The sequence below is a fragment of the Paraburkholderia sediminicola genome, assembly GCF_046026895.1.
Taxonomy (GTDB): Bacteria; Pseudomonadota; Gammaproteobacteria; order Burkholderiales; family Burkholderiaceae; genus Paraburkholderia; species Paraburkholderia sediminicola_C.
Window position 1 is genome coordinate 1 of sequence record NZ_JAQQEU010000034.1, and the last position, 87,351, is coordinate 87,351.

At 59.1% G+C, this 87,351-nt stretch carries 79 protein-coding genes and 7 pseudogenes; 48 read left to right on the top strand and 38 right to left on the bottom strand.

Features of this window, described 5'->3' with window-relative positions:
- Positions 1 to 17 precede the first annotated feature (17 nt).
- The 5 genes from PQR02_RS22675 (at position 18) to PQR02_RS22695 (ending at position 4,199) form a co-directional block, all read left to right on the top strand.
- Positions 18 to 980, top strand: coding sequence for an IS4 family transposase (locus PQR02_RS22675; RefSeq protein ID WP_408236324.1), 963 nt, complete (start codon positions 18 to 20; stop codon positions 978 to 980).
- A 209-nt stretch (positions 981 to 1,189) separates the two neighbouring features.
- Positions 1,190 to 1,327 carry a hypothetical protein gene (locus PQR02_RS22680; protein ID WP_408236330.1) on the top strand — a complete coding sequence of 46 codons (138 nt, stop codon included), beginning with the start codon at positions 1,190 to 1,192 and terminating at the stop codon, positions 1,325 to 1,327.
- A complete protein-coding gene (locus PQR02_RS22685) occupies positions 1,281 to 1,841 on the top strand; it encodes a class I SAM-dependent methyltransferase (protein ID WP_408236327.1) in 561 nt (186 codons plus the stop codon). Before PQR02_RS22680 ends, PQR02_RS22685 begins: the two co-directional genes overlap by 47 nt.
- 50 nt (positions 1,842 to 1,891) lie before the next feature.
- Positions 1,892 to 3,337, top strand: a complete 1,446-nt coding sequence (locus PQR02_RS22690; protein ID WP_408236122.1) for an IS1182 family transposase — start codon at positions 1,892 to 1,894, stop codon at positions 3,335 to 3,337.
- 448 nt (positions 3,338 to 3,785) lie between these two features.
- Positions 3,786 to 4,199 carry a hypothetical protein gene (locus PQR02_RS22695; protein ID WP_408236125.1) on the top strand — a complete coding sequence of 138 codons (414 nt, stop codon included), beginning with the start codon at positions 3,786 to 3,788 and terminating at the stop codon, positions 4,197 to 4,199.
- Positions 4,200 to 4,416: 217 nt separating this feature from the next.
- Here the strand turns inward: PQR02_RS22695 and PQR02_RS22700 are convergent, their stop codons facing one another.
- Both PQR02_RS22700 and PQR02_RS22705 read right to left on the bottom strand, forming a co-directional pair.
- Complete coding sequence (locus PQR02_RS22700) at positions 4,417 to 5,448, bottom strand: eIF2A-related protein (protein WP_408236128.1); 1,032 nt, start codon at positions 5,446 to 5,448, stop codon at positions 4,417 to 4,419.
- Complete coding sequence (locus PQR02_RS22705) at positions 5,445 to 6,794, bottom strand: CobW family GTP-binding protein (RefSeq protein WP_408236131.1); 1,350 nt, start codon at positions 6,792 to 6,794, stop codon at positions 5,445 to 5,447. Before PQR02_RS22705 ends, PQR02_RS22700 begins: the two co-directional genes overlap by 4 nt.
- 533 nt (positions 6,795 to 7,327) lie before the next feature.
- Here PQR02_RS22705 and PQR02_RS22710 point away from each other — a divergent pair.
- From PQR02_RS22710 to PQR02_RS22735, 6 genes are all read left to right on the top strand, one after another.
- A complete protein-coding gene (locus PQR02_RS22710; RefSeq protein WP_408236134.1) occupies positions 7,328 to 7,777 on the top strand; it encodes a Fur family transcriptional regulator in 450 nt (149 codons plus the stop codon).
- Positions 7,778 to 8,034: 257 nt separating this feature from the next.
- Positions 8,035 to 10,383 carry a TonB-dependent receptor gene (locus PQR02_RS22715; protein ID WP_408236137.1) on the top strand — a complete coding sequence of 783 codons (2,349 nt, stop codon included), beginning with the start codon at positions 8,035 to 8,037 and terminating at the stop codon, positions 10,381 to 10,383.
- A 46-nt stretch (positions 10,384 to 10,429) separates the two neighbouring features.
- Positions 10,430 to 11,155 carry a MotA/TolQ/ExbB proton channel family protein gene (locus PQR02_RS22720; protein ID WP_408236140.1) on the top strand — a complete coding sequence of 242 codons (726 nt, stop codon included), beginning with the start codon at positions 10,430 to 10,432 and terminating at the stop codon, positions 11,153 to 11,155.
- Positions 11,152 to 11,550 (top strand): ExbD/TolR family protein, encoded by a 399-nt coding sequence (locus tag PQR02_RS22725; RefSeq protein WP_408236143.1) that lies wholly within the window; start codon positions 11,152 to 11,154, stop codon positions 11,548 to 11,550. The genes PQR02_RS22720 and PQR02_RS22725 overlap by 4 nt, the downstream gene beginning before the upstream one ends.
- The gene (locus PQR02_RS22730) at positions 11,543 to 12,280 is read left to right on the top strand and encodes an energy transducer TonB (protein ID WP_408236146.1); all 738 of its coding nucleotides are present in this window, start codon (positions 11,543 to 11,545) and stop codon (positions 12,278 to 12,280) included. The genes PQR02_RS22725 and PQR02_RS22730 overlap by 8 nt, the downstream gene beginning before the upstream one ends.
- A gap of 875 nt (positions 12,281 to 13,155) precedes the next feature.
- Entirely contained in the window at positions 13,156 to 13,449 is a 294-nt protein-coding gene (locus PQR02_RS22735; RefSeq protein WP_408236149.1) for a hypothetical protein, read from the top strand.
- Positions 13,450 to 13,933: 484 nt separating this feature from the next.
- Here the strand turns inward: PQR02_RS22735 and PQR02_RS22740 are convergent, their stop codons facing one another.
- The 7 genes from PQR02_RS22740 to PQR02_RS22770 form a co-directional block, all read right to left on the bottom strand.
- Positions 13,934 to 14,083 (bottom strand): hypothetical protein, encoded by a 150-nt coding sequence (locus tag PQR02_RS22740; protein WP_408236151.1) that lies wholly within the window; start codon positions 14,081 to 14,083, stop codon positions 13,934 to 13,936.
- A gap of 387 nt (positions 14,084 to 14,470) precedes the next feature.
- Positions 14,471 to 14,638, bottom strand: coding sequence for a hypothetical protein (locus tag PQR02_RS22745; RefSeq protein WP_408236154.1), 168 nt, complete (start codon positions 14,636 to 14,638; stop codon positions 14,471 to 14,473).
- 743 nt (positions 14,639 to 15,381) lie between these two features.
- On the bottom strand, positions 15,382 to 15,603 hold the full coding sequence (locus tag PQR02_RS22750; RefSeq protein WP_408236157.1) for a hypothetical protein: 222 nt from the start codon (positions 15,601 to 15,603) through the stop codon (positions 15,382 to 15,384).
- A gap of 103 nt (positions 15,604 to 15,706) precedes the next feature.
- Complete coding sequence (locus tag PQR02_RS22755) at positions 15,707 to 16,792, bottom strand: primase-helicase zinc-binding domain-containing protein (protein WP_408236160.1); 1,086 nt, start codon at positions 16,790 to 16,792, stop codon at positions 15,707 to 15,709.
- Between the two features lie 270 nt (positions 16,793 to 17,062).
- Complete coding sequence (locus tag PQR02_RS22760; protein ID WP_408236163.1) at positions 17,063 to 17,842, bottom strand: hypothetical protein; 780 nt, start codon at positions 17,840 to 17,842, stop codon at positions 17,063 to 17,065.
- An 11-nt stretch (positions 17,843 to 17,853) separates the two neighbouring features.
- Positions 17,854 to 18,288 (bottom strand): hypothetical protein, encoded by a 435-nt coding sequence (locus tag PQR02_RS22765; RefSeq protein ID WP_408236166.1) that lies wholly within the window; start codon positions 18,286 to 18,288, stop codon positions 17,854 to 17,856.
- Positions 18,289 to 18,396: 108 nt separating this feature from the next.
- Positions 18,397 to 18,708, bottom strand: a complete 312-nt coding sequence (locus PQR02_RS22770) for a hypothetical protein (RefSeq protein WP_408236169.1) — start codon at positions 18,706 to 18,708, stop codon at positions 18,397 to 18,399.
- Positions 18,709 to 19,098: 390 nt separating this feature from the next.
- On the opposite strand from PQR02_RS22770, the gene PQR02_RS22775 reads away from it, so the two are divergent.
- The 7 genes from PQR02_RS22775 to PQR02_RS22805 all read left to right on the top strand — a co-directional run bounded on the left by PQR02_RS22775 (position 19,099) and on the right by PQR02_RS22805 (position 24,531).
- Positions 19,099 to 19,545 (top strand): nuclease-related domain-containing protein, encoded by a 447-nt coding sequence (locus PQR02_RS22775; RefSeq protein ID WP_408236172.1) that lies wholly within the window; start codon positions 19,099 to 19,101, stop codon positions 19,543 to 19,545.
- Positions 19,546 to 20,196: 651 nt separating this feature from the next.
- A complete protein-coding gene (locus PQR02_RS22780) occupies positions 20,197 to 21,516 on the top strand; it encodes a hypothetical protein (RefSeq protein WP_408236175.1) in 1,320 nt (439 codons plus the stop codon).
- Between the two features lie 58 nt (positions 21,517 to 21,574).
- Complete coding sequence (locus PQR02_RS22785) at positions 21,575 to 22,411, top strand: hypothetical protein (RefSeq protein WP_408236178.1); 837 nt, start codon at positions 21,575 to 21,577, stop codon at positions 22,409 to 22,411.
- A 133-nt stretch (positions 22,412 to 22,544) separates the two neighbouring features.
- Positions 22,545 to 22,754 (top strand): hypothetical protein, encoded by a 210-nt coding sequence (locus tag PQR02_RS22790; protein ID WP_408236181.1) that lies wholly within the window; start codon positions 22,545 to 22,547, stop codon positions 22,752 to 22,754.
- Positions 22,755 to 22,767: 13 nt separating this feature from the next.
- Complete coding sequence (locus tag PQR02_RS22795; protein WP_167455805.1) at positions 22,768 to 22,938, top strand: hypothetical protein; 171 nt, start codon at positions 22,768 to 22,770, stop codon at positions 22,936 to 22,938.
- Between the two features lies 1 nt (position 22,939).
- Complete coding sequence (locus PQR02_RS22800) at positions 22,940 to 23,308, top strand: hypothetical protein (RefSeq protein ID WP_408236184.1); 369 nt, start codon at positions 22,940 to 22,942, stop codon at positions 23,306 to 23,308.
- A gap of 431 nt (positions 23,309 to 23,739) precedes the next feature.
- Positions 23,740 to 24,531, top strand: coding sequence for a CAP domain-containing protein (locus PQR02_RS22805; RefSeq protein ID WP_408236187.1), 792 nt, complete (start codon positions 23,740 to 23,742; stop codon positions 24,529 to 24,531).
- Between the two features lie 1,749 nt (positions 24,532 to 26,280).
- Here the strand turns inward: PQR02_RS22805 and PQR02_RS22810 are convergent.
- From PQR02_RS22810 to PQR02_RS22875, 14 genes and pseudogenes are all read right to left on the bottom strand, one after another.
- Positions 26,281 to 27,498 (bottom strand): hypothetical protein, encoded by a 1,218-nt coding sequence (locus PQR02_RS22810; protein ID WP_408236190.1) that lies wholly within the window; start codon positions 27,496 to 27,498, stop codon positions 26,281 to 26,283.
- A 15-nt stretch (positions 27,499 to 27,513) separates the two neighbouring features.
- Positions 27,514 to 28,107 (bottom strand): hypothetical protein, encoded by a 594-nt coding sequence (locus tag PQR02_RS22815; RefSeq protein ID WP_408236193.1) that lies wholly within the window; start codon positions 28,105 to 28,107, stop codon positions 27,514 to 27,516.
- Between the two features lie 61 nt (positions 28,108 to 28,168).
- Positions 28,169 to 29,245, bottom strand: a complete 1,077-nt coding sequence (locus PQR02_RS22820; RefSeq protein WP_408236196.1) for a type II secretion system F family protein — start codon at positions 29,243 to 29,245, stop codon at positions 28,169 to 28,171.
- 56 nt (positions 29,246 to 29,301) lie between these two features.
- A complete protein-coding gene (locus PQR02_RS22825; RefSeq protein ID WP_408236198.1) occupies positions 29,302 to 31,698 on the bottom strand; it encodes an ATPase, T2SS/T4P/T4SS family in 2,397 nt (798 codons plus the stop codon).
- Between the two features lie 2 nt (positions 31,699 to 31,700).
- Positions 31,701 to 32,282 carry a hypothetical protein gene (locus PQR02_RS22830; protein WP_408236201.1) on the bottom strand — a complete coding sequence of 194 codons (582 nt, stop codon included), beginning with the start codon at positions 32,280 to 32,282 and terminating at the stop codon, positions 31,701 to 31,703.
- Positions 32,269 to 33,549: a hypothetical protein gene (locus PQR02_RS22835; protein ID WP_408236204.1), complete on the bottom strand. Its 1,281-nt coding sequence runs from the start codon at positions 33,547 to 33,549 to the stop codon at positions 32,269 to 32,271. The genes PQR02_RS22830 and PQR02_RS22835 overlap by 14 nt, the downstream gene beginning before the upstream one ends.
- A gap of 7 nt (positions 33,550 to 33,556) precedes the next feature.
- Positions 33,557 to 35,173 carry a type II secretory pathway protein gene (locus PQR02_RS22840; protein WP_408236207.1) on the bottom strand — a complete coding sequence of 539 codons (1,617 nt, stop codon included), beginning with the start codon at positions 35,171 to 35,173 and terminating at the stop codon, positions 33,557 to 33,559.
- Between the two features lie 3 nt (positions 35,174 to 35,176).
- Complete coding sequence (locus tag PQR02_RS22845; protein WP_408236210.1) at positions 35,177 to 35,779, bottom strand: toxin co-regulated pilus biosynthesis Q family protein; 603 nt, start codon at positions 35,777 to 35,779, stop codon at positions 35,177 to 35,179.
- A gap of 14 nt (positions 35,780 to 35,793) precedes the next feature.
- The gene (locus PQR02_RS22850; protein ID WP_408236213.1) at positions 35,794 to 36,219 is read right to left on the bottom strand and encodes a lytic transglycosylase domain-containing protein; all 426 of its coding nucleotides are present in this window, start codon (positions 36,217 to 36,219) and stop codon (positions 35,794 to 35,796) included.
- Positions 36,216 to 37,463 (bottom strand): TrbG/VirB9 family P-type conjugative transfer protein, encoded by a 1,248-nt coding sequence (locus tag PQR02_RS22855; protein ID WP_408236216.1) that lies wholly within the window; start codon positions 37,461 to 37,463, stop codon positions 36,216 to 36,218. The genes PQR02_RS22850 and PQR02_RS22855 overlap by 4 nt, the downstream gene beginning before the upstream one ends.
- Positions 37,460 to 38,266, bottom strand: coding sequence for a transglycosylase SLT domain-containing protein (locus tag PQR02_RS22860; protein ID WP_088176740.1), 807 nt, complete (start codon positions 38,264 to 38,266; stop codon positions 37,460 to 37,462). Before PQR02_RS22860 ends, PQR02_RS22855 begins: the two co-directional genes overlap by 4 nt.
- Positions 38,259 to 39,518: a TraB/TrbI/VirB10 family type IV secretion system protein gene (locus PQR02_RS22865; RefSeq protein ID WP_408236220.1), complete on the bottom strand. Its 1,260-nt coding sequence runs from the start codon at positions 39,516 to 39,518 to the stop codon at positions 38,259 to 38,261. Before PQR02_RS22865 ends, PQR02_RS22860 begins: the two co-directional genes overlap by 8 nt.
- Positions 39,519 to 39,520: 2 nt before the next feature.
- The gene (locus PQR02_RS22870; RefSeq protein ID WP_408236223.1) at positions 39,521 to 40,402 is read right to left on the bottom strand and encodes a TrbG/VirB9 family P-type conjugative transfer protein; all 882 of its coding nucleotides are present in this window, start codon (positions 40,400 to 40,402) and stop codon (positions 39,521 to 39,523) included.
- 5 nt (positions 40,403 to 40,407) lie between these two features.
- Positions 40,408 to 41,074 (bottom strand): annotated as a pseudogene (locus PQR02_RS22875) (VirB8 family type IV secretion system protein).
- Between PQR02_RS22875 and PQR02_RS22880 the strand changes: the two are divergent.
- Together PQR02_RS22880 and PQR02_RS22885 are read left to right on the top strand one after the other, a co-directional pair.
- Entirely contained in the window at positions 41,073 to 41,315 is a 243-nt protein-coding gene (locus tag PQR02_RS22880; protein WP_408236226.1) for a hypothetical protein, read from the top strand. The pseudogene PQR02_RS22875 and the gene PQR02_RS22880 sit on opposite strands and share 2 nt — an antisense overlap.
- Positions 41,316 to 41,582: 267 nt before the next feature.
- Complete coding sequence (locus PQR02_RS22885) at positions 41,583 to 42,419, top strand: hypothetical protein (protein WP_408236229.1); 837 nt, start codon at positions 41,583 to 41,585, stop codon at positions 42,417 to 42,419.
- 853 nt (positions 42,420 to 43,272) lie between these two features.
- Here the strand turns inward: PQR02_RS22885 and PQR02_RS22890 are convergent.
- A pseudogene (locus tag PQR02_RS22890) lies at positions 43,273 to 43,491 on the bottom strand (transposase domain-containing protein); the annotation flags it as partial.
- Positions 43,492 to 43,513: 22 nt separating this feature from the next.
- On the opposite strand from PQR02_RS22890, the pseudogene PQR02_RS22895 reads away from it, so the two are divergent.
- The 3 genes and pseudogenes from PQR02_RS22895 to PQR02_RS22905 form a co-directional block, all read left to right on the top strand.
- Positions 43,514 to 43,711: pseudogene (locus PQR02_RS22895) on the top strand (transposase domain-containing protein); the annotation flags it as partial.
- Positions 43,712 to 43,758: 47 nt separating this feature from the next.
- Entirely contained in the window at positions 43,759 to 44,001 is a 243-nt protein-coding gene (locus PQR02_RS22900; RefSeq protein WP_408178987.1) for a hypothetical protein, read from the top strand.
- Between the two features lie 196 nt (positions 44,002 to 44,197).
- Positions 44,198 to 44,569, top strand: a complete 372-nt coding sequence (locus tag PQR02_RS22905; RefSeq protein ID WP_408236232.1) for a hypothetical protein — start codon at positions 44,198 to 44,200, stop codon at positions 44,567 to 44,569.
- Positions 44,570 to 44,983: 414 nt separating this feature from the next.
- Here the strand turns inward: PQR02_RS22905 and PQR02_RS22910 are convergent, their stop codons facing one another.
- From PQR02_RS22910 to PQR02_RS22930, 5 genes and pseudogenes are all read right to left on the bottom strand, one after another.
- Positions 44,984 to 46,066, bottom strand: a complete 1,083-nt coding sequence (locus tag PQR02_RS22910) for a Replication protein O (protein ID WP_408236235.1) — start codon at positions 46,064 to 46,066, stop codon at positions 44,984 to 44,986.
- A 308-nt stretch (positions 46,067 to 46,374) separates the two neighbouring features.
- On the bottom strand, positions 46,375 to 47,358 hold the full coding sequence (locus PQR02_RS22915; RefSeq protein WP_408178990.1) for a ParB/RepB/Spo0J family partition protein: 984 nt from the start codon (positions 47,356 to 47,358) through the stop codon (positions 46,375 to 46,377).
- A 2-nt stretch (positions 47,359 to 47,360) separates the two neighbouring features.
- Positions 47,361 to 48,548 carry a ParA family protein gene (locus tag PQR02_RS22920; RefSeq protein ID WP_408178991.1) on the bottom strand — a complete coding sequence of 396 codons (1,188 nt, stop codon included), beginning with the start codon at positions 48,546 to 48,548 and terminating at the stop codon, positions 47,361 to 47,363.
- A 769-nt stretch (positions 48,549 to 49,317) separates the two neighbouring features.
- Complete coding sequence (locus tag PQR02_RS22925; RefSeq protein WP_408236239.1) at positions 49,318 to 50,016, bottom strand: hypothetical protein; 699 nt, start codon at positions 50,014 to 50,016, stop codon at positions 49,318 to 49,320.
- Positions 49,985 to 50,542 (bottom strand): annotated as a pseudogene (locus PQR02_RS22930) (ATP-binding protein); the annotation flags it as partial. The pseudogene PQR02_RS22930 and the gene PQR02_RS22925, both read right to left, overlap by 32 nt.
- A 477-nt stretch (positions 50,543 to 51,019) precedes the next feature.
- On the opposite strand from PQR02_RS22930, the gene PQR02_RS22935 reads away from it, so the two are divergent.
- From PQR02_RS22935 to PQR02_RS22955, 6 genes and pseudogenes are all read left to right on the top strand, one after another.
- A complete protein-coding gene (locus PQR02_RS22935) occupies positions 51,020 to 51,655 on the top strand; it encodes a hypothetical protein (protein ID WP_317015838.1) in 636 nt (211 codons plus the stop codon).
- Positions 51,652 to 52,494, top strand: coding sequence for a helix-turn-helix domain-containing protein (locus PQR02_RS41095; protein ID WP_494478096.1), 843 nt, complete (start codon positions 51,652 to 51,654; stop codon positions 52,492 to 52,494). The genes PQR02_RS22935 and PQR02_RS41095 overlap by 4 nt, the downstream gene beginning before the upstream one ends.
- Complete coding sequence (locus tag PQR02_RS41100) at positions 52,494 to 53,654, top strand: integrase core domain-containing protein (protein ID WP_494478097.1); 1,161 nt, start codon at positions 52,494 to 52,496, stop codon at positions 53,652 to 53,654. The genes PQR02_RS41095 and PQR02_RS41100 overlap by 1 nt, the downstream gene beginning before the upstream one ends.
- Positions 53,655 to 53,682: 28 nt before the next feature.
- Positions 53,683 to 54,663, top strand: a pseudogene (locus PQR02_RS22945) (AAA family ATPase).
- Complete coding sequence (locus tag PQR02_RS22950) at positions 54,614 to 55,279, top strand: TniQ family protein (RefSeq protein ID WP_408236243.1); 666 nt, start codon at positions 54,614 to 54,616, stop codon at positions 55,277 to 55,279. Before PQR02_RS22945 ends, PQR02_RS22950 begins: the two are co-directional and overlap by 50 nt.
- 435 nt (positions 55,280 to 55,714) lie before the next feature.
- Positions 55,715 to 56,152, top strand: coding sequence for a hypothetical protein (locus tag PQR02_RS22955; protein WP_408236246.1), 438 nt, complete (start codon positions 55,715 to 55,717; stop codon positions 56,150 to 56,152).
- A gap of 6 nt (positions 56,153 to 56,158) precedes the next feature.
- Here PQR02_RS22955 and PQR02_RS41045 read toward each other — a convergent pair.
- A pseudogene (locus PQR02_RS41045) lies at positions 56,159 to 56,478 on the bottom strand (IS6 family transposase); the annotation flags it as partial.
- Positions 56,479 to 57,182: 704 nt separating this feature from the next.
- Here PQR02_RS41045 and PQR02_RS22960 point away from each other — a divergent pair.
- The 8 genes and pseudogenes from PQR02_RS22960 (at position 57,183) to PQR02_RS22995 (ending at position 66,845) form a co-directional block, all read left to right on the top strand.
- The gene (locus PQR02_RS22960; RefSeq protein ID WP_408236249.1) at positions 57,183 to 58,475 is read left to right on the top strand and encodes an MFS transporter; all 1,293 of its coding nucleotides are present in this window, start codon (positions 57,183 to 57,185) and stop codon (positions 58,473 to 58,475) included.
- Positions 58,476 to 58,614: 139 nt separating this feature from the next.
- Positions 58,615 to 59,637 (top strand): zinc-dependent alcohol dehydrogenase family protein, encoded by a 1,023-nt coding sequence (locus PQR02_RS22965; protein WP_408236252.1) that lies wholly within the window; start codon positions 58,615 to 58,617, stop codon positions 59,635 to 59,637.
- 152 nt (positions 59,638 to 59,789) lie between these two features.
- Positions 59,790 to 61,154 (top strand): annotated as a pseudogene (locus tag PQR02_RS22970) (NAD-dependent succinate-semialdehyde dehydrogenase).
- 362 nt (positions 61,155 to 61,516) lie between these two features.
- Positions 61,517 to 62,899 carry an MmgE/PrpD family protein gene (locus PQR02_RS22975; RefSeq protein ID WP_408236255.1) on the top strand — a complete coding sequence of 461 codons (1,383 nt, stop codon included), beginning with the start codon at positions 61,517 to 61,519 and terminating at the stop codon, positions 62,897 to 62,899.
- A 278-nt stretch (positions 62,900 to 63,177) separates the two neighbouring features.
- Positions 63,178 to 64,020, top strand: coding sequence for a hypothetical protein (locus PQR02_RS22980; protein ID WP_408236258.1), 843 nt, complete (start codon positions 63,178 to 63,180; stop codon positions 64,018 to 64,020).
- 90 nt (positions 64,021 to 64,110) lie between these two features.
- Entirely contained in the window at positions 64,111 to 64,770 is a 660-nt protein-coding gene (locus PQR02_RS22985) for an aspartate/glutamate racemase family protein (RefSeq protein ID WP_408178998.1), read from the top strand.
- A 216-nt stretch (positions 64,771 to 64,986) separates the two neighbouring features.
- Positions 64,987 to 65,784, top strand: coding sequence for an HpcH/HpaI aldolase family protein (locus PQR02_RS22990; RefSeq protein WP_408236261.1), 798 nt, complete (start codon positions 64,987 to 64,989; stop codon positions 65,782 to 65,784).
- Positions 65,785 to 65,879: 95 nt separating this feature from the next.
- Positions 65,880 to 66,845 (top strand): 2-hydroxyacid dehydrogenase, encoded by a 966-nt coding sequence (locus PQR02_RS22995; RefSeq protein WP_408236264.1) that lies wholly within the window; start codon positions 65,880 to 65,882, stop codon positions 66,843 to 66,845.
- A 115-nt stretch (positions 66,846 to 66,960) separates the two neighbouring features.
- Here PQR02_RS22995 and PQR02_RS23000 read toward each other — a convergent pair whose 3' ends face one another.
- Positions 66,961 to 67,899, bottom strand: coding sequence for a LysR substrate-binding domain-containing protein (locus PQR02_RS23000; protein WP_408236267.1), 939 nt, complete (start codon positions 67,897 to 67,899; stop codon positions 66,961 to 66,963).
- 341 nt (positions 67,900 to 68,240) lie between these two features.
- Between PQR02_RS23000 and PQR02_RS23005 the strand changes: the two genes are divergently transcribed.
- Both PQR02_RS23005 and PQR02_RS23010 read left to right on the top strand, forming a co-directional pair.
- Complete coding sequence (locus PQR02_RS23005) at positions 68,241 to 68,474, top strand: hypothetical protein (protein WP_408236270.1); 234 nt, start codon at positions 68,241 to 68,243, stop codon at positions 68,472 to 68,474.
- A 236-nt stretch (positions 68,475 to 68,710) separates the two neighbouring features.
- Positions 68,711 to 70,144: an aldehyde dehydrogenase family protein gene (locus tag PQR02_RS23010; RefSeq protein ID WP_408236273.1), complete on the top strand. Its 1,434-nt coding sequence runs from the start codon at positions 68,711 to 68,713 to the stop codon at positions 70,142 to 70,144.
- 380 nt (positions 70,145 to 70,524) lie between these two features.
- Here the strand turns inward: PQR02_RS23010 and otnK are convergent, their stop codons facing one another.
- The 3 genes from otnK to PQR02_RS23025 all read right to left on the bottom strand — a co-directional run bounded on the left by otnK (position 70,525) and on the right by PQR02_RS23025 (position 74,039).
- Positions 70,525 to 71,802 carry a 3-oxo-tetronate kinase gene (gene otnK / locus PQR02_RS23015; protein WP_408236276.1) on the bottom strand — a complete coding sequence of 426 codons (1,278 nt, stop codon included), beginning with the start codon at positions 71,800 to 71,802 and terminating at the stop codon, positions 70,525 to 70,527.
- Positions 71,803 to 72,243: 441 nt separating this feature from the next.
- Entirely contained in the window at positions 72,244 to 73,125 is an 882-nt protein-coding gene (locus PQR02_RS23020; RefSeq protein ID WP_408236279.1) for an NAD(P)-dependent oxidoreductase, read from the bottom strand.
- Positions 73,122 to 74,039 carry an NAD(P)-dependent oxidoreductase gene (locus tag PQR02_RS23025; RefSeq protein WP_408236282.1) on the bottom strand — a complete coding sequence of 306 codons (918 nt, stop codon included), beginning with the start codon at positions 74,037 to 74,039 and terminating at the stop codon, positions 73,122 to 73,124. The genes PQR02_RS23020 and PQR02_RS23025 overlap by 4 nt, the downstream gene beginning before the upstream one ends.
- Here PQR02_RS23025 and PQR02_RS23030 point away from each other — a divergent pair.
- On the top strand, positions 74,038 to 74,328 hold the full coding sequence (locus tag PQR02_RS23030; RefSeq protein ID WP_408236285.1) for a hypothetical protein: 291 nt from the start codon (positions 74,038 to 74,040) through the stop codon (positions 74,326 to 74,328). The two genes, PQR02_RS23025 and PQR02_RS23030, sit on opposite strands and share 2 nt — an antisense overlap.
- Here PQR02_RS23030 and PQR02_RS23035 read toward each other — a convergent pair.
- Both PQR02_RS23035 and PQR02_RS23040 read right to left on the bottom strand, forming a co-directional pair.
- Entirely contained in the window at positions 74,302 to 75,783 is a 1,482-nt protein-coding gene (locus PQR02_RS23035) for an aldehyde dehydrogenase (protein ID WP_408236288.1), read from the bottom strand. The two genes, PQR02_RS23030 and PQR02_RS23035, sit on opposite strands and share 27 nt — an antisense overlap.
- A gap of 346 nt (positions 75,784 to 76,129) precedes the next feature.
- On the bottom strand, positions 76,130 to 77,314 hold the full coding sequence (locus PQR02_RS23040; RefSeq protein ID WP_408236291.1) for an MFS transporter: 1,185 nt from the start codon (positions 77,312 to 77,314) through the stop codon (positions 76,130 to 76,132).
- A gap of 813 nt (positions 77,315 to 78,127) precedes the next feature.
- Between PQR02_RS23040 and PQR02_RS23045 the strand changes: the two genes are divergently transcribed.
- The 4 genes from PQR02_RS23045 (at position 78,128) to PQR02_RS23060 (ending at position 82,655) form a co-directional block, all read left to right on the top strand.
- The gene (locus tag PQR02_RS23045; RefSeq protein ID WP_408236294.1) at positions 78,128 to 78,814 is read left to right on the top strand and encodes a (2Fe-2S)-binding protein; all 687 of its coding nucleotides are present in this window, start codon (positions 78,128 to 78,130) and stop codon (positions 78,812 to 78,814) included.
- Positions 78,814 to 79,794 (top strand): FAD binding domain-containing protein, encoded by a 981-nt coding sequence (locus tag PQR02_RS23050; protein ID WP_408236297.1) that lies wholly within the window; start codon positions 78,814 to 78,816, stop codon positions 79,792 to 79,794. The genes PQR02_RS23045 and PQR02_RS23050 overlap by 1 nt, the downstream gene beginning before the upstream one ends.
- Positions 79,795 to 79,816: 22 nt before the next feature.
- On the top strand, positions 79,817 to 82,042 hold the full coding sequence (locus PQR02_RS23055; protein ID WP_408236300.1) for a xanthine dehydrogenase family protein molybdopterin-binding subunit: 2,226 nt from the start codon (positions 79,817 to 79,819) through the stop codon (positions 82,040 to 82,042).
- Positions 82,043 to 82,139: 97 nt separating this feature from the next.
- The gene (locus PQR02_RS23060) at positions 82,140 to 82,655 is read left to right on the top strand and encodes a cyclophilin-like fold protein (RefSeq protein ID WP_408236303.1); all 516 of its coding nucleotides are present in this window, start codon (positions 82,140 to 82,142) and stop codon (positions 82,653 to 82,655) included.
- Between the two features lie 70 nt (positions 82,656 to 82,725).
- Here the strand turns inward: PQR02_RS23060 and PQR02_RS23065 are convergent, their stop codons facing one another.
- On the bottom strand, positions 82,726 to 83,619 hold the full coding sequence (locus tag PQR02_RS23065) for a LysR family transcriptional regulator (RefSeq protein WP_408236306.1): 894 nt from the start codon (positions 83,617 to 83,619) through the stop codon (positions 82,726 to 82,728).
- A gap of 315 nt (positions 83,620 to 83,934) precedes the next feature.
- Between PQR02_RS23065 and PQR02_RS23070 the strand changes: the two genes are divergently transcribed.
- On the top strand, positions 83,935 to 84,213 hold the full coding sequence (locus PQR02_RS23070; protein WP_408236309.1) for a DUF4148 domain-containing protein: 279 nt from the start codon (positions 83,935 to 83,937) through the stop codon (positions 84,211 to 84,213).
- A 249-nt stretch (positions 84,214 to 84,462) separates the two neighbouring features.
- Here PQR02_RS23070 and PQR02_RS23075 read toward each other — a convergent pair whose 3' ends face one another.
- The gene (locus PQR02_RS23075; RefSeq protein WP_494478098.1) at positions 84,463 to 85,170 is read right to left on the bottom strand and encodes an MBL fold metallo-hydrolase; all 708 of its coding nucleotides are present in this window, start codon (positions 85,168 to 85,170) and stop codon (positions 84,463 to 84,465) included.
- 45 nt (positions 85,171 to 85,215) lie between these two features.
- Here PQR02_RS23075 and tnpA point away from each other — a divergent pair, with 45 nt between their 5' ends.
- The 3 genes from tnpA to tnpC all read left to right on the top strand — a co-directional run.
- Entirely contained in the window at positions 85,216 to 85,635 is a 420-nt protein-coding gene (gene tnpA / locus PQR02_RS23080) for an IS66-like element accessory protein TnpA (RefSeq protein ID WP_408236315.1), read from the top strand.
- Complete coding sequence (tnpB, locus tag PQR02_RS23085; protein ID WP_408236318.1) at positions 85,623 to 85,976, top strand: IS66 family insertion sequence element accessory protein TnpB; 354 nt, start codon at positions 85,623 to 85,625, stop codon at positions 85,974 to 85,976. Before tnpA ends, tnpB begins: the two co-directional genes overlap by 13 nt.
- A 30-nt stretch (positions 85,977 to 86,006) precedes the next feature.
- Positions 86,007 to 87,351, top strand: a 1,345-nt coding sequence (tnpC, locus tag PQR02_RS23090) for an IS66 family transposase (RefSeq protein ID WP_408236321.1), incomplete at its 3' end; no start/stop codon positions are given.

An 87,351-nucleotide genomic window follows, 5' to 3' on the forward strand; every position in this document is an offset into this window, starting at 1 on the left:
GCCTCACGCTATTCGCTATGGACGGTACCACTTTGCGGACAGCCGACAGTCACTGCAACCGTGCACATTTCGGGTCACAGCTAAGTGGAAGCGGTAGAGTGGGAAGTTACCCGCAAGCTCGCGCCGTAACTCTTTCGTCGATCGACACACATATCGTCCGCGATGCTGAAATAGGCCCGTATGGAAAGAATGAGATGCTAACGGCCCGCCAACTCATTCCTCGCATTCCCGACCATTCCGTCACTGTGTTCGATAAGGGCTTTATGTCGGCGCAAATCCTGTGGAGTCTCAGGGCCTCAGGTGCGAGTCGACATTTCATCATTCCGGCAAAGTCCAATACCCGGTGGCAGCACATAGAGGGAACGAAAGAGGACCAGCTCGTATTGCTCAAGGTCTCGCAACCTGCACGACGCGCGAATCCAGGCATGCCTGAACACTGGCATGCTCGCGCGATCCGAACTACCGACGCGAAGGGGCGTGAACGGATACTCTTGACATCTTTAACAGACAGGCGGCGATTCAAACCGGAGGACATCGCATCCACCTACCGACGTCGTTGGCAGGTGGAGACGAGCTACCTCGAACTAAAGGATACGATGTTAGGCGCTGGGCTGACATTGAGGAGTCAAACTGTTGATTGCGTCTATCAAGAGTTTTGGGGGGCCCTCATCGCCTACAACTTGGTTCGCATCGCCATGTCCAGGATTGCCAGCAGCGCTGACGTATCACCGCACAGACTCAGCTTCGTTCGGTCGTACCACGCCATGCAGCTTGAATTTTTGAGAGTGGCGAGCGATGGGAGGCAGGATTACCTTCCCGCGTTGCTAGTTCGACTGGCGAGACGTATCGTTTGCCTGCCCCACCAAGTGCGTCCCGGTCGCACGCGTCCCCGGATTGTAAAATCAAAGCCATTTCGGTATCGATTCAAGAAGCTATGGATCGAGCGGCCGGCTAGGCCACCGCCCACGTTGGCGACATAATGTCGGTGACTCGGTCCGAGCTAGCCATGTCGAGGACAAACATGCCGGGCCGGAGTCGACCGCGTCGTTCGGGGTGCGAGCAGTTTGGCCTGGAACAGGACTCTCGTTGTTGGGCCCGGACGGCTTCTACGACGAGAGCCACATGCGCCTCCAACTACATTGAAGTGTCGACGCAGCACTTTCAGGCACCGATCACTAGGAGTGAGGGGATGTCGCTCAATGTAAGTGGAACAGAAGGCTACGCGGAGATGGCAGAATCGCTAATTGAGCATTGGCAAGAAATCTCGTTCAAGGAGCAACATGCACCGGTCATGTCTCATTTCAAGGCAGCCCGCCTGTATCCTTGACGTCGGAGCCGGTATTGGAATCGACGCCGCTGCTCTTGCGGAGTTGGGACACACAGTTGTAGCGGTCGAACCGGTGGACACGTTCCGCTCTGCCGGAATCAAGTTGCATCCGTCTCCCCCGATTGAGTGGTTGGACGATAGCCTGCCGGATCTTGCGACACTGCATGCAAGACGTGGAGGATTCGACATAGTGATGCTCTCGGCTGTTTGGATGCATCTTGACGCAGACGAGCGTCGTCGAGCGATGCCCAACATCAGCAATCTAATGTCCAGCGACGGTACGCTGGTCATGTCCTTGCGTCACGGCCCGGTTCCGAGAGGACGAAGGATATTCCACGTCTCGGCCGAAGAAACCGTTCAACTCGCAAATGCATACGGTTTGCAAGCTGTGTTGAAACTCCAGACCGAATCCGCCCAGCGCGGAAATCGGCGCATGGGTGTGACATGGACCCGACTGGCCTTCATAAAAGACGAGGCGCGAGTGATTCGGCTGATAGCGCCCGAGGGTGTGTGAAAACGCATTGATCGCCTAAACTGAATCAACGCGCTGAGACCGGGTGACTCATGAAGCGATTCGTTGAAGGCGATGACCGCAAGCAGGTCGCACTGCTTCCCGAATGCGTCGATGACTACATCGGACAGGACAATCCAGTCAGGGTCATGGATGCTTTTGTCGACGAACTGGACCTTGCGGAACTTGGCTTCAACGGTAGCACGCCCGCAGTCACGGGCCGCCCGTCCTACCACCCAGGCGTGATGCTCAAGATCTATATCTACGGGTATCTGAACCGCATACCCTCCAGCCGACGTCTTGAGCGCGAATGCCAACGCAATGTCGAGCTGATGTGGCTGACAGGACGTCTGGCGCCAGACTTCAAGACGATCGCCGACTTTCGCCGCGACAACGGCCCCGCCATCCGCAACGTATGTCGTCGTTTCGTCGAACTGTGTCGTGGACTGAAGCTGCTATCCAGCGACATGGTGGCCATCGACGGCAGCAAATTCAAGGCTGTGAACAGCCGCGACAGGAACTACACGGCAGGCAAGATCGACAAGCGTCAGCAGCAGATTGAGGAAAGCGTTCAGCGATATCTCGACATGATTGAAACGGCAGACCGGACCAGTCCGACAGGTTTCGATGTGAAAACCGTGCGCCTGTACGAGAAGATTGCGCTGTTACGCCAGCGGATGCGCGAGCTCGAACAGATCAAGGAGCGGTTGAAGAAAGAACCGGACAGACAGCTATCGCTGACTGACCCGGATTCCCGCTCCATGACCAGCGGTGGCAAGAGAACCGGCACCGTCGGCTACAACGTGCAGACCGCCGTGGATACGAAGCACCATCTGATCGTGGAACACGAGGTGACGAATATCGGGGGCGATCACGGGCAACTCAGCAGGCTTGCGAGTTCTGCGAAGAGCGCGATGGGCAAGCTAAAGCTGAAGGTGCTGGCTGACCGCGGCTACTTCAGTGGTCCGGACATCCGTGCCTGTGAACTGGCCGGAATCACTACGTATGTCCCGAAACCACTCACCTCGGCGTCAAGGAAGAAAGGGCTCTTTACCAAACGCGACTTCATCTACGTTGCCAGGAACGATGAGTATCGATGCCCCGCCGGCGAGCGCGCAATTCTTCGATTCAAGACCGTTGAGAATGGCATGAATCTGAACGTGTACTGGCCCAGCGCATGCCCGCGCTGCCATCTCAAGGAGCGATGCTCACCCAGCGACTATCGCCGCATCCAACGATGGGAGCACGAACATGTACTGGAAGCCATGCAGCGTCGGCTCGACCGGAAGCCCGATGCGATGACCATTCGAAGAAGCACCGTTGAACACGTCTTCGGCACGCTCAAGCATTGGATGGGTGCCACACACTTCCAGACCCGGACGCTCGGGAGAGTGAGCACCGAAATGAGCCTTCAGGTACTGGCATACAACCTCAAGCGAGTCATGAATATACTTGGTGTTACGAGGACAATGAAGGCAATGAGGATGGCTGGAAGCTGAGGCCCTGAAGGGCTTCTTGCTCGCATTGCTCGAATAGCGCAAGCTCGACGCATCCAACTTGATTGACCCGACCGCCAACCTCGCCCTCAGCCGCGAAAATCGAGTTCCCACACGCCCTCGGCCAGTTAGAGTCGCTCACAGACAACTTGCGACTGGCCGTTTCCAAGCTGACTGGAGCCGCTCGCCTGCCGAACTTGCGACGCATGCATGGGTCTTGACGCCCGTGCGCCTCGATTCAGGAGGGCGCGTGCTCGCGCCCGAGTTCAAGATGAGCTTTCACGGTAGACGCATTTTCGGGCTCGATACCCGCAAGCACTTTTTCTTCGGGCACGCGTACCGCATCCGATCCGTCGCGGAGAGAATCGACGGGTGAAGTCCGCCGACGAATATCACCTTTCGGGTATTTCAGCCCATTGCCATCGCCCGCTCACGCGAGCTCGACCGGGCCGTGATCGTCGCAGTGATCGCCGTGCGGATGGTGCAGGTGGCCGTCGACGAGATAGTCGACGTGATCCCCTTGCGGCACCGCTTCGTGGCCGCACCCAGGTCCGTGAACGTGGGCCGGGTCGTGGCCCCCGCAGTCAGGCGTGCATTGGTCCGGATTTTTGGCGCTCACTTCGAGCCGGTGCTCGTCGACATGATCGCCGTGCGGGTGATGCAGATGACCGTCATGCAGATAATCAATGTGATCGTCGTGCCTGATTGCAGTATGTCCACAGTTCGGGCCATGCTCATGGTCGTGGCGAGCGTGATGTGGTTCGTTGCAGGTGCTCATGTGAAGGCTCCGTGGTTCAAGCGCAGCCGTCAGTCTGAATGGCCAAACGCACAACGAGTCGACAGGAGCGACTCGGCGGCACCGTAGTCCGGGGACATTGCGGCCCCCTATTTTTCAACTGCTCGCTTCCTTACCATGGTAGGTCATGCAATGGCGTGTTGCGCGGGAAAGTGGGCAAAAGAACTGGCTCGGCCGACTGATTCGCGTCATGAGCGTACTGCCCGACGCGCTGACGACACTACCCCTGGACGCGATCGCGACGGTCCCGGGTGAGGGCATGAGGGACGCCCTCACCCGGAAGACTTCAGGTACCCTGCGCCTCCGGACTGGCGAATAGACTCAGCCGTCCGCTTGCGCAACCCACCAGGATGACACGATCGTCCGGGCTCCATGCCAGAACACTGACTGCTACGTCCTCGCGCTGACTCGCGACGCGCCTGTGCGAACCTGTATCGTAGACCGCCAGAATGCCGTCGTCGCCTCCACTCGCTATACGCGCGTCTGCATGGCTAAATGCGATGGTGTTAATGCGCGCCGTGTGCGCCGCCACCGTTAATGGCTCCGTGCCCTGCGGTCCGGCACCGGCGAAGTCCCAAATGACAAGCGATGCACCGGCCCCGGTGGCGAAGTAGCGGCTGTCGTGCCGCCATCCCATTGCCGTGACTTTGGTTGGATAGCCGCTCATCCGGAAATCGTCAGCGCTTTCAGCGTTCCACAGGTGAATGGCATTCTCCTGCGTGGACGCCGCGAGCGTGCGGCGATTCGGGCTAACGGTCAGTTGCAGCAGCGAGCCCTTCCACGCATAGATGCGCACTGGTTTAGCCGCGTCGGTACGCCATTGCTCAATGCCTCCGTAGCAGGATGTCATGAGCCTGTCTTCGCGCTGCCAGCACAAACCGGTCAGCGTACTGGAAGCCGGTTCGAAGGCGTGCAGTTCGTCGCCCTGCGCATCCCACAGGCGTAATTCACGTCCGGCGGTGGTCGCCAGGATTCCTCGTTCCGACCACGCCAGGTTCTGGACCCAGCCGCGACCCGCCTTCAGTCGTCGTAGTTCCGTCCCCTCAGCAGGCGCCCACAGCGCCGCACTGTTGTCCAGTCCGCCGCTTGCCAGAATCCGCGCGTCTGGCGACCATGCGAGACTTCCCACCCCCATGGCGTGAGCGTCATGGCACCAGATCTGGCGGCCATCAAGCGCGTCGTAAATTGCCAGGGTGCCATCCGCATGTCCCACCGCAACCCGTGTTGCGTCTGGCGACCATGCCAACGTGCTCACATAATCGCTCCCCTGTACCTCCCACATGACCCGCAGCGGCTGAGATTCCTCAATGCGGCTCATATGAGGCACGCTCTCAGGCCTTCTGTTAGCGCCTGACGGTCGAGATCGCGTCCGATGAACACGATCTCGCTGCGGCGCGGCTCAGTTACTTTCCAGAGGCGATCCGCGCTGCTGTCCATGAGCATATGCACACCCTGCAGGACGACGCGGCGGTCCTCGCCAGCGATGTTGAAGATACCTTTCATGCGATAGATGTCCGCGCCCTTTTCCGCCAGCAGTGGACCGAGCCAATTGTTGAGCTTGTGCTCCGACAACGCTCCTTCCAGGCTAATGCCAACCGAGTTGACGGCCTCGTCGTGAGTGTGGCCCGCGTTGAATTCGCGGCTAATCAACGGAGTGATGCGCTGCCCATCCCGCTCGAGCCGCAGATCGAACTCGTCTGGACCGTGCTCAGTGACCAACGCATACGGACCCGGCTGCGAAATGAGCAGTTGCACGCTCCGCTCCGCACCCGCTTCGGGAACGCGCAGGCTTACTGGGGTGCTACCGGCCATCAGCTTTGCACTGGCTGGCTGTAACTTGCGTTGCCTGGTAAAGGCGATGTTCGCGCTGGTCGTCACCTGGTCCAGGTCTTCAGGTGTGGCACCCTTGGCTGGCATTAACAGTGTGCCAATCGTGCGATCAGGACCGCTACCGTGGCGTAGTTCCGTGATACCGGCCGGCAATTCCCAGATGCCGGCCCACTCGAACGGATATTCCGGTTCGAGGAATGCCGGTCGATCTTCGAGCACCCGGCTCAGGTCAAAGCCACCCACATCCATCACTGTCTTTACTGGTATGTCGGCGTTGACCGTGCGGTGGATGCGCGCCAACCCGTTCATGCCGTGCAGACGCTGCTCCAGCATGTCCAATTCCGGGGCTGACACGAGGTCGGCCTTGTTAAGCAGGATCACGTCGGCAAAGGCAATCTGCTCGCGCACCTCGTCCGTGTCGTCGATATGCAACTGCACGTGCTTTGCATCGACGACCGTGACGATCCCGTCCAGCCGGAGTGCTGAGCGGATTTCATCGTCGACGAAAAACGTTTGGCATACCGGACCAGGGTCGGCCATGCCAGTCGTCTCAACCAGGATGTGATCGAAGCGATCGCGACGACGCATCAGGTTGCCCAGGATACGAATCAGATCGCCGCGCACGGTGCAGCAGATGCAGCCATTGTTCATCTCGAACACTTCTTCGTCCGCGTTGATCACCAGCGCATCGTCAATGCCAATCTCGCCAAACTCGTTTTCGATCACGGCAATACGCAGACCGTGCTTCTCGCTCAGGATGCGATTGAGCAGCGTCGTCTTGCCCGCGCCCAAAAAGCCAGTCAGCACTGTGACTGGAACACGTGTGTCGTTCATGGTAGCTCGCTGTAGTCAATAGGGAAGCGTCCAGGCATTTGCCAACCCTGGCCGCGGTGAACCGCACATCGCATCGGGAACAGGAAATGACTTCAATCGTGGCGTGCGCGGCCTCGTAGGACGCGTTCGCCGAACGATGCTGTCTGCTCATGTTGACCGAGCCGAACGCAGAATGACGAAATGTTATAACATTCCATCCTCTTTGAGGAGATGGGTTCGGGTTGGGCAAAGGCGCGGGTAGGGCGCTCCATAGCCCGCCAATTCGCTGTAGTGCCAGCCGTATAGCGCTGGTGTCCTTGTTCAAATGAGCAAGACGCTACTGGGGCCGGTGGTGCCGGCTAGTGAGGCTCACAAAAAATCATGGGGCGTCGCCCGTAACGGCTGCGATGGCTTGGCGAGGAGATGCGATTCACGAAAGGTAGCAGGCGGCTTTTGACATGTAGCGATAGTGGAGCTGGCGGCTGCAAATGACGTTGTGACATGACATGCAAATAGAACCCAATGATTTTCCCTGTTAGCCAGGCAAGCACTCGGTGACCGGAATACGCGCGACGAACTCATTCTTACGGCGGGCCGATGCCCGCTGCGCATTGCACGGGCATCGGCTGACGCCCCAGCGCCGGCAGGTCCTCGTATTATTGCTCAGCCGGGGCGGCCGCGACACGGCGTATCAGTTGCTGGAAGACATGCGGGCGGTCCGCACCAATGCCGCCCCATCCAATATTTACCGGGCCTTGCATTTCCTGATGGAGCAAGGGCTGGTGAGGCGCGTTGCCACGACCAGTACCTTTATGGCGTGCGGCGATGTCGTTGGACAGCACGAGGTTTTCATGGTCTGCAAGCGCTGCGGGTCGGTTTCGGTGGTCCACGACGAGGCGCTGCGAAGGACGCTCGAGGGCGCGGCGCGCACCGCTCACTTCGTCGTGGACGGGCAGGAAACGGAAATCAGGGGGTTGTGCGAATCCTGCTCGGGCGCCGGGTGACCTTTCGTACCCGCCTCGCCATGCAGTCAGGCGCAAAAAAAACGCCATGCGTGCATTATTTTGAAACGCAATGTTATAACATTGCGTTCCGTATTGCATTTAACAGTTTGCGCGCAAAAGGTTACTGATCCCGATAGCGGTGGCGTTAGAAGCACCGCCGCAGTGCGGTATCGCCTGGGACAAGGACAACTGGGCGCGATGACGCAGGGAATACCGCGTAGTGGGATGCAACCTATTCAATAACGACAGTCAAATCGATGAAACATCGCACACTTTTCTCTCACGCTGCGCTGCTGCTATTCGCGCAAGCGCTAGCGGGCCATGTTTATGCCGCGTCGGGCGACGGCTCGGTAGGCGGCCTCGTCACGGATAGTCTCGGCAAGCCCGTAGCGGGCGCCAATGTGGTCCTTCAAACCGCAACCGGGGCGTCCGCAGCAACCACAAAAACCGATGCAGGCGGGCATTTCTCAGTGCAGGACGTCACGCCCGCGACGTATGCAATCGTTGTCACCGCAACGGGATTTACTAGCGGGAGCAGCATCGCCACCACGAGCCCTGGAACGGCAAGCTCCGTTACCGTCGCGCTCACAAAAAGCGACGCGATTGACGTGCAGGTCAGTGCCCAGCGCCTCGACCAGGCGCGCAACGGACTGTCGCCGGAAACCGGCAGCAGCGTGTACCGCATTACCGACGCGGACATCCACAACATGCCGCAGGGCGATGCGACGCCGCTCAACCAGGTCCTGCTGCAAGCGCCCGGCGTCGCGCAGGATTCATATGGCATGGTCCACGTGCGGGGCGAACACGCGAACCTGCAATACCGGATCAACGGCATCATGATTCCGGAACCGATCTCCGGCTTTGGCCAGTCCTTCGATACGCGCATCATCCAACAGGTGGACCTGCTCACCGGCGCGCTTCCCGCGCAATACGGGTTGCGAACCGCTGGCATCGTCGATCTCACGACCAAGTCGGGCGAAGCGGGCAACGGCGGCTCGCTAGGCGTGTACGGCGGCAGCCACGGCACCGCGCAGACGAGCGGCGACGTGTACGGCACCCAGGGCGCGCTGACTTACTACTTCAGCGGTTCGGCCGGCGTGAACGATCTCGGCATCGAAGCGCCGACCTCGGACGGCTCGCCGCTGCACGACCACACCCGGCAAGGCAATGCATTCGGCTACATGTCGTACCTGATCAACCCGCTTACCCGGGTCAGCGTCACCTTTGGCACCGCGAGCAACCAGTTCGAAATCCCGAATACACCAGGGCAACCGACCCAATTCGTGCTCAACGGCCGGACCAGTTTCGATTCCGCCGCGCTCAACGAAACCCAGAGTGAACTCAACAACTTCGCGACCGTCGCGTTGCAGGGGACGAACGGCGACAAGCTCGACTATCAGGTCGCGTACTTCACGCGCTATACGCGCACGCAGTTCAACCCCGATCCGATCGGAGATCTGCTCTTTAACGGCGTCGCTTCGCAAGACTTCCGTAGCAATTGGGCCAATGGACTGCAGGGCGATACCACCTACCGGCTGAACAGTTCGCACACGCTGCGCGCCGGCGTGTACTTCGAACAGGACCGCGCGGTCGCCAACGACAGTGTCTCGGTGTTCCCCACTGTCGATGGCGCCCAGTCCTCCGACCAGCCCTTGACGATCAACAGCGCGAGCACGACGATCGGCCGGCTCTTTGGCGTCTATGTGCAAGACGAGTGGAAGGTGAACGACAAGCTCATCATCAATTACGGGCTGCGCTACGACAAAATGAACGAAGTCGTCGATGCCAGCCAGTTGAGCCCGCGCGTCGGCGTGGTGTACAAGGCAACGCCGAGCACCACGCTGCATGCAGGTTACGCGCGGTACTTCACACCCCCCCCTCTCGAACTGATCGCGCCGACCACGGTGGCGCAGTTCAACAACACGACCAACCAGGCTGCGAGTCCGCAAAATTCGCCAGTGCAACCCGAGCGAAGCCATTACTTCGATGTCGGCGTAACCCAGCGCGTCACCTCCGCCGTCACGGTGGGCGTGGATGCTTACTACAAGAAGGCGACCGATCTGCTCGACGAAGGGCAGTTCGGCACCGCCCTGATCAACACGCCGTTCAACTACCAGACCGGCCACGATTACGGCGTCGAATTCACTGCCAACTATAAGGACGAGCATTTTTCCGCGTATGCGAACCTGGCGCTCAGCCGCGCAACTGGCGAAAACATCGTCTCGGGCCAGTTCAATTTCTCACCCGATGAACTTGCGTACATCGCCAGCCATCCGGTCAACCTCGACCACGACCAGTTGATCACCGGTTCGGCGGGGATCGCCTACACGTTTGCCCGCACGACCTACAGCGCGGATACCACCTTCGGCAGCGGTCTGCGCAGCGGCTTTGCGAACACGGATCATGTGCCGTTCTACGTGAATATCAACCTCGCGGTCATCCACCACTTCCGGGCGCCCCTTGTCGGCAACTTCGATGGACGCCTGGTCGTGGTCAATCTGCTCAATCGTGCCTACGAATTGCGCGACGGTTCTGGAATTGGCGTTGGCGCCCCGCAGTTCGCACCGACGCGCGCTTTCTACGCAGGCATCACGAAATACTTTTAAGCCACCCGCGCGGCCTCCCGCCGCGTGAGCAGGAAGCCAAGACACCATGAATGATTTTTCCGAACTGTTTCTCGCTGTGCGCCTGGGCGGATGGGTCATCTATCCGTTGACCGTCCTCGCGGTGGCCGGCCTTGCGATCATCCTCGACAAGGCTTATTCGCTGCACCGGTTCGCGCGAATTCCAGCCCGCATTGACCAACTGATCGAGGCCCCCGTCGTCGATTTCTCGCAGACACGCGCACAGATTGCGGCGCTGCCCGAGCGCCATGCGCTACGCAGCTTCGCCGCGCCGATTCTCGACGGCGGCCATGCGCCGATCTGGTGGATCGAGTCACGTGCCGAGACCGCCGCGCAGCATATCGAGCGCGCGCTGAACCGGGGGCTGTGGCTGCTCGAAACCATCGTGACGGCCGCCCCTCTGCTGGGACTGCTCGGTACGATCATCGGCATGATGCACTCGTTCAAGCTGATCGGCGGACAGGGCGTGGCGAACCCGACCGGTGTGACGGGCGGTGTCGCGCAGGCACTGATCGCGACCGCGATCGGCCTGCTGATCGCTCTGGTCGCGCTCTTCGCGTTCAACTATTTGTCCCGGCGGGTCGGCGAGCTGCTCGATCACTTCGAGCGGGTCGGCACACGGCTGATCGGGCAGATCCGACTCGACCAGGAAGATCCGGAAGAAGCGGTGCAACGCCGGCTCGACCGGGAGCGCGCGGAAGGGCCGGCGCAGTTGCGGCTCGCCCGTGAGCATGCGCAAGGACCGCGCACGTGAAACTGAAACGCTCAAGACAGGCTCGGCGCGGGAAGATTGAAATTATCCCGATGATCGACGTGATGTTCTTTTTGCTGGCCACGTTCATGCTCGCATCGCTTTCGATGCAGCGACTTGATTCGATCAAGATCGACCTGCCGGGCGGCCAGGCGCAACGGCTCAATCTGGACACGCCGCTAACCCTCACCGTGACGCGCGCCAATGCTATCTTCGTCAACCGGCAGCCAGTGCCGCTCGCGGCGCTAGCGGGAGCACTGCGGCCGTTGCTGAAACCCGACGGCAACCTGGTGGTTGCCGCCGACGACACCGCGTCGCACGGCGTGGTCGTCAAGGCGATGCTCGAAGCACGGAAAGCCGGCGTGCAGCACTTCCTGATCGCCGTTCACCATGAGTAACGTGTGCCGCCTCAGCAACACGTCCTTGCTGGACGAGCCGAAACCACGCATCGTCGTTGCGGTGGCCATCGCATTCGGGTTGTGGTGCGCAGCGCTCGTGCTCGTCGGCGGACTGCTCGTGACGCCTGAGATCACGCCGCCTTCGCCTCCGAATCTCGACGCGCAACTCGTTGAAATTGAGCCCCCGCCGCCGGCCACAAGCACGCCGGCGCAGGCCGCGCCGGTTCATCCGGCACGGCCGGCGAACATCAAGCATGCAACGCCGGCGCCGGTGCCTCATGCGACTCCCGTACACAAGGAACCGTCCCAGCAAGCTGCCGCGCATGTGGCGCCGCCAGCGCCACCCTCGGCCCCGGCGGCGCCTTCCCCCGCGCCTCCGGCGCCGCCAGCATCGGCCATCCCATCGGAGAGTGTGGCCAATCGTTCACCGGCCGCGACCGACGTCGCCGCCAGCGGCAGCGGCCATACTGGCGCGCGCATAATCACGCAGCCACTGCCGGAAATCCCGGACGACTTGCGCGAAGCCGCGTATCACGCCATTGCGCTTGCGCGTTTCACGATTCACCCGGACGGCTCCGTCGAGGTCGAACTCCTGCAGCCGACGCAACAGCCGCGTCTGAACCAGCTGCTGCTCGCCTCGCTGCACAACTGGCGCTTCTTCCCCGCCACCGAGAATGGCAGGCCGGTCGAGAGCCATCAAGACGTTCGCGTCCACCTCGTGGTCCAGTAGCGCACGCCTGGCGTATGCCATGGCGGTGACCAGATGTTGGAACGACCAGTGCCGCGAGGATCGGTAACTGGCTTGGCGCATGGTCTCCTGTGGGTCTGGAAACGGACGCTGGCAGATCTTGCCTGAGTGGCTCCAATGGGTCGATCTCGGCCGGCCACTGGGCGCCACGGAGGCACGAGTTGATGCAAAACGCATGAGACAGTAGTCGGCCACGAGCGGCCCGTCGCGATCATTTAGCGAACGGCCGCGCCTGTCCAACAAGCCGCCCTTCAGCCGTCGTGCCCATCGGCGGCTAGCAAATTTAATGCGTGCTTTCGAAGGCATACTGGCATCGCGCGAACGTGAACGGCCCCTCGGCAGATGGGAATGCCCGCCCCCGGCAGGGTTCTTCTGCGTTCATTGGACGAACAGTCAGGTCCGCTACTCCGCACTGACGCGGGACTGGTAGGGTTAAAGGACACCGTCATCCAGTTCACAGTATGACCGGTCCAATCACTACATCTGCAGATGGCTCGGGGCCGCACCGGAATAGTCCGCGACCTTCGTTAATGCTGGGCGGTTTCACTTGGGAAACACAATACCGGGTTTAACGGGCGCGACCGCGTCAAGCACTGTGCGTTGGCTTGTTGGAATTCAAGGTTTCGAAGCCTATCGGGAGCCATTTTCATTTGATTGCGCCTGCTCTTTTCGTTTTCCCGTAATCCGCCATCAAAGATCACGCTGCACGCATCGTCTTCGGGAATGCGATTGGCATATACACGCTGGCCTCAATTTTGGTGCGGCTATTAAGCAGACGATAAGGTTCGACTCCTTATGCTCTTAATGCGCGCACAGACAAATCCGTTAATTCCCCGCAATTTAAATGGAGATCGAGCATGCTGCGTCACATCACTATCACAACCCGTGCGGCTCTGGCTGTCACCGCACTGACGGGTGTCGTTGCTGTATCTCAGGCCGTCATATCACGCGACGACGCCGTGAGTGCAATCGAAGAGATGCCTGAGGCGGTGACGAACTGGGCAGTCGAATCAACCGCTGACATGGACGTTGCACCGATGTCCCCGGTGCAGCTTGCGGTGTTGCTCGAAGGGTTCGATTGGCAACCGCTCGTGGACGTAGCGAACTCCCGCTCGCACCCCGGCGCGCCCGCGCGGAATGCGCCTGCATGAAGTCGATGCGCTCTGCATCTGGTGCTTAGCGGCAAGCGGCATGTTGATGGGGTTGATCACTGTCTCGCAAACGACGCGCAGCGTAGGAAACAACCGCTATCCCTGATAGGGCGGCGAGCGTGATGCAGCCTAGGACCCGTAGCGTCATCGCGATTGCAATGTCCACGCCCGGGAGGGCCGGGATATGTCTTGCGACCCGGCGCGCAGGACCGGCCCGCCCCGGCCCACCGTTTGGAAAAAACAGAAGAATAGACGATCAGCGATCGCACTGGCGCATCGCCCGCGGTCGAGCCGTTGCTGGAAGTTGAGCAGAACCGAGGCTTGCGCAAGCAGGAGCGCGCAAAGCATAACGACATACGCCGGCACTAGCCGGCGACAGTCCCTCTATTTGAAGCGTCGAAACCAAAGCGATCAGGGAGCGCGCGAGCCACCAGGCCCCGTGCATCAGGCACGAAGAACACCGCTACGTTACGCCACTGCACAGTTACTTTGCGTGGCACGACTTACGTTGTTCGTCGAAAAAGGCGCGCACGTGCTCCGGCAGTTCCGCACCCAAAAATTCGACGCCGACAGGTTCCGGATCCGGGCTAAAGACTTTATCCGGGGCCGGAATCTTCGGTGGTTTGGCATCCATGGTCTTTCTCCTTTACAAACTCATTATGCGTCGGGCCCGTTTGACACCAGTGTCCGCCTCGCGGGCCCATCGCGACCTTATCGGGTTCGCCGCGAACTCATCTTCGAACCGCTTCGCTGCACCAGATCGGCAACGACGGCCACCATATAGCCTGGGCCAAGGCGGTGAGCGGACTCAGAAGTGCTCGCTGGAATTCGTGGATTTGATAGAACCTGTTTGCCTAAGGACAAGCCGAGTAAGAGGCGAGGAATCCCTTGTTGTGCGGCATTGGGACGGACGAGGTAGCCACGTTCGTCGCCGAGCCCGAGGGCTGCAAGCAGCCGTTCGCTGAGCAGGCGACTCGATGGGCTGCAATTGCCGCTCAGATCCAATTTGGCCGTTCCGGAATCACAAGGCTGCGTTGTCCAAAGAACCAATCCGGGCACGGCTGACGGAATGGAACGCGCCATAACGGCAGGTTGCAATCGCTTCAGCGTCGGACTGTGAAGCGGCATATGCGAAGGCAACCGACCACCGGCCGCAGACATCGCGATAACGGATCGAATAAATGAGCATGGCAATCTCCAGTGGCATCGACGATCAACGGGGGTCTTGGTACCCTTCGTCACCGGTCCGGAAGCGTTGATTCCATTTTGGTCAACCGCCGCTGACTCGATCCTGTCTCTCGGATTACATGCTTGTTATCTCGAAGCGACTTGTGCGCGTCGCAGTACTCCTTGGGCGGATGAAAGATACGCCGGCTTCAAAAATGGCAACGACGACGCATTGTCCTCAAACCATTTGTCTTTGAGCCGTGAGATCGCCAATCTCACCACCGCAGTAAGCCATGTGTGGAAACTATCATTGACCATCGACGGTCGGCCAGCCGATAGGCGGTCGACCGATTTGGTCAGCGTTCTTCTTATGTACCGTGTAGAAGACGCTGGTCGCTACCGCAGACGTCGGATCATCTCGGCGCAGCTCGGATATAAACCTGTTATGCCGGAGCGTCTAGCATGGTCGCCAACTCAAATGAAATCGCAAAATCCATGGAATCAAGTCCCTATGAGCGCGTGGAGTTGCCGTGCGACGAGGCCGCGCGCAGGGCCGCTGTTCGCCTAAAGCTGTCGTTGACCTCGCACCGGCTCGAGGGGCCGGAGTGCGTCGACATGAGTCAGTCGTCCAAGATCTAGTCCGACTCATAGGTTGCCTCGCAAAAAAGAAAAAAGCCGCGCTCCTGTGAGGATGCGCGGCTTTTTCATTTTTGTTAAGTGAACGGCATTACGGCCAATGGCCGGGTTTGTCGTTATGGGGTTGAGTCAATGCAATAAGGCGATACCGCGAGCTCGACCTTGGTAGCGAACGCAATAAGTCCACGCGTCGTCCAGTTCCATGCCTGTCTGCTCAGGCTTCGCATTCACTGCCTGACGCCGGTCAATCACATCGTAAGCCTGCGCTTCTGACTTGCCGACTCGTACCGAACCATTCTTGATGCCCGAGGTAGCAACAATCTCAAACCGGCCAACAATCATCTTGAACATGCTTCTCTCCATACGGAAGGCCCAGACGGATTGCGGCCCCGGCGGGGACGAATCCCCACCGGGCGGTTAAGAACAACGACTGAGCGGACGAAGCCGCCGTTAATCAGATATGCAGTGCCTCTCGCGTCCCGCCGAGCCGCACGGGGCCGGCTCGACCCCGAGGCTTGTTACCCGACGCCATCCATTCGTCCGCAAAGTCAGTCCCGCGAACCTTGGGGCGGTGAACGATTGCGGTGTAGCCGTCAGCGCGAAGGCGCTTGGCAAGCACCAGCGCATCAGCCATCCCGGGCGACTTCCGCGTTTTCGGATCTACCGCATCAAAATCCGCAAAGATGTGCACTACGCCTATCCCTAGGCCATCGGGAACAACGAAATCGGAGAGCAACACGCGGTTAAGGCAGTACCAGACCGGTACGCCAAAAAGCATATGCGCGCCGAGCACCGATTCGAGCCCCTCGCCCACGCCGATCTCGCCGTTGACCGGCTCCATCAGCCGGACTGCGCCGCCGTTCAGTTTGTGCAACGTCACGTCGTTCATCTTTGAAGGCAGAACTTCGCCATCGTTAGTGATGATCGTTGCCTTCGCGGGCTTCGACCGATCAAGGAAGGTCCGATGAAGTGTGCCGAGGCGTGCGTCGGGCAGCGTGAATCTGGCGAGAACGCCAGGCCACTTACCGATCACCTTCTTTTCATGCCGGTACTCGAGCATTGCCAGCCGGAGTGCCGGCGACGACGAAAGGTCGAGGCCGGGCACACGCGCCCGCAGATACCTCGATATGAGATCGTCGCGCCCATGCGCCACAGCGCTCTCCCACATCGACTCGAGCCTCTTTCGCGCCCATGCCGGATCGGCCTTGCGGCCGGCCGAAGGCGCTATGCCAGAGAGTCTGGGTGTGTCACGCACCGGCAGCGGAATGCCGCCTTCGAGTTCCAGCATCAGCTCGCGAAAGGTGATCCCGGCTGTTTTGCAGATAAGCTCGAAGCCGTCTCCGGCTCTCATGCTTCCTTCATTGCATTTGCGGCACACCCAGTCGCCGCGGCCGCGCTTGTTGTCATAAGTAAAGCGGTCGTTGCCGCCGCAGATGGGACAAGGTGCGCCTTTCCCGGTCAATGAGGTTGCGGGCACTCCGTACTTCTGGAGCAACGCTACCCACTGTTCCGGGGACAGCTTCAGGTCCTTAACATTCATATGTCACTCCAGTAGTGGTGTGGTTGAGGTCGATGCCTTTACAGGCGGTGAAACCGTTGCTCAGAAAAGCCGTCTGTCACGCGCGAGGCGCGCGAAACGGCTTTTCTCAGCAAGGACGGCGCTGCCGGTTGGGATTACGGAAAGGTGCGAGGAGGGAAAACTCACCCTTCGCGCCCTGCCGCCCCGTAAGGGATGGTCAAGGCAGCGAAAAGGTGAGCCGATACGGGAACAAAGGTGAGGAGGTTCGGGATCAGACGTGCTGAATGGCGATCAAGACTTCTTCTTGATAGACCACAGCCACTTGTCCCACAGGACTTGAGCGCCTGTCGGATCAAGAATGGGCTCCCCGCGCGTATTTACTGCGGGCACCTTCGTCTTGCCAAGTCGCCGGACTTCGACGCGATCTCCAATGCGGCAGTGCGTCTCCGCGATCGCGTCACGCAGGCCTTCGCCCTGCAACACGCGGGTCTGTCCACGGTGCTCCAGCGTCAGGCAGAACGACTCATAGGTCTTGCCGGGTCGCTTGCCATCCGGGAACTCGCGCTCACCCCACTGCGTTACGACGCCGTAATGCGAACGTTCCGTGCGAGGTGTGCCCGGCGCTTTCGTGGGCGATGCCAACGCCGGTACCGCATTCTCGATCACGACCGGTGCGGTAGCTGGCTCGACTTGCGCGCGTGCACGGGGACGCTCTGCCTCTGCAGCCTCACGCTCCCGGGTAACTGGCGGGGCGGCTGCCATGATCGCTGCTGCGATCGCGTCCCTTAGCGGGCCGGGATGTTCGCTAACGACGGCCCAGTGAGGTTCGAGTGACGGGACCAGCTTCATGCCGACCGGCGTGTCACGCAATTCGTAATCGAAGGCCGGGCGAAACTGCACCACCACGTCGCCCTCATCGCGAAAAAGCCGGGCTTCGCCAGCGATCACCAGCTGACGCTCGTTGCGCCCCCCTTGCCCTACTACTACTGGCGCGGGAGTTGCCGGCGCTGATACCGGCTCGCCAATGCCAAAGATGCCACCCAGGACTTTGCTGAATGTCGTTGTTGCCATTTTCGGCTCTCCTACAGCAAGGAGCCGAAGCAGCAGCGACGAACGTCTTCCATGTCACGCTTCAGCAGCGGGTTACTGACGATGACGTCCTGCAGGATCTCGGGGTCGACGCCGTTGATGAGGCAAACGTACCGGTACGGCAGAGCGCCGTCCCAAAACTCCATCACCCAGCCGAGCGTTGCCCGGTAGTCGTCGAGTTCAAGCTTTTTGCGGTTGCGAAGCCTGTCGCTCAGGAGCGTGCAGCAATCCATCAGCGACTCGGGCATGTTGTCGCCGCGACGACTGTCAGTGGCGAAGCCGACAAGTGCGTCGACCATTTTTTCGCGCACCGCTTCGCTCCAGAACTTCGGATCGGGAAGCGGCTCAGGCTTGAGAGGCAGACTGGCAAGGATTGGCAATTCCCCGCCAAACATATCGAGTTGCCATCCCGTGATTCCGGTTTCCATGGGTTATCTCCGGTGAACGGGAACCCATGCCCGCAACGGGTCGGTTCCCGTTGGGGTGAAGTTGCAAAGACGCCCCAGAGGGCATCTTTGCGGTCAGTGGCGGGCCGACTATTCGTCGGTGCCGGTTTTAAGCGAAACAACGACAGGCGACTTGGCGTACTGTCGTTTGATAGGGGTTACAGACGCCGTCGGGACTGCTTCAGCCTGAGGCTGGGCAGTCGCCGGCGTTGCTGAACTTTTGTCACTCGATTCTTTTTCGTCTTTCATCGTCTTGCGAATGGATGCTTTGACCCACTGGTAAGCAACGAAACCGACGAAAAGAGCGGCGAAAAACGAGTGCATCGCAAACCAAAGGCTGAAGCACGCAGCAAAGAACCACATTGGCGAACGCGTCGCCTTCATCAAGACCAGCTTCGGCATTTTTCTCTCCAGAAAAATTAACGCACTAGGGGATGTCCAGGGCTGGAAGGCACTGGACCGTTTCGATGCTCATTCGAGCAGGGAAATCGGGCGCGCGGAGAGACGCTTTCCTCACGGCTCTGTTGAGTCGTGACAAAAGCAGCTATCGGCGGAAGTGAACAGATGGATAGAGGTCGGCCGCAGGTACAGAAAGGGGCCAAAAACTCAGGTCGATGCGTCGAAGACGCGGGGATAGGAATCACTTTACGCATCGCCTCGCGACTCAGCGGGGGTAAAGCTCCAAAAAACATGTGCGCTTTCGCGTTGCACTGCCAATTCGACGTCTTTCGCTTCCTTGACTTCGATGAGGACGTGTCAAGCTGGTCCCATCAACAACGCATTGGGGCAGCAATGTTTTTCGAGATCCTTCTGGGCGTCGCCGCATGGAAACTACTCACCCGCAAGAAACGTCCGTCGATTGGCGACCTATTCCGGCACAAGCCAAAGGACCGCAGCGCGGCGCTCGGCGAGGCTGGCGAAGCCAAAGCTCAGGCCAAGTTGCGCGACGGCCTGACCGCTCTCTGCGGCGCCGACTATTCTCTCTTCAACGGGCCAATCATCATCAAGCACGCGCCTGGCACCGATTTCCCCACCGCGGAGATCGATCACCTCGCCGTCACCCCGTTCGGCATCTTCGTATTCGAGACGAAAAATTGGTCGGGCTACATCAGTCCCGCGTCGGCCCCCGGACTCCTGACGAGGACAGATCGCGACGGTAACGCCCAGGACCGTCGATCGCCGCTCGAACAGAACCGGACAAAGGTTGCGTTTTTCCGCAGCCGCCTTCCCTCGCTGTAGCCCGTCGCCGGCGCAGGGTTGCTTGTCTCTGAGGATGCACATCTCAGCCCCGCGCTGCATTCGGACCTTCTTTCTCTTGGCGACCTTTCGCACTGGCTGCGCGCGAGACGCGACAGCTACGGCGGGATGCCGCCCGGACGTGGGGAAGGCGACCGCCGCAATAGCCCTTCTGGTCGACACGTCCCACGCCGCGATGGAGGCGCACCGAGTCCGCGTATCCAGGTAACTTTTACGTGTCACAAATCCAATAGTGTCGATGCTCCACAGATGTCACTAAATGTTTCAAGACTGCGACCGATAACTAAATATTAGGCTTTCTTAGGAGCGACAAAAGCGGGGCGCTCTGGCGAAAGGCGGTACAAAATGCGCGCCTTTCGAGGGCTGGACCTTGAATCCTTAGCGTTACTCTCTCTTACAAATTTGAGATGACGCGGGAAGCATTCACGGGGCGCTTGAAATTGTTACTGGAGCAGAGCAGCGACGACTGTTCGGCGTCCCCGCAACTGCCAAGAGGCGGCAACAGCGACAACCGTCCAAGCGCAAACCATTAAGTGACAGCGCGGCATTTGCGCCGTCCAGTCTCACGAGCAATCTGCTCAATCTGACGACGACAACCAGGGTGGTCGTTCCTATTAACTTCTGGAGAGAAGAATGCAAAATGGCAAGACGTCCAGTCCCGATCGCCGGCCCAATGGGCGCGGGCTGGTGTCGGGGTTCGTAACTAAGGGCTCACTGCCCCCGACCGACGCTAACGCTGGGCAAATGGTGCCCTTCGACCCGCTGGACGAATTAGTGTTCAGCATGCAGGACCCGAAAGCTGCTACCCGCGACAAGATCGCGGCGGCGGCACGTGACGTATTCGGCGGCGGCGCAGAGACCACCGAACTGGTGGCCAACCTCGTCGAACACATGATGGCCGTCTCCGAGTCGCGGGAGAAGGTCGTCTCAGAACTGATCATACTGGGCGGGCACCTCCAGCAAATGATGACGATGGCGATCAACCATCACACCGGCCTGGTCGGTGACACCCCAAAGAGTCAGAGACGAGGCGCGCAACTGTGCTTTGCTTTCTTCGAACGGGCCATGAAGCTGACGCGGGCTTCTGCATACAACTACATGCGCTGTCATATGAAGTTCGCGGACAAAGCCGAAGCTGTGCAGATGTTCAGCTTTGGTGAGCTACGGATACTAGCCGCGGATGACGTAACCGATGAGCAGATCGAAGCTGTCGCTACGCAGAAGCAGGCGACGCCAGATATGTCCCGCGAGGACGTCGCGAAGCTCGTAAAAGCGCTCCGGCTGAAAGAAGAAGAGATTGCGGATAAAGAAACTCACGTGGCTAACATCGAAGGTTTGCTCGCTGACAGCAAGCTAGCCCTCGATCAGAGCGCGCGGGAAAACGGCCATTTGAAGCACACGATTGCCGACCACGAACGGGCGATCCTCGAACAGGAGAAGAGCATAGCCACTCTCTCCGAGATGCTCGCTAGGAACTCAGCTGGATATCCGGCCCTTGAGAAGGCGTTGGCCGACAAGAACAAAGAGTACAAGGAACTGGCTGACAAGTTTATGGCGCTGGAAAGCGCTCCGCCAAAGGTAGAGCGAGTCGAAGTTCCGGTTGAAACGCTGCCCCAATCGTACACGTCGCTCAAAGAAGCGCTGGACGGTCTCTCGAGCCAGTTAGACGAAAAATTGAGGGAAAAACAGTTGCTGGACGCGCGGAAGGCGGAACTCGAGGCCAGCCTGCGTGAAAGCCAAGCCGCGCTCGATGCTCGTATTGCGGTCAAAAACGCTGTAGCAGACCTCACCACGGCGTGGGCATCGGTTGCAGCAAAGATGGCAACCGTGCAACTGGCGGTCCAGGCGTCGGCTGACCCAACCGAATTCAATTCGACACTTGAAGCGATCGCCGCGACGATGCGCAAGTACGTGGCGGAAATCGAGGCAGCTCTGCAGCGCACGAAAGGCTAAGACGCTGTTAACGGGGTTGAGCGGCTCATGCCGCTCGCATAGAGTACGAAAAGAAAAAATGCTTAAAGTTAGTCTCTACGGCCATAGTGAGCCGCAAAACCTTCTTCTCTCCGATTGGTTGACGGAGAAAGTGCAGCGCGGCAATTTCGCTCTGACCGACTTCATGCGCCGTTCGATCGGCGCGAACGGCCGGATGCAATCCGTGTTTTCGCTTTCGCTCGACAACGTCGCGACATTCGATGAACACATCGGGGCAAAGGCCACCCTGATGAACATGCCGTTCCTCGCGCTCTCACCGGTCCTCGACGATCCGCGAGACTGGGAAAGCTTTGTCGACGGAGTAATGTACTCGCCCAAAGTAGAAAGCCTTATCGCGGCGATGCCCAAGCTAGACCAGGTCACCAGCCGTGACGTCTACCACTACAACCTGTCGTACGTGCAACTGCTGAAAGACGTGCTGCACATGAGCATCGTCGCCGTGCCGCTGCTAGGCATCTCGACCGAAATGGCTGCTTACCTGAAGCAGGTGCCAATGGCACGGCTCGAAAAAGCGGTTGGCTCCATCAGCTTTCCGCTTTTCCAGTGGCGATTCCACGATCAGAACTTCTGGCTCGAATACAGCGCTGGTTGGCTGACCGAGGAAACCGTTGCTCATTACATCATGGCCACCTCGCCAGTAAGGGCAGGATCGCTGCCCTACAAGCATTTGTGGACCGACCTTCGGCTTGAGCGAAGCCAGCGTGAAGATTTCGCCCGGCTGATGATGGCTCAAGGTTGCCGCTCAGCGACGGCGATCGACCTGTTTGGCCTTAACCAGAACAAGGCGCGCGCTTTGTACCGCGAGATCCACGGCGTTAGTTCACCTTGCGGGTGTCGGGCGAGTTCCCTGACCTGACAGCCGTTCATCGACTCCAAGCTTCGGTCTATGTCTGGCTCTACCGCAACGGCCTCGAAAACAAGGCGAACATTCCGCAGGCGCTGATAGCTGCAAATGACGTCATGGCGAAGATGTGTTCGGCAGGAACCTTGTGATTACCGCAGACAGGGCCAACTACCTGACGCGTTCGATGGCCATGGACTCCCGTCTCACGATGGCGCCGTGCCGGGCCTGTGGCACCGACTACGTCCTGTCCAACGGCGAAGGCAAGATCGAGCTCGCGAAGGACTTTAGCTGCCCCGGTTGCAATTACCTTCTCGCGCCAAAAAGTCAGGTGGGCAAGCGCAAGCAATCACAATAACGGAGGTCGGGCCATGCATCAGGATTTCGCGGTTCAGATCGGATTGGTGGTCTTTTCTCACGATGGCCGGGTCCAGTTCGGCTGGCGCGACATTGAGACTGGCGAGTTCCACGCCGAAGCCGACGGCCAATGCATCTCGGGTGTGATTGGCGCGGTGGAGTTCTGCTCGGACGTGATGCACTGATATGCAGGACTTCGCTTATCTCTTTGGCGACAGCGTCGCGGCCTGGCTCAGAGGCCGCGGCGACGCTCGCTTCAATCAGTACGAGCGCCATTACAGAGCGGACCGGCAGGCGACGCCTGAGACGTTCGACCTCGAAAAATCCAACGAGCAGTATGCGAAGCAGTGCGCGAGATCGGGCGGTCGGATTCTGCGCGTGCTGGACAGCAAGGCATTCAAGCACCTTGTGTTCTTTCTCGCGCTGGCCTGGGGAGGCTCATTGATGCTCTCGACGGTTGGACAACAGCAGCCAGCGATCGCCGGCACTCTGCTCGCCGCGCTTTTTATTGCAATACGCATAAACCGGCGAAGGAACCGCTCCGGACGGCGGTAGCAAACGGTTGCGCCTACGCAACGACACTCTCGCCGCAATGGCTTACCGCTCTTTACAATGCCAGCGCACGCGAAATTTGGGGTATGCATTCACGCTTTCCGAGAGTTGCGGCCGACGCTCCCTTGACTTTGGATTGCGCTCGATAAGATGAAAGTAAGCAGATCGCGGGGGCGACTGCACTAACGACTAGGGCCAGAAAAATGACCATCAAAAGCACTTTTACACTGACTTCCGCCGTAGTTGCGGCTGCTATCCTCGTCGCTGCATGCGGTGGTGGTGGTGGTGGTGGAAGCAGCTCGCCCGCTGCGGGCACACCCGCAAGCGCTCCGGGTTCGGCCAGCGCTCCCAGTTCGGCCAGCTCTCCGGTAACGGGCACTCAACCCACCCCGCAATACGCTGCGGACAGCGCCACGCTTGCGATGTTTAATCAGGTGAACGCCTATCGTCAGCAATGCGGTTTCCCGGCAGTTCAGCAAAACACGGTTCTCGATCAAGCTGCGCAAGCGCATGCGATGTGGGAAGGATTGAACAACACGGTGGCCGACAACGAAACGGCTGGTCAGCAAGGCTTTACCGGCGTGAGCTACCTTGATCGTGCCGTGCATTTCGGATTTCCCTCTACCGGCGTCGTGGGCGCAGGCGTGAGCGCTGCCTACTACACCACGTCGAATCTTTCCGAAGCGGAATACGGCCAGACGTTGGTGAACGAATGGATTTCGACCGTGTATCACTCGCAGGCCATCTTGACGCCGGTTAAGACGATTGGCATCGGTGAGTATGAGACCGCGTTCAGCGGTTCGCCGGAAGTGTGGGGCTCGATGAGCCTGCTGAACACTGAAATGCAGCAACTCACCACGAGCGGACCCATTACGTTCCCATGCCAAGGCACGACCGGCGTTCCGTACAAGGCTGTTTCGGAATCCCCGACGCCGCCCAATACTTCGGGTCCGTGGGGCACGCCGGTTATTGTCATGGGCAACGCGACCGATACGCTTGTACTGACTTCGGGCACGATGACGGACCCGTCCGGCAATATCATCAACCTGCAATTGATCGATTCGGCCAACGATCCGAACAAGCTGACGCAGCCGTATGCAGCGGTCGCTTACCCGGCAACGCCTTTGGCTCCGAACACCACGTACACGGTGAACGTGTCGGGCACGGTGAACGGCACTGCTTTCACGAGGCCGTTCACGTTCACGACCGGGAATATCGTCGGCTAACGCCATCGCAAAGGGCTCACGCGGCCCTTGATCGAAAACCGCCAGCATCACACTGGCGGTTTTTTATTTCCGAAAATCGTTTTTGACACGCTCCAAAAAAGAAGGGATGCAACCCGCAAAGGCTGCACCCCTTTTCTGCTACAACCTGTCTAGGTCAGGTTTAATTTGGCCCGCCACAAGCCGCAGGCCCCGGCAACGTTGTATTTCCCGTGAGTTGTCCCATCGCGCTTCCGTCCGTTGGACTGACAGGACAGTACAAAATGTATGTGTTGCCAGACGTGCCGCAAGTGTCGGTCCAGACGGGCCCCGTGGCACCATACTGTTGCTGGTAGTAGGTGCCATGACCATACGAGCCATCGAAATTTGTATAGTATCCGGTGAAGGGGCCCTGTCTGCCATAACCATTCGTTAACGTATATCCCTGCGCCTGCGCTTCACTTGCACACGTTACCGTAGGCGCGGGCGGTGCGTTGCATGTGTATATCCATTCACTCCCGTTCCACGTTGGGCCGCTCAGAAATCCGTACTGACAAGTACCCTGCGTCGGTGGCGGCGGTTGGCATGAGAGACCGCCCCACGAACTACCGTTCCACGCCGGACCAGACAACACCGCCCAACCGGCAGGGCAACTCGGCGGCGCCTGGTAATTGCATTGCGGCGACGAGTAATGAGAACCTTGCCAACGCGCTCCTGCAATCGTCGTCCATCCCGGCGCAGTAGAACACGCGGGAGGCGATTGCGCCGCAGTCGCGATCTTGGTGCCGCAAAATGAGTCCTGAAAGCCGTACGCGCAGTGCGTACGTTGCGCCTGTGCCCATGCGTGACTACCGATGCAGAGACCCACACACACAATTAGTAACTTCAAAAACTCTTTCATCGCGATAAATCTCCAAATTTTCGAAACTCATTAGAAAAAGCGCCTCTCCGGGCGCTTTTTTACTGCCGACGCTGCAACCTCAGTTACCGGAATACGCTTGGCAAAAGGACCAAACCAGGATTAGAAAAAGCGCCTCTCCGGGCGCTTTTTTCTATTGCCGATGCTGCAGCCTCAGTTACCGGAATACCCTTGGCAAAAGGACCAAACCATCGTCCGGTCGGCCATGTACTGATTGCCAGTTGCATTGTCGAAGAAGCACGCATACTCGTACTGAGTGCCCCCGCTAGGTCCACCGCCCGCATAGTAAGGACCGTTGACGTAGCACATCGCGACCTGCGTGTAGCTGCCAATCTTCGTCAACGTCGCAGTCAAACCGGCAGGGACGCTGTACCCAGCCGCGGCAGCGTTAGCTTTGCAGTGGGCCGTGGGATCGGAAGAAACCGGAGGCGTAGGCGCATTGCAGCTATAAATCCATGTACTGCCATTCCACGTTGGACCGCTCAGAAATCCGTACTGACAAGTACCCTGCGTCGGTGGCGGCGGTTGGCATGACAGACCGACCCACGATGAGCCAGTCCATGACGGACCAGACATTTCCTGCCATCCGCTCGGACACTGCGGAGGCGCTTGGTAATTACACTGCGGCGACGAGAAGTGCGAGCCCTGCCAAAGCGCCGCCGCACCAGTCGTCCAACCTGGGCCAGTAGAGCATTGCGGAGGCGTCTGTGCCGAAGTCGAGATTGTTGGCCCGCAAGATGAGTCCTGAAAACCATACGAGCAATGCTCGCGCTGTGCCCATGCGTGTGATCCAGCAAGAAGACCCACGCACACGATCAAAAAATTAAATATTTTTCTCACCGTTCAATCGATATTTAGTACGAGCAGTAGGTTTCAACTTCGCCTGTACCGATAGCGCCTCCATCCACATTTGACGTACCTGAACCCGAACCGTTTGTGATCGAAATCGTCCACGGTCCCGAACCAGGGCCAGCGAAATTCACCGCCGCAGTCGTATCGACCCGGAAAGTCTGCGGCACCAATCGCATTTGCGGATAGCCCCCGGCGAAGCATGACGGGGACGGCACCACCGAACCATTCCAAACCTGATAAAAGTTATAGGTTTGCGTAGGACCGCCGACCGGCATCCAGATCGGACCCGCGCCGTCATTCAAGTTCTGGCAGGAAAGCGCCTGCCCTCGCCCGTCGCTATTCGATGCTAGCGCACCCAATGGACTACAGGACGCGCGCGGCGCACCTATGGCCCCGGCCTGGATCGTACGCGCAACTGTGAGCGTTCCGCCGACCGTGGTATTTCCCGTAGTGTTAAGCGTCGTGGCCGTCGCCGTGCCGAGACTCGATGAGCCAGAAACGGTTAAACGGCCTGTGCTGATCGTGCCCGTGGCGTCCAGATTCTGGACGTTGTGCAGCGATACACCGTTCACGTTCTGATCGCCGGTCCAGGTCAGGCTACCGTCGCGCCGGATGTAGACCGAGTCCCCGTCGGTCGCAGGTCCGTTGGTCGCCATGATCGACGCAGCTTTCGAGCCGAGCGGGTTGCTTGCCGTGAATGACCCGTTGATCCCCGTGATCTGCGCTGGGCTCTGTGCGTTCGAATAGCCAAACTGGCTCGTGCCCGCCAGCTTCGAGCCGGCCAGTGCGACCTGTGCAGCACCAGCGACGTCCGGCTTCCCGCCCTTCAAAAGTTGCGTGGTCGGATACATCGTGAAGGCGACGTGGCAGTTCCCCGCTGTCTGCGTGCAGCCTGATGGCACCATCGTCATAGTTGTGACGTACGCACCACCCCAATACGGCCCGCTTTTGTGTGCCTGTTTGAGATTGCCCGCCGCTACGAGCTGAGCGATCGTCGGAGGCGTGATGGTCGCGTTATTACCTGAGGCGGTGTACTGCGTCAGGATCGCCCCAAAGTTGTCAGAGATGTACCCCTGAAACGCGGTCACCAACGTCGCTTCGTTCTGTCCTTCCAGCGCCAGCATCGTCGCGCGCTGATGCTCAATGTCTAGCTTGATGCCCTGCACTGTCAGGATCGCTGAGCCCAGAAGGACGAACATCATTTCGAGCAAGCTGCCCATGGTCCTATCGCCCCGTTACGTGCGCGACGTGTAAAGCTGAAGCGTCGCGTAGGCGCCCGCAGATGCGCACGCAGTGCCCGCCGTAGTGCTGCTGAAGGTTGTGGTCGGTCCCGAGAGCGTCGTGCTGTTCGCACCGACCTGCGAGAACGTGTTGGTCAACGCGGCAATGCTCATTGCGCATACGGCGGCAGGCACCTGATAGCTAAGAATCAGAGAGTCGTTCGCCGTGCTGAGTGTTCCGACACTGACAGTGACGGCCTGATTGAAGATCCCTTTCAGCGACGACTTGTCGCTAGCCAGACGCGCTCCGGCCGAGTCGAACGCCCGGTTCGTCGCCAACGTCGTTAGCGTCTCAGCAGAAAAGTCAGCATCGTTCTGCGTCGCATTGAGGATGCCGGTGTGAAACATCTGCGCTTCGCTGGTGAACTCGGAGGACTTGATCAGCGTGTAGACATAGGTGCTGCCTTTAATGACCGCGATGGCCAACAGCGCAGCGCCCGCCATGTATGCCCCCGCCTCGATCAGCGACAGTTCACCTGACTGCTTTTTTCGTCGGCCCATCCGAAGAAGACTCAAACGACGGACAGCGTTGGTGTTTTTTTGTTGCATCAGATTTCTCCCGAAGATCACGCCGTATCAGCGTGCCTAGATATGACTGCTCGTTGAGCGCTTACTGGGCGCCTGCTACCGGAATGCCACCACTCATGTTGACCGCTCCCGTGACGACGTACGAGCCCACTCCAATCGTCAGGAAAGCGACTACAGCAAATCCAAGAAGCACGTAGTGAGTCATTCGCGCATTGCGCTTCACCGCTTCGACGACTCTGCCAAGCGAATCGCGCCCGAGCGATTTGATCGCCGCTTCAAACTGATCCCGACCGGCGGCATCGGTGATGGTGTCCACGATCATTTCCGAGAAGATGCCCGTGTCAAGGGCACGCATTGGCTGATCTGGTCGCTGCGTGAGGCGCTTGTTCATCGTCATCAGATGCCACCGCATCCATGGATCGGCCGTATGGGCGACCCGGTTGATCGCCGCGCGCAACGTCAGGTTTGAATCGAACAGCCCAGCGAGCGACACAATCAACAGCGCTGCGCGCATGTCGCGCCGGTTGCGCCACATCAATGGGAAGCCGTCGAACCGGATGCGCAGCGGCCCGACCCAGCGCTTCAGGGTATAGAGGTAGGCTGCTATGGTTCCGACAACGACCGACGTGGATAACCACCAGTAGTCGTAGGCAAATGTGTCGATGTGGTACAGCAGCCGCCCGGCATCAGGCCACTGCTCGAGCGGCTTGATCTCTACAACCTGCGGATAGATCATGCCGCCGAACATCATGCAAAAACCGTACAGGTAGACAAGCAGAAACGTCGGATAAGCAACCTGTAGCGCGGTCTGTGACGACAGAGTGCGCTTGGCGAACGCCGCCATTTCGGCGAGCTCGAATCCCCGCACCACTGCGTCCCTCTGCGTCGACTCGTCAGCAATATCGAACAGCGTGTACTCGTCCCCCGGTATGAACGGCTTGATTGCTGCCGAGAACGAGTCGCCCTTCACCAGCCGCTCCCGTACCTTGGCAAAGACTTTCCACACGATGCGGTTGCGCTTCCGGTTGCGGTTTTCATACGTCTCGAGCCGCTCGCGCAGCGTTTCGACGTCGCGAAGACCCTTCTTCTCGATGTCGAGGCGCGTTTCCTTGTAGAACGTCTCGCGCACGCTCTGGAAGCGCCAGCGCGCGATACGCATCTGTGTCGCTTCGGGGAGGAGCGCAATCAACGAACTAAGCATGACCCGTCAGCCTTTTAAAGTTTTCCGTCCGCGCCTGGAAACACGCGGTATTGCCCGAACGACTGCATCGAACGGTTGATAAATTGTGGGTCTATTTCGCCACGGGAAGCCTTGAAAAGAGCGTGTTCATATACCGTCTTTCCGGTCATGTCCTCGTTATCGAAGGCGGTCTTGCGCTCCCGACGCCATACCTCGCGTGCTCCCGCCCAGTCGCGAACCGCAATTCGCTGACGGAATTCATCGGTCGGCCTATACAGTTCTGCGACCAGCGTGGGCCGCTTTGTTCCGCCGGCCACTTTGCCGTCGCGCGAAAACAGACCGTCGAGGCGGCAATGCTGGCAACCGGCGTGGTTGCGGCAAGCCATTCGCGACGTGTCGAGTCCGAACTTCGAGCGCAGCAGTTCGAGATCGGCTTCCTGCATCACATCTTCAGCAGGTAGCTTGCAGCGCGGGCATAGCGTAGGTATGAGCTTCTGGTTGCCGACGGCATTAACGAACCCTTCGGCGGCCAGTTCATCGATGGGCAGCATGAGACGCCCGCCGGCCATCCGCATGAACGCAGAAATGATGTCGCCCGCGTGCAGCGAGAAGCGCACCGGATGTCCGGTGAGCGCAAGCTCCGACAGGAGCCCCATCACCACGCGGTCACGCACTTCTGAAATCGTCACATCGTCCGGGTCCATCCGCATGAGTGTGCGGATTACTTCCGCGTATTTGCGGTTCGCCTCGTCGTCGGTTTCGTCCGGGCGGCGAATGATCGAGATTTCCGAAAGCCACGGCAACGGATATTCGGACGGCTCGCTAACGGCGAACTGCTTCTTTAGCTCGCGGTCGGGCAACATGTACGACAGTGCGCGGAGCAACGTCGTCTTTCCCGAACCCGTCTCGCCAGTCAGAACAGTGATGCCGCCGCTCACATAGTTGAGCGTGTCGATCAGGGCCAACTGGCTCGGCGCGAGGCCCATCTGCTCGGGCATCAACACGGAGTAATTCTTGAAGTTCCCATCGAGCAAACGCAGGGCGACGTCATAGCCGCCCACTGTCGGCGCGGACTGCCAGCGCAGATTGATGGTGTCGCGCCCCGCCACCAGCGGGATCATTGCGGACTGCGTCGCGCTGGGCTGAAAAGAGTTGCCCGAGTTAGTGTTCTTCTGAACCAGGTCGGAATACGCGGCAGACAGCGCCCGGCGGACGATCGTTTTTGGCAGACGCCGATAGGTATACACATCGCCGTTTACCCGGAAGCGAACTTCCACTTCTCCGCGAAAGTCCCGTGGCTCAAATGCGATGTCGCTTGCGCCGTACGCGTGCGCGGCTTCGATGATGTCCCGGAAATTGCCAATGGCACGCGACGCCTCGCGTTCCACGGTCCCGGTTACTTCGCGCCGCTTCCCTTCGTAAATTGCCGCGATCACTTCCTCTGTCGCGATCATTTCTTCCTGCACGAGCAGATCGCGTGCGGCAAGGTCTTTGACGAACGTTGTGAATTGCGCCCGCTCACTGAACCGCGCGGTCGCCGCAACGATAGCGATACCGGGCTGGATCTCGACTGCCACGAATTCCTTTCGTGCGGCGGTCGACAGCTTCAGGGTTGCGTCGCCGTCCGTGCCAGTGACGATCCGTTTGAAGTCGGGCAGCGCATCGGCCGACACCAGCACCGGTCTGCCGTTTAATGCGCTCGTCGGCTCTTCATTGTCATCCTCTTCGTCGTCGGCGTTGTGCTCAGCGGGCGCTGTACCGCCGTGCGCTCCCGGCACAGGATAGCGCGGGTTCGATGACACGGGCACGGTCGCGACTGCCGGTAGGGGCTCGTTCCGAGGCGTTGCGCCAGTGGGGAATTGCTGTTCCGGGTGTGGTTGCGGTCGAGGCTGCAAGGCCACCGGCTCGGCACCGAGGGCCGCGACGCTCTCTTTTTCCGTGGCTGAAGACTGACGGGCGGCGGTCTGACTCGGCGATCCCCGTTGAGCGGCTATCAGCTCGTCCAGCTCACGCAGCGCCTTCTCGCCTTCTACATATCCGTCGCCCAGACGGCCGGCTACGTCTGCGCCTGATTCAGCGACCACTTCCCCCGAAGGGGCATGGACATTTACGCCTACGTGCTCGGGCTGTTGCAGGAAAGGCGCGTAAACTGCCGCGGGCGGGCTGGCCGGCGCAGCGACCGGCTTGTCTGATTCTACGTACGACTCGACGTCCTCAACATCTTCGCCGGAAAGCCGGCGGCCAAGAAACGAGACTGTCGGATTGATCGCGCGCGTCGGCTCCCTGAAGGTCGGCTCCTGCCCGGGTTGGCCAGCTGACTGCGGCGCCGCCTGCCCTGCCTCAACGAATGCCAGCCAGACCCCGCGAAACCGTTTCATAAAGCCCCCGCTCGCCTGAGCGTCGTCCGTCTCAACGCCGGAAAAAATACCCATGCTTACCGTCCTCCCCCAAATGCGCCAACGTTCGTTGCCATCGGAAGAGGTGCGCCGAGATCAGTGATTGCCTGGATGGCGGGGCCATCTCCCGTCGAACCGACGCCGGCGGCCTGCGAGATGACCTCCGACCAGGTACGCCTTCCTTCTGCTACGGTTACGCGATACCCATCGACGCGCGTCACGACCCAACCGTTGAGCAGCTTCTCCCCGCGACTGGCCGAATAGACTCCGCCCTGATAGTCGTAAAGCACGTGCGCACCGGACGAATCGCTGTAGGCGCCAACGAACGAAACCGGTGAGGACTTTCGCACCGGTGTTTCCAACCTCTTCGGAGGCTTTGCAACGATGTTTACCGTCGCCGCGGGGGGCGCCGGCGCTGCCAGTATTGGAGCGCTCAATGCGACACCGCCCGCAGGAGGCTGCGAGCCGTCAGCCTTCCGCATGGAATTGACGAGGTTCTGTCGCGCAAGCCCGTCGATGTCGTCAAGCGTCAGGTGCTTCTCATCGGCGTGTGCCAGCCCGGCGGCACAGAGGACAACCAGCGATGCTGCCGCGAACCGGCCTGATTTATTGGAGAACATAGTATTTACCCTTCGCGGTGAAATGGACGCCGCTTCCGTCGTCCTTAAGCTCGAGTTCAAGTGCGTCGAGAGCCATGTTGGCCGGCAGCTTTTCTAGCAGCCGGCTCTGCCACATATATCCGTCGATCGACCAGTCGCCAGCCTGAAGGATCGGTCCGTTGATCTCTCCGGCGTTCGGCTGGCGGGCGAGCAGACGCTGGGGCGGGCGCAACGTGACCACGTAGCCGTGACTCATCAACTGGTCGGGCTTCGTCGACAGCCGTTGCGGGTCCGTCTGAAGCTGCTTGATAAGAGCCTGCGCGGTCGGCCACTGCTTCTGTTCAGTAAGCGCGAGCTTCTGGACATGCGGCACGGCCGGCCCCTTGACCTGCAACAGCAAACCGTTGGGATCGAACACCACTGGACGCATCTCTGCCGGTGCACGAGCGTCGAATTCCTTGTAGGTGCCGCCCTCGCGTTTGTAGGTGATCGAGCAGAAACCTGTCACACCACATGACGCCTTAAGGAACTGCCAACCGGCGACGTTCGTTTCCTGCTTGCCGAGCATGTCTATGAGCGCGGGCGCAAGTGAGGAAGCAATCGGTACTGCGCCATTGAAGGTCCGCGCAACGGCGGCCTGATAGTCCTGCATGTAGGTCGGCGGCGGTGCCGGCGGTGGTGGCGGCGGATTGATATAGGTGAGCGCTTCGCTCCCCAGATAGACCACGGTGGCGCCAATGACAGCGAGCGGTATGATCGTCGGCACCTTGACGGGCACCTTCCTGATCAGACCAACGCTTTTGCCTCGCAGCAGCTCGGCTGGTGTGAACGGCTCGTCGAGGCCCGTGAGGTCGGTGCCGTAGCCGATTGTGAACAGGGGGACACGGTCCTTTGCGCACTCGTCCTCAACCGTATCGAGGCTGGCATCAAGCGCATTGAGGGCTACCGTCTGGTCTATGCGCACCGCGCCGCGGACAACGAAAATGACATGCACACGCTGCCCGTCCTGAACCAGAACCAGCACCGCGGGCTTCGAGCGCACGCGATCAAGACCCGCGACCCGTGCGGCCGCCGAATAGAGTTTTAGCCCCTTCCGTTCGGATGGCTCCGGTGCGCAGAAGCCGGCGACAGTCTCTTCCTTGCCCTTGATCTCAACGCAGTGCGTCGCGTCGAGCTCGTTAGCGTAACGGCGGCGCTCGCCCGCGGCGCCCTTGGTCGCATAGGCGCGCCAGTCAAGCCCGAAGACGAGACGCGCCTTCCTTTCGTTGGGAATCGATTCGAAGTGCATGCGCCGCTCACATCGACGGGACGACGGAGGCCGTCAGCATGATCACCTGGAATGTCTTGGCCTTGTTCCATGCGCCGCTGAAGCTGAGAATCCCGCTGTTACTGGTACCGTCGTAGTTGTTGGTGACGGCGCCATACATGACCACCGTCTGCCCGTCGGACAACGCGATCGTCTGGTCATCCTTACTGCCCACGATGTCCGGCAACTGGATCTGCTGTGACGATGCGCCGGAACCCGTACCGATGGTGGTGAATGGGCCATTGAGCTTGGAGTTATCGCTCCAGTACGAAAGGATGATCTGGTTATGGTCGTTGACCGATGGCAGGACGTTCACGAAGTCGCCCACCGTTACCGATCCAGGCGTAAGTCCAGGCGCACCAGCGCTACCGCTGATTGAGCCTGTTGCAGGCGTCGTTGCCGCCAGATAGCCCTTCGTTTCGAAGGAACCGATCGACATCGGCAGTCCGTTGAGCGTCATCTTGGTCTGCGTGTTGTCAGCGATGGTCTTGCCAAAGGTGTTTAGCGCGTTGAGTACCGCATTGGTGCCATTGAGCGGCGCGCCCGGGTTGAGAATCGAAAGGCCGACGGAACCGGCGGCAGTCGCTAGCGACGTAGGTGAGGTAATGCTGATGGCGTATTTCGATAGACCGTCGGAGATCCTGTTGAAGACGATGTCCGCGTTTGCACCGGCCTGCGACCCGTCGTTAAGTGCTATTTGCAACGTGCGCACCCGGACCATGACCTGACGCGTCGAAATGGCGTTCTCGTGTTTTAGCACCTCGCTCATGCGATCGACGGCTTCTTTGGTGTCGCGCACCATGACGAGGCGGCTTTGGGGATTGACCGTGATCTTGCCGAGCGGTGTCTGGAGGCTTTGGAGCTCCTTCGTGATCATGTCGATCTGATTGAAGGAGCCGTCTCGCCCAGTCGATGTCACCGCTGCAAAGGAGCCTGTGTTAGCGCTCGTCGTCCCCGTTCCTGTTGACTGGGTACCCGTTGAGGTGTCTGTGCCCTTCGACATCGACGACTTGATGCTAACTGCGCCCGGAACGGCAGCAATCTGGAACGTCCGAGTTACGAAGCGCGATATGTTGATCGTTGCTCCATCGAAGTCCCAGGCGAGGCCGAGGTCTTCAGTCACGCTATGCAGATACTGTCCAATCCGTGCATTGCCCGGTTGCCGGTAGACTGGCTCAAGGTTTGCCGCCCCGGCCATTGAGGTCGTCTGCATCACCGTCCTGCCTGCATTTCCCGACGCCGCATCGATGAGAGCTTCGCGCGGAATAAAAACATCCGGGCTTATATGGACGGGATAGCCCGACGCATCCGAGATGTACGTACCGATCTTTGTGATTGGCAGATTCGCCGGAAGCGTGATTGTCTTGTCGCGGAATACGGCCGGCAGCGTCGCTTCGTACGCAACGGGCACAAGCCGATCGCCGAGAAACGCGGTCGAAACGTGCTCGACTAGCGGCATCGAATCCCCCATGCCAGCCATCGCGCGCGTTGCGTCGTGTGTCGCTGCGTCATAGGCGTGGTTGATGTCCGATTGCGACACAACGCAACCCGTCAGCATGGTTGCCGCAAGGAGTGATACAGCGGCCTGGAAGCGGTTTGCTCGCATGGTTTAGTCCTGGCAGTTTGCCGCGCGGGCGACCACGCGAATGACGTTGTTAATGTGTTCGCAGACGCGCGTAGGCGTGCGCATGTGATTGGTCGCGCGCATGACTTGCGTCAGCACTGAATCGAAGTCGCCACTGAACGTCGCATTGAATTCGAGCGGCAGGTCATCGTCGATTTTCCAGGCCAGTTGCCAGCCCTGCTGCTGCAGCCAGCGGTCGAGCGCGTTTCGCAAATTGATGTCCTGCGGGGTGATCGTGAGCGTCAGGGCGCTGGAACCGGCTGCAGCCTGTGCACCCGGCAGGACAACTGGCGTGACGGCAGTTGAAGTGAGCGTTGGCGCCACAGCTTGGAACGGCGCAAGTACCGGCGGCGGCGATGCGTGAGACGTCGCAGCCGCACTCGGTGCAGGGTTGGCCATCGCGAGCGAAGCCGTTGGGCCAGGGGCGGCTGGGCTCGCTGCGTTGGCCTCCAGCATCTGCCAACCGTCACCCGCTGGCGGCGACAGGTGGGATTGCGGAAACGCAGCGTTCGCCAAGCCCGTCATAGCGAGTAATGCGAAAACCTTCGCAAGGATCGAGGCGCGACGACGGGTGGGCATGATGATCATTGGCTTCATGAGATTCAGTGGGCCGCGCGCACAACGCGCCGATAAATGTGGTTTGCGTACACCAGCTGCTTGTTGGTTGAGACGGCGTTGTACGCACCAACCGCCTTCCACGTCGGGCCGAACTGCTTGATGTTCGACGCGAGAATCCAGGTGCCGACGTATCCGTTGATGCATGGGTTAAACAGCGACTCCCGCGTGACGCCATAGCGCCTGAGCTTCGGAAGCCACGACGAATTGATCTGCATGAGGCCAATATCTTCAGAACCGTCCGTATTCCGGTTCACCGCGTTGGCGCGCATGCCTGACTCCTGCTGTGCGATTGCGCGCACCAGCACCACATTGACGTGATGGAACCGCGCTGCGTCATCGAGGCAGTCTGCGAGCGCCGGCTGCACGCACAGCAGCGCGCTCGCCAATGAGGCGACGGCCCGGCGCCTCATGATTTCGTCCGGTCGAAAAAGCGGACGTCATGCTTACGCGTCACGTTCACCACATTGCCGTCGGCGTTGACAATGAACTGGTCTGCGGTACCGTTGAACTTGTAATAGCGGCCCTGCTGCTCACCTGAGCCCATGTGAGCGACATCCGAGACCTTGACGTTGCCGACCGTGTCGGCAAATTTGAAGTACGTCGATCCTTCCTTGTCGAACACGGCTTCAAGGCCTGCGGTGTTCTTCGCGTCAAATCCGTAGACGAGGCCGGCAACGCGCGCCACTTCGACGCTGCCGGAGCCATTGGACACAACAAACCGATCCGCCCGGTTAATTGTCACGACATTGCTTGAGTCGTCCCATTTTGGCTTGAGCGAGTGCCCCTCCATGTCCCGAAAGACGAGCTCTTTTGCAGGCCTTTGTGAGAAGCGGATCTGAATGTGCGTGTCGTCGCCGTCCCGGATCGCTAGCGCGCCGAACTTGGCGGCGAGACCACCGTCCTGCGGCGGCACGTTGTCGCCCGCGCTGACTACTGCCCCCGACGCGGGCAATTGGCTTACTGCTGCTGTTTGCATTGCAGGCTGCGCAGGCGCAGCGCTTGCCACGTAGTTCACCCCGGTCGATTTGGCAGCCGCGCGACGCAACGTCACGTGGTGCGCGGTGAAATCGACGTCAGCATAGAGGTTCACTGCCCCCAGCAGGCGGTCGAGCGACTGCATCCAGTTCTCGCCGTCTCGCGTTGCGAAGCTCTGCGCGTTCGTCAGGTCGACGTCTTTTTGCGCCGAGCCGCTCCAACCTTGCGGCACCAGCGACTTGACCATCTGCGCAAGCGGCAACGTTGCACTCATCGGACGCGTCGTCTCCAGACTGGGTCGCGGACCAATCAGTGCGAGGCGGTTCGAGAAACCGGCAAAGCCGGCAGGCATGTCGCCACTGCGGTTGCTGGCATCGGAGGTGAAGGTGTTCGCCTTTTTCCATCGGGCCGTGGCGCTCGACCCACCCACCGAATAGGAAACGACTTCGGGCGTCCCTGACACAACGATGTATGGGCCTTCAGCGTGACCGCCGTCTACTTTCAGATTCTGGCCGGCTCGTGGCTGAAGATACGTGTCCGTACCGTCGTTGAAAATAAGCGCGGGTCGCTCGGTCATGTTCCCGTTGACCTGATAGTCAAAGTCAAGGGGATCCGTACTCGCAGCCCACGCCGACAGCGACAGCACTGACAGCGCGATAAGGGTTAGCGTTTGCTTCATAGACCGCGGTCGATTTGGGAGAGATGCTGGATGAAGCGCGCGAGGTACTCGCGGCCTGGCTGTGGGTTGGCGCTGTGGTAGTACGCCACGGCTTTCACCGCCGAATGCGTCTTGCGATAGTTCTCGTTGAGGATGTCTTCGGCCACGTGGATGTTCGTTGCCGGAGCAAGTGCATCCCACGGCGACGCGAAGCGCTGCCGGTGATAGCACCAGTTCACCTGCATCAGGCCAACATCGAAATCACAACGACCATCGGAGATAAGGAAGCGGATCGCCTTGTAGGCGTCATCGCGCGTGCGAAAGAAGAAGCCGCGTCCGGCGACGTTGAGAGTCCACGGCCATGCACGACCCTTATAGGCCGACTCATTCAGCGCGACGCCAGTAAGGATCTTTGCGTCGACGCTCGTATGCATGACGTCGAATGGCGCCTGCGCGGAGGCACAAGCCCAGCCACCCCGGCGCTCGGTCAACGCGGCCTGCGCGTCGTCGTCGAGCACTGCCGGTTGCAGCCAGCCATTCTTCACGAGCATCGCCTGAAGGCTCTCAGGCGCCCCATCAACGAGCACCGATGCAAAGCCGCGCGACCCCGGGTTGATGCTCTGTCCTTTCAGGGGTTGCGCCCACGTAAGAAAGCGCTGCAGGCCGCAGGCATACACGGGCGTACCGGGGAGCTCGAGGACGGTGCGCTCGCCGCTTTCTTCAACGACGAAGCGGGTCGGACTGATCACCGTATCGATCACTGCGGCGCCCGCCGACGAGTACGCGACCGCTAGCAGCAGCGCTGCAACGACGTGCCTAGTCATGGTACGGCTCCATGACGATGTCCTGCGTCACCTGGACGAGGAACTGCTGCCCAGCCGGCACTGTGATCGTCGGCGGAATGTTCTGGTTACGCTGAAGCACGGCCTGCGCAGTCGTCGCGGCAACCTGCCCTGCTGTGCTCCCGGTGGTCGTTATTCCGACCGGGCTTGCCGTCGTTGAGGTAGTTGAGCCATTGTCAAAGCTCTTCAGCAGGACTGCGGTAATGAAGCCTGCGCCAAAGATCGCCACGAAGTGGTTGTTGACATCGCCCGAAAATCCGGCGGCGCCATTCTGGTCCGCACCCTGCATGCCGTTCATCGGCACGCTCTTGCCGTTGGGCAGCCGCAGACTGGTCGACGCGACAAGCAGGCGCTCCTGTCCGACCTTGACGTCCGCGCTATACGCGCCGTTGATGAACGAACCCTTCGGTATCATCAGGCAGTCGCCACGCAGGCTGTCATAGATGTCCTGATCGACCATCAGCGCAACGCGGCCGGGTTTGTCCGAGTTCAGGCCTTCGACAGTCTTCACGTGGATGTTGTGGGGAGGTGTGAGCGTGCAGCCGCGGGCTTGTCCGTTGAAGGTGGTCCGCTCGATGCCGCCTTGCCCCGCTGCATCCTTGAGGAAAGCGCGATCGCGGTCTTCGGGCGCCTGTCCCTGTTTGCCCGGCGCGAGCGCCATCGCGTCGGCCGGGTTCTGCATGCCCGACGTCGCCGCAGCTCGAGCCGCGCGAAAATCGTCCAGCGACGGTACGCCCGCCGGCACGGCCGACGCCTGCTGGGTGGCATTTCGGGAGGCGCCAGACTGCTTGAATACCGACGACGTATAGATGGCATCGAGCTTGTTGCTCGCAGCAAGCGCACGAGTGTCGGCACCGTCCGCTCCCACCTCGCGCTGGAAGTCATTGCCCGTCAGCATGGGTTTGACGCCCGGACGTTGCGCAGCGGATGCATCCGACGCGGCGCGCGCGGCCGCTTCAGCCGCCGCCGCCTCCTGCTGCTGCTTGATCATCTTGTCGATGTCGGAGTTGCTCGCTCCAGGGGCCTCTGTGCTGCTTTTCAGAGCCGACGCCTTCTTCAGGCGGGCCTCTTCCTGCGCCTGATTGCTTGCCTTCAGCTCGTAGTAGAAACCGAGCACACCGATCACGATGGCGGCCAGCAGGCCAATGCTCATGATCGCATTGCGGGGCGTCTTGCCTTTGACGAGTGCAGCCTGTTCTGCGTTAGGCGTGGCCTGTTCGGTTTTCTTCGCCACGGTTAGAACACTCCGAAGATGCGCCGACGACCGCGCGTCACCGTTACCTCGTCCTTGCCCGACACAAGAACGATCTCGTCGGCCAGACGCTGGAACACGAGGAAGTCGCCGCGGCGGATGAAGTTGCCGACGACACGATCGCCGTGATCCTTGTACATCGGCACCGGCCACGTCTGTGCCGTGGCGGGCATGCGCATCCAGATCGAGTGGCCGTCATCGAATACGACCTCCGGCTTGAATTCCGCGTTACCGTCCACCGAGTAGTCCCAGTTGAGCTTGTCCGGCGACACGCCGATCGAGCCTGAGTCGCCGCCGCGTTCTCCGACGGATGCGCCCGGGACTGTCCCACCGGCTTCGTCTCGCACGTTCACTCGTGCCATCGGTGCGCGCGGATACTGGAAGCGCACGGTCTGGTAGAAAAAGCCACCGGCCGGCGACGCGATTAGCGTGAAGTCGTATTCCCGGCGGTTCGTCGTCAGGTGCAGAGTGTTCACCAGGTCTGCCTTGTGCGGCTTGATGAAGACATGGTTCATCTTGTCGTCGTCAATCTCCCACTGGACACTGTCGCCCATTGCGGGGTCGGCGATCAGCTTCTCGCCGGGTTCCAGCTCGATGGTCGTCAGTTTCAGCGGTGCAGTGAGCACACGGAAGATCTGGTCGCGGCTGTACGGAAACACGCCGATCCTTGCGTCACCAGGCATCGTGAGCGGGTCAGCGCCACCATTGAACGGATTGACGGGACTCATCGGGTCCCCCGCAATCATCGCTGCGTTGAACGAGTTTGCGTCAGCAGGTTTTTTGGCATTCGCCGCCGTCATTTGCAATGCCGTCGCCGCAAGCAGAACGAGAACGCCGAGCGTCGGACGGTGATATCGGGAGGTCATCCTGGTCAAGCTCCACCGGTCCGCTCAAGGCGGAAGAACGGAATGTAAATGCCGAAAGGATTTGCGGTGAGTGCCGCGTCGGCGGTTGGCGCCACGATCTGGTAGCGAAGCGTCAGCGCATAAGACTTCACGTCGGGCAAGAACTGTCTGATCTTCAAGCAGCGCGATGTTGCGCACGTTCACTTCGCGGATCAGCTTGGGATTTGCGGTGATCTGCTGGAAAGGGGCGTCGTCGCGCAGCCAGCTCTTGAACTGGTCGGTTGCGGCACCGATCATCTGAGCCTTTACCGAATTGATGTTCGACGACATGCGCGATGTCTGCAGGCTGTCGGTCAGCACTGGCTCGATCGTGAACCAGCGCACCGCCATGTCGCGCATGCTCGTGCGCAGCGCCTGGGAGTCCGGCTTGTAGGCGACGAGTTCCGTCACGACCGGGTGACCGCTCACGTCGGCCGACACACCCACCACGCGCGTGACCGAAGGCGGCGGCTGCCGTGTCCAGACGGCACCCGCTGCGACCGCAGCACAGGCGAAGGCAATGAGCATCCAGCGGTTGCTCTCGACCTTCAGCCGCGTGCTTGTCTCGAAAATGACTTTCGATGGATCTTCCTCGGCATACATGCCGGGGGCCGTGGATAGCGCGGCCTGCCGCTTGTTCCTGAAAATGCGCATGGCAACCCTTGATGAATGGGTACCATTGAAACAATTTCTAACAAGGGCTTTGAGGCAAAAGGCACAGAGATTTGAGCGCCTTTGTGGGCAGGCCGATTGGGTCTTAGCCTTGCTGGCTGTTGAAAACTTTAACCATGGTTACGGGTCTCAGGCGGAAAGAGATATGAAATCGGTGCTCTTTCGTTTCCATCGCGCATGCAGGTTCTGCAATGCTTTCTTCTCGTTCCAACCTTTGTTATAAATTTACATTTTTGGAACAAGATCGCTAAATTTTTGGTCCGAAAAATCAGATAGTTAAGACCATGACACTACCAAAAAAATCAACCACGGTTAAAAACGCGAATCCTACGCGTGGTTGCGCCGCAAGAGCCAATAGCAATCGGAACGCAGGCAGAAAATTGTCGATTTGAAAGCGATCGTAGAGCACAGCCACCGCTTTTCAATGGAAGGCTTCGCCAGTCAATCGATAGAAGCACTTTTCTAGCAGCGCCTTTACTGAGAAAGCCTAATGATGGAAAAAGTCGTGGACGATGCATTGCGGCTAGCAGTAATTTTCAAGGCCGGTGTGGGGACACAATGGAGGACATATCGTCAAGCAGCAGAGAAGCTGTCGAGGTTGTTTGAGACGAACCTCGCGCCTCCGAGGATTGCCGAGGCCCTCGCCGTGTCGCGATTGCCTCGCGAAGTTACAGGACTGTTCGCCGGACCGGGCTTAAGCACCGGCAACGCGCGCGCGCTCCTGAGATTGGCAAGTCAACGTGGAGAAAGCGTGCTCGCGGCCAGCGCCGCAACGATAGACACAACCGGCATGGATGCAAAGGGCATTGTGCGCGCCCTACGATCAGGCGGTGAAGTACGCTCACGAGCGGCCCCTCCCGGATTGAAGGGGCCACTCGCCATTGCAGCGTATTACATGCGGGGTGCTTTCCCGAGTCAACGGGTCGCGGCCGTGCACATGGGCATACCGCAATCGCGGCTAAGCGAGGCTCTTACCATTGAAAAGGTGTTGCCCGCTGAGGTAAAAATGCTCTTTCCGGGTGACGATCTTACTTTCGCGGCCGCCAAGCAAATAGTGAGGCTGATAGCGCTGCAGGGGGCGAAGAACGTTCGCGCGCTCGCAGCCGAGGCGGCCTGCTCCCCGCGTAGGCCATCACCCCAACTGATACTGAACCGCCTGGCGGGTGTCGATATCCCCGGCGTCGATGCGAGGGTTAGGAAAGCGCCAGGAAAGAATGCAAAGCGGCGCCTAGTCGTTGAATTGCACCTTCACGAGTCCGACGCTAACAGCGTAGCGGCGCTCGAGTTCATGATTGAAATGCTGAAGACAAGGTTTGGCATGGAGTGAAGGAGAATCGGAAGCCGGAATTGGCGTTACGATCGTGGCCGAAGAGTTTCACGGTTTCACAGTTTGGCGGAAGCGTCGCCCTGAATTTGTTGTTTCTGGCCAATACGTTGGGACAAACGCCAAAGGCTCAAGACCGTCAACCGGTTGACGGTCCTATTGCGGGAAATCGAAACAGTGACGCCTGCAGGTGCAACTAGGTGCGATGTTTTTTGCAGTATCCGCCTGTGATCTTGAGCGCTTGACAAGGGTGTGCGTTTGAGAAAATTCGATAGTTGAATATCTCAGCTATCTCACATCAGGTCACCAATAAATTCGCACACGCCTTGCCCCGTCGAGTCGCCCAAAAAGGCCATCGAATACCACCATCTTCTGCGGGAGCGAGAGACATCAGCCCTGAACTACGGCCGCTTATACCAACGGCTACTCGAAGAGCGGGTTTTCGCAACTCAGCGAGCATTGTCCATCGCTTTGTCCGTACCTGAGGGGCATGTCTCCAAAGCGCTCAAGAGTGCCCTCTTACGCGCATTCGGCTCAGAGGCTCATGTCTCGTTTAGAGTCGCAGAGGCTTTGGCCGAACTTGTTAAGGTCGTAGGCGTTGCAAACGCTGACGATGCGCGCCATCCTACTGGGGCAGCGCACTGATTTGACTGCCAATCAGATCCTAGAGACCTTGGCACGAACCGAACCGCCAAGCCATCTACCGCAACAAATTAGGATGTCTGTAGGTCGCCGCGGTCGTTATATTCGTAAGCGCGCAATCTAGCGCACGGAATTGATATCCCGGGACGGTTGAGAGATTGCGCCGCACGACACCCGCGTCGATCGCTGACGTCGCGCCAATACCCTGGTTGAATCAAGCGGGCTTGCGTGCTGCAGCCGGGAGCTTCGCGAAGTTGAAGGGCAACAGGTCGGTGACATCGGCATGCGGTGCGCGCTGCGGCAATTCGGTCAGCACATGCACGAGGTATGCGTATGGCTCGACATTGCAGGCCCGACGCGTGAGCATCAGGCTGTACACGATTGCGCTCGCTTTCGCTCCGGCAACCGTGTCACTGAACAGCCATGAGGCCCTCTTAGAGAAGCAATTCCATAAGCGGGCGAACTGGCTCTTCGCGGGCTCGTTGCGTGCGGGGCAACGTGCAGCCGCCATCATGAGCCTGATTCGATCAGCGCAGCTCAACCGCCATGATCCATATGTCTATCTCAAAGACGTACTGAATCGCTTACCAACGCATCGCGCCGACGACATCGCTCAGCTACTGCCTCATAGCTGGGCGCCGATCACCGCCTGATCGCTGGTAGGCACTCCCTAGGGTGCCATTGCCGGGCGCTTACAGACGTGCCGAAGGCAGCGAGACTGATTCTCGCACTCGCTAAGTACCTGGAGTCCACCTACTGGACGGGCGTCATGGCGTGTTGCCTCATCAACGGTGTGGTCCCGCCTGATCTGTCGATGGACGACGAGAAGCCGATTGTCACGTTCGATATTGCGGACGACGATCAGTCGCTCGTGATCGGTCACAGCAACGAGCGCGTCCATGTCGTGCGGCGCGACCATCGTGAATGGCGTCACTCCGAGTGATACCAAGGGTCTCGAATCGCCAGCGGACTTTTTCGACTGGTGCGAACTTGAGGGTATCGATACTAACTGCCTACGACTGTTGCGCGAGATCGCAGGCTTCAGCACGGGTCGCCAGATTGGTAGCTTGCCGCTCAAGGGACTTCCGCGCTATGAATTCGTTTCGCGATCCTAATGAACGTACACAAGGAAAGAAAACATGTCGATCGGTCCAACCACGCATGACCTCAATACACAACATGCGCAGGCAGCCAATGCCGGCTTTCACGCGATCATGGTGGGAGACCAACATCTGAGCGCTGCTCAACTGGGTAACAAGTACAACCCGAACGGCGATGGCGAGCATCGGGCATCGCCGTTGCGTCGCGCGGAGTGGCGCCAGCAAGTTGCTGCTGAGAACACCGTGATCGGCTTTTGGGACTGGGTGGAATACCAGATCGAGCAGTACCACAGCGACGCGCGCTGTCTGGCAGCGCCGGATCATAGCGCGGAAGAGCCAAGTCCGGCTCTGATCCGGCTGATCAACGATGGGCTCGGGCGAGGGGTACATGGACGGCAAGGTCTACTGTGACTGCGAGAAGCGAACGCTCGATGTGAGTGGCACCGACTTCCTCGACTTTCAGTCGTATATGGAGGCGCTCGCCGCGGACGGGATTCCGGGCACGGAGCTGAAATGCAGAAGGCGTCACTGTCGTGTCAGCGACCAACCAGCGAGAACTTACAGGGTTCCTGCAGGAGGTGGTGCGCAAGATGGAGCGTCCGTTGATCGTTGGTCGTCGATACGGGACCGAGTTCTCTATCAGGCTGGTCGCGGAACGAATGGTCGTCGTCAAGTTCGCGCTCTGCGGCGAGCTTGATATTGACGCACCGCTTGGCTTCTCGACCTCGCTGACCTTACCCCTCTGGCCTTCATGCCCTCGGCCCGCGGCCCGTAGGTGGGACCGGACACGAGCATAATCGAGGGTCGTCCGAATCCTCTTTTTCTTTAAGCGAGACGCGGCCGCAGAAGGTCGCGCAGACCAGCGATGTGCTGCCGCGCTTCGTGTGACCGCGTCGCCGCGGGGACAATGTGGCGGGAGGTCGTGGCTGGACGGATGAAGCCACGCTCCTTGGCTTGCGCAAAGCCAGTCTTCCAGTTGGTTGCCTGACGCCCAATTCCCTCGCCTGCCTCGTACACGGTCATCGATTCGCCGTCCGCACTCACGACGTAGGCCGTCTCGCCGCTCGCGTCTACGAATGTCTGGCCAGCACTCTCACGAGCCACGCGCTCGCCTTGAGCCTCGACCTGCACCTTGACGTGTTGCTCGAGAGCAGCCTGAGACTTTCGGCGCAGCTGATAGCGGAAATCGACCGGGCTGCGGAGCAGAGCGCTTAGGTAGCAGATGGGTTTTGCGGCTGCCTTTAGATGTTCCCACGTCGCCTCGACGACGTCGGAGAGGAGCTTGCCCTTCTCACGCGCTTCACGCATGAATTTGAAAATCAGGAAATCAAGAAAACCCAGGGACCGCAGACGCTGAAGGTCAGCAGGCACTTGCCCGGGTTGTCTCTTTTGAGAAGAAGCAGGGTAAAGATCCTTATATATACCACCGTCTGCCACGGTGGCAGACGGACTGGGCAAAGAGTCAGGCTGGGGTTCCGGGTTGTGAGGAACCGGGGCTTCGACAAGACCCAGCAGTTCAGCGGCATGCTGAGTGAGGTGGAGATACGCGCGACCAAAGAGACCTGCTTCAACATAGCGGGACTGAGGACGACGTTCAATCAGACCAGCGGCTTCGAGGTCATCCAAGCTGCGATAGAAGGTGCGCATCGACTGAAGAGCGCGACCAGTGAGCAACTCGCGACGCGCGAAGATGGCTGCAAACGGTTTGGCTTGATCTACGGTTCGTGCGAGAGCAGCGAGAACGGCACGCGCACGTTGGGGAAGGGCGTCGATGTGGGACGCGCGAAATGCGGCGCGGAAGATGATCCAAGGCAAGTTGGTGTCATCAGAACGGAAGGCGGTGAGGGCGGTTGAGTCTTCGGGGTGAGTTTCACCCTCGCCAGCAACGAAGCGTTGCGCGATAGACATGTCGAGCGTCCATTCTCAAAAATGGATTTGAATTCGCTTGACTGGCTATCTCGTTGCGCTACACTCCGGGTTGACGCTGTACCCTTTCCAGTTTCCAGCTGGGGAGTGTGGTGCGAGGTTTCCAGCCAAGCCCACTTACGCAAAGGCCCTCAGTTTCCAGCTGGGGGCCTTTGTCTTCTTGGCGTTACCGTGTCATAAGCTCCACCAAGTTTCGTCACGAAAGTTCAACCAAAACAACGACTTAGAAATTTGGTTGGTTTCCAGTCCAGGTTTCTAAAATCTAAGTCATTGAAAACGCTACGGTTTCTTCACGAAACCTGTTTCTCGGTAAGCTTCGATTCGATCAGTGCTTGAATCTCTTTTGCCCACTCATTGGCCCGCTCAGCATCCACTTTGAGTCGCACACCGATGATGCCGTTGCGCGCGGTGATCTCGCAGTAGTTCTTCTTGCCTTGCTTCACGATGAGTGTTTGGCCGGTCGGTGTGGCTTTCGCAGGCTTGGCTTGCACGCTCGCGACAGCTTCTTTCTGCGTGAAACGCTCTTCATTCACCAGTCGATTCACAGCCTCGATCACTTCCTTCGTACGGCCTTCTGTGTGCGCCCGGGTCAGATGCGCAGCGGCGTCAGCACCCAGTCGCTCAGGACGCGTTTCTAGGATTGCCTTCGCATCCATTGGCAACCCGTCAAACGCGAAGATCTTGCTCACGTGCGATTCCGACAACCCGACTGCGGTCGCCAACTCCTGCTGGGAGAGAGCGTCGGCTGTCGCCTGCAACCGTTGGAAGTGACAGTACTTCTCGTAGTCCGAGAGGGAAGGGGCAAAGAGATTTGAGAAGAACGCCAGCCGCTCTGCTTGCTCGGGTTCCATGTCCGAGACGATGGAATCGATCTCATCGATGCCCAATTCGCCGTAGATGGCGACGCGGTTGTTACCAGCGTTGATGTTCCATTCACCGTCACCGCGAGCCTCCAGCACAACCGGATACACCAGTGGGTACTGGGCAAGATTCGCTTTCAGTTCGGCGTATTGCTCAGCTGTGAGCTTCCGGCGACGACCGGGCACCTCATGCATCTTGGCAATCGGCCGCTTTGCTCGGGCACCCTTGTCTAGCACGGTTTTGAGGTCGGCAATCTCTTTGCGTTGTCGCTCGGCTGTTGCCTGCAGCTGCATCAGCTGACCTGGTGCAGTGCGAGCCTGAACGGGCGGCGCATCGAGCGCTCGCTGCTGATCCTCAGCTGTGACTTGAATATTCTTGGCTTTAGTAGCCTGCTCTTTCATCCAGTTCGCCATCGTCATCCCTCCTGTGCCCAGATGGCGCACACCTTGTCATCGACGCGGTCAACCAGCTGGTCAACGGGTGTGCGAATGCGGCGTAGTGTCTCCGCCCCAACGTCGTTCGGGCCAAGATCGTAAAAAGTAGAAAAACGCATGTTGGTGTTGCGCGCCAGATCAGATTCCGGGATCTCGATGGGCACCACGCGGGAACCGTAGATCTGGGTGATCCAGCCTTGTAGGATCTGTGCGGCGGGCTTTGACGTCATACGCGTGACCAGCACATCCACGAAGTCAAACTCCTTGGCGCGCCCGTCATCGAAAGCTTGCATCCCATTGATCAGATCGCCGAACAGGTGCCAGAACTGCACCATGGAGGCAAAGCTAAGCATGTCCGGCACGACCGGCACGAGGACGCCGTCCGCGGCGAAGATGGCGTTGATTGTCAGATAGCTCAGCGTGGGTGCCGTATCGATGATGATGTAGTCGTACGCATCCTTCAGCTGGGCGAGGCCGTCATGCAGCACCTGTTCGAAGCGCACCGACTCATCGCTGGCTGCCCGCGCTGGGAGCATGAACTCAGCATTGAAAAGTTCGGTGGAGGAGGGGATGATGTCCACGTTCGGCCAGTAGGTCGGAACGGGGAGGGTGGTCATGTCAAACGGTTCGCCCGCCAAGTAGGCCTCGATCAGGGGCATCACGGTTTGTGAGGAATCGACCTCCGCATGGGGGTTGATCCCGTAGAGGGTGCTTGCACTGCCCTGAGGGTCGAGGTCGATGTGAAGCACCCGACGGCCGCGGCGCATGGCAAGACCTTGCGCGAGTAGGGTAGAGGTCGTGGTCTTCGTGACACCGCCCTTGAAGTTGGCGACGACGATGACCTTGGCGGGGCCTTTGCGGGGGAGGAGGTTGCGCTCGGATTGAATCCAAGCGATGCTCTCTGCAACGGTGAACTGACGAGGTGCCCCGGGCTTGCTCTGCGTGCCACCGGGCAGCTCACCCTTCTTGAGCACATAGCCCATGCGTTGCTTGTCGATGCCGCACATCTCCTGCAGGCGCGCCGATGAGATAATCGGCGGGACCTTGCGAGGGAAGGGCTCAAGCATTTCGTCGCGGATCTTCTGCAGCATGCCGTCTGACAGTTGCGCAAGACGCATGAGGTCTTCGCCCGTGGTTTTACCCGACTTGAGCTTCGTTGTAGTGTCCATTGTTCTACCCATAGCGTCCACTGGACCGGTTGAGAAGTTTTCGACCCAACCGGTCGAACTGCTCGAAGATTAGTCCCTGTTAAAAGTAAACGCAAGTTAACTTTGCGATGGCTGTCCTTGCGCAATTGCCCGTGTGCCGGTGGTTTGTGCCGAATTTCTCGACAGCGCCTCAAGTCGTGGAACAAAATGGCGTCCGTGGAACATCCCCTTCACAAATCTGAGCGTTACCAAATAGCTTTTCGGACGGGCACTTAAGGAGCAAACCGCTCGAATGTTTCACGCTCCTTCCAGCGTCTCGCGCGCTCGGAGAACGATTTAGCTCCCCACCGGCATCAGTGCGACACCAAAGCTGCAAAGACCACGGTGTCGTACTAATCATTACGTGAATCGTAGTTATTTTTACGTTTCCGATCCGTGCGCAACTAACCGTCAAGTTCCTTTGGTTTTCTAGGGCAGTAGCACCGCAGTACACTGATTGCTTCGAAAGCCCCTTCGGCATCCTCGTTGCGGACCGCATCCTGCGATTCGGACCCGCCCCTGATTCCGCCGGTCACGCTCACGCGATCGCTCCCCTGTGCGCAGGTTGCCGATTGGTAACGTGCAGCGCAACCCGCAGAGATGCCCGTAGACCGCAATAAATTTGTCACTACTTCGCGAGTAAATCTGTCACTTCACGGCCCGTCGGCCAGACGGCTGAATAAATCGCCTTTAATTCAATAGCTTGCCAAAAACGAATTAATTGTGTCACCGGCTAGTCTCGCCGCAGGTGTCAAAGTCGGCTGTTTCCATCTGCGCAGGGACGCACGCCCTCGACTTCGTTGCTCGAGCGCAGGCGCAATCGGCGGCTGATAGCGATGCGGTCCTGCCGGCGCATCGCAGCCGTCGTCGAGAGCAGGGAAAGCCGCCCGTAGCTGTAGTGCGAATGGCACCAGCCACATCGAAACGGCGCTCCGATCACGCTGGCGTTTATTATGTAAGGAATCTCGCCGTTGCAATACGGACAACGCGTCTGGAGCGATTGCTGATGCGCCGGACACAGATTTTCATCCTCACGCTGGAACAACACGCTGTGGTAGCCGTGCGCTGCGCACTGTCGGCAATATCGGAAGACCTCGTGATATCGATCATGCGGCGCGGCACCTGGCAAGGATGCCCTCACCACGTTTGAGGGCAGGCGTAGCACGCGGCTCAACCGCGTCAGATCGACGGCATCCCGCACCGGCGCCACGCCTTCATGCGGATGCACTTCGGGACTGATCAGATCGACCAGGGCGTGCCCGGGGAGCGCGTTGGCGCAGGCGAACTTCCAGAGAATCGAGACAAGGGATTCGCCCGGCATCAACAATCCGGGGCTGAGGGCACTGCCTCGCGCGAGCGAGATTCGCCACTCGTCAAATGGCAGAATCGGAAAGCGTGGCGCCTTGATCGCCGCGGCATTACGCCGTGGCAAGCGTGCGTCCGGTGGCATGGCGGGACTGAACGTAGCCGCAGTGGTGCACTGCGTAGGTCCACAGCGCAGCCTCGGGACAATAACCCGGCGCGTCCTTTAGCTCACTTTCCTTAAGCACAATCTCGATGGCGCGCACGAACGACTCCATCGGGATTTCGAGCTTACCCGGCAGACTCGCTTTGTGGTGTGCAGCCTCGAACGCCTGCCATAACAGGCCCGCGTCGTCTAATAGCCGATAACCGGCGTCGAACGCCTGTGGGACATAAAAACGCGTGAAGCTCAAGGGGGTGCCCTCTGGATAGGCGGTCTGATCGTAGCCGTTCATGCACGTGGCGACATCCTGTGCGTTGCGGATGCCAGAGAAAGAGAGCTCTTCGACCATTAGACGCGCAACGATCTGGGTCTTGTGAGCAATCTGCAGACTGGTTTTCTGTGCGAGTAACTCCTCCTGGCCAACGAGGAAAGTAAATAGCTTGATCTGCTGCCTGTCGAGCGCGTCGTGTACGTCACGCAGCCACTCGTACTCATTCTCGTTGTAGCGCTGAGTTAGGTGACCTTATTTGTCTGTCTGCTGCAGCCCTGAATTTGGTTTGTTAATGTCCAGTTCACCACCATGGAGGCAAGAAATTATCTTGCTCGTTGGATTGACGGTTGTTCTGGCCGGTGGAGAGGAGTCGAAGCGGCGTAGCCGCCGGAGACGACGAACCCCCGGATGGTCACTTCAAACTCCCCCACTTGTGGTCGCGCAAACTCCTCCACCCGACAGCAGGACAAGGTTGTTTTTTAGCTCGCTTTAGTTTTGCGCGCAAGGGTTTCAGCAGCCTCCTTCAGGCGGTAACTTCCGTAGACCGCGAGAAAACTGACACCTGCCCAGTCCTGACGCAGCACGGCATAGCGGCCGACGATTGACACAATTCCCGTCACTAACTTTGTCGGGAAATGCGTCAATCGGAGTAAGTCCGAATGAAATGTGTCAATCGGTCTACTAGACTTCCAAGCCCGTCCGTATGCTGTTGATCTTATGGAAGATTCTCTGCGCATTGCGGAGCCGGTTGCGCTCGCCCGTCCTCGGGGCGCGCATCGCTATGAAGCCTTCAGTCCGAAGCTGTCACGACGGCTGACGCTTTATACGCGCCCCGCACTGGAACAGTGGATATTGCTCGAGGCGAACCCGGCGGTCGTGACGTTTTGCGAGAGGCCAGGGTTTGTGCAACTGGATGGCCAGCGGTGTCTTGCCGACTTTTGGGCCGACTATGTCGATAGACAGGAATTAGTACTTCTTACTGACTCACCAATCGACGGCGAGATGACAGATGCGGCGCGCGAACTCGACGGGAAAGCATTGGCTATCCGCCGCGTCGCATCGGCCGAGCTGGTTGCCGCACGCGCGTGGGTCGACAACTGGCGGTGCATGCTGCCGTGCCTCATTGCGAACCGGAAGCTGGTGTTGCCGTCTTTATCGCGACCCATTGAGCTATTCCTCGACAAGCCTAAACGGTTGGCCGACGTCGAGCGCGAGTTCTCCGCGGGCGATCCGGTGTTGGTTCGGGCAGCTCTATTCGGCCTGTTGCATCAGGGCAAGGTATGCGCGCCGGAGCTTCGCACGCAGTCATTGTCGCTGCTGACCTCATTTGCGGCTACGGAGGCAATCTCATGATCCGCTTTAACGCGCAGTTCGAGGCGCTTGACGTCACCGCATGGCCTACCGTTGCCCACGTGGAATTCGATGACGCGACGCGGCGCATGTTCGAGCGACGCGTGCAGGCGGTGATGGCGTATGTGCGTGGAGAATCCATCAAACAGATCGAGAAAGCGACCGGCATCAACAGGCGACAACTGTATCGCTGGCTCGAGCGCGCGATATCGCCACATCCGGATGGGCGACCCTTCGGCTTTCGCGCGCTGGTTCGCTACGCGCGCACCGCAGACTACGTCCGCGTGCGTGCCTTGAAGGAGCGGTTCGAGCCGGGAGGGGCGGCGGGGGCATTCTCACAGCTATTGGAACGCTATCCTGTATTGGCGGGCTGGCTGCTGTTGCAGGTCAAGCATCGCAAAGTGCGGCTCGATCAATTGCAAGCGGACGGCAAGTTACGAACCCGACTGCGTGGTCTGAAGGCGGTGCATGACGATTTCCTGCGCCAATGCCGAGCGGTGGGGCTGACTGCGGCAGATTATCCGTTCAATACCTCGGGACATGCGATTCGATCGCTCGGGGAACGTTTAAAGGCGGATTTTTTGTGCAGCTTTGGCACTGCAGCCCGTTCAGCAGGTGCATCGCATCTTAAGGGCTTGCCCCGTCGGCACGACGATGGAGCGCCGCCAGCGGCAAGTCGCCCGTATCAGGTTGTCGAATTTGACGGGCACCGGCTCGATGTCCGGCTCAAGTTGGTCGTCCAGGATCCGCTAGGCTTCGAGCGCGAGTTCGAGATGGAACGAGTCTGGCTGCTCGCCATCATCGACGTCTGCACGCGGCGGTCCTGGGCTATCAGATCGTGATGGCGAGCGAATACAGCCGCTACGACGTGATCAAAACGATCGAGAATGCGCTCGAACCCCATCGGCCTCGTAACTTCACTATCGCCGGGCTCGCCTATGGACCCGAGGACGGCTTTCCGTCGCAACGGCTGCCGGAGTTGGCGTATGCGACGTGGGAATGGATGCGGCTTGATAATGCCAGGGCTCACCTGGCCAGCGCGACATTGACCGCACTCTGTGAATTCGTTGGCTGTCTTGCCGACGCCGGTCCGAAATATAGCCCCGACGATCGGCCCTACATTGAGCGATTCTTCGGCACGATCGCGAACCGGCTCTCCTCACGTCTGCCCGGTTACACGGGTTCGCATCCCCGTGATTTGCGCCGGGCACTCGCTGATCCCAAGGGCAACCTGCGTCTCTACGTCTCGCTCGACGAACTCGATGAATTGGTCGAGTACGCCATCGCGAGCTACAACGGCACGCCCCACAGCGGTCTGAACAACGTGACCCCGCTCGAAGCGATGGAGTACTTTGTCCGCGGCAAGCAGACGATGGTGACCTGGCTGGCCGAATATCACCGGCGCACCCTGTGCCTTATGCAGTCGGCGCGACGGTGTCGGGTCCGGGCCTATCTGGACCAGGGCGTACGTCCGCACATCAATCTATACAAAGCCCGGTACACCAACAGCGTCCTGGCAGCGAGCACGCGTCTTATTGGCCAGGATCTCCTGATCTACATGAACGCAAACGATCTGCGCAGTGTGCGCGCCTTTCTACCGGATGGCACCGAACTGGGCGAACTCGAAGTGCAGGGTGTGTGGCGGATGATTCCGCACAACCTGAAGCTGCGGCAGCAAATACTCAGCGATGCCGGCCAGCGACGTGGCCGTCGCGGCGTGCCCGAAGAGAATCCGATAGAGGCGTACGTCAAACGGAAGCTCGCGGAGGCGAGAAAGAATCGCAAGTCGGCTTCTCAGTTGGCCCACGCGAAGCGATTGCTGGCGTCAACCGGGACTGTGCGAGTGCCTGCTGGTCCGACTGTCTGCCCTCAACCGCCGAACGTGGTTGGACCAGAAATCGGCGCGCCCATCGCCGCAACGACGGAACCCCATGATGCGCCGGCACCTCGTCCGCGCGCGCGTCCGCGAAAACTGTCGATCGGTACCGGCCAGGTCTTTTAACCCGATCGTTTACGTCAGGAGGTGCGCCATGTCGCTTCAGATACCGCGTCCGATCGATCCGTCACTGCACCCGCTGGCGACCGGCAACTATCGGATCGCCACGCCGGCGATCGAAGCCTTCTATGAACTGGTCGTTCGCTGCTTGCGCTACCGCATCATGGGCGCCCTGATTTACGGTCCATCTCGCATCGGCAAGACGCGGGCGATCGAGTACGTGCGATTGCTGCTGGCACGCGACCACCCGAGAATGACCACCTACCATGCGCAGTGCGAGCACAAGCCTCGGCATGCTGAAGGGCCCTTCTTTGCAAACCTCCTTGAAGCTGTGGGAGATCCCGATCGCAATGGCGGATCCAATCCGTCCAAGCGGATGCGCCTTTCCTTGCGGATCCGCGAGGCGGCGGCTCGAGCGGGCAGCAGTACCGTGTTGCTCTTCTGCGACGAGGCACAGCGGTTCGACGACAACGAATAGGAGTGGCTCCGTGATGTCCACGACGCCTTGGATCGGCAGCAGATCAAACTGTTTACCTTTCTCGTCGGTCAGCAGGAACTGCTCGCACAAAAGAACGCCATGCAGTTGGCGGGGAAGACTCAGATCGTCGCGCGCCTGATGGTTGAAGAGCTGGCGTTTTACGGCATCCGCAACGCGGGCGACGTGGCAATCTGTCTGCATGGGTACGATCAGACGGCCTATCCTGAGGGCAGCCTTTGGAGCTTTACGCGCTTCTATATTCCACAGGCGTTCGACGCCGGTTATCGCCTGGCGACCGACGCCGACGTACTGTGGCAGACATTCGAAGCGGCGCATCACAAGGCCAGCCTGCCCGGAAGGCTCGAAATTCCGATGGAGTCCTTTGTACGGGCCGTCGAAATTGTGCTCAAGGACAGCGAGCTCAGGGATCAGCCCGGCTACTGTCCGGAATCAGCCTTGTGGGAACACGCCGTGCGCCATAGCGGCTATGTCCAATCGCGCCATGCTACCGGACGAGTGCTCGTTTCGGCCGGGTAGCGGGGCGTTGCTGCAGCCATTGAGCTTTCCGATTCTCACGCTCGACGAAAGTAAACTGGCACCGACGCTGGGCTACCACTTCAGTAGTGAGTGGCTCGATCCCTACGAGTCGCTTATCTCTATCCTATGGAAATTCGAGAAGGCGAATGCGCTGCCCGGCATCGTGGTGGCCCGGTTGCTACGGCCGGATATCGATCCTTTCGACGGTTTCGCGCCGCACCTGGGCGAAGTCGACATGGGTCGATTGCACGACGTTCTGGGTCTGCCGACAAAAGCGCTGCGCGCGGCACTGCTCGAGCGGCCCGAACGGCAACGCTATAGCGAGGTGCTCCGCTACTGTCGGCTTTGCATGGCGCGTGGCTACCATAGCGTCTTACATCAGATCGAGAGCGTAAAGCGTTGCCCGGCGCACCGCTGCGCACTGGAATCGATGTGTCGGCGCTGCGGCCGTCAAGCGCTGCATCACGTGGGACTACAGCTTCTCGAATCGGCGTACCGTTGTCCGTATTGTCGCGAGCGGTCTGGCGGTCAAGGCTGGTGGCCACGCAAGGCTCGGCCGATGCAGTTGCAGCAGCGCAGGGCGTTCACGCGGCTATACGTTGAGCGTTGTTCGTGATGATGGCCTTGACATCTTTCGACAGATTTCGTCGATCGGCTTTATGTGCATGCTTGAACATGCGTACAGCAGCCATGATCGATGCTTTTTCCGGGCTGTGCGGTGACACTATTCCTTCGCATGCGCTAACTACCTGAAACTTCGAAATATTATCTCGTTCGATAGGGGAAGCGCCTCCGATTGACACATTTCCTGGAAAAGCTGTGACACATTTCCTGCGGTCTACGCCTGGCGTGGCGGCTCGATGCACGCTCAACGACCCCTTTCTGTCCGGCAGCGCAGGCCCGGCTTCGTTGGCGGTCCAAATGGGAAGGAATCGGCGTCCCTTCCCATCTGCTCGTCAAAGGCGACCATGGATTCCTCGGCGTCCTAGTCTGGCTTTCGCTGTCCGCGCCAGTTGGCCTGCCCCAGTGGAGCCGGGCGACGGACCGCTGGGTGATCCTGCACGTCTTCGCTCAGTCGTGTCTCGACAGCTTTGCCTGCTATCTGAACGAGGCCGCGGATGCGACGTCCATATCGGGACCGGTATGGATGCCGTTTCCGGTGGTGGACTTTCCGGAACGCGAATGGGTGGTGCTGGCTGGGGATCTGGAAGAGAACGGGCTTCGGCTTGTGATTGCCCCGGCTCCGGTCTGCCTGACTACAAAAACAGGAGAACTACAGGTCGGCGACAACCATTGCCATCGGCATTCAAGTATCCTGAGCCAGGATGCAGCTCCGACAGAACGGCTGACGGTGCCCGCAGGGCGCAGACGCGCGACGGATTTGAACGGCGCCCGTAAATCGACTGACCCGTTATTGGTGGATCGTAAGGGGAGCGTCGGTGTGACGGCGATGGCGCTTGCGGTCTTCGCAGCATCGGTTTCAGAATAGAGGGGCTTGTTGCAGGATATCGAGTTCAGCAGGTGTTGATTGACGGCGCACCACGCCAGGTAAGGTTCTCCGCGCAACGTCACAAATACTTCCTCAAGTTGCCACGTGGTGCCGGGCCTGCGCCGCGCCGCATTCGCACGGCGTGCGAGTCCGCACCTAACTTGCCGCACCAGCGTGGGACGCTTCGTAGCTGACGATGACCCCGCGCTCGATCAGCAGCTCTTCGATATCACGCAAACGAGCTGAACCCTGAATATCAGCGCACCGCGCGGCTGGTGACCCTCCGTCGCCGAAAAGCGATGGCCGTGGTAAAGGGATTTTTGCATTCTTCATCGCTCGATCTTACTCGACCATCTCAGTAACCTGACAGTGCCGTCGCGCCCGGTAGAACAGGTCAGGTCCTTCAGCGTCAGTCAGACCTCCTTTTGATTTCGTGAACACCGCCGCTGCGCCGAGGTTAGCGCAGCTTACCTACAAAGAAGAATAATCGACTGTACTCGGGGGCATCGACGTTGCAAACTTGGCTGAAGATGGCGATTAGCCGAATAAGTACGGAGACGACCTACCATTAACCAGTCCGCCGCAAATCTTTCGCAATGCTGCAGGGTGTGCGGCTCCGCGCTGCCACACGCAGACCGCACTGCGAAGACGATCTGGGCCGCCAATCTGATTGCTTCCCGCTTAGCGGAGTATCAAATACGGCCCAGCGTATTTAGCCAATCTGCGCGGGACGGGGCTAAGTCTTCATCGCCATCAGTTGGCGAGATCCTGCTTATTCCTCATGTGAGCATCGACCGCTGCGTTCGCAGCTGTATAGGCTTTTCATTTCGTTGATGTGCATCCCCCGTCTTGCAAAAGGAAGTTGCTATCGCGACTCCGGAACAGGATCTCGATGATCGCTGATGCAAGCATAGGGTGATGGTTCTTCAGGGGACTTCGGATGAGTAACAGGGTAAATGCCGGCGCTCGACTCGATCGCCTCCCAGTCGGCCCTTTCCATACGCGGGTGCTATGGCTAGTCGGATTGGGCATGTTTTTCGATTCCTTCGACAATACGTTATCAAGCTCCGTTCTTGCGACGATGCTTCATAGCGGCTGGTCGACGTTGCAACTTAATTCGATCTTCATGTCGGCCACCTTCGTTGGACTAACGATCGGCGCAGGGCTCGCGGGTTGGCTGAGCGACCGCTTCGGTCGGCGGTTTGCCTATCAGTTCAATCTGGCAATCTTCGGTGGGATGGCGCTCGTCTCCGCCTTCGCCCCATCTATGCCCTGGCTCATCGCCTTTCGCTTCGTGATGGGTTTGGGGATGGGTGCCGAATACGTGATGGGCTACGGCCTGATCATCGAATTCGTGCCGCCAACGCATCGCGGGCGCTACCTGGGGCTGCTCGCGCTAATCGGAGGCTCTGGCGTGTTCGTCACGTCGGTGGTTGCAGCGCTCATCATTCCTTTGCTGGGCTGGCGACCGATGTTTCTGATCGGGGGCATCGGCACGCTCTGGGTCTGGTGGATGCGCCGTCATCTGCCGGAATCGCCGCGCTGGTTGGAGCGCGTCGGGGGAACTGCGGAGGCGGAGCAAGTTGTCCAGGCCATCGAAAAAGAGGCTGGCGTCACCGAGCCGCTTCCTTCCGGTCAGCAACCGCCCGCCAGGGAGCCTCATTGGGTCCCATTCTCGACGCTTTTTTCCCGTCCAGTAATCCGGCGTACCTTGCTCGCCATCGTGATCAACGTGATCTGTCTGTTCGGTTCATACAGCCTCACGGGGTGGATGCCAACGTTTTTCGTAAGGCAGGGGATGAGCGTGACTCACTCGCTCGGCTTTAACGCCGCGATGATGGGCGGCTGGATCGCAGGCCCGTTGTTCCTCTCATATATCTCTGATCAACTCGGACGTCGCGCGGCAATCATGTTGTTCGCTGCCGCGTGCGCATGTTTGGGTGCAATTTATCCTTTCCTCACCTCTTCGATCGCAATCGTTCTGTGTGGTTTCCTGCTCGTGTCTGCGGTCGCCATCTTCCTGACGCTCGGCCTGGGAATGACGCCAGAACTGTTCCCGACCGAGTATCGGTTCCGTGGGGCTGGGGTTGCCCAGATGTTTGGGCGGCTGGGTCTGATTGGGTCGCCCTTCGTTGTGCTCGGGCTCTTCAACCGGTTCGGCATTGCGGGCGTAGTTGGTGCGATCTCGGGCGCGTATGTCTTTATCGCAGTTCTCATCATGGTGGCCGGAATCGAGACCAATCAGCAATCGCTGGAAGCCCTTGAACCTGAGGAGAACCCGGAGCCATCCGAGGCGTTCGCTCAAACCGCGACTCGACGATAGGTGGTGAACGATATGTAGCTGCGGTGGGCGATGGCCTTGGTGAGCGCCCGTTGAGGCGCTCCTACCTGTTGACGAAGTGCGCACCAGGTCGACGGCTGCATTGCGTATCTCGCAGATCAACTCAGAAAGGAAATCAAGCATGCGCGGCATTGTCTTTCGTGGTGACTGCACGCTGGAACTCGCGAGTGTCCCCGACCCAACGCCGGGGGTCGGTGAAGCTGTTGTGGAGATCAAGGCTTCTGGCATGTGCGGAAGCGATCTACATTTTTATCGTCGACCGGGTAGCTCACCGCCGCCGTCGGTTATTGCTGGTCACGAGCCGTGCGGTGTCGTCGTTGCCGTGGGTCCGGGCGCGATCGGCCCTCACGCCCGCATTGGCGCGCGCGTGATGGTCCATCACTACAGCGGCTGTATGGGATGTCCGGACTGCCGTTCGGGTTGGCCCCAAATGTGCAGAACATCGCCTGTCACGGTCTACGGCACGGACGCCCACGGCGCCCATGCACCGTATATGAAAGTTGCGGCCGACACGCTCGTCCCGCTCGACGAAAGGCTGAGCTTCGAGGCGGGCGCCGCGATCTCCTGCGGAACAGGAACCGCCTGGGGTGCATTCGAGCGGATCGGTCTAACGGGTCGAGACACCGTCGCGGTATTCGGTCAGGGACCGGTAGGCCTTTCCGCCACGCTTCTGGCGAAGGCACAAGGAGCGCGTGTCATTGCGCTCGATATTGACGAAAGCCGACGCAACACTGCGAAAGCGTTTGGTGCAGATGCAGTTATCGATCCTCGCGACGGCCGCAGTGCTGAAGCCATTCGTGAATTCACGCGCGGGAAAGGTGCCAGCGTCGCGCTAGAGACGTCGGGTGCCGCAGCCGCCAGCCGGGATGCTCTGGATTCCGTCAGCCCGTGGGCCACTGTCTGCCTGGTCGGGATCGGCTCGGAATTCAGTTTCTCGCTGGCCAAGTATCTGCGGACTCAACTGCGCATCCTGACATCGTGGACCATGTCGATCCAGGGGCAACGAGCTTGTGCGGACTTCGTTGTGGAACAGGGAATTAACCTGGACGCGCTGTTCACAGACCGCTGGCGATTAGACCAGGCAGAAGAGGCCTACCAGGCCTTTAACCGGCAAAGCGGCGGCAAAGGTGTGTTCATGATGTAGTGCGTGACTGCTTGCGAACCGAAAAGTCGTTGCTGAAAGAACAGGATAGAAGGAAACACATGAGTACGACGCGTGCAGAAGCGGCCAGACGCTATCCGAAGTTGGGCCAGCTTATCGCAGGTAAGATGAAATACGACGGGGGTCGCTCGACTATGGAGGTCATCGATCCGACGACCGGGACGCCTCTCGGCCTGGTCTCCATGGCGACTGAAGCCGACGCCGATGAAGCGCTCACGGCGGCGAGCGCAGGCTTCAACATCTGGCGTCGGACTTCGGCTTTCGAACGGAGCGCGCTGTTGCGCTGAGTTGCCGGGCGCATGCGCGAAAAAGCTCAGGCACTTGCTGAACTGTTGGTGCTCGAGCTGGGCAAACCGTGGAACGAGGCGCTTGGCGAAGTCGAGGTGGCCGCCGGGATGTGGGAATGGGCCGCCGAGGAGGGTAGGCGTGCGTACGGAAGAGTCATTCCGTCGAGAGATAACGACGCACGTCAACTGGTGTTAATCGAGCCAGTAGGCCCGGTCGCAGCGTTCGTCACGTGGAACGGGCCGCTGGTTATCCCGTCGAGAAAGATGTCAGGCGCTCTCGGCGCGGGCTGCTCGATTGTTCTTCGCGCTTCCGAAGAGGTGCCAGCGTGCGCGTTCGCACTGGGACAGATTGTCTACGAATGCGGTTTGCCTGCGGGCGTCCTGTCGGTCCTGTCCGGTGACCCGGTGATGCTTTCGACCAGGTTACTCGAAAGCCCCGTCACGCGCGCTGTGATGTTCACCGGTTCGACCAATGTCGGGAAGCTGTTGTCGCAACAAGCGGTCGCGCACATGAAGCGTCCGATCATGGAGCTGGGCGGTCATGCACCGGTGCTGGCATTCGACGGCATCGACGTACCGGTATTCGCGAAGCGGGCTGTGGCCGCGAAGTTCGCCAACTCCGGACAAGTGTGTTTCGCGCCGACCCGGTTCTACGTCCAGCGGTCGATCTACGCTGATGTCATTGAAGCGATGACGGCTGAGACCAAACAAATCGTCTTGGGTTGTGGCTTCGACCCCAGGACGCAGATGGGACCTCTGAAGAGCGAAAGGCGCCTCAGGGCAGTGGAACAGATGGTCGACGACGCAAGACAATTCGGGCTTCGCGTCACAACCGGTGGGGCCGTCCTTGATCGGCCTGGGTTTTTTTATCAACCCACGATTGTTGCGGATGTAACCACTCACGCCAAGCTCTCTAACGTTGAGCCGTTCGGCCCCATCGCCGCCCTGACGCCATTCGATACATACGAAGAAGCGGTAGCTCTCGCTAACCGGTTGCCATACGGCCTCAGTGCTTTTGTTCACGCCCGTGACTTCGAGACCCTTCACCGAGCAACGAACGATCTGGAAGCGGGCAACGTAATCTGCAACGGGTGGAGCGTGACCTACCCCGAAACCCCTTTCGGCGGTCACAAAGAAAGCGGAATGTTTTGCGAGGGCGGAATCGAAGGGCTACGCGCTTTCCAGAATGTCAAGTACGCGTCGTTTTCCTGATGGCATCGCCTGCCTCTGCCTCGGGCCAATTGTGAACTGCCGCGATACTTTGGTCGAACCAACGCCTAGTTACGCCGGCTCCGATCTGGACGAGCGGGTTTGCCCGATAGTGAGCTATCGCACGTTAGCGAAACTTACCATGCTGTCGAGGAAAACGAACTGTACTTAAGCCGACCTCGCGCGCAAAATTGACAACACGGTAAAGATGCAGGCGAAGGAATGCTGTGCAGCAAGTCGGCGAACAGCACTCGCTTTCGGTCCTGCTGCTGGCTCCCTCTAGCTGCGGGCGATACCGTAACTGACGGCTGCAAAGCGGTTTCAAAATACCTCCGCTGCATCGAATATTCCTGGGCAATTTTTCTATGAACGACGACGTCGACCTCTGCCATCACTTCGCCAGGTTTGTAGCCAATGCCCGCTACGAAGATTTGCCGGCAGAAGCTATCGACGGCGCAAAAAAGACCATTCTCGATACCTTGGGCGTGACATTGGCTGCAAGTGGCATGGAGCCGGCAGTACGAGCGTTGGTGGAGTTGTTGCAGGAAAGTGGTGGAAGCGAAGAGAGCACGGTTCTGGGTTTCGGCGGCAAGCTGCCGGCGATCTCAGCAGCTTTCGCCAATGGCTCCATGGCTCACTGCCTTGACTTTGACGATCAGACTCCGTGGGGCGCGCATGCAGCTAGTTCAATTATCCCGTCCGTCTTCGCAATCGCCGAGCGCATGGGCGGGGTGTCGGGGCGCAGGCTTATTACCGCGGTAGCCATCGGCCAGGACCTCTTTGCGCGGCTGCGTTGCAATGTTGGCTGGAACCAGAACTGGAATCTGTCGTCGATGGTCGGCGCATTTTCCGCAACGGCATCTGCGGCGTACATCCTTGAGTTGTCTGCCGAGCAGACTTCACACGCACTTGGTATCGCCAGCCAGCAGTCGTGTGGAACGATGGAAGTCATCTTCGCCACGGGCAGTGACCTGCGTGGGATGTACGCTGGTTTCACTGCGAAGGGTGCGGTGATAGCGGCTCTGCTGGCGCAAAAGGGCATCACAGGCATCAGCACGCTTTTCGAAGGAAAGGCTGGGATCTTTAACGTCTATTTCGGCGGAAAGTACGACCGCGAGAAGATGCTTGATGGTTTGGGTGAGCGGTTCCTGGGAGGCACTACGCTGTATAAGGCGTGGCCGGCCGTCGGAAATTCGCACACCTATATCCACGCGACTATCGAGCTGATGAAGGAAAAAGGCCTTGGGGCGAAGGACATCGAGACGATCCGGACCTTCGTTGGTGATTTCACCTACACCATGTGCACGCCGCTCGAAGTCCGTCGCGCGCCAGGCACGCTCGTGGATGCCAAGATGAGCTTGCCATTCATCGTTGGCATCGCCGCGAGCAAGGGAAAGATGGGCATCGCGGATTTCAGTGAAACGGCCCTGAAGGATCCCGAGGTGCTGGCGATGGCCGCGAAGGTTGTGCCAGTACGAGACCCGAATCAGAACTGGACGTACAAGCTGCCTGACGGTCGAATCGAGATCGTTACACGCGACGGACGAGTGTTTGAACGGCTTGGCGACAAGGTCCCCGGTAGCCAGGAGGCTCCGCTGACCAGGGAACAGATCTCCGAGAAGTTCGTGAGCTGCGCTTCCGTTGCGCAAATTCCGCCGTCAGAGGCAAGCATCAGGACAGCTCAGGAGTTGGTGCGGCAACTAGAGAATGTCGGCGATGCGACGGAAGTACTTCGAGCACTCAGGTAGCAGCTTTTGACGTTTTGCCCACAGGACCGGCTGCATGTAGGCCGAAGATCAGAGCGAAGCTGAGGTGAGATGTGATACATCGTTGTGAAAAGCGTTCGTCGAGTGAGCTGATCTGATCTGATCGATTGAATACTAGTCTCGGCTAACCGAATCGCAACATATCTTCTCCGGACGTATAGGACAGCGAACCACGTTCGCCTATAGATTGTTTTATATATAGCGCCAGTAGGCGCACCCCGCATTGAAAGCGGATGAATAGTGATTCTTAGGAGGATCAAATGCGCGTTTCAGAGGCTTCGTCGACGGATTTTGGCAGAATTGGCAGTAACATGCGAGAAGGTGTTCTCGAACAAAAATTTCTTCTGCAGGGTAAGCCCGGTTCTCCGAATAATTACCTCATAAACGTCGGGCGCACGGGTGCGGGCGGATGGACGGCGCCGAGTCACCGCCACAATTTCGATCAGGTTCGTTACGTGATCAAAGGCAGCTTCCCCTACGGGGAAGGAAAGAGCATGCCTGAAGGTTGGGTGGGCTATTTCCCCGAGAGCGTCTACTACGGACCGCAGGACCGGCCCGAAGGGCTGGAGATGATGGTCTGCCAGTTTGGCGGTGCGTCCGGCTACGGCTTTGCAAGTGTCGAAGAGCGCGAGGCGGCAAACCAGGCACTGAAGAGCAAAGGCGAATTCAAGGATGGCATCTTCACCTGGTACGATGAGTCGGGGAAAAAACACAATCAGGACGGCTTCGAGGCTTGTTTCGAAAAGGTGATGGGGCGCAAGCTGGAATACGCGAAGCCTCGCTACGAGGATCTCGTGCTCATGAACCCGGCCAGCTACGCCTGGATTCCTGAAGAATCGCCAGGAGTTTTTTCCAAGTGGCTTGGCTCTTTCACCGAACGGAATACACGGATCGGTTTCGTGAAGATAGAAGCCGGCGCGACTTTTCCGGCCGGAATGCAGTCGTCGATCGAACTGCTTTTCCTGAGCAAAGGGACGGTCAGCCTCGAAGGTAAGACTTACGGCCTGCACAGTGCGTTTGAATTCGAGGCGAAGGAAGGTCCAGTGCCGATCAAAGCAGTAGAGGAGACCGAGTTCTTCTGTCTGGTGCTTCCGAAGTTCTAGGCAGATCGGAAGTGCGCGGCTTTGGCCGCCTGCACGACGGAAACTAATGTTGCCGCCAACATCGTCCTCGATACCTGGAGTTGAAAGATTATGACTACGATTGCCGTGATTCATACTGGACCGGTCACCATCCAGCCCATCAAGGAGCAAATCAGCGAGCAGATCCCCGATGCGCGCGTTATCAACATCATGGACGATAGCCTGCTCAACGATGTCCGCGCAGCGGGGCATCTGACGCCCGAGGTTGCGAGCAGGATCCATTCGTACATGGCCAACGCGCAGGCGATGCAGGTTGACATCATTCTTAACGCCTGCTCCTCGGTAGGGGAGGCTGTTGACTCGGTCCAGAACTTCGTCAGCACGCCCATCGTCAAAATCGATGAAGCGATGGCGGAAGAGGCCAGTTCCATTGGTCGTCGCGTGGGTGTCGTTGCTACTGTCTCGACTACCCTCGAGCCCACTGTTCGGCTGATTAAACGAAAGGCCGTAGAGCTCGGTCGCACGGTCGAGGTGACCGAGCGGATCGCGGAGGGCGCCTTCGAAGCTTTGCTCAGCGGAAACGCGACGCAACACGATGAGATCCTCAAGAGCACTATCTCGAACCTGGCAGAGCAGGTCGATGTAGTCGTTCTAGCTCAGGTTTCGATGGCGCGACTCGTTCCGCTGTTGAAGGGCGTGCAAGTTCCAGTGCTGGCCAGCCCACGCAGTGGCGTTGCAGCTCTGAAACGGGCGCTCGGTAACGCACGTTGACCATAGGCAGCGGGAGATACCTGAAGTATTCGACTAGTATCTGTTTGGAGCCAGCCTTATGTTTCAAATGGTTTGAGTTCGGCGTGAACGCAGTCGCTGTTCTCAGGCGCACTGGAATGTGACGGCGGATAACACGCGTTTGGTGCAGTCCTCCGCTTTGTTCGGTCCGGACCGGTTCTGCAGTCGTTCTTTTGCGTCAGAGAAACAGGAGACAACATGAAAGTAGAAGCGCGGAATTTGGTTCGCAACGTCGTTAAGGAAAAACTGGCGCGCGACGAAGTAGCTCTCTCCATGACCGTTAGATTGATTAGAACGGCGGAGATAGTGACAATTGCAAAGACTGCAGGGTTCGATACGTTCTACATCGACCTGGAACACAGTTCGCTGTCAATCGAGACTGCCAGCCAGATCTGCATGACGGCTATGAATTCGGGCGTCGCACCGTTTGTCCGGTTGCCGAATCTCGCTTCGGACGTCATTGCGCGGATTCTGGACGGCGGCGCGCTCGGCGTGATCGCGCCGCATGTTGAGTCAGCTGAGCAGGCTAAGCAGGTCGTCCGCGCGGCGAAATTCCCGCCCCTGGGCGAACGCTCACATGGTGGCGTGCTGCCGCATATGGGCTTCCGGTCGTTCCCGACTTCTGAGGTCGGCGAAGCCGTGAACGCGGCGACTATGGTGGTCATCATGATCGAGACGAAGGAGGCACTGGCCGCAATCGACGAGATCGCTGCCATTGACGGCGTCGACCTGCTCTTCATAGGGACCAGTGATTTGTGCGCATCGCTGGGCATCCCCGGTCAGTTTGAGCATGAGATGGTCCGCGACGCGTACGCGAAAGGTATGACTGCCTGCCGTAAGTATGGCAAACATCTCGGCGTCGGTGGTCTCAACGCACACCCGAAACTCGTGGCCCAGTTCGTCGAAATGGGTGCTCGGTACGTATCGACCGGGACGGACATTTCGTTCCTGGTGAGTGGGGCGAGCGCCAAGGCAGCGGTGATGCGCGACCTCTAAGTGCCTGTGCTGACCGCCGCGAGACAGGCGAGCCACAGCCGCGTGTTCATTGGCGGGACATCCCGCCGGGCTGCCACACCTTAAGGATATTGGAAATGAAGAAGATCGTAGTTTATAAGCCGCTCCCTGAGGAAACGATTGCGTACCTGCGCTCACATGCAGAAGTTATGATCGTCGATCCGAAGCAGCCGGGCGCATTGATTGAAGCACTCCAGGACGCTGATGGGGCCATCGGAACCGGCGTAAAGATGAATGCGGAGACCCTCGAGGGTGCCCGCCGTCTCAAGGTGCTCTCGACCGTCTCGGTCGGCTTTGATGCCTTTGACGTCAACTATCTGAACGGGCGTGGGATCCTCCTGACCAATACCCCGGACGTGCTCACAGAATCTACGGCAGACACCGCATTCTCGCTCGTTCTTCTTACGGCGCGGCGTCTTGCCGAACTCGCAGCCTATGTGAAGGCCGGCAAGTGGACGAAGAAGATCGGTGAGGACCTGTTTGGGGTGGACGTCCACCATAAGACGCTCGGCATTGTCGGCCTCGGCCGTATCGGAGCGTCGGTGGCTCGACGCGCTTCGCTGGGTTTTCAGATGAATGTGCTGTACGTCGACCAGGGTGTAAACGAGCGCGCTGAGCGAGAGTACGGAGCGAGGAAGGTCGACCTGGACGAACTTCTCAGATCGTCCGACTTCGTTTTACTGCAGGCCCCATTGACCAAAGAGACGCGCAATCTGATCAGCACCCCTCAACTGAAGGCGATGAAACGCAGCGCGTTCCTCATCAATGCGTCGCGCGGACCGATTGTTGACGAAGCGGCGCTGGTTGAGGCGCTGAAAGATGGCACGATCGCGGGCGCTGGGCTCGATGTGTACGTTGACGAGCCACTGTCGATCGATTCGCCTCTGCTGAAGATGGATAACGTCGTGACGTTGCCCCACATTGGTTCGGCGACTCACGAAACTCGTCTTGCGATGAACAAGAACGCAGCGGAGAATCTTATCGGCGCGCTGGACGGCACCTTGACGGTGAACATCGTGAACCCCGAAGCGTTGAAGCGCTGACGCACAGAAAATCCGCCGGGTTTTGGCACGCGTCGCGCCCGACGCGTCAACATCGCCGCGCAACGACCCCAGGTGCCACCTGTGAGGCTTCATGCGGCGCACAGTTTTGCGCTGGTTACTTCGACAGGTTCTTTACAATATCTATCATCTTGTCGAGGATAGGGTCGTTCTGCCTGCTTATCCACCCGAAGATGAACCTCGTCGAATAGTTGAGATTGGTGAGCGGAATAATCGTTAAGTCGCTCGGGTATGCAAAGTTCTTGCCCATGACTGCCAGCCCGATCCCTATGCCAACCGAAATGAGGTTCAGTTGGGACGCGATGGTGCTAACTTCCTGAACGATGTTCGGCTCGAAACCCGCGGCCTGGCAGAAGGAGTAAAGCTGTCCGTAGCTAAGGCTGCTGCTGGACCTTGGAACGACCACAAACCACTCGTTGGCGAGGTCCTCGAGCGTGAGTGATTTCCTGCGCGCCAGCCGGTGGTCGTGTGGAACCACGACACCCAGGCTGCCCGTCTGAATGCAAACCGAATCCAGAACAATGCCCTCGCGCTCCATGTTGATCTCGGTACGCCGCTTTCCCGGATGCGGATTGGGCCCCAGATGCATAAAGCCGGCGTCGATCTTTCCCTCTGCCAGAGCCTTCGGCTGGAGCGAAGTAGACATTTCGACGAGTGAGAGGCTGATCTCAGGATAACTCTCGCGGAATTGCTTGACTGCCGCGCGGAAAATCGAGTGCATGAGCGTAAGAGACCCGTAGCCGATCCGCAGCGTCCCCGTCATACCCTGTCCGACACGTTTCGTGAGGACTATCGCTTCATTCAGGTCGTCCATCACACGTACGAGCTGGGGTAATAGCGTGCGCCCGGCGGCCGTGAGCTTAACCGTATGTGCAAGCCGCTCGAACAGCGGTGTCCCGAGCTCCCCCTCGAGGTCGGCGATGATCTGCGAGACGGCGGGCCTCGTGATGTGTAGCCGCACTGCGGCGCGCCCGAAGTGTTCTTCCTCCGCAGCCGCAATGAAGTAGCGAAGATGTCGAAGTTCCATCTTTCTCATGTCTCCTTTCGACCGTCGACGGCCCACAACGCAATGTCGGCTGCCGCCGGCGTGCAACTTGTCTCGACGGCAAATGACGAGCATCTCGCTGTCGGTTAGCGCCGCTTACCACTGCACCATAATAGCTGACTTGACCCCGCGTCGGTGCGATTCCAAACTGTCATCATCGTCACTGAGGCTGGGACGTGAGTCCTGTCCTGCAAACAACGGAAAACGCTCTCTGTTCGCTTCCCGGCCGGCTTCGTTCAGCAGATCGCGGCGTCGGGGCGGGTACTCATGATTCCCCGCCGAATAGAGCGGCGCCTATCGAGCGGTTGTGACTCGTAAAGCGGGAGACATCTGTGAGCCTTTCGGGAAGATCATTGCGTACCCTTGTCGAGAAATGGATTGGAATGACGGACGGCGTACGGGTTACGCAGTTTAGCCATGGTCGCGACGAGCAATACAGGTTTGTGCGTGTCGAAGGTGCGTCGGATGCGGCTTTCATCGCCCTCATTTTCTTTCGCCACAATGACGGTAGCTGGTGTGTCTTTCCGCCCGAGCGCAAGCGGCCCGCGATGAACCTCGGCCTTTGAGCGCGAGTACCGCGTCCCATCAATCGGAAGAGTCCGTAAAGGCGCCCCGCACTGGCCGTGCGGGGCGAGGGCACAGGAAGTCGTGCCGATCAAGGACGCTGGAACGTGACAAACCAGTCGATACCCATGAGAAACACGCCGAACGCGCCGTCCGCCCGAATGCGAACACATTTTGTTTTCGGATCGACAGAAGCGCTGGTCGAAATATTGACCGATTGAATTAACAGGAGACTGATATGCGATCGTACGAGAAGTGTTACATAAACGGTGAATGGGTTGCTCCTCTTAGCCGCAAGGATTGGACGTTGGTCAATCCAGCTACCGAGGAGCCGTTCGCGACCGTTGCGCTGGCAGGAGCCGAGGACGTCGACGTGGCTGTAAAGGCTGCGCGGATTGCCTTCAAGTCTTTCGGCAAAACGTCGAAGGCCGAGCGCATTGATTTGCTGGAACGGATCATCGACCGCTTCGTTAGCCGCGAGAAAGAACTGGCAGAAATCGTGACGCTCGAACTAGGTACACCGATCTCGCAGAAGCTTCATGCTCCCGCAGCGCTCGGATCCTTCAAGCAAGCGCTGGCCACTCTCAGGGATTATGAGTTCGAGTATCGCCTTGGGCCCAATACGGTTCGTCGTGAGCCGATTGGTGTTTGCGGACTCATCACGGCGTGGAACTGGCCGCTTCAGCTTCTTGCAACGAAGCTCGCGTATGCATTGGCAGTGGGTTGCACGGTGGTCTTGAAACCAAGCGAATTCACGCCCCTCAGTGCAATTCATCTCACCGAGGTGCTTCATGACGCGGGCGTGCCCAAGGGTGTCTTCAATCTGGTGCTAGGTGACGGTCCAATTGTAGGTAACGCGATCAGCAAGCATATGGACATCGATATGGTGTCGTTCACTGGTTCGACGAGAGCCGGTGTGATGATCGCCGAGGCGGCAGCCCCTTCAGTCAAGCGTGTTGCTCAGGAGTTGGGCGGCAAGTCCGCGAACGTGATCCTCGACGATGCAGACCTCAAGGCCGCGGCGAAATGGAACGTGGCTCGCGCTTTCTCGAACAGCGGTCAATCTTGCCACGCGCCGACGCGAATCCTGGTACATGAGAGCCAGATGGAAGAAGTGTTGGACCTGCTTGAGCAGGAGGCGAAGGCGGTCAAAGTGGGGAATCCGCTTGACGCGCAGGTGACTATGGGCCCGGTGGTGAACAAGCTGCAGTTCGACCGGGTGCAGGAATACATTGAGATCGGCATTCGAGAGGGCGCCACCGTCCGGGTGGGCGGCATCGGTCGACCGCAAGGACTGGAGCAAGGCTACTTCGTCAAACCAACCATTTTCTCCGACGTGACGCCGAACATGCGCATCGCACAGGAGGAGATTTTCGGTCCGGTGCTCGCCGTTATTCCCTATCGTACCGAAGAAGAAGCCATCGAGATTGCAAATGGAACGCCCTACGGCCTGGGCGCGTATGTCTTCTCGTCGAACCGGGAACGAGGCACGTCTGTAGGTCGCCAGCTTCAGGCGGGCCGTGTCTTTTTGAACGGTGCTGTGAGCAACACCGAGGCCCCGATGGGCGGCTATAAGCGCTCTGGAAACGGACGCGAAATGGGTGTCTTCGGCCTGGAAGAGTATCTCGAGACGAAGGCGATGATCGGATTTGACGCGGCAGTAGCAGGTTGATTCTGGCTATGGGGGGCGCGTCGATCTCGACGCGTTCATAGTGCCTCACGTTACGCCGTTGAAGGGTAGGTAAGTGAGGCTAATCTTTTTGCCGCCCGCCCGCCCGCCCGCCCGCCGGTCCGGGTCGATGTGAGGATGCCGATGAGTTATAGAGCCGAGCGATGGCGAGAGCAATGTGGGGCAGGCATTGCGCTGACGTTTCTTTCACGAAAGTGAGATCCACTCCTTAGGCGAGGAGGATCATGCTAAAGCCAGCAGCGAATGTGCTTGGCGATGAGGGCCTTCCGATTGGAACTGGTCGCCACGCAAGCGGTCGCCGCGTCTCCCGGCGAGGTCGTTTTTAGCTGCCTATTAGTCCGCAACCTTCGAATAGCATGTTCCTAGTCGCTGAGCGCGTTCAGCGCTTTGGCAAAGAAATCGACTGCTCCGAAATTGCCGGACTTCAGAACGAGTGCAAGCGGCGCCTCACCGTTAGCGCCAACAGATTGCGTTACTGGTACCCCAGGGTCGATTTGCGATCCGATGCGCAACAAGCGCACACCAAGCGCTTGCACGACCGCGCCGGACGTCTCACCGCCCGCGACCACGAACTTCCGCACGCCGGCATCGCGCAGCTTGAGCGCAATAGAGGCGAGCGCATCTTCGACCAGATGTCCGGCTTTTTCGAGGCCCAGTTTCTTCTGCACTGCTTTGACCTCGTCTGGCGATGACGTCGAGTAGATCAGCACGGTTTCGTTGTCGTGCCTCCGCGCGAACTGAACAGCGTTTTCGACCACTGATTCGCCGCGAGACAGCGTCATTGGGTCGATACGGAAACTAGGCCTTGAGGCGCGCCACTCCGCCACCTGTGCGTTGGTGGCCATGGATGCGCTGCCTGCCAGCACGACCGCTTTGCCGTCGATTTTTGGCAGATCATCGGCGTGCCCTGCGTACACGAGCAGATCGGCCGAGTGAAAGTTCTGCGGCAGACCAAGCGCGATGCCCGAGCCGCCTGTAACGAGCATGAGATCGCGGCACGCTTTACCGAGCGTGAACAGATCCGCGTCGGACATGGCATCGGCAATGGCAAGCCGTACGCCATCTTCCTTCAATTCCTCGATGCGCGCGCGGATTGCCTCGGCGCCCTTCGTGACGGTGTCGTAGCGGATCAGGCCGACTCGCGATTTCGTCTGCCGCTGCAACACGCGCACGAGGTCGGGATCGGTCATCGGTGTGAGCGGATGATTCTCCATGCCGGACTCGTTCAGCAGCTTGTCGCCGACAAAGAGATTGCCGCGAAAGATCGTGCGCCCGTTCTCGGGAAAGGCGGGGCAGGCGATGGTGAAGTCATCCTTTAATGCCTCCAGCAAAGCATCCGCGACCGGTCCAATGTTGCCCTTACCGGTCGAGTCGAAGGTTGAGCAATACTTAAAGAAGAACTGGCGGCAACCCTGCGCGCGCAGCCATTCGAGCGCGTTCAGCGACTGACGAACAGCGTCTTCTGCGGGAACCGTGCGTGACTTCAGCGCGACGACGAGCGCATCCGCTTCGACTTGTACGCCTGCGGCCGGTAAGCCGATGGTTTGGACCGTACGCATGCCACCGCGCACGAGCATGTTGGCGAGATCGGTCGCGCCGGTGAAATCGTCGGCAATACAGCCGAGCAGTGCCTGCGCCATGTACTTCGCTCCTTTCGGGACTTCGCTGCCCGCAAAAGTTCGTTGACCGCACAACGTCGCTCGCCGCCGTGCCCAACGGTGAGCTTCTCTCATGAACTGCTGATGCACTGGCCGACACTCGCACAATGCCTCGCGACTGCTGAATCATGTCAAGCAAGAGCGCAGTACTTTGCCTGGGACGACGTGCCGGCTTCGTTCACGAACGCGGACACGGATGGCACGCAGTGTTGGTCCGCAGCAGCGGCGCTGTTCGTAAACAGACTTCGCTGCAGTCTCCGCACCGATTGTCTTTTCTTGTGACGTGGTCAACTACAGGCGGACGGCTCCAGCAAAAGCTCTTGTCGCAAACAAAGACGGTAGGCATTTTGGCGCGACTGCGCAAATCGTTGGTTCCTGCATGCCGTCGCTCTCCTTTCACCGGCTTGCGGTAGATATGTGCAATTAACCCGCACCCGGTGCCGGGAGCCCGGAGTCGAGTTCCCAAATCCGCGCGAGTCGATCGACGCTGACGGACTCCCCAAGCCTGTTTGAAGCAGCATCCAGCGTAGAGCGGGCCATCGTTGCGATGAGCATCGGCGCTCCGTAACGCATACCTACGGCCGATGCCTTTCTAAGATCGTTCGCCCAACTGCCCAGGGTGACATTGGCGGTTTGCCTGTTGGCTGCGAGCGCCGGAAGAACCCGTGCCGACGCGCTGTTATAGCCGGAACTCTTGTTCAGCACGACGGCCATGTCGGCAATCGTAAGTCCGTTTCTGGCACCCATCGCAGCGCATTCATAGGTAATGAGTCGATTGCATGCCGCGATTGCCGCGACGACCAGGCGCATCGCGTGACCGCATCCTGCATCGCCGCAGTGAATGACCTTCGGACAGACTGCTTCAAGAACGCTTCGCACCGACTGGAGAACGCTTTCTGATCCTCCGAAGAAGATGGCCGTTGCCTCCGGAGCTTCTTCGACGTTTTCCGTGTGTAGAGGCGCATCGACGAAAGTGATTCCGAGTTCGCTCAAGTCTTTGGCAAGCGACGTTGTATCGTCGGGATCGCCTTGGCTCATGTCGATCAGGACTCTATTTTTTGCTGAGCCTGCCTTCAGCCAATCCGGGCTTCGTAGCAACGCTTCTCTCACCTCGTCAGAGTCGATGCAGATGACGACGAGGTCCGCTCCTTTGGCCAGATCAGAAGCGTTGTCTACCCGTTCTGCACCGTCGCAATGCAGAGAGCCGTTGTTCGTGTCCAGAACGCGGACAGTGTGCGACTTTGCCAACTGGCGAGCTACAAACGAGGCAAGCTCACCGCTCCCTGCCAGTCCAATCGTAGTCATTTTGCCTCCAGGGACTTTACGTTTGTCGTCGCGTCGACAAACTTTGTGTCTGCCATCGACTCGATGACGCCAATCATTTGCTCAAGTTCTGCGTCCTTACCCAGCGAATTGAGGCCGATCTGCAGTATCGAGCGTGCTGCGCCCCCGATCGGCATGGGGACGCGCTGCTCCGCGGCCAATCCGATTGCCTGATGAATATCCTTGACTTGAAGGGCGAGCCAGAACTTGGTGGACTTGCGACCTTGGGCAATGGCGGGCAACATTCCTTGTGACGTGTAGTTTCGTGCCGTCGTGGCGTTAATCGCCTCCGTCATAACTTCGAGCGGGAGACCGAATTTCCGCCCCATCGCGACAACTTCCAGTGTTGCGAGTCGGCAGCTGACATTCATCATGTTGTTCACGGTCTTCATCGTCTGCCCGTTACCAACCCGTTCTCCGCAATGGAAAACGTTGGGACTGATCGACTGCAAGATCGGTAAAGCCGTCTGAAACGCTTCGTGCGGACCGGATGCAATAATGGAGATGGTTCCCGCAATTGCCGTCGCCATCGCCCCGGAGACCGGGGCGTCAAACAGCGGAACACCCAGATCCGCAAGCTGTCGGGCGAATTCTCGGGTCTGTGCTGGTACACCGCTAGTTTGGTCGACAATGATCTTGCCGGACGAGAGCCCTTGCGCCACACCGTCCGGGCCGAAGAGCACCGCTTCAACATCCGAGCTTCTGGGCAGACAAAGCATTACCACGTCGCTGTTACGCGCGAGTTCTGCAGGTGTTGCCGCCGCCGTCGCACCGAGTTCGACGAAGGCATCGACAGCGTTCTGATTCAGGTCGAAGACGCTCAATGGAAACTTGCCGATCAGATGACGGGCAAGCGCGCCACCCATGGCGCCCAACCCGATATACCCGACTCGCATGTATCTCCTCCTTGCTTTTACTGCCGATGCTGTCCTCGGCGGACTGTCGCATCAAAAAGCGACGTTAGGCTATCGTCCGCTTTGCAGCGGAGCACGTCGAGTCGCATTTTCTTCGCAGGTCGGTAAGCGCCACTTACCGGACGGCAGCAGCTCGCAGACGACTGCCGCACACAAACCCCAAAAAAACCCGCAGCGTGAACAGCGGGCCAACTTGGAGATGCGAAGCTTTGTTGAAGCTGTTCAGCTCCTGGAAACGCGCTTGCTAACGCTGGAGGAATGGATTGACTGAGGGCTTGTTGGAGGTGGACAGAAACACACTTTTTGTTTCGAGCAATTCGTGGACGGCTTCTATCCCGTTCTCCCGGCCAAGGCCCGACATCTTCAACCCGCCGAATGGCATCATGAAACTATACGCACGGTACGTGTTGACCCAGACCGTCCCGGCTTTGAGCGCCTTCGTCATGCGCATCGCTCGACCGATGTTTCCGGTCCAGACGCCAGCTACCAGGCCGTATATGACGCTGTTACCCAACTGGACAGCGTGTTGTTCGTCGTCAAAGCCTATGACAGAGAGTACGGGGCCAAAGACTTCCTCCTGCGCAATGCGCATGTCGTTGGTCACTCCAGTGAAGATGGTGGGCTCAACGAACTGGCCGCCCGTAAGGCCCGGCCCCACAGCTGGTTTGCCACCCAGGATGCAACGAGCACCGTCGCGCCGCGCGACCTCAATGTAGTCCAGCACCTTCGCGTATTGCGCGGAGGTAGTGATTGGACCAACATCTGTCGTCGGCTGCATCGGGTCGCCCAGCCGCACGTCTCGTGCAAGGGCAACCAGTCGCTCAGTGAAACTTTCCTTGATCGAGTTCTGCACGAGCAGCCGCGACCCGGCAATGCACATCTGGCCCGCAGCCCCAAAGATGCCTGACACGACGCCGACTGCTGCAGATTCAAGGTTAGCATCCTCGAAGACGATATTCGGCGACTTGCCGCCTAATTCCATTGCGACGCGCTTCATCCCTCGCGCGGCGGTTTCATAGATTCGCGCGCCAGTAACGTCTGACCCGGTGAAGGTGATTTTGGCAATGTCTTTGTGCTCGACCAGAGCAGCGCCGACCTCGTTGCCGAAGCCCGTGACGATGTTCAAAACCCCGTCGGGCAGTCCCGCCTCTTTGGTAAGAGCGGCAAACTCCAGCGAGCTCGCTGACGCGAACTCTGAAGGTTTGACAACGACCGCGCATCCGGCTGCAAGAGCGGGAGCACACTTCATGGACAGAAATTGAAGTGGGGAATTCCACGCCGTCAGTGCAGCCACGACGCCCACCGGCTCATGCGTGGTGAAAGCGAAGACGTCCGCTTTTTCTACCGGCATGATCGCGCCTTCAATTTTGTCGGCCAGTCCGCCGTAGTAGTACCAATACTCAGGGATAGTCTTTAGTTGACCCTGCATTTCCGCGAGGACTTTGCCATTGTCCCGGGTCTCTATCTCGGCAAGGTTTCCGGCGTGCTGAACGATGAGGTCGCCGATGCGTCGCATCACCTTGCCGCGCTCGGTAGCCGTCATCTTGCCCCAAGGGCCAACATTCATTGCGCGCCTGGCAGCCTCTACGGCGCGTGCCGAATCTTCAGCTGTGCCACGAGGGATCTGTGCCCACGGCTCGCCGGAGTATGGATTGAATGTGTCGATCCACTCGCCTCTTGCAGGGTTTTCGGCCTTTCCGTCGATCCAGAGCTGATACTTCTTCATCCGTCTATCTCCATGGGCGAGCCATCGCACCAGACGTTGCGCCGCCTGCTCACAGCGCGGGCGGAACCATTTGCGCCAGCCAGCATGCGGCGAATGGTCGGGCTGGCTGTCGCCTGTACGACTTCGGCGATGCACGTATGGAGACGTGCTCTGTGAGAAGGCGTTGATATTAAGATTGTGTACAGGAGTGAAGCAAGCGTCGAGTCGGTTTTGCTTCTCTAAGGGAAAGTTTGGCTAACCGATGCCGGAAGCGGGGGATGAACCCAATACCGCTGCCAGACGGCTCACTGCCTCAACGCCGCTAGCGGACGCTAAGGCAAGCTGCCGGCGACCCACTACGCCTTGCTCATGCGCGAGGCTGAAGGCGTCTGCCACTGCCGATCACGGTTGCGGAGACAATCAGAAGCGCGGCGCCGCCAATAAATGTCGCTCCGATGGAATAGCGGTCGAGAAGCGTGCCGCCTAGCTCTGCACCCACCATGATGGATAGCTGTATCGATGCAACCATCAAGCCGCCCCCGCTCTCCGGCTTGTCCTTGACTCCTTTCGAAAGCCAGGTTGACCATGCGACAGGGATCGCAGCATTCACCGCTCCCCATGCAATCACCAGGGCCGCTACAGCCCAGAAATTGTGGCCGGCTGGAAGCAGGGCGATCGTCACTGCAGCCAGTGCAACAGGCAGACCCATCAGAAGATGGTAGAGACGTTTGCTCATGATTGCGCTCGCGCCATATGTACCCGCGAAACCGGCTAGACCCATGCCAAGCAAAAGCATCGACAGTTCGGCGACATCGACGTGCGTGTACGACTCGAAGAACGGCCTGAAATAGGTGAATACGGCGAAGGCACCGCCGAACGTAAGCATCACCCCAAGCATGGCAAACGCCACATGCGGGCGCCTGAGTAGAGAGAGCACGTTGCCGTTTTGGCGCGACCGTTCGCTCTTCATGGATGGGATGGTGACCAGCGGGAGAACGAGGTTGATAGCAACGATCGGGACCAACGCCCAGAAAACGCCTCGCCATCCGATGACGCTGCCCAGATAGCTGCCAACCGGGGCAGCAAAGGACGTAGCGACGGCATTACCCGTGTACAAAACTCCCAACGCCTTGGGCAACGACTCCTCGGGCACCAGCCGCATGATAGTCGCCGTGGCAAGGGACCAGAATCCGCCGACGGCAATTCCCAACAGTGCGCGGGCAGCCATCAAGGTCGCGAAGCTGCCGGCTTCAGCGATCAGGATAAGCGACACCAACATCAGTCCCGCCAGGCCAGCCAATACATTGCGTCGGTCGAGACGACTCGTGAGCGACGGAATAGCGAGGCTTGTCACGACGGCAAACAGCCCCGAAATGGAGATTGCCTGGCCCGCCATGCCGACTGAAGCGCGTAGGTCCGATGCGATGGGCGTCAGAAGACTGACCGGCATGAACTCGGACGCAATCAACATTGCGGCGCACATCGCCATAGAACCGACTGCGGCCCATATTTGCCGATTTGGGATGGATGGGTGGTTAATCAGCGTCGACATTCAACTCCCTCAATTTCATTCGCCCTACGCGTTCTCGCGAACCAATGGTCATCGTCCAGCCGATAAACAGTCAGTTGACGACGCTGTGGCAATGATCGGTTAACGCGTAGGCAGACGTTGCATACACGCGGACGTGATTTCAATCGGCGAGAATCGCCTGTCGATTGTTCACTCTGAGCAGCGACAGGGAGGAGGGCATCTATATATTCATTCAGCGATCTGACGCTGAACAGTTAAAACGTAGTTTAGCCTCGCGGCCACGCTGGATAAACCCGTTCCAGGTGATCGGACTCATGAGCGCTCGTTATCAATAGGTATAAGTCCCGATCACTGCGCCTTGCGTCGCGCAAAATGCGGCTCCGAGGCGCGGCGTCCGCCAGCCTGGATTGCAGGCCCTCTCGCGGCGATCCCATTGCTCTAACGGATACGGTGGGGCGGGGACAGTGGACAGCCCCGGATTGTTCCTTCTTGATTGATGAATGACGGTAATAGGCCCAATGAGTTTTTGGTGTCTAGTTGCCGCTTAATGTCGTGGTTAGATTACCGTATGAGCGCCTGTCGGCTTGACACATCATCGGTGCCGCGAATGACTGTGGCCCACGAACGAGCCGCTTCTACGAGTTTTCTGCAGCAAGAGGGCTCCGGTGCATCTCACGCGGTCAGCCCCGTCATTGCATCTGCTCGTCGGCAGCCAGCCGGTTGCGACGGGCGTTCATAGCGCGCGTCAAGCGCTAACGCGCGAATCGGCAGAAGAGCGGTTGTTGGCGAAAGTCGCCCGAAGGTCCGTTTCAACCAACTTGTGGAGGTCTCTGCATGGCAGAGAAGAACTGGATGTCGCAAGACGGCGAGGTTCAGGGTCAAGACCTTTCGGACGGGCGCATGCCCGTTTCTCGCAGACGGTTTCTGCAATCAATGGGTGCGTCAGGCGTCGCTGCTACGAACGCAGGACTGTTCTCTGCGGCGAAGGCTGATGAAGCCAACAAAGAGCCGGCAGCCAGCCAACAGAAATTGGCGCAATCCGTGGATCACACCGTCCGCCTGAAGGTGAACGGCGAGATGCGACAGGTAAACGTCGCGTCAAACGCCGTTCTTCTCGACGTCTTGAGAGATCAACTGCAACTCACAGGCACAAAAAAAGGCTGTGACCACGGTCAATGTGGTGCCTGCACGGTACACGTCAACAATACAGCGGTGAACTCCTGCCTGTCACTGGCGGCGATGCATGACGGCGACGAGATCACGACGGTCGAGGGACTGCAAGGGAATGGGCGGCTTCACCCGGTACAGCAGGCATTCTGGGAGCACGATGCGTATCAGTGCGGCTATTGCACGTCAGGTCAGATGATGAGCGCGGTCGCAATTCTGAAAGATAAGCGCATCCCAGCGGATGACCATTCGCTGCGTGAGGCGATGAGTGGGAATATCTGCCGCTGCGGTGCATACAAGAACATCATCGCCGCCATTCAGGACGCGCGTGTGAAAGCGGGGAGGTCAGTCTGATGCAGAATTTCGACTACATTCGCGCCGTATCGCTGGATAGCGCCGTGCAGAGCATTGCGCGGCCAGGCGCGGTGCTGCTGGCTGGCGGCACAACGCTGCTGGACTTGATGAAATTGAATGTGATGCAGCCGGCGGCCGTTGTGGATATTCACAAGCTGGCGCTCGACCAGATCGAGCAGTTGCCTGACGCCAAGGTAAGAATCGGCGCCATGGTCTCCAACACTGAACTGGCCTTCAACGAACACATTCGCGGTCAATACCCGGTGCTCTCCCAGGCGCTGCGTTCAGGTGCCAGCACGCAACTGCGCAACAAGGCGACTACCGCAGGCAATATCATGCAGCGTGTTCGCTGTGGGTACTTCCGGGATGGTGTCTCAGCTTGCAACAAGCGCGAACCCGGAGCGGGCTGTTCCGCCATCGGGGGGCAGAACCGGAACGTGCACGCTGTACTTGGCAGTACTGAGCACTGCATTACCGCGCACCCGTCGGATATGTGTGTTGCGATGGCGGCCATCGGTGCGACCGTTCATGTTCAGGGACAAGCTGGATCCCGTGAAATCGACTTCGGCGACTTTCATCTCTTGCCTGGAGACACCCCGTGGAAAGAGCACGCTCTCCATGCAGGTGAAATCATTACGCACGTGACTCTCGATGCACCGATGCACGGCAGTCGTTCCGGGTACCTCAAGCTCCGGGACCGCGCTTCATATCAGTTCGCCTTGGCCTCGTGCGCGGCAATCATTGCGCTCGACGGTGAGAGGATCCGGGATGCCCGCATTGCTCTCGGAGGCGTCGCGACCAAGCCATGGCGAGCACGCGAAGCGGAGAATGCACTGATAGGCCAACCCGCGAGCGCGAGTTCGTTTGAGAAAGCAGCGGAACTTGCGCTCAGGGGCGCGCGCTCCTATGGACAGAATGGTTTCAAGGTTGGCCTCGGCCAGCAAGCCGTCTTGAGAAACCTGACTGCGGTGGTCGCTTGACCTGTGTCACGGAGAGAAATCAATGAGCGATCAAGTGATAGGAAAGGCGGTAAAACGGGTCGACGGCCGTCTTAAGGTGACGGGCGTAGCGAAATACACCGCTGACCAGAACCCGCCCGGCCTTGTGCATGCCTATGGCGTTTTCAGCACAGTTGCGAGCGGGCGCGTGCTGCGTATCGATACTACGGCGGCGAAACGCGTGCCTGGTGTCATCACGATACTCGATCATGAGAACTTTCCTCGGCTTTACCGTACGCCTATAAACCTCACTCTGCCCACTATCCTGACGGCGTCACGGACTGACGAGAACCGTCTACCGTTCGAGGTTGCGACAGTCAATTACGCGGGCCAGTTCGTCGCGCTCGTCGTGGCAGACACTTTTGAGCATGCGCGAGAAGCCGCCAGTCGGGTGAAAGTGACATACGGCAAGAGCCGGCTGGTCACGAATCTGGACGAAGGCGTCAAGATTTCCGGATTGAAAGACGGCACTAACGGTCACACCCGGGGTGATGCCGCAAGCGCATTCAATAGTGCACCTCATAAGATCGATTTCGCATATCGCACGCCGGTGGAAACGCACAATCCCATGGAAATGCATGCGACGGTCGCGAGCTGGCAGGCCGGCCGTCTCCACGTCTACGAAGCAACGCAAGGCGTGGTGGTACACAGAAACTCGCTTGCGCGCATTTTCGGGCTTACACCCGATCGGGTTACGGTCGAGGCACCATTCATCGGTTCGGGATTCGGTAGCAAGTTGTTTATCTGGCCGCATTCCGTCGCTGCAAGCGCTGCGGCACGTGTAGTCGGACGACCCGTCAAGCTCGTCGTTCCGCGCGCACAGATGTTCACGACAACGGGTCATCGGCCCGAAACGCTTCAACACATGCGGTTGTCGTGTGATGAACAAGGGAAGCTGACGTCGCTCCGTCATGAGGCGATCAACACGACTTCGTTCACGGACGACTACACGGAAACATGCGCCGTCGTGTCGCAGAGCCTCTATTCGTGCGCAAATGTGCATGTCAGCCACAAGATGACCAAGGTCAATCGCGGCTCGCCCACTTCCATGCGTGCACCGGGTGCGGCACCGGGGCTGTTTGCGCTGGAGTCGGCGATGGACGAACTTGCGCTAGATGTTGGTATGGACCCGGTGGCTTTCCGATTGCAGAACATTTCGACGATCGATGAAAGCAAGAACCTTCCCTGGTCGAGCAATCATCTTCGGGAAGCCATTATGCAAGGCGCAGGGAAGTTTGGATGGAAGAACCGTTCGCCGCAGCCCGGTTCGATGCGCGAGGGCAACGAAAATGTAGGCTACGGCGTGGCAGCCTGCAGCTGGGATGCGTTTCGAACACCGGCCGAGGCTCGGGTACAGTTGCGCAGCGACGGGACGGCGGCTGTAACGTGTGCCGTCCAGGACATTGGAACCGGAACGTACACTATTGCTGCCCAGGTAGTGGCCAGCGGGACGGGGCTTCCGCTGGAAAAGATTCAGGTGACGCTCGGCGACACGACGTATCCCTCGGCTCCATTGTCCGGCGGATCGTGGGTCACCGCGAGCCTTCTACCTGCGATCTCAGAGGCGACGCGCCAGGCACTCGATCAGTTGAAGGACTACGCAACTTCACCCTCGGGGCCTTTCGCCGGCGTGAAAAAAGAGAGTCTGAAGTTCGAGGAAGGAAGTCTCACCGACGGCAGTCGCAGGGTCGACTTCGCGTCGGTGTTGAAAGGTCAACGTCTTTCAGACGCCGAGGGTTATGCGCACACCAGTGGCACGCCGACCGACAAGTTCTCCTTCCGCTCATTCGGAGCACATTTCGTCGAAGTTCGCTGGGATCCCGGCATTTCGCATCTACGAATCGCCCGTGTAGTGAGTGCAATCGACGTGGGTCGCGTGATCAACCCGCTGACGGCGCGCAATCAGGTCGAGGGTGCAGTTGTGATGGGTATCGGCATGGCCCTGTTCGAGGCAACCGAATACGACGCACGCTCCGGCCTGCCTGCGAACAATAACTACGCGGAGTATGTCGTTCCGGTGCATGCTGATCAACCCGAGATCGATGTTCTGCTGCTCGACTATCCGGATCTGCGTCTGAATGAATTCGGCGCCCGAGGCATTGGCGAGATTGGCACGACCGGGTTGGCAGCAGCCGTGGCCAATGCCGTTCATCACGCAACTGGTGTCAGGGTGCGAGACCTTCCCATAACGCTTGAGAAAGTCTCGAGTCAATTGCGGGGCGTTGCGTGAACGCAGGTCGGGCAGTGTTTTGAATGGTGCCCTGTCGTGGGCTCACCGGGTGTCAACAATGAGTGCGACTTCGTTCACTATGTGGTCAGGAGCCAGAATGTCCGATCGGAAAATGTCTAGAGGTGTTCTTGTTCTAATCATGCTATCCCTCTTTCTCGCAGGACCGAGCGCAACGGCAGGGGAGCTGAATGGTGCTTCCAACACCGCTGCTGCGCCGAACCAAAGCGCTATCACTCCCGCCCACAACGATCCCTCAGTGAAGATCACAATCAAAGTGGGAGGAAAAGAGCTTCAGGCGACACTGGCCGACAATCCAACCGCGCGTGAGTTCGCCGCTCTTCTGCCCATTCGCGTCGCGACGCGTGACTTGTTCGGACGGGAGAAAGCAGGGCCGCTGCCGAAGGGCATTTCGACAGGGGGGCCGAGCAGTGACGTCTATAAGGTGGGCGATATCGGTTACTGGTCACCGGGCCACGATATTGCGATCTATTACCACCAGGACGGGGAAAGGATACCGTCTCCAGGCATCATCAACATAGGTCACATCGATTCAGGAATCGATGCTTTCGATCTGCCCGGCGCAGTCGAGATCTCGATCGAGCGCTCGCCCTGAGCAGACGCGCGACCCGTTAGGCTATCAAGAGCTTAGCTGAAGTATCCCCGGCAGGGACTGGCGAAGCCGCCTAGGTTCGGTGCTTCAATGCGTCGATCACGAGGGAAAACGCACGTGAAGTCTGGCGCCGGCTCGGATAATAAACGTGGTAGCCGGGCCATGTCGGACACCAGTCCTTGAGTACGCTGACTAATTCACCCTTGCGAAGATGGTCGCGCACCGCGTCCTCCGGGACAAAAGCCAGGCCGAAGCCTTCGAGCGCCCCTCTGATCATTTGCGGCTGCGTGTTGACGGTAAGTTGTCCACTGACGCGCGCCTGTGTTTCGCGTTTTCCCTTCTTCAATTCCCAGGCGTAGAGTGCCTTCGTCGTCGTCATACGCAAGCTTATGCATTGGTGATCAAGAAGGTCCTCGGGGGTGTCTGGAACCGTCCTGTTCGCGAGATACGATGGTGCTCCTACAATTGTCATCGGAATGTCGGGACTGATGCGGACGGCGATCATGTCTTTCGCGACCTGGTCCCCGAAACGCACCCCGACGTCATAACGATCTTCGACAATGTTCGAGAGGCCATAGTCGACCGTGACCTCCACTTTAATGTCAGGATACGCGTGCAGGAGCTTGCGCAGCTTCGGCCAGATGACGGTGTCGATGGGATGGTCAGTGGCAGTGATGCGAATCACGCCTGCGGGCTTGTCCCTGAAGTCGGACAAGGCCGCAAGGCTGGCATCGATCTCTTCAATCTTAGGCGCTACCGCCTGGAATAGTTCCTCGCCCGCTTCTGTTGTCGAAACGCTGCGGGTTGTCCTTGTGAGAAGGCGCAAACCGAGCCTGGCTTCGAGGTCGCGGATGAAATGACTCAACGCTGATTGCGAGACACCGAGTTTCGCGGCAGCGCGGGTAAAGCTCTTCTCGCGCGCGACGGCGAGAAACACAAGGATATCGTTCAGGTTCTCTCTAGGCATCTCACGTTACCCTTCGTTGAAAGCGGTTCAAAGGCCCGCGCCACCGATAGCGTTCATCAAGGGTACAAGCTCCGCTGGTACGGTAATTGATGAATGATACTAATAAGTCCAATTGAGCGCAGCTACTTAATTCAATAGGCGCAAACCTTTAGCATGTGCATTGAGATGGTTGCTCACAAACCGTGCGCGGCGACCTTCGACACAAATGCACGGTGTAGAGGCAGTATCTGGTGCGAGACATCGATCCGGGTGCCATTTTTCGCTTTCAACGAAGCGGGCGGGCATGCCATTACCAATCTTTCTGGAGTAGCGATCATGAATCGACGCCTCAATCTTCTCGTTATAGCATTCGGCCTTTCCGCTCCTCTGTTTGCATCGGCGCAGACCTCTTCGACGCAAGCGTTGTCACGAGAGCAGGTCCGTCAAGACATGGCTGATTACGAAGCAGCTGGGTACAACCCCGCACGTCAAAATCCGCGTACCTGGGTTGACGACGCCCGTGCAGCTTCGGCCAGGGTGATGACGGCTAGAGCGGGACGAACTCAGCCTCAACTCGCAGTCAACAACGCCGATGGCGCCAGTCACTGCGATTGATTGTCCCGTTCACAACTGCATAGACGCAACCTCTCAGCACATGACCACGTCCTTGTGGCATTTGCAGGAAGCGGAGCTATGGGGCGGGCGTTCCATAGCTCCATTGCCTTAGCTGCCGATCCGCTTGGCGAGATCGCGTGTCGACCTACGTAAATCCCGCCCACTCATTTCATTCGCCGGAGCGGTTTATTGCCCTGGCAGGCGCGGCAGAGCTTCTCTACGATTCGTGGTGAATGTGACGATTTAGACCTATCGCACTTTCTCCCACCATGCGTCGAACTTCTGTGTTCTCCCATCGAAGTAGATCGGGCGGCCGATGATGGGCGTCCAAAGGGAATAACTTCGATTAACACTCGCTTTTGAAATGCGCACGAAGGGGTCATTCCAGTCGTGGGGGGCCAGCGAAAAGCGGCCAATATGACTAGGCGTGAGTGCCTTCGTGCGAAGGTCCATCGCAGCCTGCGCCGCCTGCTCTGGATTCATATGTACGTTGGCCCAACGCGGATCGTACCGGCCGGTGTCGAGAGCGGCCCAATCGAGAGGGCCGTACTTTCGACCAATATCGGCGAAGTGCGGCCCGTAGCCGGAATCCCCGCTGAGAAAGATCTTCCGCTGCGATGTCGGGAGGAGATATGCCGCCCATAGGGTTTTGTCGCGAGCGAAGGTGTGCCCCGAAAAATGTCTTGCCGGCATCACACTGACCGTGAGTCCAGGGCCGACTGGCAATGACTCGAACCAGTCGGCTTCGTGCACTTTGGATCTGGGGTATCCCCACCCTTCAAAGTCGGCGCCGACACCGAGACCTGTAATCACCTGGCCGACTTTGTCCTTGAGAGCGATTACAGTCGGGTAGTCAAGGTGATCGTAGTGGTCGTGGCTGATGAGAAGGAGATCGATATTCGGCATGTCGCCAGCGGTGTAAGCGACTCGGCACCACCGTTTGCCAGTGCTGAATATTTCGACGCATGATGGGCGCGTTCAGCTTGACGGAGACAGTCATCCATGTCGAACGCAGCGGGCCGTACGCATCCCCATCGCACGTATGCGCAAGCATTCAAGCAGCAGGTGATCACGGAGACATTGGAACCCGGCATGTCGGTGTCGATTGTTGCGCGACGGCACGACATCAACGCCAATGTGGTGTTCGCATGGCGCAAGCAATACCGTGAAGGCAAGCTGGTCATACCTGCACTGGAAGCTGCGCCGAGCGTGCCCAGCACGAAGCTACTGAGCGTCGACGTGATCGACTCGGCATTGGTACTGCGGCCGCCTGAGCCGGCAGTGGCATCGCAAGCGCCGAGCGGCGTACCGATGCCGGCGCCCGTGTGCGAAATCGAGGTGGAGATCGGCAAACGGCGTGTGAGGATTCGTGGCCTGTCTGCCGAGCGCGCTGAAGCGTTCCTGCAGGAATGCCTGAAGTGATCGCGCTGCCGGCAGGTACGCGCGTTTGGCTCGTGGCCGGCGTGACAGATATGCGCTGTGGCTTCCAGGGGCTGGCCGCGAAAGTGCAGACAGCGCTCGAAGAGAATCCGCTGGGTGGCAACGTATTCATCTTCCGCGGCCGCCGCGGCGATCTCGTGAAGCTGCTTTGGGCGACCGACGATGGGCTCTGGCTGCTCGCAAAACGATTGGAGCGAGGCCGGTTTATCTGGCCCCAGGCCGACGGTGGAAAGATCCATCTGACGAGCGCACAGCTATCGATGCTCCTCGAAGGCATCGACTGTCGACACCCGCAACGCACCGCTGCTCTGTCGATGTTGTAAACCACATCGAAGGCTCGTAAACTGCGACGCATGTCCCAATCTGCGCCGCTTCCCACCACCGTCGCGGAGCTCCAGGCTCTGGTGCTCGAGCAGCAGGCGTCGATCGAGAACATGGTGCGGGAGATCGCCGCACGGGACGACGAAATCGAACGCCTGAAGGCGCAGATCGACAAGCTCAGGCGGATGTACTTCGGGAGTAGGTCCGAGAAACTGGCCCGGCAGATCGATAAACTCGAGGCGCAGTTGGAAGACCTGACGGCCGGTCAGGGCGCTGCCGAGACGCGAGGGCACCGAGACAAGACGTCGACGGCGCCGCCCGGTCGAGCGCCCACGCGAGAGCCGCTGCCGCAGCACTTGCCACGCGATGAAATCGAACTTGCACCGAATCCGGCGTGCCCCAGGTGTGCGACAACGATGCAGCGACTCGGCGAGGATGTTTCCGAGCAGCTCGCGCGCGTAGCGGCTGCGTTTAAAGTGATCCGCACGATCCGTCACAAGCTGTGCTGTCCTGACTGCGGCCACATCGAACAGCCCCCGATGCCCAGCCTGCCCATCGAGCACAGCATCGCGCATCCGAGCCTGCTGGCCGACATTGCGGTATCGAAGTTCGCCGATCACCAACCGCTGTACCGCCAATCGGAGATTGCGGCACGCGACGGCGTGACGCTGGATCGCGCCAGCATGGGCCGCTGGATCGGGCAGATCGCCGAGCTCTGCGGGCCGCTTGTTGAAGCAATCCAGCGCTACGTGCTGGTCCCGGGCAAGGTACACGTCGACGACACACCGGTTGCGGTGCTCGCGCCAGGCAACGGAAAGACGGTGACCGGTCGCTTCTGGGTCTACGTGCGTAACGATCGCCGCTCGGGCTCGACTGAGCCGGCTGCGGTATGGTTCGACTTCTCATCGAATCGCAAAGGCGTCCATCCTCAGACCCGGCTCGTCGCATTCCGCGGCATCCTGCAGGCCGATGCTTACGCCGGTTTCGATCAACTGTATGCGAGCGGGGAGATCCACGAAGCGGCATGCTGGGATCACGCGAGGAGGTACATCTACGATGTTCACGCGCGCACACCGACTCCAGATACCCAGCAACTGCTCGAGATGATCGGCGAACTCTACAGCATCGAAGCCGACATCCGCGGCAAGGCGCCTGACGAGCGTCTGCGCTTCAGGCAGGAAAAGAGCAAGCCGTTGCTCTCGAAGCTCGAAGCGACGATCAGGGTGAAACTCGCGACGCTATCGACAAAGTCCGCGCTCGCAAAAGCAATCAACTACTCGCTGAACCACTGGGCGGCGCTCGTGTTCTACTGCGAGGACGGTCGAGTCGAGATCAGCAACGTGCTTGCCGAGAACGCCCTGCGCTGTGTCGCGCTCG

Bases quoted from the DNA above. Each gene is read 5' to 3' on its own strand.
- PQR02_RS22705 (WP_408236131.1), bottom strand. From the start codon at position 6,794: ATGAACGACACACGTGTTCCAGTCACAGTGCTGACTGGCTTTTTGGGC.
- PQR02_RS22680 (WP_408236330.1), top strand. From the start codon at position 1,190: ATGTCGCTCAATGTAAGTGGAACAGAAGGCTACGCGGAGATGGCAGAA.
- PQR02_RS23070 (WP_408236309.1), top strand. From the start codon at position 83,935: ATGAATCGACGCCTCAATCTTCTCGTTATAGCATTCGGCCTTTCCGCT.
- PQR02_RS23050 (WP_408236297.1), top strand. From the start codon at position 78,814: ATGCAGAATTTCGACTACATTCGCGCCGTATCGCTGGATAGCGCCGTG.
- PQR02_RS22860 (WP_088176740.1), bottom strand. From the start codon at position 38,266: ATGACTAGGCACGTCGTTGCAGCGCTGCTGCTAGCGGTCGCGTACTCG.
- PQR02_RS22950 (WP_408236243.1), top strand. From the start codon at position 54,614: ATGTCCAATCGCGCCATGCTACCGGACGAGTGCTCGTTTCGGCCGGGT.
- PQR02_RS22755 (WP_408236160.1), bottom strand. From the start codon at position 16,792: ATGAATGTTAAGGACCTGAAGCTGTCCCCGGAACAGTGGGTAGCGTTG.
- PQR02_RS41100 (WP_494478097.1), top strand. From the start codon at position 52,494: ATGGCGAGCGAATACAGCCGCTACGACGTGATCAAAACGATCGAGAAT.
- PQR02_RS22975 (WP_408236255.1), top strand. From the start codon at position 61,517: ATGAACGACGACGTCGACCTCTGCCATCACTTCGCCAGGTTTGTAGCC.
- PQR02_RS22720 (WP_408236140.1), top strand. From the start codon at position 10,430: ATGAATGATTTTTCCGAACTGTTTCTCGCTGTGCGCCTGGGCGGATGG.
- PQR02_RS22690 (WP_408236122.1), top strand. From the start codon at position 1,892: ATGAAGCGATTCGTTGAAGGCGATGACCGCAAGCAGGTCGCACTGCTT.
- PQR02_RS22855 (WP_408236216.1), bottom strand. From the start codon at position 37,463: ATGAAGCAAACGCTAACCCTTATCGCGCTGTCAGTGCTGTCGCTGTCG.
- PQR02_RS22795 (WP_167455805.1), top strand. From the start codon at position 22,768: ATGCATCAGGATTTCGCGGTTCAGATCGGATTGGTGGTCTTTTCTCAC.
- PQR02_RS22785 (WP_408236178.1), top strand. From the start codon at position 21,575: ATGCTTAAAGTTAGTCTCTACGGCCATAGTGAGCCGCAAAACCTTCTT.
- PQR02_RS22980 (WP_408236258.1), top strand. From the start codon at position 63,178: ATGCGCGTTTCAGAGGCTTCGTCGACGGATTTTGGCAGAATTGGCAGT.
- PQR02_RS22810 (WP_408236190.1), bottom strand. From the start codon at position 27,498: ATGGGCAGCTTGCTCGAAATGATGTTCGTCCTTCTGGGCTCAGCGATC.
- PQR02_RS22840 (WP_408236207.1), bottom strand. From the start codon at position 35,173: ATGCGAGCAAACCGCTTCCAGGCCGCTGTATCACTCCTTGCGGCAACC.
- PQR02_RS22905 (WP_408236232.1), top strand. From the start codon at position 44,198: ATGTCGATCGGTCCAACCACGCATGACCTCAATACACAACATGCGCAG.
- PQR02_RS22990 (WP_408236261.1), top strand. From the start codon at position 64,987: ATGAAAGTAGAAGCGCGGAATTTGGTTCGCAACGTCGTTAAGGAAAAA.
- PQR02_RS22765 (WP_408236166.1), bottom strand. From the start codon at position 18,288: ATGGAAACCGGAATCACGGGATGGCAACTCGATATGTTTGGCGGGGAA.
- PQR02_RS22935 (WP_317015838.1), top strand. From the start codon at position 51,020: ATGGAAGATTCTCTGCGCATTGCGGAGCCGGTTGCGCTCGCCCGTCCT.
- PQR02_RS22995 (WP_408236264.1), top strand. From the start codon at position 65,880: ATGAAGAAGATCGTAGTTTATAAGCCGCTCCCTGAGGAAACGATTGCG.
- PQR02_RS22715 (WP_408236137.1), top strand. From the start codon at position 8,035: ATGAAACATCGCACACTTTTCTCTCACGCTGCGCTGCTGCTATTCGCG.
- PQR02_RS22985 (WP_408178998.1), top strand. From the start codon at position 64,111: ATGACTACGATTGCCGTGATTCATACTGGACCGGTCACCATCCAGCCC.
- PQR02_RS23025 (WP_408236282.1), bottom strand. From the start codon at position 74,039: ATGCGAGTCGGGTATATCGGGTTGGGCGCCATGGGTGGCGCGCTTGCC.
- PQR02_RS23055 (WP_408236300.1), top strand. From the start codon at position 79,817: ATGAGCGATCAAGTGATAGGAAAGGCGGTAAAACGGGTCGACGGCCGT.
- PQR02_RS22825 (WP_408236198.1), bottom strand. From the start codon at position 31,698: ATGGGTATTTTTTCCGGCGTTGAGACGGACGACGCTCAGGCGAGCGGG.
- PQR02_RS22745 (WP_408236154.1), bottom strand. From the start codon at position 14,638: ATGCTCATTTATTCGATCCGTTATCGCGATGTCTGCGGCCGGTGGTCG.
- PQR02_RS23040 (WP_408236291.1), bottom strand. From the start codon at position 77,314: ATGTCGACGCTGATTAACCACCCATCCATCCCAAATCGGCAAATATGG.
- PQR02_RS22675 (WP_408236324.1), top strand. From the start codon at position 18: ATGGACGGTACCACTTTGCGGACAGCCGACAGTCACTGCAACCGTGCA.
- PQR02_RS22830 (WP_408236201.1), bottom strand. From the start codon at position 32,282: ATGTTCTCCAATAAATCAGGCCGGTTCGCGGCAGCATCGCTGGTTGTC.
- PQR02_RS22880 (WP_408236226.1), top strand. From the start codon at position 41,073: ATGGCAACCCTTGATGAATGGGTACCATTGAAACAATTTCTAACAAGG.
- PQR02_RS22760 (WP_408236163.1), bottom strand. From the start codon at position 17,842: ATGGCAACAACGACATTCAGCAAAGTCCTGGGTGGCATCTTTGGCATT.
- PQR02_RS22845 (WP_408236210.1), bottom strand. From the start codon at position 35,779: ATGATCATCATGCCCACCCGTCGTCGCGCCTCGATCCTTGCGAAGGTT.
- PQR02_RS22850 (WP_408236213.1), bottom strand. From the start codon at position 36,219: ATGAGGCGCCGGGCCGTCGCCTCATTGGCGAGCGCGCTGCTGTGCGTG.
- PQR02_RS22885 (WP_408236229.1), top strand. From the start codon at position 41,583: ATGATGGAAAAAGTCGTGGACGATGCATTGCGGCTAGCAGTAATTTTC.
- PQR02_RS22965 (WP_408236252.1), top strand. From the start codon at position 58,615: ATGCGCGGCATTGTCTTTCGTGGTGACTGCACGCTGGAACTCGCGAGT.
- PQR02_RS22910 (WP_408236235.1), bottom strand. From the start codon at position 46,066: ATGTCTATCGCGCAACGCTTCGTTGCTGGCGAGGGTGAAACTCACCCC.
- PQR02_RS22815 (WP_408236193.1), bottom strand. From the start codon at position 28,107: ATGCAACAAAAAAACACCAACGCTGTCCGTCGTTTGAGTCTTCTTCGG.
- PQR02_RS23010 (WP_408236273.1), top strand. From the start codon at position 68,711: ATGCGATCGTACGAGAAGTGTTACATAAACGGTGAATGGGTTGCTCCT.
- tnpA (WP_408236315.1), top strand. From the start codon at position 85,216: ATGTCGAACGCAGCGGGCCGTACGCATCCCCATCGCACGTATGCGCAA.
- PQR02_RS23060 (WP_408236303.1), top strand. From the start codon at position 82,140: ATGTCCGATCGGAAAATGTCTAGAGGTGTTCTTGTTCTAATCATGCTA.
- PQR02_RS22915 (WP_408178990.1), bottom strand. From the start codon at position 47,358: ATGGCGAACTGGATGAAAGAGCAGGCTACTAAAGCCAAGAATATTCAA.
- PQR02_RS22870 (WP_408236223.1), bottom strand. From the start codon at position 40,402: ATGACCTCCCGATATCACCGTCCGACGCTCGGCGTTCTCGTTCTGCTT.
- PQR02_RS22740 (WP_408236151.1), bottom strand. From the start codon at position 14,083: ATGGATGCCAAACCACCGAAGATTCCGGCCCCGGATAAAGTCTTTAGC.
- PQR02_RS22685 (WP_408236327.1), top strand. From the start codon at position 1,281: ATGCACCGGTCATGTCTCATTTCAAGGCAGCCCGCCTGTATCCTTGAC.
- tnpB (WP_408236318.1), top strand. From the start codon at position 85,623: ATGCCTGAAGTGATCGCGCTGCCGGCAGGTACGCGCGTTTGGCTCGTG.
- PQR02_RS22775 (WP_408236172.1), top strand. From the start codon at position 19,099: ATGTTTTTCGAGATCCTTCTGGGCGTCGCCGCATGGAAACTACTCACC.
- PQR02_RS41095 (WP_494478096.1), top strand. From the start codon at position 51,652: ATGATCCGCTTTAACGCGCAGTTCGAGGCGCTTGACGTCACCGCATGG.
- PQR02_RS22770 (WP_408236169.1), bottom strand. From the start codon at position 18,708: ATGCCGAAGCTGGTCTTGATGAAGGCGACGCGTTCGCCAATGTGGTTC.
- PQR02_RS23020 (WP_408236279.1), bottom strand. From the start codon at position 73,125: ATGACTACGATTGGACTGGCAGGGAGCGGTGAGCTTGCCTCGTTTGTA.
- PQR02_RS22730 (WP_408236146.1), top strand. From the start codon at position 11,543: ATGAGTAACGTGTGCCGCCTCAGCAACACGTCCTTGCTGGACGAGCCG.
- otnK (WP_408236276.1), bottom strand. From the start codon at position 71,802: ATGGCGCAGGCACTGCTCGGCTGTATTGCCGACGATTTCACCGGCGCG.
- PQR02_RS23030 (WP_408236285.1), top strand. From the start codon at position 74,038: ATGTATCTCCTCCTTGCTTTTACTGCCGATGCTGTCCTCGGCGGACTG.
- PQR02_RS22960 (WP_408236249.1), top strand. From the start codon at position 57,183: ATGTTTTTCGATTCCTTCGACAATACGTTATCAAGCTCCGTTCTTGCG.
- PQR02_RS22750 (WP_408236157.1), bottom strand. From the start codon at position 15,603: ATGTTCAAGATGATTGTTGGCCGGTTTGAGATTGTTGCTACCTCGGGC.
- PQR02_RS22735 (WP_408236149.1), top strand. From the start codon at position 13,156: ATGCTGCGTCACATCACTATCACAACCCGTGCGGCTCTGGCTGTCACC.
- PQR02_RS23045 (WP_408236294.1), top strand. From the start codon at position 78,128: ATGGCAGAGAAGAACTGGATGTCGCAAGACGGCGAGGTTCAGGGTCAA.
- PQR02_RS22835 (WP_408236204.1), bottom strand. From the start codon at position 33,549: ATGCACTTCGAATCGATTCCCAACGAAAGGAAGGCGCGTCTCGTCTTC.
- PQR02_RS22920 (WP_408178991.1), bottom strand. From the start codon at position 48,548: ATGGACACTACAACGAAGCTCAAGTCGGGTAAAACCACGGGCGAAGAC.
- PQR02_RS23065 (WP_408236306.1), bottom strand. From the start codon at position 83,619: ATGCCTAGAGAGAACCTGAACGATATCCTTGTGTTTCTCGCCGTCGCG.
- PQR02_RS23035 (WP_408236288.1), bottom strand. From the start codon at position 75,783: ATGAAGAAGTATCAGCTCTGGATCGACGGAAAGGCCGAAAACCCTGCA.
- PQR02_RS22925 (WP_408236239.1), bottom strand. From the start codon at position 50,016: ATGCCACCGGACGCACGCTTGCCACGGCGTAATGCCGCGGCGATCAAG.
- PQR02_RS22820 (WP_408236196.1), bottom strand. From the start codon at position 29,245: ATGCGTATCGCGCGCTGGCGCTTCCAGAGCGTGCGCGAGACGTTCTAC.
- PQR02_RS22780 (WP_408236175.1), top strand. From the start codon at position 20,197: ATGCAAAATGGCAAGACGTCCAGTCCCGATCGCCGGCCCAATGGGCGC.
- PQR02_RS22800 (WP_408236184.1), top strand. From the start codon at position 22,940: ATGCAGGACTTCGCTTATCTCTTTGGCGACAGCGTCGCGGCCTGGCTC.
- PQR02_RS23000 (WP_408236267.1), bottom strand. From the start codon at position 67,899: ATGAGAAAGATGGAACTTCGACATCTTCGCTACTTCATTGCGGCTGCG.
- PQR02_RS22700 (WP_408236128.1), bottom strand. From the start codon at position 5,448: ATGAGCCGCATTGAGGAATCTCAGCCGCTGCGGGTCATGTGGGAGGTA.